The following is a 115,343-nucleotide window of genomic DNA, read 5'->3' as shown; positions in this document are numbered from 1 at the left end:
CTGCTGCTCACCCTGACGGCGGGCGTGCCCGAGTGCTTCGACGCGGTGGTCTTCCCCGCGGGCACCGAAGCCGGACGGACGTACTCCGGAGGGTTCACGCCCACTGGGCGCCCCGAGCGGACGCTGGCGAACGACCCGGCCGGGGCGCGGGAGATCGGCGTCCTCGTCGCCGGGCTCCGCGACCACGCGCAGGAACGGCTGCCGGAGTACATGGTGCCCGCGGCCGTGGTCGCGATCGCCGAGGTGCCCCTGACCCCCAACGGGAAGCTGGACCGGCAGGCGCTGCCCGTGCCCGACTACGCCGGTGTGGCCACGGGCCGGCCGCCGCGGACACCGCAGGAAGAGGTTCTCTGCGCGCTGTTCGCCGAGGTCCTCGGCATCGACCGGGTGGGCATCGACGACAACTTCTTCACCCTGGGCGGGCACTCGCTCCTCGCCACCCGGCTGATCAGCCGGATCCGCGCCGAACTGGGCGCCGAGGTCCCGATCCGCGCGGTCTTCGACTGTCCCACCGTCGTGGAACTGGTCGAGCGGATCGCGCCGGGAGCGCGCGTCCGCTCCCCGCTGCGCCGGGCGGCACAGCGCCCGGAGCAGCCGCCGCTGTCGTTCGCGCAGCGCCGCCTGTGGTTCATCGACCGGTTCGAGGGGCCGTCGGCCACGTACAACATCCCGTTCGTGCTGCGGCTCACCGGCGCGCTGGACGTGGCGGCGCTGGAGAACGCGGTACGGGACGTCGTGTCGCGGCACGAGATACTGCGGACGCTGATCGCCGAGTCCGGTGACGGAGTGCCGTACCAGCGGGTGCTGCCCGCCACGCCGGCACCGGTGGACCTGCACGTCGTCGAGTCCGCACCGGACGCGGTGGCGGACGCGGTGGCGGCCGTCGCGGCCCGGCCGTTCGACCTGGCCACGGAGATACCGCTGCGGGCGACCGTGGTCCGCAGCGCCGCCGACCAGCACGTGCTGGTCCTCGTGGTCCACCACATCGCCGGGGACGGCGAGTCGATGGGTCCGCTGGCGCGCGACCTGGGCACGGCCTACGCCGCCCGGCTGCGAGGTGCGGAGCCCGACTGGCCTGAGCCTCCGGTGCAGTACGTCGACTACACCCTGTGGCAGCGGGAACTGCTCGCCGACGAGTCCGACCCCGACGGTGTCCTCGCCACCCAGCTGCGGCACTGGCGGGACGAACTGGCGGGCGTGCCGCAGCCGTTGCAGCTGCCGACGGATCGCCCCCGGCCGCCGGTGGCGAGCCGTCGCGGCGACCTGGTGGCGTTCGAGCTCGATCCGGACCTGGTCACCGCCGTGGAAGAACTCGCCCGCGCGCAGGGCGCGACGGTGTCGATGGTCCTCCAGTCGGCCGTGACGGTCCTGCTGCACCACCTGGGCGGCGGCGACGACATCACCGTCGGATCTCCGATCGCCGGCCGCACCGACGCCGCGCTCGCGGAGCTGGTGGGCTTCTTCGTCAACACGTGGGTGCTGCGCGCAGACCTGTCCGGAAACCCGAGCTTCAAGGGGCTCCTCGGCCAGGTGCGCGAGAAGGCCCTGGCCGCCTACGAGAACCAGGACGCGCCCTTCGAGCGCCTGGTGGAACTGATCAAACCCGACCGCTCCACCGCCTACCACCCGCTGTTCCAGGTGATGTTCGCCTGGCAGAACATGGCCCGTGAGGACTTCGCGCTCGAAGGCCTGCGCGTGCACCTCGAGCACCCGTCCACCGACACCGCGAAGTTCGACCTGTTCTTCAACATGGCCGACATCCCCGGCCTCGGTGTGGTCGGCCACCTCGAGTACGCGACGGACCTCTTCGACCGCGCCACGGTCGAGGCCCTCGCGGCCCGGTTCGCGCGGGTCGTACAGCAACTGGTCGCCAGCCCCGCCCGGCCGATCGGGGCGGTCGTGGACGTGCTGGACGGGGCGGAGCGGGAGCTGGTGGTCGACCGGTTCAACGACACGGCGGCGCCGACGCCCGAGGTGACGATTCCCGCACTGTTCGAGCGGCAGGCGGCCGCCACCCCGGACGCGGTGGCGGTGATCTCCGGCGAGTGGACCCTCACCTACCGCGAGCTGGACGCGCGCGCGGACCGGGTGGCACGCGAGCTTGCGGCACGCGGAGTGGGTCCGGAGACGGTGGTGGGACTCGCGCTGCCGCGCGGGGCGGACCTCGTCGTGGCACTGCTCGGCGTGCTGAAGTCCGGGGCCGCGTATCTGCCGGTCGACCCGAAGTACCCCAGCACGCGGCTCGACTTCATCCTGTCGGACGCCCGCCCCCGGCTGTTCCTGACGGACGCGGCAACCGAGGGAGTGCTGCCGGACGACGGAACTCCGCGCCTGTTCGTCGGCGACGCCGAGAAGGCGGGCGCCGACGCCGGGAACGCGGGCGCCGATGCCGGGAACACGCCGCCGCGGCCGCACAACGCGGCGTACGTGATGTACACCTCCGGTTCGACCGGCACGCCCAAGGGTGTGACCGTCACGCACCGCAACGTGGTCAACGGCGTGCTGCGGCTCGCCGAGCGGGTGGGCATCGAGTCGGGCACGCGGGTGCTCGCGGGCACCTCGGTGAACTTCGACGTGTCCGTCTTCGAGATCTTCACCACCCTGGCGCGCGGCGGCTGCGTCGAAGTGGTCCGCGACGTCCTGGAGTTGGCGGAGCGCGAGGACTGGCAGGGCGGTGTGATCAGCACCGTGCCGTCCGTCTTCGCCGAACTCGTCGACGACATCGCCGGCACCGTGGACGTCGACGCCGTCGTCTTCGCCGGAGAAGCCCTGCCCGCGTCCCTGGCGGACCGGGTGCGGAAGGCCTTCCCGGGTGTGCGGGTGGTCAACGCCTATGGGCAGACGGAGAGTTTCTACGCGACGACGTTCTCGCTGCCGTCCGGTGAGGAGTGGGTCGGTTCGGGGAGTTCGTGCGGCTCTGACGGCGGAGCGGTTCGTGGCGGATCCGTATGGGGTCGCGGGTGCGCGGATGTATCGCACGGGTGACCTGGCGCGCTGGAGCGCTGATGGTCAGTTGGAGTATGTGGGGCGTGATGACGCGCAGATGAAGGTGCGCGGTTTCCGTATCGAGCCGGGTGAGGTGGAGGCGGCGCTGACCGCCCATCCGGGTGTGTCCCAGGCCGTGGTCGCCACGCGCACCGGCCAGGGCACGAAACAGCTGGTCGGCTATGTCGTCCCCACCGGAGCGGATGACGCCACCGGCGACACCGAGGGCCTGAGCGACGACGCCATCGACCTCACCAGCGGCGTCGACAGTGCCGAACTGCGTCGTTTTGTGGCGGGGCGGTTGCCGGAGTTCATGGTGCCGTCGGTGTTGGTGATGCTGGATCGGCTGCCGTTGGCGCCGAATGGGAAGCTGGATCGGTCGGCGTTGCCGGAGCCGGAGTTCGGTGGGGGTGATTACCGGGCGCCGGGGTCGGTGGTGGAGCGGGTGCTGGCCGGGGTGTATGCGGAGGTTCTCGGTCTGGAGCGGGTGGGAGTCGATGACGACTTCTTCGCTGTGGGCGGGGACAGCATCCGTTCGATTCAGGTGGTGTCGCGGGCCCGGGTGCTGGGCGTGGAGGTGTCGCCGCGGCAGATCTTTGAGTGCCGGACGGTGGCAGAGCTGGCGCGGGTGGCGGTGGCTGGTGGTTCGGATGCGGGTGTGGTGTTGGAGGAGTTCGAGGGCGGTGGTGTGGGTTGGTTGCCGGTGTTGCCGGTGAGCCGGTATCTGCGGGAGTTGGGGGGTGGTTTCGGCCGGTTCTCGATGTCGGCGGTGCTGGAGCTGCCGGTGGGCATTGATGCTGCGGGCCTGTCGGCGACGTTGGGTGCGGTGTTCGACCGCCACGACGTCCTTCGTTCGCGGTTGGTGACGGGTGATGAGTGGCAGTTGGAGGTTGCCGAGCCGGGCGCGGTGGATGTGGCGGGTCTGGTCCGCCGGGTGGAGTGTGAGGGTGAGTGGGGTGGTGCGGGTTGGCGGGAGCTGGCGGAGGCGGAGCTGGATGAGGCGACGGCACGTCTGGATCCTGTCGGTGGGGTGATGGGGCGGTTCGTGTGGTTCGACGCGGGTGCGGGGGTTCCTGGTCGGCTGTTGGTGGTGTTGCACCACGCCGGTGGCGACCTCGGTACGACGCTGGACCCACGCCCTCCAGGACGAGGCGGCCAGTGGTGAACGACGGTCTGCTGGCCGGGCTCGCCCTCGCGGTGGCCAAGTGGCGGCAGAAGCGCGGCGTCTCGGAGTCCTCGGCGCTGATCCGGCTCGAAGGGCACGGCCGTGAGGAAGCCGTCGTGCCGGGCGCGGACCTGTCCCGCACGGTGGGCTGGTTCACCAGCATGTTCCCCGTCCGCCTCGACACCAACGGTGCCGCTCTCGATGAGGCGTTCGCCGGTGGACCCGCGGCGGGGAAGGTGGTGAAGGCGGTCAAGGAACAGCTCCTCGCCATCCCGGACAAGGGCATCGGCTACGGCCTGCTGCGCTACCTCAACAGGGAGACGGCCGCCGTCCTGCAGGGGCATACGGCCGGGCAGATCGCCTTCAACTACCTGGGCCGGTTCTCCGCCGCCGACATGCCGGAGAACCTGCGCGGCCTCGGCTGGAACGAGGCCCCCGGCGTCGACGACCTGGTCGCCGCACCGGACGCGGACATGCCGCTGATGTCGACGCTGGAGATCAACGCCCACGTCGGCGACACCGAGGACGGGCCGTGCCTGAACGCCCGCCTGGGCTTCGCCAGCGGCGTGCTGTCCCGCGAGGACGTGCAGGAACTGGCCGACCTGTGGTGCGCGGCACTGGAAGGCCTGGCCCGGCACGTGGCGCGGCCCGGTGCCGGTGGCCTGACGCCGTCGGACGTGCCGCTGGTCTCGGTGGACCAGCGCAAGCTGGAGGTCTGGGAGAAGAAGTACCCGGGCCTTGCGGACGTCTGGCCGCTGACATCGCTGCAGTCCGGGTTGCTCTTCCACGCCCTGTTCGCGGATACGGCGTACGACGCGTACCACATGCAACTGGTATTCCACCTGACCGGTCCCGTGGAGCCGGAGCGGATGCGGGCCGCGGGACAGGCCGTCCTCGACCGCTACGCCAATCTGCGGACGGCGTTCGTCAGCGACACCGCCGGTGAACGCGTCCAGCTCGTCGTCGACGACGTCCGCCTGCCCTGGCAGCACGCCGACCTGAGCGACCTCTCCGAGGAGGAGCGGGAGGCGGCGTACGAGCGGATCCTCGCCGAGGACGACCGCACCCACTTCGACCTGGAGAAGCCGCCGCTGGTGCGGATGACCCTGGTGACCATGGGCCCGGACCGGGCCGAACTGGTCTTCACCGCCCACCACGTCCTCCTGGACGGCTGGTCGCTGCCGCTGTTGATGCAGGATCTGCTGCGGTTGTACGGCTCCGACGGTGACGCCTCGGTGCTGCCGCGTACGCGGGGCTACCGCGACTTCCTGACCTGGCTGGCCCAGCAGGACCACGACGCGGCCGCCCGCGCCTGGGCGGACGAACTCGACGGACTCGACGAACCCACCCTGCTGTGCCCGGACGACACGGCAGAGCACGCGGACGCCGAGGACAGCGAGGCATCCGAGGGCAGCGAGGGGATCGGGCAGCTCGAAGTGCCGCTGTCCGTGCAGACGTCCCGTGAACTGGAGCGGCAGGCCGCCGAGTTGGGCGTCACCCTGAGCACGGTCGTCCAGGCGGCCTGGGCCGTGCTGCTCGGCCGGCTCACCGGGCGCCAGGACGTGGTGTTCGGCACCACGGTGTCCGGCCGTCCGCCCGCCGTCACGGACGTCGACACCATGGTCGGCCTGTTCATCAACACCCTTCCCGTACGCGTGACCTGCGCCCCCGGGGACAGCTTCGCCCAGATCCTGACGCGGCTCCGGGACCGCCAGGCCGTGCTGCTCGACCACCACCACTACGGCCTCGCGCAGATCCAGCACGACACCGGCCTGAGCACCCTCTTCGACACCATGGTCGGGTTCCAGTCCTATCCGATCGACCGGGTGGGCCTCACCGAGGCGAACACGACCGCCGGGATCGCGTTCACCGGCATCACCTCGCTCAGCGGCACCCACTACCCGCTCGGCGTGATCGGCAGCTCCGAACCCCGGCTGCGCGTGGCCATGCAGTACCAGCGCCACACCTTCGACCATGCCGCCGTGGAGACCATCGCCGACCGGCTCGCGCACATCCTGCGCAGCCTCGCGGCCGACCCGGACCTGGCCGTCGGGACGATCGAGGTGCTCGCACCGGGCGAACGCGAGCGGCTCATCGGCGAGTTCAACGACACGGCGGCACCGCTGCCCGAGGCCACCATCCCGGAACTCTTCGCGCACCGCGTGTCGACGGCTCCCGACGCCGTCGCGGTCGTCGACGACGACGAGACGCTGACCTACCGTGAGCTCGACGTCCGGTCGAACCGGCTGGCGCGCGTGCTGTTGCGGCGCGGAGTGGGACCGGAGTCCGTGGTGGCGGCCGCGCTGCCCCGCTCGGCGGCGATGGTGGTGGCATGGCTTGCCGTGCTCAAGGCGGGCGGCGCGCATCTCCCCGTCGACCCGGGCTACCCGGACGAGCGGATCACGTACATGCTCACGGACTCCGGGGCGGGCCTGGTCCTCGCGGACGCGACGACTGCCGCGGGACTTCCCGAGACGTCCGTCCCCGTGTTCCGCCTGGACGATCCTCAGGTCGCCGAGGCCCTGACCGGCTCCGACGGCGCCGCGCTGACCGACGCGGAGCGAGGGCGGCCGCTGTCGGTCGCGGGCACCGCGTACGTCATCTACACCTCGGGTTCGACGGGGCGGCCCAAGGGCGTCGCGGTCACCCACACCGGGGTGGCCAGCATGGTCGACGCGCACGTCGGCGGCCTCGCGATCACTCCGGACAGCCGCGTGCTGCAGCTCGCCTCGCCGAGCTTCGACGTGTCGGTCTGCGAACTGTGCATGTCCCTGCTCTCGGGCGCCGCCCTGATCCTCGCCGACGTCGAACGCCTGGCCCCCGGGGCCCCCATGGCCAAGACGATCGACGAGCGGCAGGTGACCCACGCGATGATCCCGCCGCACGTCATCGCGGCGCTCCCGGCCGGCTCGCTGTCCACCGTGACGTCGCTGGCCACCGGCGGCGAGACGATCCCGCCCGAAACCGTGGCCGAATGGTCGAGCGGGCGGCGGATGGTGACCCTCTACGGGCTCACCGAGACCACCGTCTGCGTCACCATGAGCGCGCCGCTGAAGGCCGATGGCAAGGCGGCGTCCATCGGCCGGCCGACCACGAACGCTCGGGCGTACGTCCTCGACACGGCGTTGCGGCCGGTGCCGGTGGGGGTGCCCGGAGAGCTGTATGTGGCCGGTCCCGGCCTCGCGCGCGGCTACGTCGGCCGTCCCGGCGTGACGGCCGACCGATTCGTGGCCAACCCCTTCGACGGCCCCGGCGAGCGGATGTACCGGACCGGGGACGTGGTGGCGTGGACACCGGACGGCGACCTGGTGTTCCAGGGCCGTGCGGACCACCAGGTCAAGATCCGCGGATTCCGGATCGAACTCGGCGAGGTCGAGGCGGCGCTCCTGACGCACCCCGACGTCGCGCAGGCCGTGGTCGTCACCGACGGCCCGTCGAGCTCCCGGCGCCTCGTGGCGTACGTGGTGCCGACCGCCGACCGGACCGAGGAATCCGCCGGCGCGGACTCCGGGAACCCCGGTGACGTACCGGACGGCCGCACTCCCGGGACGCTCGCCACCGAGCTGCGGGCGCATCTGCGCGAACAACTGCCGGAACACATGGTGCCGTCCGCGGTGGTGGCCATCGACGAGGTGCCCCTGACGCCCAACAACAAGCTGGACCGGCGCGCCCTCCCGGCGCCGGACCACACCGGGCAGATGACCGGGCGGGCCCCGCGGAACTCGCGCGAGGAGCTCCTGTGCGGCCTGTTCGCCGAGGTGCTCGGCCTCGACCGGGTCGGAGCCGACGACGACTTCTTCGGCCTCGGCGGACACTCGCTCCTCGCCACCCAACTGGTCAGCCGCATCCGCACGGTGCTCGGCGTCGAGACGTCGATCCGGCGGGTGTTCCAGTCACCCACCGTCGCCGAACTGGCCGCCGATCTGGCGGTGGACGGCGGTGCCGCCGAGTCCGGTGACCCGTTCGCGGCCGTGCTGCCCATCAAGACGAGCGGGGACAAGGCGCCGCTGTGGTGGATCCACCCCGGCAGCGGGCTCTGCTGGATCTACCTCGGCTTCGCCGGACGCCTGCCCGCGGACCGACCGGTCTACGGCATCCAGGCGAAGGGCTTCGACGGGGTCACACAGCCGCCCGAGTCGATCGACGCCATGGTCACCGACTACGTCGAGGAGATCCTCGCGGTACAGCCCGAGGGTCCCTTCCACCTCCTCGGGCTCTCCATCGGCGGCACCCTCGCGCACGCGATGGCCGCCGAGTTCCAGCGGCGCGGGCACGAGGTGGGGCTCCTCGGCCTCCTCGACAGCGTTCCCAGCACCTTCTTCGAACACTACGAGCCGCCCCACGCCACCGACATCCGCGCCTACTTCGGCGAGCACCTCATCAGCGCCGGCAACGCCGGTGACCACGAGGCGTTCGTGGACACCGCGGTCTCCGTCATCGTCGGCCACACCAGGATGATGGACGGCTTCACGTCACCGACGTACCGCGGCGACGCGCTGTTCTTCAACGCGACGGCCGAAGGCGACGGCTCGTACGCGGACCTGTGGCGCGGTCACATCACCGGTGCCGTACGGGAGTACGACATCGACAGCACGCACCAGGACATGTACCTGCCCGCACCCGCCGACGAGATCTGCCGCGCGGTCGTCCGCGCGCTCGGCGACGACGTGGAAGGGGATTCCGTGCGAGAGAGCTGACCGGCGCGACGGCGTGGTGCGGGTCACTCCGCACCACGCCGCACGCAACGGACGAAACGGACGGCGCAACAAACACGCGCTCATCCCGGCCGCACGCAACGATCTTGTGTCGATGCGCAACGTTGCTGCATTACGGTTGGGAACCAGCGCCTCGTAGAGTCGGGCGCTGTACGTGGCGTGGCGGGGACTGCCTGCTCGGTGGCTCCCGTTCTTCCTTGTGGGCTGCCGCGGCTTCCTGCCACCTCTACCGGCAGCGATGAAGGAGCCAGCGCGTGCTCGACCAGGGCGCACCCCCGACGACCCGCCCACGCCCCCAGGGCGGCGGCGGTTTCGGCAGCCGAATAACACGGCGCAAGCCGGTGGACCGCCTGGTCGCCGAGGGCGGCCAGGGCGAGGGCGGCACGCTCCGCCGGACCCTCGGCATGTGGCAGCTGACCATGATCAGCATCGGCGCCACCCTCGGCACCGGCATCTTCGTGGTGCTCGGCGAGAGCGTCCCGAAGGCGGGCCCCGCCGTCACGATCTCCTTCGTGATCGCCGGCCTCACCGCCCTCTTCTCGGCCCTCTCCTACGCCGAGCTGGCCGGCACCATCCCGGTCGCCGGATCCTCGTACTCGTACGCGTACGCAACCATGGGCGAACTGGTCGCCTGGGTGTGCGGCTGGTGCCTGGTCCTGGAGTACGGGGTGTCGGTCGCGGCCGTCGCCGTCGGCTGGGGCGAGTACCTGAACGAGCTGCTCGACGGCACCATCGGCGTCACCATCCCGGACGCGCTGTCCGCGGCCCCCGGTGAGGTCGACGGCGCGATCATCAACCTGCCCGGCCTGATCGTCGTGCTGCTCGCCATGGTGTTCCTGCTCGGCGGCGCCAAGGAGTCCGCGCGCGCCAACACGATCATGGTCATCGTGAAGATCGCGGCCCTCGTGCTCTTCTGCGCGGTCGGCTTCACCGGCTTCAAGTCCGGCAACTACTCCGACTTCATGCCGCTCGGCGTCGCCGGGGTCAGCGCGGCCGGAGCGAGCCTGTTCTTCTCCTACATCGGCTTCGACGCCGCCTCCACCGCCGGTGAGGAGGCCAAGAACCCGCAGCGCGACCTGCCGCGCGCGATCATGCTCTCGCTGATCATCGTCACCGCGCTCTACGTCCTGGTCGCCGCCGTCGCCGTCGGCGCCTGGAACTGGAAGGACTTCGAGGGCTCCGAGGCGTCGCTGACCGCGATCATGAACGACGTCACCGGCCAGAACGTCTGGGGCACGCTGCTCGCCGCGGGCGCCGTCATCTCCATCGCCAGCGTCGTCCTGACCGTTCTCTACGGCCAGACCCGCGTGCTCTTCGCGATGTCCCGCGACGGCCTCGTGCCCAAGACGTTCGCCAAGGTCAGTGGCAAGACCGGCACGCCCCGCGTGAACACCGTCCTGGTGTCCCTGTTCTGCGGCGCGCTCGCCTCCGTGATCCCGCTCGGCAAGCTCGTCGACGCCACCAGCATCGGCACGCTGTTCGCCTTCGGCCTGGTCAACGTCGCCGTGATCATCCTGCGCCGGACCCGGCCCGACATGCCGCGCACCTTCCGGGTGCCGCTCGGCTGGCTCTTCCCGGTCCTCGGCTTCGGCTTCTGCGCGTACAACATGTACAACCTCGACGCGGCGACCTGGAAGGTCTTCGGTGTCTGGATGGTCGTCGGGCTCGTGTTCTACTTCCTGTACGGGATGCGCCGCTCCCGCCTGGAGACCGAACCGCCCGCCGCGGAGGTCTCCGCAGTGAAGTGACACGCAGAGAAGTGAACGACCCCCAGTGCGACTGAACGATCTCGACGAACGCATCGTGCACGCCCTCGCCGAGGACGCCCGCCGCTCCTACGCCGACATCGGCCAGCTGGTCGGCCTGTCCGCGCCCGCCGTCAAGCGGCGCGTGGACCGGCTGCGGGCCACCGGAGCCATCACCGGATTCACGGTCCGGGTGGACCCGGCCGCGCTCGGCTGGGAGACCGAGGGGTTCATCGAGATCTACTGTCGCCGGAACACCTCGCCCGAGGCGATCCAGCGGGGTCTTGAGCGGTACCCGGAGATCGCGTCCGCCTCCACCGTCACCGGTGAGGCGGACGCGATCGTCCAGGTTTTCGCGGCCGACATGCGGCACTTCGAGCGGGTCCTGGAGCGCATCGCCGGGGAGCCGTTCGTGGAACGGACGAAGTCCGTGCTGGTGCTTTCGCCGCTGATGCGGCGCTTTTCGTCCGGGTCGCCCGCGTAGGTGCCCCAGGCGGTGCTTCGGCGGCCGCGGGTGCGTCGTGCTTGCTCGCGCAGTTCCCCGCGCCCCTTCGGGGCGCTCCCGCAAGGGGCGCGAGCCGTCCGACCCCCGTACGGGCAGCCCGCGCCCCGGCTCAGTCGCCCTCGGGGTACGGCGGGTTCCACGGGGTCACGTGGAAGTCGCCCGTGCCCTTCTTGACCTTCTCGAACGGGGCCGCGCTGTTGCACTTCGTCAGCTTCTTCGTGCCGTCGGGGCCGCCCGTCGCGCCCCAGCTGTAGCCGAGCCGGTCGTTCTTGCCCTGGTCGTGGACGCTGAAGCCGACGCGGCTGCCGTTCATCTCCTTGATGTTGGTCTTGGTGATGATGCCGGTCGCCGACGCCACCTTCCCGCCGGTCAGCAGGCAGTCGATGCGGCCCGTCGCCCAGCCGCCCTTGCCGCCCGGCTTCTCCAGGTGCACGAACTTGAACGTGCCGGTCGCCTTGCTCGGGTCGGCGTTGTGCCTGGCGGCCAGATGCGCGTCGAACGTGAAGGTGACGTCCTCCGTGGTCTTGCGGAACAGCTTGGCCTTGCCGGTCAGCGCGGCCGCCTCGCGGGGCTCGGCCCGCTCGGCGGCCGCGTGCCCGCCGACCTTCCTGCCGGGGTGCGTGACGTCCTCCCCGGACGCCACGGCCACTCCGGCCGCGCCCGCGGTGATCAGGAGCGCGGCGCCCACGGCGACAGCGCGGTTGCGGGTGAAGGCGTTACGGCTCACGGGAAGCCCTCCGTCTTTCGTTCAGGCTGGTCACCCGGCGTTTCCGGGTGAGAGAACGATCCCGCGGCAGGGGCCGTCGGGGCGTCCGGCCCAGGTCTGCACTGTGTTTCCGCCGCGCGGGGGAGGGGACGGCGCGCGGGATGCGCCCGCAGGCGTACACGCCGCCCCGGGCGCCACGCAACGAATCGCCGCCACCCCCTCCCCACGCGCAACAAATCGCCCAGCGAGGTGCAACGGTCGCGCCTTGCCCGGTCACGGCCGCGGAACGTACCGTCTTTGCGAACCCCTGACGCCCGCCCGTCTCCCTACGCACGCCCCGAGGACAGCCATGTCACCGCTGCGCACCGCCCTGCTCCAGAGCTCGGGACGTCCCGGTTCCGTGGCCGCCAACCTCAAGGTCCTGGACGAGGCGGCGGAGCGGGCCGCGGCGGCCGGGGCGCGGCTGCTCGTGACGCCGGAGATGTTCCTGACCGGGTACGCCATCGGCGACGACGTGCCCCGGCTCGCCGAGCCCGCCGACGGCGACGCGGCGGACGCGGTCGCCGACATCGCCGTACGCCACGGTCTCGCTGTCGCCTACGGCTACCCGGAGCGCGCGGACGCCGACGTCTTCAACTCCGTCCAGCTCATCGGCGCGGACGGCGCCGGCCTCGCGAACTACCGCAAGACCCACCTCTTCGGCTGCTTCGAGCGCGACCACTTCACCCCCGGCGAGCAGGCCGTCGTCCAGGCCGACCTCGACGGCCTCCGGATCGGCCTGATGATCTGCTACGACGTGGAGTTCCCGGAGAACGTGCGGGCCCACGCCCTCGCGGGCACCGACCTGCTGCTCGTCCCGACCGCGCAGATGCACCCGTTCCAGTTCGTCGCCGAGTCCGTCGTGCCGGTGCGCGCCTTCGAGAACCAGATGTACGTCGCGTACGTCAACCGCGTCGGCCCCGAGGGCGAGTTCGAGTTCGTCGGCCTGTCCACGCTGGCCGGTCCCGACGGGATCGCCCGCACCCGCGCCGGACGCGGCGAGGACCTGGTGCTCGCCGACGCCGACCCCGCCTTCCTCGCCGCGTCCCGCGAGGCCAACCCCTATCTGAGCGACCGCCGCCCCGGCCTGTACGGACCCCTCGTCCAGGCCTGACCGCACCGGGCCGCAAGGCCGCCGAGGGCGAAGCCCGCCCGCGCCACCTTTTTCCGTACCGCGCAAGGAGTCCGTACCCCATGACGTCCACGGTGCCCACCGCCGTCCAGCACACCGACGCCCAGCCGCCCATCACCATGTTCGGGCCGGACTTCCCCTACGCGTACGACGACTTCCTCGCGCACCCCGCGGGCCTCGGCCAGATACCCGCGACCGAGCACGGCACCGAGGTCGCCGTCATCGGCGGCGGCCTCTCCGGCATCGTGGCCGCGTACGAACTGATGAAGATGGGCCTCAAGCCCGTCGTCTACGAGGCCGACCAGATCGGCGGGCGTCTGCGCACCGTCGGCTTCGAGGGCACCGGTACCGACGGGCTCACCGCCGAGATGGGCGCCATGCGGTTCCCGCCGTCCTCGACGGCGCTCCAGCACTACATCGACCTGGTGGGCCTGGAGACCAAGGCGTTCCCCAACCCGCTCGCCGAGTCGACCCCCTCGACGGTCGTGGACCTCAAGGGCGAATCGCACTACGCCACCACCGTCGACGACCTGCCGCAGGTCTACCGCGACGTGATGAACGCGTGGAACGCCTGTCTGGAGGAGGGCGCCGACTTCTCCGACATGAACCGTGCCCTGCGCGAGCGCGACGTGCCGAAGATCCGGGAGATCTGGGCGAAGCTCGTCGAGAAGCTCGACAACCAGACCTTCTACGGCTTCCTCTGCGAGTCCGAGGCGTTCAAGTCGTTCCGGCACCGCGAGATCTTCGGCCAGGTCGGCTTCGGCACCGGCGGCTGGGACACCGACTTCCCGAACTCCATCCTGGAGATCCTGCGCGTCGTCTACACCGAGGCCGACGACCACCACCGCGGCATCGTCGGCGGCAGCCAGCAGTTGCCGCTGCGCCTGTGGGACCGCGAGCCGCAGAAGATCGTGCACTGGCCGCTCGGCACCTCCCTGGCCTCGCTGCACGACGGCCGCGCGCCGAAGCCCGCCGTGACCCGGCTGCACCGCACCGCGGGCAACCGCGTCACGGTCACCGACGCGAACGGAGACATCCGCACCTACCGGACGGCGATCTTCACCGCGCAGTCCTGGATGCTGCTCTCCAAGATCGAGTGCGACGACTCGCTGTTCCCCATCGACCACTGGACGGCGATGGAGCGGACCCACTACATGGAGTCCTCGAAGCTCTTCGTCCCGGTGGACCGGCCGTTCTGGCTGGACAAGGACGAGGAGACGGGCCGTGACGTCATGTCGATGACGCTCACCGACCGGATGACGCGCGGTACTTACCTGCTGGACGACGGTCCGGACAAGCCCGCCACCATCTGCCTCTCCTACACCTGGTGCGACGACAGCCTCAAGTGGCTGCCGCTGTCGGCGAACGAGCGCATGGAGGTCATGCTCAAGTCGCTCGGCGAGATCTACCCGAAGGTCGACATCAGGAAGCACATCATCGGCAACCCGGTGACCGTGTCCTGGGAGAACGAGCCCTACTTCATGGGCGCGTTCAAGGCGAACCTGCCGGGCCACTACCGCTACCAGCGGCGCCTGTTCACGCACTTCATGCAGGACGACCTGCCCACGGACAAGCGCGGCATCTTCCTCGCTGGCGACGACATCTCCTGGACGGCCGGCTGGGCCGAGGGCGCCGTGACGACCGCGCTGAACGCCGTGTGGGGCGTCATGCACCACCTCGGCGGCGCGACGGACGCCACGAACCCCGGCCCCGGCGACCTGTACGACGAGATCGCGCCGGTGGAACTGCCGGAGGACTGACAGCACTGACAGCAGGCCGGGTCAGAGCCCGGCCTCCCTGGCCGCCGCGTGCACCGCGGCGGCCACGTCGGTGAGCTCCCGGGCGTCCCGGGCGCTCGCCTGGAGGTCGACGAGGATCTCCTCCACCCCGGCGGCGGCGTGCGCCACCAGGTCCTCGGCGATCTGCTCGGCGTCGCCCCGGAAGGGGGCGCGGTCGGGGCCGTCGTACGGCTTCGGTGTGTAGCGGGCGTTCGCGCGCAGGACGCTCTGGATCGGGGCCGTGCGGCCTCGCTCGGCGGCCAGGTCCGTGAGCCGCCGCCACTCCTCGGCGAGGCGCGCGGGGCCCGCCGCGCCGGGCATCCAGCCGTCGGCGCGGTCCACGAGCCTGCGGGCGGCGCGCGGGCTGTTCGCGGGCAGCAGGACCGGGATCGGGCGGGCCGGCTTCGGGCCCACCTCGGACGGGGTGATCGTCGTCAGTGCCCCCTCGGGCCCCTCGTACGCGACCGGGTCCGGGCCCCACACCGCCCGGCACACGTCGAGCGTCTCGTCGAGGACCTTGCCGCGCCGCTCGTACGGCGCCACCGACGCCGCCGCGTACTCGTCGACGGACCAGCCCGTGCCGAGGCCCGCGACCACCCGGCCGCCGCTCGCCGCGTCCAACGAGGCCAGGGAGCGGGCCAGTTGGAACGGCACGTGCAGCGGCGCCACCAGGACGCTGGTGCCGAGGCGCACCCGCTCGGTGACGGCGGCCGCCAGCGTGAGCGTGACCAGGGGGTCGGCGACCGACCGGTAGGTGTCCGGCCAGGGCCTGCCCTCAATGCCCCACAGGCCCTGGGTCGGGGGATCGGGGAACAGGACGCGCTCGAAGACCCAGAGACTGTCGAACCCGGTCTCCTCGGCGGCCCGCGCCACCTGCGGGACGTCGCGTCCGATGGCGAAGTGCTTCATCTGCGGCAGGCCGAGGCCGAGTCGGCACGAGGGCACGTCAGCTCCTGTGGGTCCGGGACGGTACCGGACACGCTAGCCCGGCGCGGGATCAGTCCGGCAGCGGCGTGAGCAGCATCCGGCCCACGAGCCCCACCGTGTCGTCCAGACGCGCCCGCATCTCCTCCGCCACGCCCGGGAAGTCGCGCAGCGCCCACAGGGCGCGCGCCGCCGACCAGGCGCCGTCGCGGGCGCGGTCCAGGGACCAGGAGCCGAGCAGGTGGGTGAGGGGGTCGGCGACCTGGAGGAGGTCGGGGCCCGGCATCAGGTCCTCGCGGATGCGTTCCTCCAGCGAGACGAGGATGTCGCCGACGCGGTCGAACTCGTCCTCCAGGTCGGTCGGCGCGCAGCCCAGGCCGTGGCAGGTGTCCACGACGGCGAGCGCCAGGTCGTGGCCGATGTGGGCGTTGATGCCCGCGAGCGCGAACTGCAGGCCGCGCACGCCGGGGTGGCGGCGCAGCTGGAACAGGGGGCGCCAGCACGCGGGCGGGTACCCGTCGGCCGCCGCGGTGTCCACGGCCCGCAGATAGCGCTCCGCGAACCGGACGTCGAGCGTGACCGCCGCCCTGACATCGGGGAAGGCGCCCGCCGCGACGCTCCGGGCGACCTCCTGGGTGACCGCCAGGTACACACGGTTGAAGACGGCGACGCCGTCGCGGCGCGGCCAGGTGGCGTCGAGGGCGCGCATCCGCGCGAGGACGCCGTCGACGCCGCCCTCGGTGAGGCGGCCGGTTCCGCTGTCCTCGCGCACGGGGTGGGCGCGCTCGGCGATCCGCTCGGACTGGGCCATGGGGGCAGCGTCCCAGCCGTGGCGCGGCAGCCGGGCGCGCCGGGCTCGGGCTTACCCAGAACGAGGGAACCCGTCCGGGTCCTTGTGCGTGTCGTCGCCGTCGTCGTACGTGGACGTGCCCGAATCCAGCAGCGGTTCCTGGGACTTGAGGTGGGCGGGGGCGAACGCCCGCAGCACGTGGTAGCCGGTGATGACGACGATCGTGCCGAGCGCGATGCCGCTGAGCGAGAAGTTGTCGGTGAACTTCAGCGAGACGTTGCCGACGCCGATGATGATGCCCGCGGCGGCCGGGACCAGGTTCAGCGGATTGCGCAGGTCCACGTCGGCGTTGATCCAGATCTGCGCGCCGAGCAGCCCGATCATGCCGTACAGGATGACGGTGATGCCGCCGAGGACGCCGCCGGGGATCGCGGCCACGACCGCGCCGAACTTCGGGCACAGGCCGAAGAGCAGGGCGAAGGCGGCGGCCGCCCAGTACGCGGCGGTGGAGTAGACGCGGGTCGCGGCCATCACGCCGATGTTCTCGGAGTACGTCGTGTTGGGCGGGCCGCCGACCGCGGTGGAGAGCACGGAGGCGGCGCCGTCCGCGGAGATCGCGGTGCCGAGCTTGTCGTCCAGGGGGTCGCCGGTCATCTCGCCGACGGCCTTGACGTGTCCGGCGTTCTCCGCGACCAGGGCGATCACGACGGGCAGCGCCACCAGGATCGCCGACCACTCGAAGCTCGGCCCGTGGAAGGACGGCAGGCCGATCCAGTCCGCGTGCCCGACCGCCGACAGGTCCAGGCGCCAGTGGTCGGTGACCTGGCCGGAGCCGTCCTGCGAGTGGATCTTGCCGAAGACGGAGTCGAGCACCCAGGACAGCGCGTACCCGAAGATCAGGCCGAGGAAGATCGCGACCCGGGACCAGAATCCGCGCAGGCACACGACGGCGAGCCCGGTGAACAGCATCACGCACAGCGCGGTCCACTGGTCCTGCGGCCAGTAGGTCGCGGCCGTGACCGGCGCCAGGTTGAAGCCGATCAGCATCACCACCGCGCCCGTGACGATCGGCGGCATCGCGGCGTGGATGATCCGGGCGCCGAACCGCTGCACCGCGAGCCCCACGACGAACAGCGCCGCGCCGACCACGAGCACCGCGCCCGTGACCGTCGCGCTGGAGCCGCCCTGCGCCCGGATCACCGCGGCCACGCCCACGAAGGACAGCGAGCAGCCGAGGTAGCTGGGCACCCGGCCGCGCGTGGCGAGCAGGAAGATGACCGTCGCGACGCCCGACATCATGATCGCGAGGTTCGGGTCGAGGCCCATCAGGACCGGCGCGACGAACGACGCCCCGAACATCGCCACCACGTGCTGGGCGCCGAGTCCGAAAGTGCGGGGCCAGGACAGCCGTTCATCGGGGCGGACGACGGCTCCGGGCGCGGGGGTGCGCCCGTCGCCGTGCAGTCTCCAGCGCACGCCGAGATCCATGGTGAAGTTCGCTTTCTGTGCGCGGGGACGAGCGGTGTCGTCGCAGGGACGAGCGGTGCCGTCGCGGGGACGAGCCGTGTCGTCATGTCGACGATCAGCGTCGACATGTTAGTGCGACGTAAGGGTGGCTCCTTTCCGACGCGCTTCCGGTACGTTGGCATGGCCAAGTCACTGAACGGAGTTCACATATCTGATGGGAGTGTGATGAGTGCCCGTACCCGCACAGGCGCCCTGTTCGCCGCGGCGGCCGCCGTCGCCGCCGTCCTGGTGACGGCCGTACCGGCGACTCCGGCCCAGGGCCCGCCACCGGTGGCCACGGCTGCGAAGGCCACGAAGGTCAAGGTCCCCGACACCGCCGTTCTCGACGGCAAGCGCCTGGCCGACGCCAAGCGGCGGCTCGACCGGGGTGATCCGCGACTGCGCGAGGCCCTCGGCCACTTGACGGCACGCGCGGACAAGTGGCTCGGCAAGGGCCCCTGGACGGTCGTCGACAAGCCGAGGCCCGCACCGAGCGGCGACCCGCACGACTACCTGAGCCAGGCCCCCTACTGGTGGCCGACCAAGCCCAAGACCCCCGACAACCCCTGGGGCTGCCCGTACGAGCAGCGCGACGGCGAGCGCAACCCGGAGGTCGACACCGGCACCGACCGCCGCGACGTGGAGAACGTCTTCGACTCGACCTACGAGCTGTCCCTCGCCTGGTACTACACGGGCGACAGGGAGTACGCCGAGCACGCGGCGAAGGTCCTGCGCACCTGGTTCCTCGACCCGGCGACGCGGATGAACCCGAACCTCGACCACGGGCAGTTCATCCCCTGCAAGTACGACGGCCGTGCCATCGGCATCATCGACTTCTCGCAGTCGTACACCTCCGTCGTCGACGCCCTCGCGATCCTCGGCACCGGCGCGCCGGGCTGGACGTCCGCCGACCGCGCGAAGATGCGCTCCTGGACCAAGAGCTTCCAGAAGTGGCTGGTGGAGAGCCAGTTCGGCAAGGACGAGGTCGCCGCGAAGAACAACCACGGCACCTTCTACGACATGCAGCTCGCCGCCCTCGCGTACGCCAACGGAGACAAGGCACTGGCCCGCAGGACCGTCCTGAACGCCCGCGCCCAGCGCATCGACCCGCAGATCGCCCCCGACGGCAGCCAGCCGCAGGAACTCACCCGCACCCGCAGCTGGCACTACTCGACCTTCGACCTGGTGGCGTACACCCGCCTCGCCGACATCGGCAGGCACGTCGGCGTGGACCTGTGGAAGTACCGGGGCCCGGACGGGCAGAGCCTCGTCAAGGCGGTCGACTACCTGCTGCCCGCCGCGACCGGCTCGGTGAAGTGGCCGCACCCCGAGCTGGAGTTCCTGCGGTACGCGGCGAGCGACGTCGTGCGCGCCGCCGCCGACGCGGGGTCGGCCGCCGCGAAGGCCGCGGTGCCGAAGCTGGAGCGGCCGCCCGGCGGGGACCTGTGGGAGCTGCGGCCTGCGGCCGAGCAGTTGGACTCGATCGCGGGGTGAGGTGCGCGGGCCGGGGGCGCTTCCGGGCGGGAGTGTCGGCTCCCGCCCGGGGGTGGTCGGTGGAGTGTCGGGGGGTGGTCGGTGGAGCGCTCCGGGGCTCGCGGAGGCGTTGGGGCTTGTGGGGCTCGTGAGCCCCTCAGGACTTGCGGTCCGCCGGTGCCGCCTGGGCCTCCGCCTCCGCCGCGCCGGCCCCCGCCGACGGCGCCGGACGGCCCGCCGTGCGCAGCACCCCCGCGAACGCCATGAGCCCGCAGGCCAGCGCCGTGACCAGGCAGAACGACGCCACCAGGCTGGTCGCGTCGGCGAGTGCGCCGATCGCCGAAGGGGCGACAAGGCTGGAGGTGTACGTGATGGTGGCGACGCCCGCGATGGCCTGGCTCGGGTTCGTGCCGCTGCGCCCGGCCGCGGCGAACGCCAGCGGGACGACGACCGCGATGCCGAGGCCCATGAGCGCGAACCCGGTCATGGCCATCGCCGCGTGCTGCGCCGTCACCACGAGCAGCCCGCCGAGCGCGGCGCACGCCCCGCCCGCACGCACCGTACGGACCGCGCCGAACCGGTCGACCACCTTGTCGCCCGCGAACCGCGCGATCGCCATGGTGAGCGTGAAGCCGGTCGTGCACGCGGCGGCAAGGCCCGCCGAGGAGTCGAGCACGTCCTTCAGGTACACCGCCGACCAGTCCAGGCTCGCGCCCTCGGCGAACACCGCGCAGAAGCCGACCGCGCCGATGAGCAGCGCCGACTTCGGCGGCAGCGCGAACCGCGGCGGCGCCTCCTCCTCGGGCGCGCTGCGCAGGTCGAGCACACCCTGACAGGCGATCAGGCCGAGCACGGTGAGCACCGCGGCGGCGAAGGCGTGGTGCACGCGGGCGTCGACGTGCAGATGGGCCGCGACGGTGCCGCCCGCGGAGCCGATCAGGGCGCCCGCGCTCCACATGCCGTGCAGGCCGGACATGATGGACTTGTCCATGCGGTGCTCGACCTCGACGCCGAGCGCGTTCATCGCCACGTCCGACATGCCCGACGTCGCGCCGTACACGAACAGCGCCGCGCAGAGCGTGACCAGGTTCGGCGCGAGCGACGGCAGGACGAGCGCGAGCGTCCACAGGGCGAGCAGCCCGCGCAGCGCGGTCCGGGCGCCGAAGCGGTGGCTCACCCAGCCCGCGAGCGGCATCGCCACGGAGGCGCCGATCGCGGGGAAGGCGAGCGCGAGGCCGAGCAGGCCCGCGCTGATGTCCGCGTGGTCCTGGATCCACGGCACCCGGGTCGCGAACGACCCCGCGACCGATCCGTGCACGCAGAAGATCACCGCGACGGCGATCCGGGCCCGGCTCAACCGCCGCTTGTCCTGCGCCACTTGGTGCTGCTCACTCATCCGCTCCACCCCTCCACGCTCCCGTTCGGAGCCGCCGCAGTAAACTATCAGGAACCCTGCCTGATAAAAGAGGGCCGGGGAACCGAATATCGCGCGCGTCCGGAAAGCGGCCTCTCCCCGGCGGAGGGCGGACCGACGGGAGCGCTGTGGAAGGATCCGGCCATGCCCGCATCTCCGAGCACCGCTCGGGCCATCAACGACCGGCTCGCCCTGCGCCTGCTGCAGCACGAGGGGCCCCTGACGGCGGGACAGTTGAAGCAGCTCACCGGCCTGTCCCGGCCCTCCGTCGCCGACCTCGTCGAACGCCTCCAGGGCTCCGGTCTGATCACGGTGGTGGGCGAGACGGGGGAGCGCCGCCGGGGCCCGAACGCCCGGCTCTACGGAATAGTCGCCGACCGGGCCCACCTGGCCGCGCTCGACGTGCGCACCGAGGGCGTGTCCGTGGTCGTGGCCGACCTGCTCGGCACGCAGCTCGCCGAGGCCACCGTGCCGATCGGCAGCGGCACCGGCACCGGCCGCGCCGTCGAGCGGGCCGTGGCCCTCGTCGAGCGCACGGCGCGCGCGGGCGGGGCGAGCAGGCTGCACACGGTGGGCGTCGGCGCGCCCGGCCTCATCGACCCGGCCACCGGCGACCTGCGCGACTCGGCCGGCCTGCCCACCTGGCACCGGAGCCTGGTGGCCGCCCTCACCGAACGGCTGCCCGCCCGCGTCCTGGTGGAGAACGAGACCAACCTCGCCGCCCGCGCCGAGCAGCGCGACGGGGCCGCGCACGACCGCGGCACGTTCGTTCTCCTGTGGCTGGGTGCGGGTACCGGGGCGGCCGTCGTCCTGGACGGCACCCTGCGGCGGGGCGCGTCCGGCGGCACCGGTGAGATCGGCTTCCTGCCCGTACCGGGCACCGGGGGGCTGCCGTCCGCCACCGCCTGCGACGGCGGCTTCCACTCGCTGGCCGGGTCGGGGGCGGTGGCCGACCTCGCCGCGGATCATGGGCTCAAGGTGGAGCCCGGGGCGGGGGAGTTGGTCGCTGCCGCGCTCGTGCGGCACGCGGTGGAGACGGGCCACGAGCCGTTCCTTGCCGAGCTTGCCGACCGGGTGGCCATCGGCGCGGCGTCCGTCGCGGCGGTACTTGATCCGGGCTGTGTGGTCCTCGGCGGTGAGGTGGGCCGGGCGGGCGGCGACGCGTTCGCTCAGCGCGTCGCCGAGAGGGTTGCTGCGATGTCTCCGTTGCGCACGGAGGTTCGCGCCAGTGCGCTCGGGGGCGCGGCCGTTCTGCGGGGGGCGTTGCTCACCGCTCGGGATGCGGCGCAGGAGGAGCTTTTCTCGACGTGAGCGCCGTTTTGGCTGGGCTGTTTGGGTCTCTGCGGGGCGCCTGTGGCTGGTCGCGCAGTTCCCCGCGCCCCTTTGGGGCGCGCCCGCGCGGTGGAGCCGCACATCGGCACAGCCCCGCGCCCCTCTGGGGCGCGCCCGCGCGGTCGAGCCGCACATCGGCACAGCCCCGCGCCCCGTCGGGGCGCGCTGGTGAGCCCGGCGGCGGGGCAAGGGCGGTTCTTCCCGCCGCCGGGCGTCTGAGGGGAGGGGTCAGCAGGCTCCCAGGTCCTGCCACACGCCCCACTGGCCGGTGGTCCCGGGCTCCTCGCCCTTCGTCCACCACTTGGACTTCCACTGGTGCGACTTGTGGGACACGGTCGTCCCGGAGCCGTACTCGGACGACGTGCTCCACGCGGGCGCGGTGCACTTGCCGGGCGGGTCGGTCGGGTCCGGCGGGTCGGTGGGGCCGGTGCCCGTGCCGGGTTCGACGACGGTCGTGCCGCGCGCCAGGTCACCGGCGAGCCCGTAGGTCGTACCGCTGATGTTCACGGTCCAGTTCGACGGGGTCGACACCGGCAGGTAGTAGTTGAACGACAGGTCGACCGACGCCCCTGGCGCGAGCGTCTGCCAGGCCGGCAGCTTCAGGGAGACCCGGTTGAAGTCGCCCTTGAGGCCGCCGACGTTGTCGCCGGTGTGCCCGGTGCTGATCACCTTCGTGCCGAAGCCGGACTGGTCGGACGCGTTGGCGGGTGCGGAGGTCGAGTAGTCGAACTGGAACTCCGTACCGCCCGGGAGGGTCGTTTTCGTGTTGTTGGTGATCTTCAGCTTCGGTGTGATCGGGTAGTTGGAGTCACCGAGCTTGAAGTCGCCGAACTCCACGCCGATGTCGACGGCCTTGGCGGGCAGGTCCTTGCCCGCGACCTTCGCGCCGTACGGGGACGCCGACTTGAACTTGTCGTACATCGCCGTGGTCAGCGTGTCGCCGATCTCGTACTGCCCCTTGGCGGAGTTGTACGTGTAGTCACCGGCGAGCTCCCACACCATCGTGCCGCCGATGCCCTTGTCGACCACGTAGTCGGCCTTGGCCTTCACCGACTGCTCGTCCTCGGTGGACAGGAAGACCTTCTTGTCGGCGTTCCACAGCCAGGGCGCGACGAGCTTGGAGTCGTACTTGCGCGCATAGGTGCCGGTGAGCTTGGTGTCGGCCGGGAAGCCGTACTTGGTGACGTAGTCGCCGACGACGCCCTTCTCCAGGTTCTTGGCGTGCCACATCGGGTTCGACCCGGCGGGCGACTCCTTGCCCTTGTCGTCCTTGTCGTGCCACAGGTTGTCGATGCCGACGGCCCCGTCACCGCACTTGGTGAGCCCGGAACCGGCCGGGCAGTCGGTCGACGCCGCCTTGCCCCAGAGCCCGTCCGTGCCGCCCTGCACGTTCTTGAAACCGCGCGTGTAATAAGGCAGGCCGATGTTGATGCGGCCCGCGGGCATCGAACCGCGGAAGTAGTGATAGGCCCAGTCGGTGTTGAGATATCCGATCCCGCCGTACTGCTGGCTGCCGTACACCCCCGCCGCCGCGAGTTCGGCGTCCTTCCCGTCGTCGTAGAGGGAGGCGTTCGGGCCGACGTACTCGTTCCAGGCGCCATGGAGGTCGTACGACATGATGTTGACGTAGTCCAGGTACTTCTGGACCTGGAAGGTCTCCATGCCGCGCAGCAGATATCCGGACGACGGCGCGGCCACGGTAAGCAGATAGTGCCTGCCGTCGGCGGCACCGGCCTTGTCCAGCTTCTCGCGCAGCGTCTTCATCAGGACGGCATAGCCCTTGACCAGGCCCGCGCGGCGGCCGTTGGCGAGCTGCCAGTCCAGCGGATTGCCCGCGTCCTTCATCGTCGTCGGGTATTCGTAGTCGATGTCGACGCCGTTGAAGCCGTACTTCTTGATGAACGCGACGGTGGAGTCCGCGAAGGTCTCGATGCCCGCCTGGTTCACCGAGCCGTCCGCGTTGGTGGCCATCGAGTAGAAGCCGCCGGAGTTCACGCGCTTGCCGTCGTCGCCGAAGTAACCGCCGGTCTCGGCCCAACCGCCCACGGAGACCATGGTCTTGACGTCCGGGTGCTTCTTCTTGAACTTATTCAGCAGATTGAAGTGACCCTTGTAGGAGTACGCGGGGTCCATTTCCGCACCCGCGACGCCCGGCCAGGTCATTCCGGTGGCGGCGTTCTTCTCGCCGTCACCGCCCACGGAGATCTTGTTGTCGCTCCCGATGTGCGCGAAGGCGTAGTTGAGGTGGGTGACCTTGTCCCAGGGGATGTCGGACGCGAGGTAGGCGGGCTCGCCGTTCTTGCCGGTGCGCCAGCCGGTGAAGTAGCCGATCACGCGGCGCTGGTGGTCGGCGCCCATCTTCTCGCGGCCGTCGGCGTCGTAGACGGAGCAGTAGGGGACGTCGACGCCGGGGGTCTTGTAGAGGCCGTCGGGACGGCAGGACTCGTTGTCGGCGGCGTGCGAGGTCGTCGCGGCGAGGGTGCTCATCAGCAGTCCGGCGACCGCTGCGCCGGCTGCCAGGAGCGTGGCTCTCGCTCGGGTGGGGGTGGGCACGTCGGTTCCTCCTGGGGAGGCTCGGTGTCGCACAACGAACGGGGACGGCGGCCCACGGCGTGCGCACGCCGGGCGGGCCTCTCCTCGGAGTGACGCAGACGTTAAGAGGACTAGACCAGTGCGTCAATAGGTATGGACCAATCCCTTTTCCTGGGGGTGGTGCTGCCGGGGATGGGGTAAAGGGCGGCGTCGGAGGGCCGGAGGAGGTGACAGGCGCCTGTGAGCCAGCCCACAGGATCTCCCCTGCACGGCCCTGACCAGGCGTGGCACACTGGTCGGGTACCAGAAGCAGCGCACTCCGGGGTCGGTGCAATTCCGAACCGGCGGTTAAAGTCCGCGACCCGGCCGCCTCCAGCGGTCGGTTGACCAGGTGAAACTCCTGGACCGACGGTGAAAGTCCGGATGGGAGGCAGTGCGCGGCGAGCGGACACATGTGTCATGTGTGTCGCCTCGTCGTCTTTGCTCGGTTCCGCCAAGGGACCGGTCTCTTTCGACGTCCGGCGACTCCGGCGACGATCCATGCCGGTGTTCCGCTCGTACGTAGTCGTCGTCATCGACAGCCCCGGAGTCCGTGCCCGAAGAGGCAGGAGGACCCGGTGGCCACCGCAGCCGAAGCAGTCGCCATGCGACGCGCCGTCGCGCTCGCCGCGCGCGGACTCGGGTTCACGAGCCCCAACCCCGTCGTCGGCTGCGTCATCCTCGACGCCACCGGCGCCAGTGTCGGCGAGGGCTACCACCAGCAGGCGGGCGGACCGCACGCCGAAGTGCACGCCCTGCGCGCCGCCGGAGAGAAGGCCCGCGGCGGCACCGCCGTCGTCACCCTCGAACCCTGCAACCACACCGGCCGCACCGGCCCCTGCGCCCAGGCCCTCCTCGACGCCGGGATCGCCCGCGTCGTGTACGCCGTCGACGACCCCACCCCCGACGCGACCGGCGGCGCCGCCACCCTCCGCGCGGCCGGAGTCGACGTCGAGCCCGGCCTGCTCGCCGAGGAGGCCGAGACGGTCAACGCCGCCTGGCTCACCTCGGTCCGCACCGGCCGCCCCCACGTGACCTGGAAGTACGCGGCCACGCTCGACGGCCGTATCGCCGCCGCCGACGGCAGCAGCCGCTGGATCAGCTCCGCGGCGTCCCGCGCCGACGTGCACCGGCTGCGCGCCGAGTGCGACGCCGTCGTCGTCGGCTCCGGCACCCAGCGCGCCGACGACCCGCACCTCGCGGTGCGCGGCGCCCTTCTCTCAGACGGTGCGGACGGCGTGGACGGCGCCGACGGCGTCGTGCAGCCGCTGCGGGTCGTCGTCGACACCCACGGCACCGCCGTGCGGCCCGGCGCCCGGGTCCTCGACGACGCGGCGCCCACGCTCGTGGCCGTCGCCGAGGGCGTGGAGCCGCTGCCCGGCGTGGACACGGTGCACCTCCCGTACGCGGACCAGCACGCGGACGCCGCGCACCTGCCGTACGTCGAGCGCGTCCCGCGCGCGGCCGGGAACGGCGCCGACGCTTCGGCGCCGTCCGGACGATCCGGACAACAGGGCGCCGACGACGAAGAGGACCGCCTCGAACACCGCTTCACCGCCAGCGGCGGCGCCTACCGCGCACAACGGCGCCCGGCCGCCCCCGCCGAGCGCCCCGCGCCGACCGGCACCCCGGGCGGCCTCGACATCGACGCGCTGCTCGCCGAACTGCACGCACGCGGCGTGCGGTCCGTGCTGCTCGAAGGCGGTCCGACGCTCGCCGGAGCCTTCGTGGCCGCCGGCGCCGTCGACCGCGTCATCGGCTATCTCGCGCCCACGCTGCTCGGCGCGGGCCCCGCCGCCCTCAGCGGCGGCGGAATCACCACCCTCACCGAGGCGTTGCGCCTCGACGTGCGCGAATGCGTCGCGCTCGGACCCGATCTGCGTATCACCGCGACCGTCGCGGGACCCGGAACGAAGGAGCACTGAGTGTTCACCGGAATCGTCGAAGAGCTGGGCGAAGTCACCGCCGTGGAGAACCTGGGCGACGCGTCCCGCTTCCGGCTGCGCGGCCCCGTCGTCACCGACGGCGCGAAGCACGGCGACTCCATCGCCGTCAACGGCGTGTGTCTGACGGTCGTCGAGCACGAGGACGACGAGTTCACCGCCGACGTGATGGCCGAGACGCTCGACCGCTCCAGCCTCGGTGTCCTCGTGCCCGGCTCCAAGGTCAACCTGGAGCGCCCGACCGCCGTCGGCGACCGCCTCGGCGGCCACATCGTGCAGGGGCACGTCGACGGAACCGGCACCATCGTCGACCGCAAGCCGTCCGACAACTGGGAGATCGTCAAGGTCTCCCTGCCCGAAGGACTCGCCCGCTACGTCGTCGAGAAGGGCTCCATCACCGTCGACGGCGTCAGCCTGACCGTCGTCGACGCCGGGGCCGACTACTTCACCATCAGCCTGATCCCGACGACCCTCGCCCTGACCACGCTCGGCAGCAAGCAGCCCGGCGACCCGGTCAACCTCGAGGTCGACGTCATCGCCAAGTACGTGGAGCGGCTGCTCGGCGCGGGCGTCGTGCCGTCCGCGCAGGCCGCCGACGCCGGGGCGACGGCAGGGGAGGCGGCGAAGTGAGCACGTTCGACTGGCTGAACTCCGAGGCCTTCACCGCCTTCGGCCAGCACATCATGTGGTCCGACATGGTCGGCAACAGCATCGGCCTGATCGCCCTCGCGCTCGGCTGGCGCCGCTCCATCTGGACCTGGCCCGCCCAGTTCCTGTCCGGCGTCGTCCTCGTCGCCGCGTACGCCTCCGCGCAGCTCTCCGGCGGCGTCGGCAAGCAGCTCCTCGTCATCGGCGTCGCCCTGTGGGGCTGGCGGCAGTGGACGCGGGGCGCCCGCGCCGCGCAGGACGGCTCCATCGCCGTCCGCTTCGCCACCTGGAAGGAGCGCGGCGTCCTGCTCGCCGGCACCGCCGTCGGCACCCTCGCCGTCGGCGCGCTCTTCACCGCCCTGCCCGAACTGTCCTGGAACCCCTGGCCGGACGCCTACATCTTCGTCGGCACCCTCGCCGCGATGGTGGCCCAGGCCCGCGGCCTGGTCGAGTTCTGGTTCGCCTGGCTGCTCGTCGACATCGTCGGCGTGCCCCTCGCCTTCTCCAGCGGACTCGCCTTCTCCGGGTTCGTGTACGTCGTCTACCTCGCCCTCGTCCTGTGGGGCCTGCGCGACTGGTGGCTGCGCACCCGGCAGCCCGCCGACCGGCAGCGGCCCGCTCTGGAAGGAGCCCCGGCATGACCGCTCAGCCCACGCCCACGCCCGAGGACCAGGAGCCGACGCCCGCGCGCCCGGCCGCCCGCACCGAGGACCTCGTCCTGGACCTCTCCCTCGACCCGGTCGAGATGGCCATCCGCGACATCGCGGCAGGCCGCCCCGTCGTGGTCGTCGACGACGAGGACCGCGAGAACGAGGGCGACCTCGTCATCGCCGCCGAGAAGGCCACCCCCGAGATCGTCGCCTTCATGATGAGCGAGTGCCGCGGCCTGATCTGCGCGCCCATGGAGAGCGACGAGCTCGAACGCCTGCACCTGCCGCAGATGGTCGAGAACAACACCGAGTCGATGAGCACGGCCTTCACCGTCTCCGTCGACGCGAGCGGCGCGCACGGCGTCACCACCGGCATCTCCGCCGCCGACCGCGCCACCACCCTCCAGCTCCTCGCGAGCGGCAAGGCCGAGGCGAGCGACTTCGTCCGGCCCGGCCACATCTTCCCGCTGCGCGCCAAGGCGGGCGGCGTCCTCGTGCGCGACGGGCACACCGAGGCCGCCGTCGACCTCGCCCGGCTCGCGGGGCTGCGGCCCGCCGGGGCCATCGTCGAGATCGCGGGTGAGGACGGCCGGATGCTGCGGCTGCCCGAACTGGTGCCGTTCGCCCGCAGGCACGGCCTGACGATCATCTCCATAGAGGACCTGATCGCCTACCGCCGCACCGCCGAGCCCACCGTCCGCCGCGAGGCCGAGGTGCGACTGCCCACGTCCTACGGCGAGTTCACCGCGTACGGCTACCGCTCCACCGTCGACGGCGTCGAGCACGTCGCGCTCGTCCACGGCGACATCGGCACCGGCGAGGACGTTCTCGTGCGCATCCACTCCGAGTGCCTGACCGGCGACGTCTTCCACTCCCTGCGCTGCGACTGCGGGCCGCAGCTGGAGGAGTCCATGCGGCGCGTCACCGACACCGGGCGCGGCGTCGTGGTCTATCTGCGCGGCCACGAGGGGCGCGGCATCGGACTGCTCTCCAAGCTGCGCGCCTACGAACTCCAGGAGCGCGGCAGCGACACCCTGGACGCCAACCTGGAACTGGGCCTGCCCGCCGACGCCCGCGACTACGGCGCCGGCGCCCAGATCCTGGAGGACCTCGGCGTCCGCAGCCTGCGCCTGCTCACCAACAACCCCGACAAGACCGAGGCCCTCGCCCGGCACGGCCTGAAGGTCACCGCGCGCGAGCCCATGCCGGTCACCGTCGGCGAGCACAATCTGCGCTACCTGCGGACCAAGCGGGACCGCATGGGCCACGACCTGCCCTGGCTGGACACCCCGGAGATGTCCGCCTGCGGCAACCAGTAGCACAAGCCATCCGAACAGAGCCCCGACACACCCCGAGGAGAAGCGCGTGAGCGGCAAGGGTGCCCCCGAACTGAGCGTGAAGAACTGTGGTGACCTGCGGGTCGCCGTCGTCGCCGCCCTGTGGCACGAGCAGGTCATGGACGGCCTCGTCGACGGCGCCCTGCGCGCCCTGCACGAGCTCGGCATCGACGAGCCGACACTCCTTCGCGTGCCCGGCAGCTTCGAGCTGCCCGTCGTCGCCAAGGTCCTCGCGGGCCGCGGCTACGACGCGATCGTCGCCCTCGGCGTCGTCATCCGCGGCGGCACCCCGCACTTCGAGTACGTCTGCCAGGGTGTCACCCAGGGCCTCACCCAGGTGTCCGTCGACACCGGTGTGCCCATCGGCTTCGGCGTGCTGACGTGCGACACCGAGGAGCAGGCCCTGGACCGCGCGGGCATCGAGGGCTCGACCGAGGACAAGGGGCACGAAGCCGTCACCGCCGCGGTGGCCACGGCGGCCACGCTCCGCACGATCGCCGAGCCCTGGCGGCAGGGCCGGGGCGCGGGCGCGTAGAGTGAACGACATCATGTCCAAGAAGACTTTCGAGGAACTCTTCACCGAGCTCCAGCACAAGGCCGCCAACGGTGACCCCGCCACGTCCCGCACCGCGGAGCTGGTGGACAAGGGCGTCCATGCCATCGGCAAGAAGGTCGTCGAGGAGGCCGCCGAGGTCTGGATGGCCGCCGAGTACGAGGGCAAGGAAGCCGCCGCCGAGGAGATCTCCCAGCTCCTGTACCACGTACAGGTGATGATGGTCGCCCGCGGCATCTCCCTCAGCGACGTGTACGCCCATCTCTAGAGCGCGTTCTCCGGAGCGCGCGCCGGGTGCGCCGCTCCGGAGCGCACGTCTCCTTCACTGATCCTTCACCGATCTCCTTCTCCGCACGTCCGCACGCACTCCTCACGCAAAGGAATCCGACCTCATGCTGCGCATCGCCGTCCCCAACAAGGGTTCACTGTCCGGACCTGCGTCGGCGATGCTCCATGAGGCCGGCTACCAGCAGCGCAAGGAGTCCAAGGAACTCGTCCTCGTCGACCCCGAGAACGAGGTCGAGTTCTTCTACCTGCGCCCGCGCGACATCGCCATCTACGTCTCCTCCGGCAAGCTCGACATCGGCATCACCGGACGCGACCTGCTGATCGACTCCGGCGCCAACGCCGAGGAGATCCTGCCGCTCGGCTTCGCCCGCTCCACCTTCCGCTTCGCCGCCAAGCCCGGCACCGCGCAGGGCATCGACGACCTGGCCGGACGCACCGTCGCCACCTCCTACGAGGGCATCGTCGCCAAGCACCTCGCCGACAGCGGCATCGACGCCTCCGTCATCCACCTCGACGGCGCCGTCGAGACCGCCATCGAGCTGGGTGTCGCCCAGGTCATCGCGGACGTCGTCGAGACCGGCACCAGCCTGCGCAACGCGGGCCTCGAGGTCTTCGGCGACCCGATCATGAAGTCCGAGGCCGTCGTCATCCGGCGCACCGGCGCCGAGGCCGACGACCCCAAGGTGCAGCAGTTCCTGCGCCGCCTCCAGGGCGTCCTGGTCGCCCGGACGTACGTGATGATGGACTACGACTGCCGCGCCGAGCACCTGGAGCAGGCCGTGGCGCTCACCCCGGGCCTGGAGTCGCCGACCATCTCCCCGCTGCACAACGAAGGCTGGGTCGCGGTCCGCTCCATGGTCCCCACCAAGGACGCACAGCGGGTCATGGACGACCTGTACGCCATCGGGGCGCGCGCCATCCTCACCACGGCCATCCACGCCTGCCGCCTCTGAGCGGGCCAGAGCCACCGACATGACTGCCATGACTGCCAAGCCCGAACGGCCCGCCTCCTCCCCGGCGCAGGCCCTGCCCGTCACCTTCCGGCCCGCCCGCACCCGGGCGGTGCTGCTCACCGCCGGGGCCGCGGTCTTCGTCGCCCTCGTCGTGATCTCCGTGCTGCTGCCCAACCTCAGCCCGGGGGAGCGGACCAGCTTCGTCTTCACCGGCGCGCTGCTGCTCGGCGCGCTCGTCCTGCTGAGCAGGCCCAAGGTGGTCGCCGACGAGACGGGCGTGACGGTCGTCAACATCGCCACGAGCCGCCGCCTGGAGTGGGCCGAGATCGTCCGGGTCAATCTGCGCCCCGGCGACCCCTGGGTGTTCCTCGACCTCACCGACGGCACCAGCCTGCCCGCCCTCGGCATCCAGCCGGGCATCGCCAAGCAGCGTGCCATCAGCGACGCCCGCGCGCTGCGGGCCCTGGTCGACGCGCGCTCCGGCAGCGAGGCCGAAGGCTCCGCGGATACGGACAGGAACTCAGGGGACGCTGGGGACTCCGGGGACGCTGGGGACTCAGGAGACGCTGGGAACTCCCGGGCCACCGACGCCGACTGACGGCCCCTACGGGAACACCGGCACGGACCGGGGGATCCCCTCCGGGCCGGAATCCGGGAGGACTCGGGGGATCCCGAACTGACGCGTCGGCGCTTGTCTTGATTAATCTGGATGCGGGGCGGACACCACGTGCCGCCCCGCCCCGGACGGCCGGCGCGGCCGGTACGGGGCTCCTGCTAACCGAGGAGTGACCCTCTCCGGCGATGGACGGATCGTCCTGTAGTACCTGCGCCGCCCCCTCCCGACATACGGGGACCCGAGCACCGGGCGAGGCGGCGGCATCATGACCATCCCCCTGCTGCTCCTCGGAGCGGCTTTCCTGCTGATCCTCGCCAACGGCTTCTTCGTGGCGGCCGAGTTCGGCCTCGTCACCGTGGAACGGCCCGACGCCGAGAAGGCCGCCGCCGACGGCGACCGCCGGGCGCGCACGGTCGTCGGCGCCCTGAAGGAGCTGTCCTTCCAGCTGTCGGGCACCCAGCTCGGCATCACCATCACCTCACTCGTCATCGGCATGCTCGCCGAGCCCGCCCTCGCGCACCTCCTCGCCCGCCCGCTCACCTCGACGGGCATACCGGAAGGGGCGGTCTCCGGGGTCGCGGTCGCCGTCGGCATGCTCCTGGCCTCCGCGGTGCAGATGGTGATCGGCGAGCTGGTGCCCAAGAACTGGGCGGTATCCCGGCCGTTGCAGGTCGCGCGGTTCGTCGCGGGCCCGCAAGCCGCCTTCTCCCGCCTGTTCCGGCCGGTGATCGCCGGGCTCAACTCCGTCGCGAACCGCCTGGTGCGCTCGCTCGGGGTCGAGCCCGCAGAGGAGCTCGCCTCCGCCCGCACCCCCGGTGAACTGGTCTCCCTCGCCCGGCACTCGGCCCGCGCCGGAGCGCTTGAGCAGGACACCGCCGACCTGTTCGTGCGCACGCTCTCGCTCGGCGAGCTCACCGCGCAGCACGTGATGACGCCCCGCGTGAAGGTCAGCGCCCTGCAGTCCTCCGCCACCGCCGAGGACGTGGTCAACCTGACCCGGGCCACCGGCCTGTCCCGTTTCCCGGTCTACCGCGAGCGGATCGACGAGGTCGTCGGCATGGTCCACCTCAAGGACGCCCTCGCGGTCCCCGCGCACGAGCGGCTGCGCGCCCCCGTCGGGAAGATCGCCAAGTCCCCGCTGCTCGTCCCGGAGACGCTGCCCGTGCAGCCCCTCCTGGAGCGGCTGCGCAGCGAGCAGCCGATAGCGGTGGTCGTCGACGAGTACGGCGGCACGGCCGGGGTGGTCACCCTGGAGGACATCGTCGAGGAACTCGTCGGCGAGGTCCGCGACGAGCACGACCACCAGGACGGCCTGCCCGACCTCGCCGCCGCCCCGCCCGAGGACGGCAGACCCGTCTGGGACGCCGACGGCGGCTGCCGCGTCGACACCCTGCGGCGCATAGGACTCGACGTGCCCGAGGGGCCCTACGAGACCGTGGCCGGACTCGTCGCCGATCTGCTCGGCCGCATCCCGGCGCCCGGCGACCGCGCCGAACTCCCGGGCTGGCGGCTCGCGGTCCGCCAGGTCGGGCACTACCGCGCGGAGCGGGTGCGCCTGGTGCGGACCGGGGGCCCGGCAGAGGCTCGCGGCGACGGGGCCGACGGGGCCGACGGGGCCGACGGGGCCGACGGGGCCGACGCGGCTGATGCGGCCGACGGGGCCGCGGACCGGGTGGGCGCCATGGTCGCGGAGGGCGCCCGATGAGCGCCCTCCAACTCCTGTTCGCGCTCTTGCTCGTCCTCGCCAACGGCTTCTTCGTGGGGGCCGAGTTCGCGCTCGTGTCCGTGCGCCGCAGCCAGATCGAGCCGCTGGGCTCCAAGCGGGCCCGCCAGGTCCTGTACGGCCTGGAGCACCTGCCGCAGATGATGGCCGCTGCCCAGTTCGGCATCACCGTCTGCTCGCTGACGCTCGGCGCCGTCGCGGAGCCGACCGTGGCGCGGCTGCTCGAACCGCTCTTCCACGCGGTGCACCTGCCCGAGGGCATGATCCACCCCCTCGGTTATGTGATCGCGCTCGCCGTCGTCGTCTTCCTGCACCTCGTCATCGGCGAGATGCTCCCGAAGAACCTCGCGATGGCGGCGCCCGAGCGGACCGCGCTGTGGCTCAGCCCCGGCCTGGTCGCGTTCGCGCGCCTGTGCCGGCCGGTCACGGTGACGCTCGGCGCCTGCGCCCGGCTGATCCTGCGGCTGTTCAAGGTCGAGCCCAAGGACGAGGTGGAGGCGGTCTTCACCAGCGTGCAGCTGGGCCGTCTGGTGGAGGACGCGGGGCAGGCGGGTCTCCTCGACCCGCACGCGCAGGAGCGCCTCGAGGACGCCCTCGAACTGGGCTCGCGGCCGGTGACGGACGTCCTGCTCGACCGTGCCTCCCTGGTCACGGTCGGCCCTTCGGTCACCCCGGCGCAGGTCGTCGAACTCACCGGGCGCACGGGCTACTCCCGGTTCCCGGTGCGTGCGGAGACCGGTGCCTTCATGGGCTATCTGCACGTGAAGGACGTCCTGGACCTGGAGGAGACCGACCGCGCGGTGCCCCAGCACGTCTGGCACCAGATGACGGTCCTGCGCGCCGAACTCCCCCTGGACGACGCCCTGACCGTGATGCGGCACGCCGCGACGCACCTGGCGCAGGTCGCCGACGCGTCCGGCAAGGTGCTCGGCCTCGTCGCCCTGGAGGACGTCCTGGAACTCCTGGTCGGCGAGGTCCGCGATCCGGCGCACCGGGTGGCGGTGCCCCCGGTGGCGCACGCGGTGCGGAGCCGGGGCGCGGGGGACGTCCGCGGGAAGGAGCTGGTCGGCTGAGGCCGGTGGGCCGGTGGGCCGGTGGGCCGGTGGGTCGGGGCGGTCGGGGCGGTCGGGGCGGTCGGGCACGACCCGTACCGCCTCGGCCTCGCCGCCGTCCCGAGCGCTCGGCTCAGGTGCTCGGCCCCACGCCCGGCTCAGGCGCCTGCCGGGTCCGTCGGCCCCCGCCCCGACAGGACCTCCCCGTACGCCTGCATGAGGTCCGGCAGCCGCAGGGTCGACAGGTCCGCGCGGGTCGGCGCCCCGGGACAGCCGGAGAGCCGCAGGTCGCGGTAGGCGCAGCTCTTCTCGTACAGCGTGCGCAGGAAGCGTCCGTTGCCCAGCTCGTCGATCCACGTCTGGTCGACCACGTGGCCGCTGATGGAGCGCAGCTCGTCCAGGGCCTCCTCGTCCCACACGTCGCCGTTGTCGGCGGCGAGGACCTGCCCGATCGCGGTGAGCTCCAGGGGCCGGTACGAGGGGAAGTCGACGCGCGTCGTGAAGCGGGAGGAGAGCCCGGGGTTGGCGGCGAGCAGCCGGTCCATGCCCTCGGGGTAGCCCGCGAGGATCACCACGAGGTGGTCGCGGTTGTCCTCGGCCCGCTTCAGGAGGACCTGGAGGGCCTCGTCGCCGTACGCGTCGCCCTTGCCGTAGCCGGAGTTGGACAGGGAGTACGCCTCGTCGACGAAGAGGACGCCGCCGATCGCCGAGTCGATCAGCTCGTTGGCCTTCACGGCGGTCTGGCCCAGGTACTCGCCGACCAGATCGGCCCGCTGGGCCTCCACGAGGTGGTCGCCGCCGAGAAGGCCGAGGGCGTAGAAGACCCGGCCGAGGATGCGGGCCACGGTGGTCTTGCCGGTGCCGGAGGGGCCCGAGAAGACGAAGTGTCGTTTCGGCGGCTGCACCGGAAGGCCCTGCGCGGCCCGGAAGCGGGCCATGTTCAGCTGCGCGGAGAGCGCCTTGACCTGGCGTTTGACGGGTTCGAGGCCGACCATCCGCTCCAGTTCCGCCAGCGCCTGCTCCAGGAGGGCCGGGTCGGTGGGCCCGGTCGGGGGCTGCCGGGGCGCGGGCTTGATCGGGATGACGGCCTTCTCGCGCACCGTGTCGGCGTCGGGCGGGCCGCCGCCGGGCGGCAGTTCGGGCTCGGTCACCTTCAGGTCGCGGCCCTCGGCGCCGAACAGCGCGTCCACGCCGTCGGGCCCGTCGAGGGCGTCCTGGCCGACGCCGGTGAGGGAGATCGCGGCCAGGTCGGCGGCGTCGTCGTAGCCGTCGCCCTCGGAGATGGCGGCGAGCCGCGCGGAGGTGTCCATGAAGGCGGGGTCGACGCGGTGCACCGCGCGGTACAGCGGAAGGGCGGCGGCGGACCGGCCGGTGCCCTCGTGCGCGCGGGCCAGCCAGTAGCGCAGCTCCTTGCGCTGCGGTTGTTCGCTGCGGCAGCGCATCAGCGCGGCCGAGAGCAGCGGCTCGGCCTGGCCGTACATTTCCAGGCGCACCCGCGCCATGCCGCCGAAGAGGCCCGCCTCGATGCCGAGCATCGCGTCGTCGATCAGCGGGTCGGTGTGCCGCACCAGCTGCTCCCAGTCCTTGACCAGGTAGGCGCGGCAGGCGTGCAGGAAACGCACCTGCGCGTCGGCGTCGACCGGCGGCAGTCCGGCGAGGGCCCGGTCGAGCTCCGGCACATGGCGGCCGTCCAGCCAGTGCGAGGCGTGCGCGAGCAGCAGGTCGCGGGTGGACTCGAGGACGGGCTGCACCCACCATCCCAGCCAGTACCAGGAGTTGAGGGTGCGCACATGCCGGGCGCGCTGTTCGCCGAAGCGGTCCCGGTGCTGGAACATCCTGAGCAGCGCGGTCGTTGTGTCGATGCGCAGCGCGTGCAGCCCGAGCCAGCCGTCCGCCATGCCCGGGTCCATGCGCACCGCAGCCCGGAACTCCTCCTCGGCCTGCGGATAGGCGCCCATGGTGTAGGCGTCGACGCCCCGCAGCCAGGCGAGGTCCGCCGGGGCCGTTGAGCCCTGGGTGCCGAAGTCCATCACGTCCCCCACAAACCGTGCCCCCGTTTGTGTACCACCGGGCCGGTGCCCGCCGGCAACTGAGCTGAACCGCCGTGCTGCGGACGGGAGTTGAAGCGGTGCGCGTAGCAGCCGTCCGAAGTCGCACCACGATGCATCGTACCTGCGTGGGAGGGTTCGGCCGTAGGGTGCCGCAGCGTTGGATCTCCGGCGGGGGCTCCTGTGGGCGGCTGACAAGACGAGGCCCGATGGTGACCCAGGGTGAGCGATCGGCGGCTCTTGGCGCCGGGAAATGCGGGGCTGAGGGCAGAACGAAGCCCCCGATCACGGGGGAACAACCGGGGGCTTCGCGTCTGTGGGCGACCCGAAAGGCCGCACATTGAGAACGTAAGTCCTGTAAGGCCCCTGGGTCAAGCCGAGTTGGGGCACTCTCGGAAACTGGCCACGCGGTCCTGAAGCTGTCGTCGGCAGGTTCAGCGCGCTGCCGACGGACCTTCACCCTGAGTGACGATTTGGGTCAGTGCTGCCGCCTCGTCGGACCCCGCGAGCAACTCGTACCCCACAGGCAACTCGCGTACGAGCAACTGAGCGAAGGGCCGGGACGGGTCCTCGGCGAAATGGCGTCGTTCGGCCGCTTCCCAGCCGTCCCAGAAGCCGCTCAGGGCCGGCCCGTCCCGTCGGCGCCCGCGGGCCCAGGAGGCGCTGCGGGGCAGGTCCATCCACAGCAGGCCCGCCAGGAACGGCCGTAGCACCCGGCGGCCCGCGCCGACACCGTCCATCAGGACGACGGGGGCGGCGGGCAGCGGGCGGTCGGCAGGGCCGAAGCGGCGCGCGTGCCAGTCGTACGCCGCATAGTGCGCCGTTTCGCCCCGGGAGAGCGGCTCCACGACCTGGCGCAGGAGCCGGTCCGTCCAGTCGAACAGGTCGGCGTGGCTCGCGATGTCGTCGAGGCGGAGCACCGGGGCGCCGTCGAGTGCCTCGGCGAGCCGCGCGGTGAAGGTCGACTTGCCGGAGCCCGCGTGGCCGTCGACCGCGACCAGCCGGACCGGGCCGCAGGACGGCGGCAGGCGGCGCACGGCGCGGGCGAGGCGGGCGAGGCCGGGGTGATCGGCGTGATCGGGGCGGCCGGGGCGGTCGGGGAGGGGTGCGGGGCGGCGGGTATCGGTCATCGCGGGCCAGCCTACGGGCCGGGGCGCGCGGGGCGCGGATCGTGGGGCGCGTGTGCGGTTCAGTGCGCTGCCGCAGGTCATACCAGTGGTAGAGGCCAATATTGGTCGGCGCCGTCGGGTGCGGATCCCTGGCAGAACCCCTCGGCGTACGGCCATAGTTGGCGCACTGTCGTGTACCTGACCATGACTCTCCGGCCGCGGCCGGAACCCATCGACTGGGGGTCCCCGTCCATGGACCAAGCTGAAGGCATGTCCCGCAGAAGAATCCTCACCACGGCGGCCGGAGCCGCGGCCCTGGCGGCCGTCGCGGCCACGGCCGCCACCGTGACCCCCGCGGGTGCCGCCCCCGCGTCCCGGCGCCGCCCGCCCCGTGCGGAGCGCCTGGTGGACAACCGTTTCTGGGTGTCCCGCAAGGACTGGGGCTCCGGAACGTCGCACGGCACCCGCGTCGTCGCCAAGGGTCGCGCCGGCGTGGAGATCGCCGAGCCCGCGGGCACGACCGACTACACCGACCCGCACACCGGCCGGACCACCACCTGGGAGTACGCCCAGTGGACCGGGCCCGCGCACCGCCCCGCGACCCCCGCCACGGAGGCCATCGCCTCCTGGAACGCCCGCACCCCCACCGGCACCTGGATCCAGGTCGAGATCGAGGCGACCTACTCGGACGGCACCACGTCCCCCTGGTACGTCCTCGGCCGCTGGAACTCGGGCGACGACCGTGAGGGCGCCGGGGCCGCCGTCATCCGGCGCACCTCGGTGGACGACCAGTCCGACGGCAAGACGTCCGTCTGGACGGACACGCTGTCCGTCGACGACACGGCGAGCGGCCCGCGCGTGGTCGCGTACCGGCTGCGGCTGACGCTGTACCGCACGCCGGGCAGCGCGCTCACGCCCACGGTGTGGCGGCTCGGCGCGATGGCCTCCGCGGTGCCCGACCGCTTCACGGTGCCCGCCGCCGCACCCGGGCTCGCCAAGGAGCTCAAGGTGCCGCGCTACTCGCAGGAGATCCACAAGGGGCAGTACCCGGAGTACGACAACGGCGGCGAGGCCTGGTGCAGCCCCACGTCGTCGCAGATGATCCTGGAGTACTGGGGGCGCAGGCCGACGGCCGGGGACCTGGCCTGGGTCGACCCCGCCTTCGCCGACCCGCAGGTGTGCCACGCGGCCCGGTTCACCTACGACTACCAGTACGGCGGCTGTGGGAACTGGCCGTTCAACGCGGCCTACGCGGCGACGTACGAGGACATGCAGGGCGTCGTCACCCGGCTCGGCTCGCTGACCGACCTGGAGACGCTGATCCGGGCGGGCATTCCGGCCATCACCTCGCAGTCCTTCCTCAAGGAGGAGCTGACCGGGGCGGGCTACGGCACGGCGGGGCACCTCATGACCGTCATCGGCTTCACCCGGAGCGGCGACGTGATCGCCAACGACCCGGCGTCGCCGAGCAACCCGGCGGTCCGCCGCGTCTACAAGAGGCGGGAGTTCGAGAACATCTGGCTCCGCACCAAGCGCAGGAACGCCCAGGGGACGGTGGTCTCGGGGACCGGCGGGGTCTGCTATCTGTACTTCCCCGTGCACCGCACGAAGGAGCAGGTGCGCGCGCTGCTCGCCGTCGGCGTGCGCTGAGGGGAGAGGGCCCCGTCCTGGTGGGACGGGGCCCGTACGCAGAACGACCGGGGGAGCCCCCGGCTCAGGTCGCCGGGTCCACCACCCAGTCCGGATGGCCCGGCATCGGCGGGGTCTTCGCGCCGTACAGCCACGGCTTCAGGAAGCCCTCCAGATCCTGGCCCGAGACCTTCGACGCGAGGTCGATATAGTCCTGGGTGCTCGCGGTCCTCCCGCGGTACCGGGTCACCCAGGCCCGCTCGATCTTCTGGAACGTGGCGTCCCCGACCTGCTCGCGCAGCGCGTAGAGCACGAGCGCCGAGCCGTCGTAGCGCATGCGCTTGAAGAGGTTCGGCTCGGTGGGCTCCGCGGGCGCGCCGAAGTCGCGGCGCCACTGGTCGTGCGCCTTGTACGCGGCCTTCATCGCGGCCTCGAAGCTGTCGCCGCCGTGCTCCTCGGAGTACATGCGCTCGTAGAAGCGGGCGTGGCCCTCGCTGACCCACAGGTCGGACCAGCTCGCGAGGGCGACGCTGTCGCCGAACCACTGGTGGGCCAGCTCGTGCACCAGGTTCCGCTCGGCGTCGACCTGGGTGCCGAGCAGGTCGGCCTTGGGGACGAGGGAGAGCGTCTGGGTCTCCAGGGCGACGGCGAGGTCGGTGTCGCCCACCAGGAGGCCGTACCGGTTGAAGGGGTACTTGCCGAGCTTCTGCTCCAGCCAGGTGAGGTGGTCGGGCGTGAGCTTGCGGTACTTCGCGGTCGGCTCCACCAGCGCGTCCGGGACGATGTCGCGCAGCGGAAGACCGCCGGGGCCGGTGGAGTCGACCATCGTGAACTTGCCGACGGCGAGCTGCACGAGCTGCGTGGACAGCGGCTGCTCGGAGTCGTACGTCCAGCGCACCCGGTCGCCGGACACCTTCTTCTTGCTGGTCAGCTTGCCGTTGGCGACGGCCGTGCGGTCCTTCGGCGTGGTGATCCGGAAGGTGATCGGGGCGCGCTGGCTCGGGTGGTCGTTGGCCGGGAAGATCAGACGGGCGCCGTTGGGCTGGGGGTAGACCACCGTGCCGTCGGGCGTGGGGATCCAGCCGTAGTCCTCGATGGCGTCGTCGCGGTGCCGGGTCTGGGTGGGGTCGGCGGTGTAGGTGACCTCGACCGTGAAGGCGCGGCCCTTGGCGATGGGCGACTTCGGCGTCACGGTCAGCTCGTCGCCGTCGCGCGAGGTGGTGGCCGCCTTGCCGTCGACGGTGACCGCGCGCAGGGTGTTGCCGCCGAAGTCGAGGTTGAAGCGGGACAGGGACTGGGTGGCCGTCGCCTTGATGGTGGCCGACGCCGCGAACGGGGTCTTCGGGGCCTGCCAGTCGAAGTCCAGGACATAGCGGTCGACGGTGTATCCGCCGTTGCCGTCGAGGGGGAACATCGGGTCGCCGAGCCCCGGGGCCCCGGGGGAGGGCTTCTCCGCCGCGGCGGGAGTCGCGTACGAGACCGGTCCGGTGAGGGCGGCCGCCGCCGTCACGGCTGCCGCGAGGGCGAGTCGCGCTCCGGTGTTTCTGCGGCGGGGCGTCCTGGTCGAGCTCATCGGAAACCTTTCGGTCGGATGCTGCGCGGACGTACGCCGACTTAGACGCACGGCGATCCGCGGCAGTTGTGGTGACGGGTGACCAACGTCTCTCCCACAATTGCGGGCACGGCTGGCAAGGTGGAAGACGCCAGTGGGGGGAATGTCCACTGCCAGTGCGGCCGGGGGAGGCCGCCGCCGGCCGGAAAACGTCAGCGAGAAGCCATATGACCGCGACCTCTGCCACCGCAGTCCGCACCCAGGCCCGCACGGGCGGCCCCAAGGACGGCCCGAACGTCCTGGAGCACCTCGCGGGCTGGACCCTCGTCGTCGTGCTCGCGATGCTCGTCAGCCAGGTCGGCCTTCTGTGAGCTGAGTCTCACCGCCGGGGTCGGGCGGGCCGCCGGGCCGAGGCCGCGCGCCCGAATCGGCCGCGTCGCCGTCCTCGCCGGGCCGAGCGGCCAGGTCCAGGTCCAGGTCCGCCCGCCAGTGCCGGTGCGGGACCCCCACCAGGTCGTACAACCGCCGCACCGGGGACCGCCGCGGCAGCAGCACGACCCCCGCGAGCACCGCGAACAGCGGCACCCCCAGCCAGCCGCCGAGCAGCCGCACCAGCGCGCTCGCGGTGACCGCGCCGAGGAACGGCAGGCCGTAGACCCCGGCGCCCGCGACGGCGACGGCGAGAACGGGGTGCACCTTGCGGTCCTCGTCCGCGCCGGGCAGCGACCAGCCCTCCAGGAGCCAGCCGATCTCCGTCATCAGCATCGTGCCGATGACGGCGGCGCCGAAGACGAGCAGCGCGAGGAACGTGCCGGACGTGAGGAAGTCCAGGGCGTTGTTGACGACGCTGTCGCGCGGCCAGTCCGCCCAGTCGCGCGCCCCGGGGGACAGGAACCGCTCGTAGCCGCTGCCGTCCCAGCCGTGCACGAGCGTGCCGAAGAGCAGGAAGTATCCGCCCACGCATTGCAGGTACGCCCAGTAGCCCGCGCCCACGAGGACCAGTATCTGGGCGGCGAGGAACCCGAGGATCGCGGCGACGGGGACCCCGCCCGCGTAGAACAGGACGAAGCCCGCCCACACGCCCTCGTGGCTGTCGGCGACGTGCATGGTCGCCCAGGACGGGTTCTGCCAGAGCAGGAACAGGCCGGTCGGGACCATCAGGACGGCCGCGAACAGGACCGTCAGGGCCAGATAGGGGTTCGCGGCGCGGCTGCGGGTGCGCGGGCCCTCGCCCGCGTTGATCCGCTCCCACACCTGGAGCTGGCGGCCCGCGGCGAGCGCGAAGGTCGCGCCCACCGCGTACGCCCAGAACAGCGCGGCCTGGATCTGGATCACGGCGGCGCTCCCTTCCGGATCACGGGGTGCGGGCTGTCCGGGTCACGCCCGGGCCCCCAGCTTCAGCCCGCCCGCGACGATCGAGTCGGAGGTGACGAGGGCCTGCTCGGCGCTGACCTCCGTCATGAAGACGAACGGCGGGACGAGCGGCGGCACGGGCAGCTTGTCGGGCGTGAAGGTCAGACAGAGGATGCCCTCGATGCAGCCCTTGAACTTGGTCAGATAGAGCGTGACCGCCCCGCTGAGGTCCAAGGTGTCGGCGCCGAGGGAGAGTTCACGGCTGCCGTCACGGGTCGTCAGGCGGTAGTCCGTGAGCGAGGCCGCCTTCATGCGTAGCACCATCACCTTCAACGGCCCTTCGGCGGTGGGGACGTCGGTGACGCCCGCGACGATGAAGCCCTGCGGGGCGAACAGCGTCGTCGTGATCGTCGGCGGCGTCCGTGCCGCCACGATCCCGTCGTCCCCGGGCGCCGCCCGCGCCGGGACGGCGCCCCACAGCACCGTCCCGGCGAGCACCACCGGGAGCAGGACGGCCAGCGTCCGCGTGCCCTGCCCGTCCCGCACCTTCGGCAGCCCGGCCCGCTCCTTGTCGTCGTCCGCGACCGGCGTCCAGCCGAAGCCCATCGCGCTGCCCGCGATCCCGAGCAGCATGCCGATCAGGAATCCGCCGAGGTTCGTCGCGGCGAACGAGAGCACCGACAGGATGAGGGCGTTGACGGACACGTAGTGATGGGCGTGCGGCAGGAGCCACAGGAACAACCCGGCGACCATCAGTGCGATCCCGATGCCGATCGCGGCGATCCCGCCGATCCCGAGACTCACCAGGACCGTCAGCGGCGACAGCGGCACGACAAGCAGCTCCGCCCCGCCCAGGATCAGCAGGAGCCCGCCCCAGAAGGGCCGGGTGCGCCGCCATTTGCGCAGGCCGCGCCGCAGGTCCGGCAGCGGCAGGCGTTCATCGAGCCAGCCCCCGGCGCGCGGGGCTCCCGGCCCGCTCAGAAGCACTTCTTGCCGCCGAGGCTGACGTCGACCTTCATGCCCTTGAGGCGGAAGTTCCCGCCGGTGGCCGACCAGGCGTGGGAGCGCACCTTGGCCACCTCGATGTCGCCGGCCTGGAGGCCGAACTTGCCCTTCTCGCCCTTGACGCCGGGGACTTCGTCGAGGGTCGAGGCGTCCCTGCCGATCTGCGCGGTGCCGAAGCGGGCGTCGCCCACCAGGTCCTCGCCGTCGATGATCAGGTTGCTCGCGGTGACGTTGCCCGCGTCGCCGCCCGCCGTCAGCTTGAACACCACCGTGCCGACGGGCGTCTTGACCTCGGCCGCCTGGCAGATGTCGGACAGCGTGGCGTCGCCGATGCCGAGCAGGGCCACCGGGTGGCCCTTGCCGTCGATGTCCCGGTCGACCTGGACGTAGCTCGCCAGGCCCTGGCTGGTCAGCTTGCCCGAGGAGACCTGGAAGCTGGTGCCGCTGACCGCGAAGGACGCGGCGAGCGCGCCCTCGGCCATCACGGACGCCATCGCGCCGACCGCGAGAACCGCGGGCAGCGCGACGACAGCCGTCTTCTTCCAGTTGGTTCTGCCCTCGCTTAATGCTCTCTTCGCCGTGCTCACTGGTTCCTCCCGTACGTCGTCCGGTGCGTAAGGGGAGTGCGTGGCAGAGCGCCGTCGGGGCCCGGGCCGGTCTGTGCCCGTCCGGGCAGGCGACGTGGGTCTGCCATACTGCGGCTGATCCCGAGGCAGTTGGAGACTAGGGCCGAAATTGAATAATAGTCAACAGCGCGGTACCGATCGTTCCCGTGGCGCCGACCGCCCGCAGGCGCGCGGCACCGACCGATCCGTGGCGCGCCGCGCCGAACTCATCGTCATCGGCCGCAAGTTGTTCGCCGACACGTCCTACGACGCGCTGTCGATGGACGACATCGCGAGACAGGCAGGCGTCGCCAAGGGGCTGATCTACTACTACTTCAAGTCCAAGCGCGGCTACTACCTCGCGATCATCGAGGACTCGGTCGCGGACCTGGTCGAACGCGCGGCCAGCGGCACCGAACTGCCGCCCACGGAGCGGGTGCACCGCACGATCGACGGCTATCTGCGCTACGCCGAGCACCACCAGGAGGCCTACCGCACGATCGTCAGCGGCGGCGTCGGCTTCGACGCCGAGGTGCACGCCATACGCGACGGCGTGCGCGAGGCCATGATCGGCACCATCGCCGACGGGGCGTACGGACGGCGCGACATCCCGGCCCTGGTGCGCACGGCGCTGCTCGGCTGGCTGTGCAGCGTGGAGGGCGTCACGCTCGACTGGATCGGGGCACCGGAGGCACTGGAGCGCGACACCGTGCGCGACTACCTGGTCCGCATGCTGCGCGAGACGCTCGGCGTCATCGAGGAGTTCGAGCCCGCGTTCCCCGCCCCGCCCGCGGCATGACGAAGGGTCGGGAGCCCGCCGGCTCCCGACCCTCACACCTGTCGTGCGGTGACCGCTAGTTGATGGCCTTGATCAGCTCACCGTTGGTGGTGTCACCGCTCAGCTCCCAGAAGAACGTGCCTCCCAGGCCCTGCTGGTTCTTGTAGTTCATCTTCCCCGCGATGGTGGCCGGGGTGTCGTAGCTCCACCAGTTGTTGCCGCAGTGCGCGTACGCGGTCCCGCCGACGGTGCCGTTGGCCGGGCACTTGGTCTTGAGGATCTTGTAGTCGTCGATGCCCTGCTCGTACTTGCCCTGGGCGGGCCCGGTCGCGGTGCCGCCCGGCTCCTTCTGCGTGACGCCGGTCCAGCCGCGGCCGTAGAAGCCGATGCCGAGGAGCAGCTTGTCCGAGGGGATGCCGAGGCCCTTGAGCTTGGCGATCGTCGCCTGCGAGTGCCAGTCGGCCTTGGGGATGCCGGAGTAGGAGCTGAGCGGCGAGTGGGGTGCCGTCGGTCCCTTGGCGTCCCAGGCGCCGAAGAAGTCGTACGTCATCGGGTTGTACCAGTCGACGTACTGGGCGGCGCCCGCGTAGTCAGCGGCGTCGATCTTGCCGCCGGAGGAGGCGTCGGCCGGGATGGCGGCGGTGACCAGGTTCTTGGAGCCGAACTTGGCGCGCACCGCGGACATCAGGTTCTTGTACGCGGCGCGGCCGCTGGTGTCGCAGGTCAGACCGCAGGCGTTGGGGTACTCCCAGTCGATGTCGATGCCGTCGAAGACATCCGCCCACTTGGAGTTCTCGACCAGGTCGTAGCAGGACTGGGCGAACGCCGCCGGGTTCTGCGCGGCCTGGGTGAAGCCGCCGGACCAGGTCCAGCCGCCGAAGGACCACAGGACCTTCAGGTTCGGGTGCTTCTTCTTCAGCTCGCGCAGCTGGTTGAAGTTGCCGCGCAGGGGCTGGTCCCAGGTGTCGGCGACGCCGTCGACGCTCTGGTCGGCGGTGTACGTCTTCTCGGTGGCGGCGAAGTTGTCGCCCATCGTGCACTTGCCGCCCTGGACGTTGCCGAAGGCGTAGTTGATGTGCGTGAGCTTGTTGGCGGAGCCGGACGTGTCGATGTTCTTGACGTGGTAGTTCCGGTCGTAGACGCCCCATTCGGTGAAGTAGCCGACCACGCGGGAGCCCGCCTTGGCCTCTGTCTTGGCGGGGGCGCCCGTGTTCTGGTCGGCGGCCGCGGTGCCCGCGCCGGCGAGCAGACCCGCGCCGAGCACGGCGCAACAGGCGGTGGCCAGGAGCGCCTTGAAGCGGGCGCGGGGACGGTTCGGTCGTGGCATCGCTGTCTCCTCGTGGGGGGAGAGGGGAGCATGTGGGGGTGGTGCTGACCTACTGACCTGCGGACCCTTCGCGCCCCTGCGGACAGGAGGCGCGCGACCGGGTACGGGACGCGGCAACGCCCCCTCCGTAGTCGCGCGTTGAATTGGCATGAACGCGAAGACGTCTTGTGCCGCTGGACTCTAGGAGGACTAGACCATTGCGTCAATGGTTCGGACCAATTCCCGCTCCGCGGCACCCGGCACGGCCATGTCGGACACAGGCCGACGAAGATCGGCCGGACGGCCCGTGAACCCGTGACGCCATGCCGCCGATCGGGCATACTCAACCCGCCACAGTCGCTGGTCAGCCGCTTCCGAGACCCGGAAGGGCAGCATCGGCTTGGCAGTGTCCCCGACGGCGGCGCCACACCCCGTGCGCGAGCCCGTCGCAGCGCCCGACAGGGAGAGGAGAGCGCCATGCCCGAAGGAGCCGCACAGTCGGTCGAGCGTCAGCTGCCCACCGAAGAGGCCCGGGATCTGTTCGCGCTCGTGCGTGAACTGATCAAGGGCGAGATCGCGCCGCACGCGGCCGCCGAGGAGGAGGCGGGACACTTCCCGCGCGAACTCTTCACCCTGCTCTCCGAATCGGGCCTGCTCGGCCTCGCCTACGACTCCGAGTTCGGCGGCGGCGACCAGCCGTACGAGGTCTATCTCCAGGTCCTCGAAGAGCTCGCCGCCGCGCGCCTGACCGTCGGCCTCGGCGTCAGCGTCCACTCCCTCGCCTGCCACGGGCTCGCCGGGTACGGCACCAAGGAACAGCAGGCCGAGCACCTGCCCGACATGCTCGGCGGCGGCCTGCTCGGCGCCTACTGCCTGTCCGAGCCGTCCTCGGGTTCCGACGCCGCCTCCCTGCGCACCAAGGCTGTGCGCGAAGGTAGCGAGGGCGGGGACTGGGTCATCACGGGCACGAAGGCGTGGATCACGCACGGCGGCATCGCCGACTTCTACACCGTCCTGGCCCGCACGGGCGGCGAGGGCGCGCGCGGCGTCACTGCCTTCCTGGTGCCCGGCGACGCCGAGGGCCTTCAGGCCGCGGCGCCGGAGAAGAAGATGGGCATGAAGGGCTCACCGACGGCGCAGCTCCACTTCGACGGCGTCCGGGTGTCCGACGCCCGGCGCATCGGGGAGGTGGGGCAGGGCTTCGCGATCGCGCTCTCGGCGCTCGACTCGGGGCGGCTCGGCATCGCGGCGTGCGCGATCGGCGTGGCCCAGGCGGCGCTCGACGAGGCGGTGGCGTACGCGACCGAGCGCAAGCAGTTCGGCCGCCCGATCGCCGACTTCCAGGGCCTGCGCTTCATGCTCGCGGACATGGCGACGCAGATCGAGGCGGGCCGGGCGCTGTACCTGGCGGCGGCCCGGCTGCGGGACGCGGGCCGCCCGTTCTCCAAGCAGGCGGCGATGGCCAAGCTGCTGTGCACGGACACCGCGATGAAGGTCACGACGGACGCCGTCCAGGTGCTCGGCGGCTACGGCTACACCCTCGACTTCCCGGTCGAGCGCTTCATGCGCGAGGCCAAGGTGCTCCAGATCGTCGAGGGCACGAATCAGATCCAGCGCATGGTCATCGCCCGCCATCTCGCGGGTCCCGACTCGCGCTGAGCCGCGGGTCGGGGGGAGCGCCGGGGACCGGACCGAACTGATTGTTCCGGTCCGTCCCGAAGCGCCCGTCCCGGTCGGCCCCGAAACGGGCGTCCCGGTCCGCGCCGAAGCGGTGGTCCGTGCCGGTGCCGAATCCTGTGTTCGTGCCCGCGCCGAAGCGTGTGTCCGTGCCGGTGCCGAACCGCGCGTCGCCGCCGGTGCCGAACCGCGTGTCCCGGCCCGAGTCGAACGCCCCCTCCGAGCCGAACCCCCGGTCCGTCCCGAACGGCCCCTCCGCCCCGTACTGCCCGCCGAACTGCCCGCTGCGCACGGTCGGCGCCGCGAGCCGCACCCACTCCGGGTCGTGGCGCCCCGGCAGCGTCCGGCCGCGCTCGGTCCACAGGCGCATCAGGGCGCGGTAGATCGGCGGGTCCTGCACCGGGACGGGCTGCGGCGGGGGCGGGACGGTCGGGGTCTGCTGCGGGTGGTGGGGCTGCTGCGGGTACGGCTGCTGCTGGGGGTACTGGGACGGCTGTGCGTACGGGTTCGGCTGGGGGTAGTGGGTGTACTGAGGCCTGTGAGGAACCGATTCTGCGGTGGCGGCGGGCGCGGTCGCGAGCGGGCGCCTGCGGTGGCCGGCCGGAGCGTGGGTGGGGGTGGTCATGCCGGGCCAACGGTCGGCGCGGAGGGCAGGTCACCGTCGGGTCGAATCGTGCGTGCGTTCATGCCCCGTCCGGCCGCGGCGCGCACGGCGCTCGGCGCCCGCGCCTCCGGTTGAACGCGGTCCGACACGCGCCCGGCCCCGAATCCGTCCGACCCCGCACGCGTCTGGTCCCGGCACGGCAACTGACGTACCGTCACCTCCACGCCGGGGTCCACCGCACACCGGGCGACGTCAACTCCCCGGCGTCCAGGGAGATGTACCGTGCCGGACGACCGCCCCGTACCGCTCGACGAGTACCCCGTCCACCAGGTGCCGCTGTCGATGAAACACGTGGCGACCGGTGACCGGAACGCCTACGACCGCTGTATTTTCCACCTCTTCGACCACAGCGGCCGCGCCCTGCTCATCCTCGGCCTCGGTGTCTACCCGAACACGGGTGTCATCGACGCCTACGCGACCCTGCGCACCGGCGACACCCTGCACGCCGTCCGCGCCTCCGACGCGCTCGGCGACGACCGGTCGAACCTGTCCGTGGGGCCGCTGCGCATCACCGTCGAGGAGCCCCTGCGCAGGCTGCGCCTGACCTGCGCGGCGGACCCGGACGACGCGGACTCGCTCGCGTACGACATCGAGTGGAGCGCCGACTTCCCGGCGCTGTGGGAGCCGCACCACATCCAGCGCCGGGGCGGCAGGCTCACCCTCGAAGGCCGCCGGTTCGTGCAGGCGGGCGGGGCTGCCGGGGTGATCCGCGCGGGCGGCGACGAGATCGCGGTGACGGCGGGGGAGTGGACGGCGACCCGGGACCGGAGCTGGGGGGTGCGGCCCATCCCGGGTGAGGCGGCGGGCCGTCTCGACGAGGACTTCCCGACCGAGGGCTTCCACTGGATCTGGTGCCCGGTGCGCTTCGACGACCGCTTCCTGATGGTCATCACCCAGGAGGACGCGGACGGTTACCGCACCCTCAACGACGCCACCCTCGTCCGCCCCGGCCACCCCGACCGCCAACTCGGCTGGCCCCAGGCCGACATCACCTACCGCTCCGGCACCCGCCACCCCGAGCGTGCCGTCGTCCACCTCATGGACCCCGAGACCCGTAAGCCCCTGGAGCTGGGCGTCGAGACGCTCACGTCGCTGCCGCTCGCCGTCGGCGCCGGATACCCGCCCGCCGACGACTGGCAGCACGGCACCTGGCGCGGCCGCGACTGGGTCGACCGGCGCACCTACGACCTCGCCGACCCGGCCGCGCACCCGCTGGCCGCGTACGGCGTCATCGACCACGCGGCCCGCTTCACCCTGGACGGCCGCGTCGGCCACGGCATCTTCGAGCACGGCACGTTCGGCCGCCACGACCCGAGCGGCTTCGCGGACTTCGGCTCCATGGCGCCCTGAGCGTCACCGAGGGAGGAGTACGGACATGGCAACGGAACCCGACCGGCCCCGACTTCGCACCACGACCCGGGACCCGGACGACCTGGCCCGGCGCCTCACGACCTGGCTCGGCGGCCATCTGCCGGGCGCGAAAGTCGTCAACGTGTCGGTGCCCGAGTCGAACGGCATGTCCAGCGAGACGCTCCTCTTCGACATCGAGCACCCCCGACCGCCGCTCGCCCGGTGCGCGTTGCGCCTCGCGGCGGACCCGGCCGCGTACACGATCTTTCCCGTGTACGACATGGAGCGCCAGCACCGCACCATGCGCCTGGTCGCCGACCGCACCGACGTGCCCGTGCCGCGCGTGCTGTGGCTGGAGCAGGACTCCGGGCCGCTCGGCGCCCCGTTCTTCGTCATGGAGCGGGTCGCGGGGCGGGTGCCGCCCGACGTCATGCCCTATACGTACGAGGGGAACTGGCTGTACGAGGCGAGCGACGCGGAGCGCGCGCGGCTCGAGGAGGCCACGGTCTCCGTCGTCGCGCGGCTGCACGACCAGGTCCCGGCCGCCGACGCCGCGTTCCTCGCGCTCCCGGGCGAGGGCAGCGCACTGCGCCGCCATGTCGCCTCACAACGCGCCTACTACGACTGGGTGGTGACCGGACTCCCGCGTTCCGCACTCATTGAAAGCGCTTTCGCGAAACTGGCGGAACTCTGGCCGGCCGAGGAGGGCACGCCGGTCCTCAACTGGGGCGACGCACGCATCGGCAACATCATCTACGACGGCTTCGAACCCGCCGCCGTGCTCGACTGGGAGATGGCGTGCCTGGCCCCCCGCGAGGTCGACCTCGGCTGGACGGTCTATCTGCACCGGTTCTTCCAGGACCTCACGGTGAGCTTCGGGCAGCACGGACTGCCCGACTTCCTGCGCCGCGAACGGATCGAGGAGCGGTACGCCGGACTCACCGGGCACCGGCCCCGCGACATGGACTTCTACACGCTGTACGCGGCGCTGCGGCACGCCGTCGTCATGCTGCGGGTCGCCTACCGGCAGGTGCACTTCGGGGAGGCGACGGTGCCGGCCGACCCGGACACGCTGATCCTGCACCACGCCAGCCTCGCGGCGATGGTGCAGGGCAGCTACTGGTGACGGCGGCCGTGCGTGACGGTGCGCCGGGGCTCGGCCCGGCGGCACGGGGTCGTCGCGGGCCGGGGGCTCAGGCGGCCGCGCGGCGGGTGGCCTGGCGGGGCACCCGGATCGGGCGCGAGCCGGGGCCGCCCACGTGCGAGAACGGCTGGGTGCGCCAGTCCAGGCCCTGAGGCAGCGTCAGGAGCAGGGCGGTGTCCTGCTCCTGGGCCTCGAGGGATTCGTCGGCGGCACTGGCCTCGGATGCGGCGCGGCCCGTGCCCGCGCAGACCGTGAGCCCGAACGGGTTCCACGGAGTGGCGCACAGCGCGTGCTCGGGCAGGGCGTCCTCGTCCGCGAGGAGCGCGATGGGCTGTCGGCAGTCCGGGCAGATGACCCGGTACATCTCGAAGGTGTCGTACGCGTCCGGCTCGTCCGCCGTGCCGTCGTCGGTGACGGTCTGTTCGACGCCCTCCGGGGCGGGCTCGAGCTCGACGGGCTGCTGCTTGCGGCGCGTGGAACGACCGGGGCGCTTCAGGTTCTGCATGGGAATCTCCCCCTCGGGTGGGCCGACAAGGCGCTGCGGCCTCGACCACAGCAAGCACTTCCCGTCCGGTCCCGGAGGTAATCGCTCCTGCCCGACGGACACGGCCATATGTCTGTGGTGTTCGTCACATGCCAGATGGAGATGCCGTTGCGCGCGGGGTGGCCGCCGGGGCGTCGGCGCGGGGTGTGTGCCCTCCGGGGGCGGGGAGGGGTGCCTGCGCGCCGGACGGCGTGGGCCTGCCGGGGCAGGGGCGCGCGTTCTGCCTCATCCCTTGCGGTCCCTCAGGTATCGGTGAGGATCAAGAGGCCTGTAGGTTCGGCGCATGGAGGAGCTGGACCGACAGATCGTGCAGCTGCTCGTCAAGGACGGGCGGATGAGCTACACCGACCTGGGCAAGGCCACGGGTCTGTCCACGTCAGCGGTGCACCAGCGGGTGCGCAGGCTGGAGCAGCGAGGAGTGATCCGCGGGTACGCCGCCGTAGTGGACCCCGAAGCGGTCGGCCTGCCGCTCACGGCCTTCATCGCGGTGAAGCCGTTCGACCCCAGCGCCCCCGACGACATCGCCGAGCGGCTCGCCGGGGTACCCGAGATCGAGGCCTGCCACAGCGTCGCGGGCGCCGAGAACTACCTGCTCAAGGTGCGCGTGGCGACCCCGCACGAACTGGAGAACCTGCTGGCGAGGCTGCGCACGCTCGCCGGGGTCTCCACGCATACGACGGTGGTCCTCTCGACGCCGTACGAGTCGCGGCCGCCGCAGGTCTGACCCCCGCCCGGGGCCAGGCCCGCGGCCCGCCGCGCCCCTGTGCGGTCCGGCCCCGGTCGTGCCCGGGGCGCCGGGGCGACCCCGCGAACCGGAGCCCCGCGCGCAGGCGCGAGACTGTTCCGCATGAGTGAGCCCATCACCCCCGAAACCGGGCATCGCACCGTTCTGCTGCGCGGCGGCGAAGTCCACAGCCCCGCCGACCCCTTCGCGACCGCGATGGTCGTCGAGCGCGGGCATATCGCCTGGGTCGGCTCCGAGGGCGCCGCCGACGGCTTCGCCGACGGTGTCGACGAGATCGTCGACCTCGAAGGCAACCTGGTCACCCCGGCGTTCACCGACGCCCATGTGCACACGACGTCCACCGGGCTCACGCTCACGGGACTCGATCTGTCCCGCGCCCGGAGCCTCGACGACGCGCTCGTTCTCGTACGCGAACACGCTGCCGCGCACCCGCACGACCGAGTGCTGCTCGGCCACGGCTGGGACGCCGCACGCTGGCCCGGCGGCCGTCCGCCCACCCGCGCGGAACTCGACGAGGCCACCGGCGGCCGCCCGCTCTACCTGTCCCGCATCGACGTGCACTCCGCCGTCGCCAGCACCGCGCTCCTCGACCTCGTCCCCGGGGTCGCCGACGCCGCCGGGTTCCACGCCGACGCGCCGCTGACCGCCGACGCCCACCACGCCGTGCGCACCGCCGCCCACGCTGCCGTGACGCCCCGGCAGCGGGCCGACGCCCAGCGCGCCGCGCTCCACCGCGCCGCCTCGCTCGGCATCGGCTCGGTACACGAGTGCGCGGGCCCCGCGATCTCCGGCGAGGACGACTTCACCTCGCTGCTCCGCCTCGCCGAGCAGGTGGCCGGGCCCCGGGTCGTGGGCTACTGGGCCGAGCAGGGCGCCGAGGGCGTCGCCCGCGCGCGCGAGCTGGGCGCGACCGGTGCCGCGGGTGACCACTTCGTGGACGGCGCGCTCGGCTCGCACACGGCGTGGCTGTGCGAGCCCTACGCCGACGAGGCCGCCGTCGGCAACGCCTACCTGACCGCGGCCGACGTCGCCGCGCACGTGGTGGCCTGCGCGGAGGCGGGGATCCAGGCCGGGTTCCACGCCATCGGGGACGCCGCCGTCGGCGCCGTCGTGGACGGGATGCGCGCCGCCGCCGAGAAGGTCGGCCTGGCCCGGGTGCGGGCCGCGCGGCACCGCGTCGAGCACGTCGAGATGCTCACCCCCGAGACGGTCGCCGCGTTCGCCGAGTTCGGCCTCACCGCGTCCGTGCAGCCCGCCTTCGACGCCCTGTGGGGCGGCGAGGACGGCATGTACGTCCAGCGCCTCGGCGCCGAACGCGCCCGGACCCTCAACCCGTACGCGGCCCTCCTGCGCGCCGGTGTCCCGCTCGCCTTCGGCTCCGACAGCCCCGTGACCCCCCTGGACCCCTGGGGCACCGTCCGGGCCGCCGCCTTCCACCGCACGCCCGAGCACCGGGTGTCCGTGCGCGCCGCCTTCACGGCGCACACGCGCGGCGGCTGGCGGGCCATCGGCCGCGACGACGCGGGCGTCCTGGTGCCCGGCGCCCCCGCCGACTACGCCGTGTGGCAGACCGGCGAACTCGTCGTCCAGGCCCCCGACGACCGGGTCGCCCGCTGGTCCACCGACCCGCGCTCCGGCACCCCCGGCCTTCCGGACCTCGGCCCCGGCGCCGAACTGCCCCGCTGCCTGCGGACCGTGGTGGGCGGACAGTCGGTGTTCGTACGGCCCAACGAGTGACGTCAGCGGTGCGGCGCGGCTCCGAACGGGGCCACACGGCGCGTCGCGCGACCTGCGGCGCCTCGCCACTGACCTGCTGATCTGCGGAGAAGGCGCAGGTCAGAGGGCTATTGACAGACGGCGGCCGTCGGCGGGTAGTTTCGGCCGCGTCCACCACAGGACGTCCGACCGGCGAACCCGCACACAGCCGTCGACCGCCGCTGGATCATGGCGGTGCGCCACCCCGGCGCACCGCCACCGGGAGCCAGGTCCAGCGCCCACGACGCTCAGGCGCGGGAACGCATCCGCCGGAAGGGGGTCGTCCCTCCTGCTCCCAGGAGCTCGGGGGAGGTGCGACCCGGGTAGGGCCCGGCCGCTCAGTAGACAACGGCTCTCGGTCGATCCGCAGCCAGCGGGTCCCAGGCCGGCCCGAAGGGCGCCGGGCCCGATCCGCAGGATCGCTCCTGCGTGATCCTCTTCGTCGACAGGGGGACGAAAGTCGCGCTCCGGACACCGGCGCCCCGCCCGCCGTGTCCTTGCCGGGCCCAGGGTCCGTGGCGTCGCAACACCCCAGGCCCGGGCCACTATGGTGGTTCCCTGCGTACGAACGAAGGGGCAGTAGTGAGCAACGGCGGCGGGATCAGCGAAGCAGCGGACGCGGAGCGGCAGTTCGGCCCGCTCGGCGAGGCCTTGGTGATCATCCCGACCTACAACGAGGCGGAGAACATCCAGGCGATCGTCGGCCGGGTGCGCACCGCCGTGCCGCAGGCGCACGTCCTCGTCGCCGACGACAACAGCCCCGACGGCACCGGGAAGATCGCCGACGAGCTCGCGGCCGACGACGACCAGGTCCACGTCCTGCACCGCAAGGGCAAGGAAGGCCTCGGCGCCGCCTACCTCGCGGGCTTCTCCTGGGGCCTGGAGCACGGCTACGGAGTCCTCGTCGAGATGGACGCCGACGGCTCCCACCAGCCCGAGGAACTGCCGCGCCTGCTCACCGCCCTCAAGGGCGCCGACCTCGTGCTCGGCTCGCGCTGGGTGCCCGGCGGGCGAGTCGTGAACTGGCCCCGGTCCCGCGAGTTCCTCTCCCGCGGCGGCAGCACGTACTCGCGGCTGCTCCTCGACGTGCCGATCCGCGACGTGACCGGCGGCTTCCGCGCCTTCCGCAGCGAGACCCTCAAGGGCCTCGGCCTCGGCGACGTGGCCTCCCAGGGCTACTGCTTCCAGGTCGACCTGGCCCGCCGTGCCATCAAGGCCGGCTACCACGTCGTGGAGGTGCCCATCACCTTCGTCGAGCGGGAGCTGGGCGACAGCAAGATGAGCCGCGACATCGTCGCCGAGGCGCTGTGGCGGGTCACGGCGTGGGGCGTGGGGGAGCGGGTCGGCAAGGTCCTGGGCCGCAAACCCTCTCCTTGATCCCGCACTCCTTGAGCCCGCGCTCCTTGAGCCGCTTGATCCCGCACTCCTTGATCCGCGCGTTGTTGATCACCCCCTTATGCCGGTCTGAGCCGCGCCCAGGCACACTGGGAGCATGACGACTGGCGCACCGCCTCCCACCCAGCCCGCCCGGCCCCGGCGCTCGCGCGTCCTCAGGTTCCTGCCGCTCGGACTCGCCGCCTGGCTGGTCCTGGAGATCTGGCTGCTGACCGTCGTCGCCGGGGCCACCAGCGGCCTGACCGTCTTCCTGCTCCTCCTGGGCGGGCTTGTGCTCGGCTCCTTCGTCATCAAGCGGGCCGGGCGGCGCGCCTTCAAGAACCTCAGCGAGGCGGTGCAACAGCAGCAGCGGGGCGTTGCGGCGACGCCCGACTCCGGGGGTGGCAGTGCGCTCACGATGCTCGGTGGGCTCTTCCTGATCCTGCCCGGACTCATCTCCGACGCCGTCGGGCTGCTGCTGCTCGTGCCGCCGCTGCAGAAGGTGCTCAGCCGCAGTGCCGAGCGTGCCTTCGAGCGCAAGGTCCGTGCGGCCGCTGCCGCGGCGCCCGGGGGGTTGGGGGACGCCTTCCAGCAGGCTCGGATGCAGCACCCTGACGGGAAGGTGGTCCAGGGTGAGGTGATCCGTGAGGACGGGCCTTCGGGGTCGTCGCCCGGGTCCGGGCCGGAGGGTCCGCAGCTGCCGCGCTGAGGTGGGGCCCTGCCGGGGGCTCCCCAATCCCGCCCCTTCCCGTAACTGGGGGCGCTGCCCCCAGACCCCCGCTCCTCAAACGCCGGAGGGGCTGAAATACAGCCGCACATGATCTAGCCCGTCCGGCGATTGAGGACGAGCCGCGAAGCGGCGACAGCGGGGGTCCAGGGGGCGGCAGCCCCCGGTTTCGGAGAAGGGGCGGGCCTGGGGCGCCCCGCGAGGGCACCGGTACCCACGACCACGACGAGGGCGGGCCCGCTGCCGAAGCAGCGGGCCCGCCCTCGTCGTCAATCCGCTCCGCGGTCCGCGCGCTTACGCGGACTTGCGGCTGTCACGCGGATGCACCGCAATATTCATCGCACCGGACCTGAGAACCGCCAGGCGCTCCTCAAGCACCTCCTCGAGCTCTTCTCGAGTGCGGCGCTCCATGAGCATGTCCCAGTGCGTACGCGCGGGCTTGCCCTTCTTCTCCTCAGGTCCGTCGCCGTCCACGAGAAGTGCCTGGGCCCCGCAGACCTTGCACTCCCACTCGGGCGGGATCTCCGCCTCCACCGAGAACGGCATCTCAAAGCGATGTCCGTTCTGGCATGCGTACTCCACGGCCTGGCGCGGGGCCAGGTCGATGCCGCGGTCGGTCTCGTAGCTGGTCACCACGAGGCGCGTGCCGCGAAGAGCTCGCTCACTCATGAATCGTGCCTCCCGGGCTTGTCGCCCACAGGACAGGTGTCGCTGTCGTCGTCATCCGGTCAACGTCCGGTCGGCGGTAAAGATTCCCGTTCAGGGTCATGCGTCGCCGTCGTATGCCGCCCCTTGTTGTACCCACCAGCGCCCGGTTTGTCACATCTGGCAGCAGATGTCACCCAGCGTTTCTGAATCCTCAGCGCGCAGTAACGGTCCGCCTGGCAGGCCAAACGCGTACACTACCGGCCTTCGCCGCTGGTTGCTAAATCCGGCCGGGTCCGAAACGGCTCGGGTCGTGCGTCGCGCGCCGTACCGGAACCCGCGCGAGCGGCCCGCGGCCGCGCGCGGGGAACACCGCCAGGGGCCGGATCGCGCCCGGCCGCGACCCTGTGAGCTGGTACGTCAGCCCGCAGAGGGGCGGCCTGGGCGGTGGCCTGCGCCGGTCGTCGTACGCGTACGCGGAAGCGCTCGGCTGCTTTTCCTTCTTTTTCCCCGGGGTGCCCGTCAGACCCAGGTGCCCCGGTCCTTGAGCACGTCGCGCAGCGTCTCGATGTGGTCCGTCATGATGCCGTCGACGCCCAGGTCGAGCAGGGCGTGCATGCGGTCGGCGTCGTTGATCGTCCACACGTGGACCTGGAGCCCGCGCGCGTGGGCGGTGCGGACGAAGCGGTGGTCGACCACCCGGACCCCTGACTGCGCCTCCGGCACCTGGGCGCACACCGCGGAGACCCGCGGTGTCGTCGGCACCCCCAGGGAGCGCAGCCGAAGCCCGAGGACGCCGCGCGTGCCGAACGACGTGGCGAGGCGCGGCCCCGCCAGGCGCTGGGCGCGTGCGACCCGGCCCTCCGAGAACGAGCCGACGCACACCCGGTCCCAGGCACGGGTCCGCTCGATCAGCTCCAGGAGCGGCAGGAGGGCGGGCTCCGCCTTGACGTCCACGTTCCAGCGGACGTCGGGGAAGGCTTCCAGCAGCTCTTCGAAGAGGGGGACCGGTTCGCTGCCCGCCACGCGCGCGTGGCTCACCGCGCTCCAGGGGAGGTCCGCGATCCGGCCCGACGCGTCCGTGACCCGGTCGAGCGTCGCGTCGTGGAACGCGGCCAGCCTGCCGTCCGCCGTGGCGTGCACATCGGTCTCGATATAGCGGTAGCCGGCGTCCACGGCGCGGCGGAAGGCGGCCGCGGTGTTCTCCAGGCCGTCGGCCGCGCCGCCGCGGTGGGCGAACGCGAGCGGGCCGGGGTGGTCGAGGTAGGGGTGGCGTACGCGCGGGGTCACCGCTGCAGTATCGCCTGCTCCGATGGCTCTCCGGAGGCCACGACGCGGCCCGTGGTGGACGCGGGGACGGCGAAGAAGCGCAGGAAGAACTGGGCGAGCGGGCCGATGCACAGGGCGTAGAGGACCGTGCCCACGCCCACGGTGCCGCCGAGCACGAAGCCGGTGACGACGACCGCCACCTCCACGAGGGTGCGCATCTGGCGGATCGAGCGGCCGGTGCGCTCGTTGAGACCCGTCATCAGGCCGTCGCGCGGCCCGGGACCGAACCTGGCCGCGATGTAGAGGCCCGTCGCCACGCCGTTGAGCGCGATCCCCGCCACCAGGAGCGGCACGCGGATGCCCAGGGCGTGCGCGTCCGGCACGAGGGCCAGGGTGCCGTCCATCGCGAGGCCGACGACGAAGACGTTCGACACCGTGCCGAGGCCCGGGCGCTGGCGCAGGGGGATCCACAGGAGCAGCACGGCGGCGCCCACGAAGATGGTCACGACGCCGATCGACATCCCCGTGCGCTCGGCGATGCCCTGGTGCAGCACGTTCCACGGCTCCAGGCCGAGACCCGAGCGCACCAGGAGCGCGGAGCTGGCGCCGTACAGCGCCAGACCGACGTACAGCTGGAACAGTCGTCGCGTGAGATGGCGCTCGGCGCGCGTTCCCGTAGTGGGCCGACCTGATTTCGCCCTGGACAAGAGAAGCCCCCCATGGTGGTAGTGGCCTGACGCATGACACTCTGTGGCTTGGTGGCGGACGCCAACCATGGCCAATTCGACGAAGGTGGACTGGGATCATGCCTCAGTGGACATCAGCGGTGGGCTCGACCCAGCTCGCCCGGCTCCTCACCTCCCAGCAGGCGCGCCCCGCGAGCGCGGGCACCCGTCGCCCGCCCGCCTATCGCGCCCTCGCCGACGGTATCCGCCTCCTCGTCCTTGAAGGACGCGTTCCCGTGGCGGCCCGTCTGCCCGCCGAGCGCGAGCTGGCCGTCGCGCTCGCCGTCAGCCGGACCACCGTCGCCGCCGCCTACGAAGCGCTGCGCACCGAGGGCTTCCTGGAGTCCCGCAGGGGAGCGGGCAGCTGGACCGCCGTCCCGGCCGGCAACCCGCTGCCCGCGCGCGGCCTCGAACCGCTGCCCCCCGAGGCGCTCGGCTCCATGATTGACCTGGGCTGCGCGGCCCTGCCCGCACCCGAGCCCTGGCTCACCCGCTCCGTCCAGGGCGCCCTCGAAGAGCTCCCGCCCTACGCCCACACCCACGGCGACTACCCGGCCGGACTACCCGCCCTGCGCGCCATGCTCGCGGAGCGCTACACCGCGCGCGGCATACCGACCATGCCGGAACAGATCATGGTCACCACCGGCGCCATGGGCGCCATCGACGCGATCTGTCACCTCTTCGCGGGCCGCGGCGAGCGGATCGCCGTCGAGTCGCCCAGCTACGCCAACATCCTCCAGCTGATGCGCGAGGCCGGCGCGCGCCTGGTGCCCGTGGCGATGGCCGAGGGCCTCGGCGGCTGGGACATGGACCGCTGGCGCCAGGTCCTGCGCGACGCCGCGCCCCGGCTCGCGTACGTCGTCGCCGACTTCCACAACCCCACCGGAGCGCTCGCCGACGAGGACCAGCGCCGCCGCCTGGTCGACGCCGCCCGGCACGCCGGCACCGTCCTCGTCGTCGACGAGACCATGAGCGAGCTGCGTCTTGACGAGGGCCTCGACATGCCGCGCCCGGTCTGCGGTTTCGACCCCGCGGGCTCCACCGTCATCACCGTCGGCTCGGCGAGCAAGGCCTTCTGGGCGGGCATGCGCGTCGGCTGGGTGCGCGCCGCGCCCGACGTGATCCGCAGCCTGGTCGCCGCGCGCGCGTACGCCGACCTCGGCACCCCCGTCCTGGAGCAGCTGGCCCTCAACTGGCTGCTCAGCACCGGGGGCTGGCAGCAGGCCGTGGACGTGCGCAGGGAGCAGGCCCGCGACAACCGCGACGCCCTGGTCGCCGCCGTGCGCCGCGAGTTGCCCGGCTGGGAGTTCGAAGTGCCGCGCGGCGGCCTGACGTTGTGGGTGCGCACCGGTGGGCTCTCCGGCTCGCGCATCGCCGAGGTCGGTGAACGCGTGGGCGTGCGCGTGCCGTCGGGCCCCCGCTTCGGCGTGGACGGCGCCTTCGAGGGCTACGTACGCCTGCCGTTCACCGTGGGCGGTGCCGTCGCCGAGGAGGCGGCGGTGCGGCTCGCGGCGGCCGCCCGCCTGGTGGAGTCCGGGTCGGGCGCGGGCTCCGGGGCGGAGGGGCCGCACACATTCGTGGCGTGAGGGCGCGCGAGGGTGCCGTCCGGTGTGCTCAGCCCTCGGCGACCGCCGGGGCGAGGGCCGCGTCCGCCGGTGTCGTGCGGGCCGGGAGCAGGTCGAGGACGGCCCGCCGGTGCGCGTCGCTCGTGGCGTCGTCGTACGGGTCGGGGGTCGCCGGGACCTGGAGGCGGAGCACGGGTCCTGTGCCGAGGCGGGCGTAGCCGCGCCCGGGCGGCATGTCCGCCGTGGGGGTCGTGTGCGGCCGCGCGCCCAGGACCTCCTCGATCTGTCCCGGCGTGGCCGGACCGAGCACCACGCGCGCGCGGGTGTGCTGGCACACGGCGTCGGTGAGGGCGTCCGCGCTGTCGAGCTGGTCGGCGACGACGACGGTGACGCCCGCGGCGCGCCCGTGCCGCAGCGGTACCTGGAGCAGCGTCTGCGGATCGCGGTGGCCGTCGGCTGCGGCCAGGTGGCCGAGGGTGCTGGGGCGGTCGAGGAGGATCCACAGGGGCCGCTTGATGTCGTCCGGCGGGGGGTGGCCCGCCTGCCGGGCGCGGTTCGCGGCGATGAGCCGCCGCTCCGTCTCGTGCGCGGCCCACTCCAGGCTGGCGAGCGCCCCGGCGAGTCCGCACTCGACGGCGAGGACGCCGTCGCGCCCCGTCAGGCACGCGAAGTCGCCGGTGCCGCTGCCCTCGATGATGACGACGTCGCCGTACTGGAGCGCCTGCAGGGCCACCGACCGCAGGAGCGTGGTGGTGCCGCTGCCGGGGTGGCCGAGGACCAGAAGATGGGGTTCGGTGGACCGGCCGCCGGTGCGCCACACGACGGGCGGTACGTCGCGCTGCTCGTCGCCGTCCGCCACGGGCAGGGTGCGCTGTACGGCGGAGGGGTCGGTGAAGCCGAGCACGGTCTCGCCGGGGGCGGTGACGAAGCGCTGGGCCGCGATGTCGGTGGGCAGCGGCGGCAGCACGGTCACGGTGAGGGTGTTGCCCTCCTCGTCCCACGTGAAGTGGTACTCCCGGCCACGCCCCGACTTGGCGTGCAGCAACTGCTCGATGCGCGCGCGGGATTCGGCCTCGCCGTCGGTGAAGTACGCGGGATAGCGCAGCACCAGGTGGGAGACCCGGCCGTCGTCGTCGAACGCGTAGTCGCTGAAGGCCTTGTCCCACTCGCCGCCGTGCGCGAACAGCGGGCTCGGGTCGTCGGGGACGGAGAAGTACGGCACGAGTGCTTCGTAGAGCGACTGCAACCGCTGGACCTGGGCGTCGTCCGGGCCGGAGGGGGCCGGCGCGGTGCGCTCACGGCCGGTCCAGGCGGCGGCCGCCATCAGGCTGATGGCGGCGAGCAGCGGACCGTAGGGAATGAGCGCCACGACGAGGACCACGGAGGCCACCAGGAACAGCAGGGGGCCCCTGCGGTCCTTGGGGGTCTCGGACCACTTGCGCCGCCCGGCTCCGGCGAGGCGGCGCAGCCCGCGGGTGATCGTGATCAGCGGGTGGAGGACGTCGGTGGCACTGTCGGCGGCCGACCGGGCGAGTTCGCGACTGCGCGCGATGTGCTCCCGGCCCCGGGCGATCTGGGCGGTGCCGTTGCTCAGGATGCGGGGGAGAGGGCGCCGAGCCACGTCGTTCTCCTGGGGGTGGTGGTGAGCGGTGAACCGTCGGAAACCGTCAGAACTTGATGCCGCCGAGCAGGCTCGCGAGGCTCGCGCCTCCGGCCTTGATGCTCGGGGCGATGGCGGTGCCCGCGAGGTAGAAGCCGAAGAGCGCGCACACCAGCGCGTGCGAGGCCTTCAGCCCGTCTTTGCGGAAGAAGAGGAAGACGATGACTCCGAGCAGCACGACACCTGAGATGGACAGGATCATGAGGTTTCTCCTGGTCGATGGGGACAGTCACCATGAGTTCTTCCAGGCTCACAGCATGTATCCATACGATAAAGGGTGCAAATGGGGTAAATTTCCGATATTTACCTCGAACGGCGGCGGCCTGATGGGCCGACTGTGCACCTCGGAGGCGGTTTCGAAGCGGGGGGTCGGGGTGGGCGTCCGGGGAGGGGCGTCACCCGACGTGATCTTTGCCGTGTGCGCGGTCGGTCATGTGCCGTGACGGGCAGTACCCTGTCGATTCACTCGTACGGCTGCACGGCTGGGACACCGGGAACGATCCGGACCGGCCGCGCATTCGTTTCGGCCCTGTGCACGCGGAACACGAAAGGCGATCGTCACTGTGAGCGATGAAGTCCCCGAGACGGGGAGCGCGGCCGTTCCCGACCCGGAAGTCGTGGCCCTCGCGGGCAAGATCTTCGACCTCGCCCGGGCCGGTGACACCGACGCGCTCGCCGCGTACGTCGACGCGGGCGTGTCCGCGGACCTCACCAACGACAGCGGCGACTCGCTCGTCATGCTCGCCGCCTACCACGGCCACGCGGCGACCGTGCGCGCCCTGATCGAGCGCGGCGCGGACCCGGGACGCGTCAACGACAAGGGCCAGACGCCGCTCGCGGGCGCCGTCTTCAAGGGCTCCGACGACGTGATCAGGGCGCTGCTCGACGGGGGCGCCGATCCGGCCGCCGGCACGCCCTCGGCGATCGACACCGCGCGCATGTTCGAGAAGAGCGAACTGCTCGCACTGTTCGGCGCCGCCTGAGCGGGTAGGCGGTCCGGCAGCACGGGGGCGCCGGAAATGTGGTCGCGGCGGGCAGAACCGCTGGGTCATCATGACGACGTGATTCACGGACGCGACGTCGGGGCAGGTGTTGCCGCAGCGCGCGGACCGTGAGCGGCCCGACCCCGGACATGGCGTCCGGGACCCTCCGGGTCACCGACGAGAGGCAGAGGAAGATGGTCTTCAGCAAGCAAGAGACGTGGGGCGGCCCGACGTGTTGGCGCGCGGCCAGGTAGTGCGGATTCCCGGTTGCGTCGACGCTTGATGTGAGGCTGTTTCCCATGTTCGAACCGGTCATAGCGCCCAGCGGTACGCTGCTCGGCCTGCTGCAGCGGGGCCGCGGCGACGGCACCCTGCACGCACTCACCGCCCCTCGGTCCGAGGCGCTCTCCGCCCTCGACCACTGTGTGCTGCACGACCCGCGGCACGACTGGCAGGTGGAGAACCGCTCGCTGTACTACGCGCGGCTCTACCTCGATCTGAACGGCGGGCTCGGCGCGATCCAGCGCCATCTCTTCGACCCCGACGACACGCTCGACCCGGACGACTCACGCACCGGGCTCGCGCTGTCCGTCCTCGGCCACCTCGCCTCGTACGACAGGCTGGACGCCCTGCGCCTGCTGCGCAGCTACGCCGAGTACGGGGCGAACTGGGCCTGGGCCCTGGACGAGCTCGCCCTGCGGGACGACGACGCGGGCCTGCGCGCCCTCGCCGTTCCCGTACTGGCCCGCTTCCCCGCCGACGCCGAGGGCGAGGCCGCCCTCACCGAGGCCGTGCGCGACGCCTTCGAGCCCCGGCCCTGGCGCCTGTGGGCGGAGGATCCGCGGCCCGAGATCGGCGGCCGCGTGCGCGCCGCCGCCGAGCGCGGCTCCTTCGACCGCTGGCAGCGCCAGCTCGCACCCGCGGGGCCGCGCCCCGGCTGGAGCGTGCGGGCCGTGCTCGCCTGGGCCCAGGAAGGACTGGAGCGCGGCGCCGCCCTGCATGTGCCGGCCGCCCGCTGTCTGACCGCCGTCGCCGGGCCCGAGGACCGCGCCGAGATCCTCGAGGCCGCCCGCCACGGCGCGGACGCCGAACGCGGCACGGCCCTGTGCTACCTGGCCGACGCCAACGATCCCGGCGTGCTCGACCTCCTGGAGGAAGCGGCGCAGAGCCCGTCGCGCGCCGTCGCCGACATCGCGGCCGAGACGTTCGAGCGGATGCGCTCCGTCGCCGCCGTCGAACGGGCCCGGCAGTGGGCCGGGCGCCCCGACGCGCTCGGCGCGGCCGCCGGACGCGTGCTCGCCTGCAGAGGCGGCGCCCAGGACAGCCAGCTGGTGCTCGCCGCGCTGCGCGAGGCGGTGCGCGGCGAAGGCCCGGACGCGCCGACCCTGTGGCCGCTCGTCGACGGCGCGGGCCGCCTCGGCATCGGCTGCGCGGCGCCCGTCCTGCGCCACGTCTACCGCGAGACCGCCTCCTCCCACCTCAGGGGCCGCGCCGCCCGCGCGCTCGCCGCCACCGACCCCTCCTTCGCCGCGGGCTTCGCCGTCGAGTGCCTGTGGGACTGCGAGGAGTCCACCCGCGAAGTCGCCGCACGCCACGCCGAGACCGGTGACGCCCGCGTGGTCAACCGCCTCCGTCGGCTCGCCGCTGATCCCGCCGAGGAAGACGACGTGCAGTCGGCGGTACGGAGCCGGATCGGGCCGGACGCGCCTGCCGTGTGAGCCTCGGGGCGCGGTGGGGAGGTGCTGTCGGCGGTGTTCGGGTGGTGTTCGGGCGGTGCTGTGCGGATGGCCGGGGGGGCGTGGACGTCGCGGACTGCCGGGTGACGTGGATGTCGGCGGTGCTGGATGCGGGTGGGCCTCGGACAGGTCCCGGGTGGCCTCGGACGGGATCCGGATGGACTTGGACGGGCCCCGGGCGGGCTTGGAGGCCCAGGGCGGGCTCGGGTCGGGCCTGGTCACGCCTCGGACGGGCTCCGGATGTGCCTCTCGGCAGGCCGGGCGTTCGTGAAGTGAGCCTTCCCCGCCGCCCGCCGCCCGCCGCCCGCCGCCCGCCGCCCGCCGTGAGCCAGGCCTCTGCCCGGCGCAGGGCCTCTGGACGCTCGCTTGCCCTCCACGCCACCGCACAGCCGGGACCATGCCCCCGCACGAGCCGGGATCGCAGCCGGTGCCGCACTCTCCACACGTGGGCAAGCCCCGCCCCCGAAGGCCCAGCCGACCGCCCCCGCCCGGTGCGTAACGCCCCGCCTGCGGCGAAATGGCCGGATCCCGTGGAGCGCAACGCTCATGGGACGTTCCTCATCAGGAAAGATCCACGTTGACGTGGGCACGCCCCGCCTGACGACAACACGGGTATGCGTGTCGTCATCGTCACCGAATCCTTCCCGCCCGACATCAACGGCGTGTCGCACTGCGCCCTGCAGACCGCCCGGCAGCTCGTCGCGCGCGGTCACGAGCCCCTCGTCGTCGCCCCCGCCACCGCGGCGGGGACCGACACCGACGCCGACCCTCTCTCCCCGTGCCCCGTCGTCCGCGTACCCTCGCTGCCGCTCCCCGGATATCCGCAGGTCAGGGTCGCGTTGCCGAGTCGACGGCTGGCGGCGGCGCTGAGCGCGCACCAAGCCGACCTGGTCCACCTGGCCAGCCCGTTCGTGCTCGGCGCGCGCGGCATGGCCGCGGCGACCCGCAAGCACCTGCCCACCGTCGCCGTCTACCAGACCGACATCGGTGGCTACGCGCGGACGTACATGGGCCGGGGCGAGGCCACCGCGTGGCGGCGCATCCGCGCGGTGCACGCCGCCGCCGACCGCACCCTCGCGCCCTCCACGGCGGCCCTCACCGACCTGGTCGCGCACGGCGTGCCCCGGGTGCGGATGTGGCCGCGCGGCGTGGACACCGAACGCTTCAGGCCGACGCTGCGCGACCCCGCCCTGCGCCGCGCACTCGCCCCCGACGGCGAACTGATCATCGGCTACGTAGGGCGGCTCGCCCCTGAGAAGCACGTCGAACTCCTGGCGCAGGTGTGCGGCCTCGACGGTGTCCGGGTCGTCGTCGTGGGCGACGGGCCGAGCGCGGGCGCCCTGCGCACGGCGCTGCCCGGGGCCGCGCTTCTCGGCCGCCGCACCGGCGACGAACTCGCCCGGATCTTCGCCTCCTTGGACGTCTTCGTGCACACCGGGCCCCTGGAGACCTTCTGCCAGACCGTGCAGGAGGCCATGGCCAGCGGCGTTCCCGTCGTCGCTCCCGCCGTCGGCGGACCGCTCGACCTGGTGGTCCCCGGGAGCACCGGGATCCTCATCCCGCCCGGTGACGCCGCCGCCGTGCGGGACGCGGTGTGGGTCATGGCCGCCGACCCGGCGCTGCGGGCCGCGTACGGGGTCGCCGGGCGCGCCGCCGTCCAGGGACGGACCTGGGACGCCATCGGGGACCAGCTGATCGCGCACTACGAAGAAGTGCTCGCCGAGCGCACGGCGGTGGCGGCATGAGCGCGGCCCTGGGCATGAACCCCCTCGCCACGGCACGAGCCGCGCGCACCGCCGGGCCACTGCGCATCGTGCGCCTCGCCAACTTCGTCACGCCCTCGTCGGGCGGACTGCGCACCGCCCTGCGGGAACTGGGCCGCGGCTACCTCGCCGCGGGCCACGACCCCGTCCTGATCGTCCCCGGGGAGCGCGCCGACACCGTCCGCACGGAACAGGGACTCGTCATCACCGTGCCCGGACCCGAGCTGCCCGGCACCGGCGGCTACCGCGTCATCGCCGACCGGCGGCGCCTCACCCGCCTCCTGGAGCGCCTCGCCCCCGACCGCCTCGAGGTCTCCGACCGCACCTCCCTGCGCTGGACCGGCGAGTGGGCGCGCCGCGCCCGCGTCCCGGCCGTGATGGTCTCCCACGAGGCGGCGGACGCCGTGATGCGCACCTGGGGGCTGCCGCCGGGCCTGGCGCGCCGCGCGGCCGACGCCCTCAACACCCGTACCGCGCACGCCTACGCGCGCGTGGTGTGCACCACGGCCTGGGCGGAGCGCGAGTTCGTACGCGTCGGGGCGGGCAACGTCGTACGCGCCCCCCTGGGCGTCGATCTGGCCGACCGCCACCCGGGGCTCTGGGACCGGCGGACACGGCAGCGCTACGCGCGCAGGGACGACGACGTGCTCCTGGTGCTCTGCTCCCGCCTCTCCGTCGAGAAGCGCCCCGGCATGGCGCTCGACACCCTGGAGACCCTGCGGGGGCGTGGCGTACCGGCCGTGCTCGTCGTCGCGGGCGATGGTCCGTTGCGCGCCCGGCTCGAACAGCGGGCACGGGAGCGGCGGCTTCCGGTGACCTTCCTCGGCCATGTCGCGGATCGCGCCGCACTCGGGGCCCTCCAGGCCGCGGCCGACGTGTGCCTGGCCCCGGGCCCTTGCGAGACCTTCGGTCTGGCCGCGCTCGAAGCCCTCGCCTGCGGCACCCCGGTCGTGGCCAGCGCCTCGTCCGCGCTGCCGGAGATCGTGGGCGGCGCGGGGGCTGCCGCCGCCGACACGCCCCGTACGTTCGCCCACGCCGTGCGGGCAGTTCTCGAACGCCCGGAGCACATCCGCCGGGCGATGGCACGCGCGCGTGCGGAGTGCTTCGGGTGGGACGTGTCTGTGCGGGCGTTCCTGGCTGCTCATGGGGCGGAAGTGGGGGTTGGGGCGGCTGCTGTCGGCCATGGGCTTGGATCCGCCTCCGGCTTGGGTTCCAGTTCTGGCTCCGGTTTCGGCCCCGGCCTCGGCCTCGGATCCGGTTTCGGTTTCGGTTTCGGTTCAAACTCCGGCTCCGGCTCCAGCCCCGGCTCCGGATCCGGTTTCGGTTCCGTGCGGGGTGCCACGCGGGTGGTGGCCGCTGTCGATGGGGACGCGGCACCGGCCAGGGACGGCGCACCGGCGCTGCGCCTCGTGGTGGGGCCCGGCGCCGGGCCGGACGGGGGCGGTGACGGATGAGGCCGGTGACGTTCGTGGCGCTCGGGGACTCGCTCACGCAGGGTGTGGGGGACCCCGTGGACGGTGCGTGGCGGGGCTGGGCGGCGCTGCTCGCCGCGGGCCTCGGGACGCCCCAACGGCCCGTGGAATTCCACAACCTGGCCGTCAGCGGCGCCCAGACCTGCGACGTGCACGCCCGCCAGACGCCCCGGGCGGTCGCCCTGCGACCCGACGTCGTGTCTGTCGTCGTCGGCGTCAACGACACCCTGCGCCGCACCTTCGACATCCGTGCTGTCGCCGTGCGCCTCGACGAGGTGTACGGCGCCGTCACGGCTGACGGCGCCGTCCTGCTCACCGCCTGCATGCCCGACCCCGGCGCCATGCTGGGCCTGCCCGGCGCGCTCGGCCGCCCCCTGGCCCGACGGCAGCGCGCGGTCAACGCCGTCGTGCACGCCCTGTCCGAACGCCACGGCGCCGTCCACCTGCACGCCGCCGACGAGGAGTGGGTCGCCGACCGCGCCCTGTGGAGCGCGGACCGGCTGCACCCCGGAGAGCGCGGGCACCGGGTGTTCGCCGCCCGCTTCCACGCACTGCTCGCCGCGGCGGGCCTGGCGCCCGGCCCCGCTCCCGCCGTCGAGCCCGAACTGCCGCCGCCCGCCGCGTCGGCGAGCCTGCTGTGGCTGGCCACGGCCGGCACCGGCTGGATCGCCCGGCGCTGCACCGACCTGCTGCCGCAGCTGCTCGGCCTCGCCGTGGAGGAGGTACGGCACCAGGTGCGGGGCACGAGCGGCGGGCTCGACGTGCGGGACGCGCACGCCGCGGCGGCGGCACTCGCGGGCCTCGGGACCGCGGAGCGGCAGGTGGAGGCGGCGTAGCCAGCGCCGTGCCGCCGCGTCTCACCGCGCCCGGGCCGCGCCGCGCCCGCGCCTCACCGCATCCGGGCCGCGCCGCACCGCGTCCCAGCAGCACGCGCCCGCGCCGCGCTCGCACCGCCCCTCACCGGCCTCTCACCCGCCCCGCGCCCCAGGCCAGCCCCCCACCCCCACGAACCGCACCACCGTCCCCGGCACCGCCTGCGCCGCCGCCGCGAGGTCGCGCTCCCTGACGACGCCCACGACCGGGTAGCCGCCCGTCGTCGGATGATCGGCGAGGAACACCACGGGCCTGCCGTCCGGCGGCACTTGGATCGCGCCCAGGACCATGCCCTCGCTGGGCAGTTCGCCGCTCACCGCGCGCTCCAGGGGTGGCCCGTCCGTGCGCAGGCCGATGCGGTTGCTCGCCGAGGACACGCGGTACGCGCGCGTGGTGAGCGTCCGCAGGGCCGTGGCCGTGAACCAGTCGGTGCGAGGCCCCGGTGTCACCCGCAGGATCAGCTCGCGCGGCGGGCCCGGCTGCGGAACGGTGTCCACGCGCGCGGGGGCGACGGGTGCGGCACCCAGCGGAAGCACCGCGCCGTCCGTCAGCGGGGGCGGACCGAGCCCGGACAGCAGGTCGGTGGAGCGGCTGCCGAGGACCGGCTCGACGGCCACGCCACCACCGAGGGCGACGTAACCGCGTACTCCGGAGACAGCGGGACCCACCTCCAGGAGAGCACCGGCGGGCACCCGCACCGGCGTGCCCCAGGCCACCGCGCGCCCGTCGACCGTCACCCGGCAGGGCGCACCGCCCACGGCGACCGTGACGTCGCAACGGGGCCGCAGCGCACAGCCGTTGAGGGTGGTCTCCAGGACGGCCGCGCCGGCCGGATTGCCGACGAGACGGTTCACCAGGGCGGCGGCGGGCCGGTCGAGGGCTCCGGAGCGGGGCACCCCGAGGTGGGCGTGCCCGGGACGGCCCTCGTCCTGCACCGTGGTGAGCGCCCCGGCCCGTACGACCGCGAAGGCCCGGTCGGTCATCGGCCCTCCGGCACGAAGCGGACCCGCGCGCCCGGCGACAGGAGCGCCGCCGGTACGCGCGCGTGGTCCCACAGCACGGCGTCCGTTGACCCGATCAGCTGCCAGCCGCCGGGCGAGGAGCGCGGGTAGACGCCCGTGTACGGCCCGGCGAGGCCGACGGAGCCCGCGGGCACCGCCGTCCGCGGCGTCGCCCTGCGCGGCACGTCCGGCACCCCGCCGAGGCCCGTCAGATAGCCGAAACCGGGCGCGAACCCGCAGAAGGCGACGCGGAACTCGGCCGCCGAGTGGATCCGCGCCACGTCCCGCACCGGCACGCCCCACAGCGCCGCCACGTCCGCCAGGTCCGGCCCTTCGTAGCGCACCGGGATCTCCAGGACGTCATCCGCGCGCGCGGGCAGCGGCGGGATCTCCCAGGTGGGCAGGCGCGCGGCGAGCCGGAGCGGGGTGTCGGGCCCGTCCGGTCCTTCGAGGCCGTCCAGGAGCACCGTGCGGGCCGCGGGCACGATCTCGCGTACGACGAGGTCTCCGGCCGCGCGGCGGCGCAGCAGTTCGGCGTGCAGGGCCGCGGCGGCCGATCCGTCGGCGAGTTCGACGAGCAGCGCGCGCTCGCCCATGGGCAGGACCTTCATGGGCAGGACGTTCGTCGTCGGCACCGGCCGCGGAGTCGGCGCGGGCAGCGGCGGCGATGCTGCCGGTGCCGGTGCCGGTGCCGTCGGGCGGGTGCTCATGCGAACGCCTCCACCCGGACGCCCGCCGTTTCGAGGCGTGCCCTGACATGCCGCGCGAGCTCCACCGCTCCGGGGGTGTCGCCGTGCAGGCACAGGGAGCGCGCCCGGACGTCGATGCGCCGCCCGCCGTGCGAGGTGACGGTGCCGAACCGGGCGATGCCGAGGGACCGTTCGACGACGGCGTCCGCCTCCGTGACGACGGCGCCGTCGGTGCCGCGCGGCACCAGGGTGCCCTCATCGGTGTACGCCCGGTCCGCGAACGCCTCCGTGACGACCGGGAGTCCGGCCTTCTCCGCCGCCTCCAGGAGACGCGACCCGGGAAGGCCGAGGACGGGCAGAGCGGCGTCGGCGAGCAGCACGCCGTCCACGACGGCGGACGCCTGCTCGACGTCGTGCACCACGCGGTTGTACAGCGCGCCGTGCGGCTTCACGTACGCCACACGGGCATCCGCCGCGCGCGCGAACACCTCCAGGGCACCGATCTGGTACGCCACTTCGGCCGCGAGCTCGGCGGCCGGCACGTCCATCGCGCGCCGCCCGAACCCCGCCAGGTCGCGGTACGACACCTGGGCGCCGATCCGCACCCCCCGCTCCGCCGCGCGCTCGCACACGCGCCGCATGGTGGCCGCGTCGCCCGCGTGGAAGCCGCAGGCCACATTGGCGCTGGTGACGACGGACAGCAGCTCCTCGTCATCGGTGAGCCGCCACCGCCCGAAGCCCTCGCCCAGGTCGGCGTTGAGGTCGATCGAGGCCCAGGTCATGTGCGTATCGCTCCCGTGAGTTCGTGTGCTCCGCGCGGGGGTGGTCGGGCCCCCGCGCGGTGGGGTTCCGTGTCCCGCGCGCGGGGCCGTGCCCGGGGCGCGGGTGCGTCGGTCAGGCGACGCGGTACTGCTCGTCGCGCGCGTCGGTGATGAACATCCGGCCCGGCGCGTGCGTGATCGCGAACGGCGGCCGCGACGCCATCACGGCCGCCTGCGGTGTCACCCCGCACGCCCAGAACACCGGGATGTCGTCGGGCTCGGCGTCCACCGGGTCGCCGAAGTCGGGCTCGGCGAGGTCCGCGATGCCGAGGCCCGCCGGGTCGCCGCAGTGGACCGGCGCGCCGTGCACCGCGGGCAGCACGGAGGTCTCCTGGATCGCGGTGGCCAGGTCGCCGGGCGGCACCGGGCGCATCGACACCACCAGGGGGCCGCGCAGCCGCCCGGCGGCACGGCACTGGCGGTCGGTGACGTACATGGCGACGTTGCGGCCCTGCGCGACATGGCGCAGCGGCACGCCGGCCGCCGCGAGCGACCACTCGAAGGTGAAGCTGCAGCCGATGAGGAACGACACCAGATCGCCGCGCCAGTGCCCGACCACGTCGGTGGGCTCGTCGACCAGCTCGCCGTCCTCCCACACGCGGTAGCGCGGCAGATCCGTGCGCAGATCGGCCCCCGGGGCCAGTGGCGTGGTCCAGGAGCCCGCGTCGGTCACGTCGAGGACCGGGCAGGGCTTCGGGTTCCGCTGGCAGAACAGGAGCATGTCGTACGCCCAATCGGCGGGGACGGACACCAGGTTCGCCTGGGTGCGTCCGGGCGCCCAGCCGGTCGTCGGCACGCTGTGGCCCGAGCGGAACGCCGCACGCGCCTCTTCGGGGCTCATGGTCTCGGGGCTCACAGCAGCTCCCTTCCCCGTGTCTCGGGCAGCCCGAACAGGGCGATCACGGCGAGCGCGTAACCGAACGCTCCGAAGATGAGCGCTCCGCCGACACCCCAGCTGTCGGCCAGGAAACCGACCGTCGTGGGGAACACCGCACCCACCGCGCGACCGGTGTTGTACGTGAAGCCCTGCCCCGTGCCGCGCACGGCGGCCGGGTACAGCTCGCTCAGGAAGGAACCGAAGCCGCTGAAGATCGCCGACATGCAGAAGCCCAGCGGGAAACCGAGCACAAGGAGAAGGCCGTTGGCGTCGTCCGGGATGTTCGTGTAGGCCGCGATGCTGGCCGCGGACAGGAACGCGAACAGCGTGATGTTGCGCTTGCGGCCCAGCTTGTCGGTGAGATATCCGCCCGTCAGATAGCCGATGAAGGCACCGGATATCAGGAACGTCAGGTACCCGCCCGTGCCGACGACCGTGAGCCCGCGGTCCTCCTTGAGGTACGTGGGCACCCAGGTGGCGAGCGTGTAGTAGCCGCCCTGGACACCCGTGGACAGCAGCACCGCGAACAGGGTGATGCGCAGCAGACCCGGCTTGAAGATCGCCGTGAACGAGCCCTTCTCCGTGCTCTGTTCGCGCTGGGCCGCCGCCTCGGGGGCGTCGTGCACGTTCCGGCGTACGTAGATCACAAGGAGGGCGGGAAGCGCCCCGGTGAAGAACATGACGCGCCAGGCGATGTCGTCGTCCATGAACTGGAAGACCAGCGTGTAGACGATCGCCGCGAGCCCCCAGCCGACGGCCCAGGAGCTCTGGATCGCGCCGAGCGTACGGCCGCGGTTCTTGGCGGTCGCGTACTCGGCGACCAGGATCGCGCCGACCGCCCACTCGCCGCCGAAACCGAGGCCCTGGAGGGCGCGGAAGACCAGCAGGGTCTCGTAGTTGGGCGCGAAGCCGCAGGCCACGGTGAACACCGCGTACGTGATCACGGTGATCATCAGGGCCTTCACCCGGCCGATGCGGTCCGCGACCACGCCCGCGACGGCGCCGCCCACCGCGGAGACGACCAGCGTGACGGTCGTGAACAGACCGGTCTGGCCGCTGTTGAGGCCGAAGTAGGCCGAGAGCGCGACCATGCTGAGCGGCAGTGTGAAGTAGTCGTAGGAGTCGAGCGCGTACCCGCCGAAGGCACCGGCGAAGGCGCGGCGGCCGCGCGGGCCGAGCGCGCGCAGCCAGCCGAACGCGCCGTCGTCGTCGGGTGGTTGAGCCCCGCGTGGCTGGTCGTCCAGCTCTGTCGCGGAGGGCGGGGGAGTCGTGCTCATGGGCACCTCACAGAGGAGTCGGCGGAGCTGGAGGGTGCTTCTGAGGAGCGGGGTGTGCTGACCGGCGCGTGGCCGGTGCCCTCTGGGGACGGGGGCGGGGTGACGCCTGCCGGACAACGTAGAGGATTGTTCAACGATCCCTCAATACCCATGTTGTCTCGTTCTTGTATCTGCGATTGAATCCGGGCATGGCTGAGGGGATGGCTGATCATGGCTGAACTGACCGGTCTCGCCGACGACCGCGCGCTTCTGGGACGCACGAGCACCGCGGAGCGGGTCGCGGACATCCTCCGGAGCCGCATCGCAGAGGGGTACTTCCCACCCGGCACCCGGCTGTCGGAGGACAGCATCGGCGGCGCGCTCGGCGTCTCCCGCAACACCCTCCGTGAGGCCTTCCGGCTCCTCACCCACGAGCGGCTGCTCGTCCACGAACTCAACCGCGGTGTCTTCGTACGGGTCCTGACCGTCGAGGACGTCGAGGACATCTACCGCACCCGGCGCCTGGTGGAGTGCGCCGTCGTGCACGGCCTCGGCCGCCCGCCGTACGCCGTCGACGCGCTCGCCGCGGCCGTCGCCGAGGGCAGGGCGGCGGCGAGCCGCCGGGACTGGAAGGGCGTCTCCACGGCCAACATCCACTTCCACCGCGAGCTCGTCGCGCTCGCCGGGAGCGCCCGCACCGACGAGCTGATGCGCAGCGTCTTCGCCGAACTGCGGCTCGCCTTCCACGTCGTGGACGACCCGCGCCGCCTCCACGAGCCCTATTTGGTGCGCAACCAGGAGATTCTGGACGCGCTTCAGTCCGGCCTCGGCCCGAAGGCCGAGCGGCTGCTCGGGATCTACCTGGACGACTCGCTGCAGGGGCTCGTCGACACGTACGCGCGGCGGGTCGCGGCGGGCGGGGCCGGGGCGGGCTGAGCCCCCTCGGGGCAGGTCGGAGCGGCGGGGCATCTGCGTCGTTTCGACCGTTGTCAGACCGAGGACCTAGTCTGTGCACCGTGACTTCGCCTGCCGTACCGGACTCCGTTCCGTCCCAGCTCAGCGCGGGGCCGCGGCCCGCGCCGGGCCCGGCCGCCGACGAGGGCCTGGCACGGCGCCTGCGCGCGCTCGCGTGCACGGCGCCGCTGCACGACCTGGACGCCCGCAAGGCGAACCTCGCGGGGGAGTATTCGGTGTACGCGATGGCGGAGGTGGCCCTGTCCGCCATCGACCTCGTCACGCTGAACATGGACTTCGACACGGGCGCCGACCACGACCAGGTCGTCTCCCGGCTGCTGCCCCGCGTCGCCGCCCAGGCCCCGCGCCGCCCCACCGCCGAGCACGAGCGCGTCGCCCGCTGGGTCCTGGAGAACCTGATCAACGTGGGCAGCGTCGACCGCGGCTTCCGCGCGGTCTACGGCACCTTCGACCCGGACGGCACCTACGTCCGCAGGGACTACGACTTCAAGCTGATCGAGGAGGTCCCCGGCTACGGCGGCGGTGTCTGTCTGCGCACCACCGACGAGGCCGTGAACGTCCTCGTGGGCGCCCTCGACACCGACGTCACCAGCGCCCAGATCGCCGCCGAGGTGAAGCTGGAGGTCCTGATCAGCCGCGGCCGCCTCGCCGACGCGCAGCTCGCCGCCGAACAGGCGCGGTACCGCACCGTGCAGTACTCGGAAACCCTCCGCAGGGCCCTCGACGCGACCCGGCGCAACGTCCGCGCGGTGGACTGGCTCCAGTCCGTGCCGGACATGATCGCCGAGGCCCTGGACCACGTGGCCGACCGGTACCGCCACGAGAACGCGATCCTGACGAACATCCGCAAGGCACGCGACGAGTCCGAGGACCCCGAGCAGAAGCGCCGCGCCGCCGAGCTCGTCGACATCGTCAAGGACTGCATCCGCCGCCACACCCAGCTCCAGTCCCGCCTCCTCGAAGCGGGCCCCCTGTTCCGCGCCGAGCAGGACCGGCAGGCCTTCGCCACCCCCACCGCGCGCACGGGACTCGACCTGTACGGCCAGTTGGTCGCCCCGATCCTGCCACTCCCCGCCGAGCAGGCGATCCGCGTGACGGACGCCTTCTTCGCGCGCGGGACGGGCCTGCGCACGCCGGTGTCGGTGCGGGTCGGCGACCTCGTCGACATACTGCTCACGCCGCCGCAGGAGCGCGAGCACCTGGGCGCGGAGATGCCCGAGCCCGACCTCATCGCCACGCCCGACGACAGCCGCTTCAGCGAGGAGCAGCTGGCGAGCGCCATGGAACTGCTCGCGCTGCCGCACGACGCGCCCCGCAGGCTCTCCGGGCTGCTCGCCGACGCCCGCCGCCAGGACCCCGAACTGCCCTACCTGGTCGCCCTCCTCGCCGTCCACGCCGCGAGCCCGCCCGTCGGCACGGCCTACCGCCAGGGCGAGCAGCAGCTCCTCTTCGCCGTGGACGACGGCACCGACCTCGACGACCCGGAGTTCGGCGGCGCAGACCTCATCGTCGGCACGGCGCTCCTGGACGCGGTGGGGATGGCGGCCGACCGGACGGAGGCGGCCTGATGACGGCGCCCCCGCAGCCCGCACGACGCCGGCCGCACTCTCCGGGGACCGTCGGCGCGCCCCCGCGGCACGCTCAGGTGGCCACCAGCACGCCCCCGCACCCCGTACGACCGACCGACCGCACCAAGGAGCCCCAGCCGTGACCGATCACCCCGCAGAGCACACCGCGTGGGGCGAGCCGGACGCCGCCGCGGCCCCGGCGCCCGCGGGCGCCGCCGTCACCCCGGCCGACGCCGCCGACGCGGCCCGCCTCGTCGCGTTCGGACTCCAGCCCAAGCTCCAGCCCGCCCGCGACCAGGAGTACGGCGAACTGCTCCGCAGGTACCGCGAGGACCCGCCCTTCGCCCGCCTCGCCGACGCCGTCGCCGCCGGGCTCGGACTCGTCGTCCTGGAGGTGTCCCCGCGCGCGGGGATGGCCGTGACCGCCGCCGAGGACTCCGTTTTCGCCGTCCGCATGGGCGACTACGCACGCCGTGCCGCCGCCGACTCCACCGACCGCTTCCTGCACGGCCTCGCCCACCTCGCCGTCGCCGCCATGGCCTTCCCGCGCCCCGAGGACCTGGCCGACGACGGGTACATCGGCCGCGTCACGGTCAACGGCGTCGACGCCTTCGTACGACAGGCCTGCCGACGCCTGGAGGAGCGCGCCGAGGAGCAGGGCGAGAACACCGACCCGGCGTCGGACGCGCCGGGGCTCGAGTCCGCCTGGCGGATCTGGGCGCGCCGCAGCTCCACCGGCGCCACCAAGGACGCGCGCAGGCTCGCCGGGTCGACCACCGGCATCGTGGGCAAGGCCGCCGCGTTCCTCACCGACTCCGGCTTCCTCCAGCGCACGGGCGACGACTCCGGCGGCACCTACCGCACCACCGCGCGCTATCAGCTCCAGGTCCGCGACATGGCGGGCACCGCCGCCATGGCCGAACTCCTGGAGCTCGGCGTCGTGCCCGTCACCGACGGCTCCGCGACGCTGCTGCCCCCCGACGACACCGACGACCTGGAGCTGGCGGCCGACGCAGGCCTGCCGTTCCACTCCTGACCTGCACGGGACGGCATCCGGCCGCCCCGCCCGCGTCCACCGACGTTCCGCCACGTTCCGTTTCTTCGTCCCGCACGACTTACGACGAGAGTCCGCCGCCATGTACGAGCTGTCCCGGGTCCGCCTCTACTCCATCGGCCCCGCCGGTGCGCGCTACGCCGACACCGTGCTGGACCTGCGCGGCGTCGGCGACGTGGTGCCCGACCCCGCGCCCGCGCAGGCGGAGTTCTTCGAGGAGGAGCCCGTCGGCCCGCCGCGCCGCCCGGCGCCCGCGGGGGTGCTCTTCCTGGAGAACGGCGGCGGCAAGTCCGTCCTGCTCAAGCTGATCTTCTCGGTGATGCTGCCGGGCCACCGGAACACGCTGGGTGGCGCGAGCTCCGGTGTGCTGCGCAAGTTCCTCCTGGCCGACGACTGCGGACACGTCGCCCTGGAGTGGCAGCACACGCTCACCGGCGAGTGCGTCGTCGTCGGCAAGGTCAGCGAGTGGCGCGGACGGCAGGTCTCCAACGACCCGCGGAAGTTCGCGGAGGCCTGGTACTCCTTCCGGCCAGGACCCGGGCTCAGCCTGGACTCGCTGCCGGTCGCCGAGTCCACCGCCGTGCGCCCCTCCGTCGAGGGCGCGTCGGGCGCACAGGGGCGGCGGCGCACCATGAAGGGCTTCCGGGACGCCCTCATGGAGGCCACGAAGGCCTACCCGCACCTCGAAGTGCACTGGGAGGACATCCACGACCGCTGGAACGAACACCTCGGGGACCTCGGCCTCGACCCCGAACTGTTCCGCTACCAGCGCGAGATGAACGCCGACGAGGGCGAGGCCGCGGGCCTCTTCGCCGTCAAGAAGGACTCCGACTTCACCGACCTGCTGCTGCGCGCCGTCACCGACACCCGGGACACGGACGGCCTCGCCGACCTGGTGCACGGCTTCGGCAACAAGCTGGGCCGGCGCGCCGAGCTGATCGCCGAGCGCGACTTCACCGCGGGCTCCGTGGACCTCCTCGGACGTATCGTCGACGCCGCGGACACCCGGGCACGCGCGCGTGACGTGCACGCGGGCGCCGAACGCCGCACCCGCACTCTCGCCCGCCGCCTGTCGGCCCGCGCCGTCGAGGAGCGGGGCCGCGCCGCCGAACTGGCCGAGCAGGTCACCGCCGCCGCCCACACCGTCACGGCCGCCGAGCAGGCCCGCGGCCGCTCCGCCCTCATCGCCGCCGAACTCGCCTATCGGCACGCCTCCCTGGCCCTCACCGTCGCCGAGAAGGCCGCCGCCGCCCAGCGCCGTGAGCTGGCCGACGCCCGCACCCTGCACTCCGCCTGGCAGGCCGCCGAGGCCGTCCTGCGCCACCGCGCCGCCGCCGACCGCTCCGCGCGCGTGGCCGTCGCCATCCGCGAGGCCGAGCGGGACGCCGCCCCCGCGCTCGCCGCCCGCGCGAAGGCCGCCGCCGACCTCGTCCGCGCCCTGCACACCGCCGCCGAGGGCGCCGAGTCGCACGCCAACGAGGAGGAAGAGCGCTCCGCCGCCCTCCAGGAGACCGGCGAGGCGTCGCACCGCGACGCCACCACCGCCGCGACCGAGGCGCAGCGCGCCCGCAGCGAGGCCGGGCACCTGCGCCAGCGCCTCACCGAGGTCGAGCAGGAGACCGCCGAGGCGGTCCGCGCGGGCTGGCTCGACGACAGCACCCCCGACGCCGACCCGGCCCGCGCCGCGCTCGCCGCGAGCGACGCCGAGAAGACGGCCGTCGCCGCCTGGGACGAGGCCCGCGAGTCCGCACGCCGGGCCGCCGACCAGGCCAAGGAGGCCGCCGCCGCCGAGGCCCGCGCCGAGCTGACGGCGGCCCGCGCGGAGGACGCGGCGACGGCCGCCGAGCAGGCGTACGATGCGGAGAGCCGCACCGCAGACTCCCTCGCGCAGGACGAGCGCGTCGCCGAACTCCTTGGCCTGCCGGGCGCATCCGGCGGGATCGGGCACGGGGTGCCCCAGCCCCGGCACGCCGGGGCCGGGGTGGGCGAGGGCGCCGACGACGAGGCGGAGGCCGCCGCTCCGGGGTCGCGCGGTGCCGAGGGGGCGCACGGCGCTCCGGGCGGTGGCGCGAGCACCGAGGGCGGCGCCCACGACGGCCCCGCGCCCGGCGCCGCCACGCCGACCGCCGCCGGACAGACCCTCGCCCCGGTCGCCCCCGGCCTCACCGCCACGGAGCTCGACCGCGGCGCCGACGACCTGAAGACCCTCCTCGACGACGGGGTGGCCGCCGCCGAACGGCAGTTGTTCGAGCTGCGGACCGCCGCCGCCGACGACTCCCGCATCCTCGGCGCGCTCGGCGACGGCGGGCTGCTGCCGCCCGGGCCCGACGTCCTCGCCACCGTCGAGTTCCTCGGGGAGCACGGCATTCCGGCCCTCCCGGGATGGCGCTATCTGGCCCAGGCCGTCGACCCCGCGGACCACGCGCGCGTGCTCGCCGCACGCCCCGAGCTGGTCGACGGCGTCGTCATCACCGATCCGGACACGCACGCCCGCGCGCGCGAAGCGCTCACCGGCGCCGCGCTGCTCCCGCGCTCCACGGTCGCCGTCGGCACCGCCGCCGCGCTGCTCGCCCCGGTGCCGCACGCCGACAGCGCCGCCGACGACTCCGGCGCCGTCTTCCTCGTACCGCCGAACCCCGCCATGCACGACGAGCACGCCGCCGACGAGGAGCGGCAGGCCCTGCGGGCGCGCACCACCCTGCGCGACGAGGAGATCCGGGCGCTCGCCCTGCGCCTCGCCAAGGACCGGGAGCTGGCCGCGCGGCTCGCCTCCTGGCGCTCCGGCTGCCCCGCGGGGCGCCTCGCCGAGCTGGCCACCGCCGCCCGGGACGCGCGCGCCTTCGCCGAGGAGGCGGAGGCCGAGCTGGCCGAGGCGCGCACCGCGCGCGCCGAGGCCGACGAGGTCGCGGCCGACGCCGCCCGCGTGCGCGACGAGCGCCAGGAGGGCGCCCAGCGCGCCCGCCGCGCCGCCGACGCGCTCGCCGGGCTCGCGTTCCGCCTGCGCGAGCGCGCGGGCTGGCAGACCAAGCTGCGCGAACTGGCCGACGACGCCGTCGAGTCGGAGGCCCGCGCCCAGTCCTGTCTGGACCGCGCCCGCGCCGCCGACGAAGACCGCCGCGCCGCCCAGCGCACGGCCGACGACGCCCGCCGCACCGCGCGCGCCCTGCGCGCCGAGCGCGCCGAGATCGCCGGCGCCCCCGAGGACGTACCCCTGGACCAGGACGCCCCCAAGACCTCGCTGCCCGCCCTCCGCGAGGCCTACCGCGCGGCCTCGCAGCTGTACGAGAAGGTCGGTGTCGGCGCCGACCTGCGCGCCGAACAGGCCCGCGCGGAGAGCGACGAGAGCGCCGCGCTCGCCGAGCTCGACCGGCTCAGCAACAAGGTGCGCACCCGCGCGGCCCAGCTCCTCGAAGGCACCGACGGCGCCGACGGACCCTCCCGGCAGGCCGCCGCCGCCCGCGCGGAGGCCCAGGTCCAGCTCATCGAGTCCCGCGCCGCCACCGCCAGCGAACAGCTCGGCCGACTGCGCGGCGAGGCCGAGCGGCACGCCCCCGAGGACGGCGAGGCGCACACCGACCTCCCCGAAGAGCTCGTCCCGGCCGACGCCGAGCAGGCCCAGACCCTGCTGCGCACCGCCACGACCGAACTGGCCACCCACACGGAGGCCTTGAGCCGGGCCAAGGAGGCGCACGCCGCTCTCCTGCACACGCACCGCGCCACCGAGGACGCGGCCGGCGGGTTCGACGAGACGGCGGCGCTCCTGCGCGACCTGCTGCGCGAGCACCACGACACCGAGGACGACGAGCAGCCCGCGCCGCACCCCGGCACCCTGGAGGAGGCCCGCCAGGCCGCCGCCGAGACCCGCCGCTCCCTGCGCGGCTGCGCCGCCGACCTGTCCGCTGCCGAGTCGGCCGTGCGCGAGGCCAGCGACGTCCTCGTCCGGCACGCCAACTCCACCCGCTACGAGCAGGTCCGCACCCCCGCCCGGCAGCAGATCCGCGAACTGCCCGCCTCCGCCCTGCCCGAGCACGCCAAGAAGTGGGCGGACGCCTTCGCGCCCCGCCTGCGCGTGCTCACCGACGAGCTGGAGCAGCTGGAGCGCAACCGCGACAGCATCGTCGACCGGCTGCGCGGCCTCGTCGAGTCGGCCCTCGCCACGCTCCGCTCCGCCCAGCGCCTGTCCCGGCTTCCCGAGGGCCTGGGGGAGTGGTCGGGCCAGGAGTTCCTGCGGGTCCGCTTCGAGGAGCCCGACCAGGCGACACTCACCGAGCGCCTGGGCGAGGTCATCGACGAGGCCACCCGCGCGGCCGTGAAGAAGAACTCCGACCTGCGCAGGGACGGCATGTCCCTGCTGCTCAGGGGAGTTCAGGCCGCCCTCGAACCGCGCGGCATCGCTGTGGAGATCCTCAAGCCGGACGCCGTCCTGCGCGCCGAACGCGTCCCGGTGGGGCAGATGGGAGACGTGTTCTCCGGAGGCCAGCTCCTGACCGCCGCCATCGCCCTGTACTGCACGATGGCCGCCCTGCGTTCGAACGACCGGGGCCGCGACAAGCACCGGCACGCGGGCACGCTGTTCCTCGACAACCCCATCGGCCGCGCCAACGCCACGTACCTCCTGGAGCTCCAGCGGGCCGTCTCGGACGCCCTCGGCGTCCAGCTGCTCTACACCACCGGCCTGTTCGACACGACGGCGCTCGCGGAGTTCCCCCTGGTCATCCGGTTGCGCAACGACGCGGACCTGCGCGCGGGCCTGAAGTACATCAGTGTCGAGGAGCACCTGCGGCCGGGTCTGCCGCAGGAGCAGCAGGCCCCGGCCGAGGAGACGGTGCACGGGGAGATCACGGCGACACGGATGTTCAAGAAGCCAGCCGCCGGATGAGCCAGTGGTGGAACACCCCGATGTGATGCTCGGTCGGCACAAGGACGCCGCCCTGCCGGTACGCGCGTGAGCCCATCGCGGGCTGGGTGCGCTCGCACGCGGCGAAGTCCTGCTCGTTGACCCGGTGGAACAGCTCGACCGACTTCGACAGATCCGCTCCGGAGGCGACGACGTCGGGTGCGTACAGCCAGTCGCACTCGACGACCGTGCGGTCCACGGCCAGCGGGAACATGCGGTGCAGGATCACGTGGTCCGGGACGAGGTTGACGAACACGGCCGGCTTGACGGTGATGGCGTAGTAGCGGCGGTCCTGGTCGTCGGCGACGTCGGGCAGCCGCCCGAAGCCCGGGGAACCGTCCACGGTGAAGCCGCTGACGTCATCCCCGAAGGCGGCGCCGTGCCCTACGTAGTACTGCGCCGCGAAGCCGTCGGCGAACTCCGGCAGGACGTCCGTCAGCTCGGGGTGGATGGTCGCGCAGTGGTAGCACTCCATGAAGTTCTCGACGATCAACTTCCAGTTGGCGCGCACCTCGTAGCGGACGCGATGGCCGAGCGCCAGGTCCTGGGTGCGGTAGCGCTCGATCGACGCGGGGTCGCCCAGACGCTCCCTGGCCTCGCCGATCACCGTGTCCTCGAAGGACGGCGGTGCGTCGGCCAGGCACACCCAGGCGTAGCCGAGCCACTCCCGCAGCGCGACCTCGACCAGGCCGTACGCGGACCGGTCGACGTCCGGCATCCGCGTCAGGTTCGGCGCCGCGATCAGCCGTCCTTCCAGGTCGTACGTCCAGGCGTGGTACGGGCACTGGAGGCTGCGCCGGACCTGGCCCGCCTCGTCCGCGCACAGGCGGGCGCCGCGGTGGCGGCACACGTTCAGGAAGGCGCGCAGGCCGCCGTCGCGGGCGCGGGTGACCAGGACGCTCTCCCGGCCGACCTGGACCGTGCGGTACGCGCCGGGACGGTCGAGGTCGGCGGCGCGCACGGCGCAGCACCACAGGGCCTCGAACAGGCGCTCCTGCTCCTGGAGGAAGACACCGGGGTCGGTGTAGTAGTGGCCGGGCAGCGTCGCGATGAGGCTCGCGGAGACCTCTGTCGTCACGTCCGTACTCCTCAGACGGGCGCCGCGGCGGGCGCGGTTCGTTTCGACGTGCGCCCCGGAGGGCGCGGGTTTCGGTCAGACCGGTGCCGTGGCGGGCGCCGGATCCAGCGGTCCGGTGATCCGGCGGGGGTCGAACAGCTCGATGGGGTGTTCCGTGGTGCCGTCGAGCGCCAGGTCGGCGACGATCTCGCCGACCACCGGCACGAACTTGAAGCCGTGCCCGGAGAAGCCGCACGCCACCGTCACCGACTCCGGGTGCGCCGGATGGCGCGTGATGACGAAGTGCTCGTCGGGCGTCGTCGTGTACATACAGGTGGAGGCCTTCAACAGGCGCCCGGGGAGCAGCGGTATGTGCCGCGCCATGTGCTCGGCCATCGCCGCGCCCTCGTGCGGATGGACCGTCCGGTCGATGGTCTCCGGAGTGCACACATGGCCGTTGCGGAAGAACGCGACCTTCACTCCTAGGTCGGGGCCGTCGATCGAAGGGAAGCCGTAGACCTGGACGCCTGCCCGGTCCTCCCACACGTAGATCGGATGGTGCTCCGGCAGGAACGGGCCGACACCTCCCGTCGGCTGGAACCAGTACATGATCTGCCGCTCGATGGTGAACGGCACCCCCAGGTCCGCGAGCAGCCCCGGCGCCCATGCGCCCGGACAGATCACCAACTGCCCGGCGGTGTACGTGTCGTCGGCCGTGTGCACGCGCACGCCGTCCCGGTACGGCTCCCAGCGGGTCACCGGTTCCTCGAAGTGCAGGTCCGCGCCCTGGCGGGTGGCGAGCTGCAGATGCGCGGCGACCGTGTTCTCCGGCCGGACGAGACCCGCGCGCTCTTCGTAGAGTGCCACTTCGTCGTCGCGCGGCGTCAGTGTCGGGAATCGGCGGCGGATCTCGCGGGCGTCCAGCATCTCGTGCGGAAGCCCCCAGGTCTCGGCGGAGAGCCGCGCCCCGGAGACCACCCGCCCGTCCGGGCTGCCGACCATCACGCCGCCGCACAGGGTGGCGATGTCACGGCCGGTGTCCTGTTCGAGCTTGTCGTAGAGCTCGTACGCGCGCAGCAGCAGCGGTACGTACGCGGGGTCCTCGAAGTACGACTGGCGCGTGACCCGGGAGCCTCCGTGGCTGGAGCCCCGCTGGTGCACGGGGCCGAACTTCTCCAGGCCGAGGACGCGGGCTCCGCGCGCGGACAGATGGTGGGCGGCGGCGCTGCCCATGCCGCCGAGGCCGATCACGATCACGTCGTAGGTGGGGGTGGTGGGAGACACGACGGTCACCTCCGGATCCGGGTCATCTCGGGGTCGAAGAGCGGTTCGTCGGTGACGGTCGCGGAGACCTTCTCGCCGAAGTACTCGATGTGCGTGCTCGCCCCGGCCGCCAGCGGCGGCAGCCAGGCGTACGCGACGCAGCGGCCGAGCGTGTAGCCGTACGCGGCGCTGGTGACGTATCCGGCGGGCACCGCGTCGCCCGGGGCCGTGTACACCGGCTCCTTGCCGAGGACCACGGCGGCCGGGTCGTCGAGCAGGAGCGGGGTGAGCTTGCGAGTGAGGGGGCCGCGCCCTTCCAGTGCGGCGCGGCCTATGAAGTCGCCCTTGTCCATGCGGACGGCGAAGCCGACGCCCGCTTCATAGGGGTCGTGCTCGGCGGTCATGTCCTGGCCCCAGGCGCGGTAACCCTTCTCCAGGCGCAGGCTGTTGAAGGCGCTGCGCCCGGCGGCGACGACACCCAGGTCCCTGCCCGCCTCCCACAGCGTGTCCCACAGACGCAGGCCGAGGTCGGCGCTGGTGTACAGCTCCCAGCCCAACTCGCCCACGTAGCTCAGGCGCATGGCCGTCACCGGGACATGTCCGACGTGGGTCTCCCGGGCCTTGAAGTAGCCGAAGGCCTCGTGCGAGAAGTCGTCGCGGGTCAGGGGCTGGACGAGGGCGCGGGCCAGCGGTCCCCAGACGCCGACGCAGCACGTCCCCTGGGTGATCTCCCTGATGTGCACGTCGTCGGGTGCGTGCGACTGTAGCCAGGTGAGATCGGCGGGGGAGTTGGCGCCGACCTGGAAGCGGCCGGGGGCGAGCCGTGCCACGGTCAGGTCGGAGCGGATGCCGCCCGCCTCGTCGAGAAGGAGGGTGTAGGTGACCGAACCAGGCTTTTTGCGAAGGTTGTTGGTGGTCATGCGCTGAAGGAAGCCGAGGGCCCCGGGACCGGTGACCTCCAGGCGCCGCAGCGGCGTCATGTCGTACAGCGCGACCCGCTCGCGGGTGGCGCGCGCCTCGGCGGCGGCGACCGGCGACCAGTACCGGCCGGACCAGCCGTCCCGCTCGGGCACATCCACGTCGGCGGCGAGCGCGGCGTTGGCCTCGTACCAGTGCGGCCGCTCCCAGCCGCCGCCCTCCAGGAAGACGGCGCCCAGCTCCTGCTGGCGCGCGTAGAAGGGGCTGACGCGCAGGGGACGAGGCTCGTCCATCGGCTGGTGCGGGTGGATGACGTCGTACACCTCGACGAACTGCCGCGCGCCACGCTCGGCCACGTAGGCGGGGGAGCGCTGGGCGTCCTCGAAGCGGGTCAGGTCGCAGTCGTGCACGTCGACGGCGGGCCTGCCGTCGACCATCCACTCGGCGACGGCCTTCGCCACGCCCGCGGAGTGCGTGACCCACACGGCCTCGGCGAGCCAGAAGCCGCGCAGCGCCGGGGCCTCACCGAGCAGCGGCATGCCGTCCGGCGTGAAGGAGAAGACACCGTTGAAGCCCTCCTCGACGGCCGACTCCTTGAGCGCGGGCAGCAGCCCGCAGCAGTCCTGCCAGCTGGGCGCGAAGTCCTCCTCGGTGAAGGGGGACGAGGACGGCATCGCCAGACCGCGGGCCGTCGCGTCGTCGTACGCGGGCACGGCGAACGGGTCCACGGGCAGCGGGCGATGGGCGTACGAGCCGATGCCGACGCGGTCCGTGTGCTCACGGAAGTACAGGTCGCGGTCCTGGAAGCGGAGGATGGGCCGGGACGCCTCGGTCCGCGGGTCGTTGCGGCCTGCCAGCTCCGGCAGGGGGCGGGTCCGGGCGTACTGGTGGGCGAGCGGCTGCAGCGGTACGTCGACGCCCGCCATCCTGCCGATCATCGGTCCCCAGAAGCCGGCGGCCGACACGACGTGATCGGCGGGGAAGGTGCCGCGGTCGGTGACGACGGCGGTGACGCGGCCCTCCGCGCGCTCGATGCCGGTGACCGTGTGCCGCTCCAGGAAGCGGGCGCCCCGGCGGGTCGCCCGGTCGAGCTGCGCCCGGCAGGCGAGCACGGCGCGGGCCAGGCCGTCGTCGGGTGTGTGCAGGCCGCCGAGCACCGGGCCGTTGTCGAGCAGCGGCCACAGCTCCTTGCAGCGTGCGGGGTCGACCAGCTCGGCGCGAATGCCCCAGGACGCGGCGAGGCCCGCCTTGCGGTGCAGGTCCGCCCAGCGCTCCGGCGTGGTGGCCAGCTCCAGGCCGCCGACCGGGTTGAAGCAGGAGAGCCCGTCCACGGTGAGCTCGCCGAACTTCCGCACGGTGTAGGCGGCGAACTCGCTGAGCGTCTTGGACGGGCTGGTCTGGAAGACGAGCCCGGGCGCGTGCGAGGTGGAGCCGCCCGGGGCGGGCAGCGGCCCCTGTTCGAGGACGGTGACGTCGGTCCAGCCGCGGGCGGTCAACTCGTCGGCGAGGGAGCAGCCGACGATTCCGGCGCCGATGATGACGACTCGGGGGATGGGCGCGGGTGGCGGTGCCGTGGCCGGCGCCCGTGCTGGAGTCGGCGCGTGGGTGGGGGTGTCGTCCCGCCTCAGGGTGTCATCAGGCACTTCGGGGGAGTGCGGGTCGGGTCGTACGCCGGTCACAGGACCACCACCGATCGCAGCACCTCGCCGCGCTGCATCCTGGCGAACGCCTCCTCGACGTCGTCGAGGGCGATCTTCTCCGTCACGAAGGCGCCGAGGTCGAGCCTGCGGCTGAGGTACTGGTCGACGAGCAGGGGGAAGTCCCGCGTGGGCAGACAGTCGCCGTACCAGGAGGACTTGAGCGCGCCACCCCGCGAGAACAGGTCGATCAGCGGCAGCTCGACGGCCATCGCCGGGTCGGGCACGCCGACCTGGACGAGCACGCCCGCGAGGTCGCGCATGGAGAAGGCCTGCTTGTACGTCTCGGGGATCCCGACCGCGTCGATGGCGACGTCGACGCCGAAGCCGCCGGTGAGCCCGCGCACCGCCTCGACGGGATCGGTGCCCCGGGAGTTGACGGTGTGCGTGGCGCCGAAGCGGGTGGCCCCGTCGAGCTTGGCGTCGTCGATGTCGACGGCGATCACACGCCGGGCCCCGGCGAGCGAGGCCCCGGCGATCGCGGCGCAGCCGACGCCGCCGCAGCCGATGACGGCGACCGTGTCGCCGCGGCCCACGTTCCCCGTGTTCACGGCGGCCCCGTACCCGGCCATCACGCCGCAGCCGATCAGTCCGGCCGCCTCCGGCCGGGCCGCAGGGTCCACCTTCACGGCCTGACCCGCGGCGACGAGGGTCTTCTCGGCGAAGGCACCGATGCCGAGCGCGGCGCTGAGGGGAGTGCCGTCGAGCAGGGTCATGGGCTGTGCCGCGTTGCGGGAGTCGAAGCAGTACCAGGGACGTCCGCGCAGGCAGGAACGGCACATTCCGCAGGGGGCGCGCCAGGCGATGACCACGTAGTCGCCGGGCCCCAGGCCCCCGGCGTCGGCGCCGACCGCCTCGACGGTGCCGGCGGCCTCGTGGCCGAGCAGGAACGGGAAGTCGTCGGAGATCGCGCCTTCCCGGTAGTGCAGATCGGTGTGGCAGACCCCGCAGGCCTGCACGGAGACAAGTACCTCTCCCGGTCCGGGATCCGGCACGACGATCGTCTGCACCTCGACGGGTGCGCCCTTCTTCGCGGCGACGACGCCACGGACCTCGTGTGGCACGGCCAGGCTCCTCGACTTTGGGTCGTCTTGTTGCGTACTCCACGATCGGTTGCGCTATGAGAGACATCGTGAGAGCGCCGTCAAGGAGCCGTCAAGGGGCCGGAGTGAACGCTCGGCAAAACGCTATGGGTGTCGCGAAACGGGTCTGGCGGGGGTGCGGGCAGGCGTGCGGGGGTGTCCCGCTTGGGCGGCTCGGCTCGGCTCGGCTCGGCTCGGCTCGGCCCGGCGTGGGCCCTGCCCGGCCCGGCTCGGCGTCGGCCAGGCCCGGTTCGGCCCCGCTCGGCATCGGCCAGGCGGCGGGAGGCGCGCTGCGGCGCGGTGTGTGGCGCGGTGTGCGGTGTGCGGCGCGGCAGCGCGGTGTGCGGGCGTGGGCGTGGCGTCCGGCACCGGGCGGGGGCGCGCCGCGAGACGGCGGCAAGGAGGACGGCCGGGGCGCGCGGCGGACCGTGGGGCGGAGGGGGGTGGCCCGCGCGTGGGCGGACGGGGGTGGGCCGCGCCCCTGCACGGCCCTCTACCCCGCGGCCGTCAGAAGCCGTAGCCCATCCGCCGCGACAGCTCCACCGCCGCCGCGACCGTGCGCTTGGCCAGCTCGGTGAGCCGGTCCTCCGTCAGCCGGTACACCGGCCCGGAAGCGCTCAGGGCCCCGATGACCTTGCCGTCGTGCGCCCGCACCGGGGCGGCCACGGCGGCGAGCCCGACCTCGAGCTCCTCCACGGCGATGGCGAAGCCCTGCTGGACGACGGCCTCCAGGTCGCGGCGCAGCGCCACCGTTCCGGTCACCGTGTGCTCGGTGATGCGGGGCAGCGTGCGGGCGATCTGGCCCTCGCGCAGGGTCGTCGGCAGGTGCGCGAGCAGGACCTTCCCGCTGGAGGTGGCGTGCAGCGGGGTGCGCCGGCCGAGCCAGTTCTGGGCGGTCACGGACGCGGGCCCGCGGGCCTGCATGATGTTGACCGCGGCGTCGTCGTCGAGGACGGCGATGTTGACCGTCTCGCCCAGCTCGTCGGCCAGCTCGCGGCAGACCGGACCGCCCTCCTGGGAGATGTCCATCCGTACCGCCGCCGCCCCGGCGAGGCGCAGGACGCCCGCGCCGAGGAAGTACTTGCCGCGGTCCTTCGCCTGCCCGACGAGACCGCGGTTCTCCAGCACGCCGAGCAGCCGGAACGCCGTCGACTTGTGCACCCCCAGCTCGTCGGCGATCTCCGTCACCCCGGCCTCGCCGTGCCGGGCGAGGATCTCGAGGACGCTCACCGCGCGGTCGACGGACTGCACCGAACCGGCGGGAGCCTTGGCCTGTGGCTCACGTGCCTCCCGGGGCTTCCCGGGTTCTTCCTCGCGCCCTTCCCGGCGCTCCTCCTGGGCTGCTCCCTGGTGCGGCTCCTCGTTCTGGCCAGGCTGTTTCCGCGTGCGGGTCATATCTCAACTCTCACCACTCGGCGGCCTCTCGGAGCCGCGTCCCAGGGAGCCCCTTGACGCGATGGGCATCCCACCGGATTCTGTTGCGCATAGCGCTCTCTGGTGCGCCATATGAAACTTCATGCTACCGAAGAGTCCTTGGCCCGAACGGTCCCGGACCGTGCCGACAGATCCCACCGGGCCGACAGATCCAGAGGAGGGCCCGTGATTCCCGTCTGCCGCCTTGAAGACCTCCCTGCGGGCGAGTCCGTCCGTCTCGACACCACACCCCCCGTCGCGGTGTTCAACGCCGACGGCGCGCTGTACGCCGTCGACGACACCTGCAGTCACCAGGACGCCTCCCTCTCCGAGGGCTGGCTGGAGGGCTGTCTGGTCGAATGCCCGCTGCACGCCGCCTCATTCGATCTCCGGACCGGAGAGCCGACGTGTCTGCCGGCCCGCCGCGCGGTGCGCACCCACCGCGTGAGCGTGGTCGACGGAACCATCCATGTCCACCTGACCGACCCGGCCGCGACCCCCGTCCCGGCCGCTGCTCCCCTCCCGGCCTCCGCGCCCCTCGCGGCCGCCGCCTCCTTGTCCGCCGCTTCCCTCGCGGCCTCCGCCCCCGCCTCCCTCGCCGCCTCCGGCCCCGGGCGAGGCTCGTTGACCGGTGAGGGGTCCGCCGCATGAACACCGTCACCGTCGTGGGCGCCTCCCTCGCCGGTCTCTACGCGGCCCGCGAGCTGCGCGCCCAGGGCTTCGACGGCCGCCTCGTGATCGTCGGCGCCGAACCCCACCTGCCGTACGACCGCCCACCCCTCTCCAAGTCATTCCTCACGGCTGCGGACACAGCCACTGCCAGGGCCGCGTACAGCGCCCCGGGCACGGGCACGGGCACGGGCACGGCCACGCCCGCGACCAGCGCCACGGACGGCGCCACCGGCCCCGGGCCTGGCACCGTCCCGGGCGCGGCCGCGAAGTCCGACCCCACGACTGGCAACACCCCCACATCCCCCGCAGCATACGAATCCGCCCCAACCGACCCACTCGCCCTCACCGACCCCGAGGAGATCGCGGACCTGGCCGCCGAATGGCTGCTCGGCGTCCACGCGACCGGCCTCGATCAGCACGGCCGCGCCGTCCTCCTCGACGACGGCCGCACGGTCGTCACCGACGGCGTCGTCCTCGCGACCGGAGCGTCGGCCCGCCGCCTGCCGGGCCCTCAGCCCGCGGGCGTCCACACCTTGCGTACGCTCGCCGACGCCCATGCCCTGCGCGCCGACCTGGCCCGTGGCCCCCGTCGAGTCGTGGTGATCGGCGGTGGCTTCATCGGCGCCGAGACCGCGTCGTCGTGCGTCGCCCTCGGCCATGACGTCACCGTCGTCGAGGCCGCCCCTCTGCCCCTGATTCCGCAACTCGGCCCGGACATGGCCCTGTTCTGCGCCGACCTGCACCGAAAGGGCGGCGCCCGCCTGCTCACCGGCACGGGCGTGGCAGGCCTGCACCGCATGGCCCCCGCCGCCCCGTCCGGCGCCACCGCCCCGGGAAACCCCCGGCCCGGCACCTCCGGCCACGTCACCGCGGTCGAGCTGTCCGACGGCCGCGTCCTCCCCGCCGACGTGGTCGTCGTCGGCATCGGCGCCACCCCCAACACCGGCTGGCTCTCCGGCACTTCGCTCGCCGTGGGCGACGGCGTCCTGTGCGACGACGGCTGCGTCACCTCGCTCCCGCAGGTGGTCGCCGTGGGAGACGTCGCCCGCGTGGGCGGCGTTCGTTCCGAACACTGGACGAGTGCGACGGAGCAACCCCGCGTCGCCGTCCGTAACCTGCTCGCCGCCCGCACCGTGGAGTTCGTCACCGCGCTGCCGTACTTCTGGTCCGACCAGTACGGCTCCCGCATCCAGTTCGCTGGACACCGCCCCGCCGACGCCACCGTACGGATCGCGGAGGGCAGTCCGGACGACGGCGGTTTCCTCGCGCTGTACGAACACGCGGGCCGGGTGACGGCCGCGCTCGCGGTCAACTGCGCCCGCCCGTTCATGAGAACGCGACGAGAGCTGCGGGCCCGACAGACAACAGCTGCCTGACCGCGGCCCCACCCGCCGCCAACAGTCCCCGACCCTTTGTCGCCGACTCGCCGACTCGCCGATTCGGCGCGCTCAGGAGTGCGACAGCTGCCCCTGTCCGCCCGGGCTCCGTATGCCCTCCTTGGCGCGGCCGGCGACGCGTGCCTGGCGGCGGGCGCGTCGGCGCTCGCGCCGGAGTCTGCGTGCCGTGCTGCTGGGCATAGACACCACGCCGTTGCGCTGGTTCCACACCTGGCGGGTCACCCAGACGTCGCACACGCCCCACGTCGCCACGACCGTGCTGGCCACGCTGCTCAGCACCATGGGGAAGGCCAGCCAGGACTCGGCCATCGTGCAGAAGAACGCCGTCATCGCCTGGATGAGCGTCAAGGACACGATGAGTACGGCCCGCACGGCCGCCTTGCGGACGGGGTCGGGCAGCCGCGGCCGACGCGCGGGCTCGTCCACCCACAGCGGCCGCCGCTCCGTGTACTCCCCGTCGTCCAGCGCCTCGAAGTGACCCTGCCGCTCCCGCACCTCCGCCGAGTCACGCCCGTCCGTAGGACCACGACCCTCCCCGAACTCGCGGCCGTCCGAACTCCCGGACCCCGCGGTCCGATCCGCGCCCCTCGGCTCGGCGCGCCGCTCCAGAGTCTTGGCCTCGGCACGCCGCCCCGAACCCTTCGACTGCCCGCGCCCCTCGGCCGCTCTGGCGCGGCCGCCCCGGGAGTCGTCGCTCGTTCTCTCCGCGAGCCGTGTGGCGGAAGCCGCCCCGGCTGCCCGCCGACCCGTCGACTCCTTGTCCTTCTCCGCCGCTTCGGTGCTCGCGGACTTCTCGGACGTCCTGCCCGCCGACGCCCGCCGGCGCTCTGTCGTACCCATCAACTCGTCACTCCCCCCGCTGTCCTGCCCCAGCCGCCGTCCTGCCCGTGCCTGGCGGCCGGCCGATCGAGAGCTCTCATGTCCGACTCTCCGCTTGCTGCCCGTTTTACGCTGCTTTACGCCGTGCTGCCAGGGCCCGGCCGTGCAGCCGTCCGCGGTCCCCGCCCCTGTCTGCTTCGTCTGCTCTTGCGCCCCCGCACCTTCCGGCGCCCGCCCCACTCGGCCCCCGTGCGCATCCGCTCTCGTACTGATCGACGAATGGGCGCCACGGAAGATTCCCGCTCCCGACGACGGATCCCCCGGGATGAGAGATCCCCTTTCGGTGCGATCGGTTCCGCTCGGCGAACAGTTCAGGCCAACTGGGCCTGCCAGTACGGGTGATGGGCTCGGTCCGCATGTGGCACATGCGGGAGACAATCTCCCCCAATGGGCGGACAACTATGGATGCCCTTTTCGCGTCACGGCTGAAAAGCGTCCGGACGTCCCTTCGAGTTGCACGTGTCTCAGTAGTAGGCTCGCGCCGTTTGTTGACGCACATGCGTGCCCCTGGTCGAAGCGCGGCTGTGAGGGGCCCGATCTGGGGGAGGCCATGCGCTTTCGCGGGAAGTCAATCCGCCGGAAGATCGTGGCATTGCTGCTCGTGCCGCTCGTGTCCCTCACGGCGATCTGGGGCTTTGCCACCTTCCTCACGGGGCGCGAGGCGAACAAGCTCATCGACACGGCGTACATCCTCGACGACCTGGCAAGACCGCTCCAGGACACCGTCGAAGTGGTGCAGGAGGAGCGGCGCCAGACCCTCGTCTATCTGGCCGACCCCCGTGCGTCGGACGCGCTCGCCGCGCTGCGCCGCAGCCGAGGGGCCACCGACAGGCTCGTCGCCAAGATCGAGTCCAAGGCCCGGAAGTCCGACGCCCGTGAGGCCCTCGACGGTCAGTCGGAGGAGCGCCTGAGCGTCGCCCTCGACTCCTTCAAGGGACTCGACGCGCTGCGCCGCACGGTCGAGGAAGGCACGATCAGCCGGGACAAGGCGCTGAAGATGTACACGCGCCTGACCGACCCCTGCTTCGGCTTCCTGATGACGCTGAACGCTCTCGACGACGTGGGCGTCACCGCGGAGGGGCGTGCGCTCGTCGGCGTCGGCCAGGTCCGTGAACTGCTCTCCCGTGAAGACGCGTTGATCGGTTCCGCCCTGGTCGCGGGCACCGTCACCAAGAGCGAGATCCGCCAGGTCTCCGACCTCGTGGCGCAGCGCGGTGTGCTCCTCGACAACAGCCTCACCCAGCTCCCGGACAACGAGCGGGCCCGCTTCGAGCGCTACTTGAACGGCGCCGAGACGAGCCGTCTGCGCGACGCCGAACAGTTGCTGATGGACTCCGGCGGGGGCACCCCCCGCGCGGTCACGTCCAGCGACTGGGACCGCGAGTCGGACAAGGTCCTCACCGGCCTCGCCGACCGCACCGACGACGCCGTCGACCGGCTGCGCGACCGCGCCCGCCCCCAGGCCATCACCGTCATCGTGCAACTGGCCGTCGCCGGTGTGCTCGGCCTGCTCGCCGTGCTCCTGTCCCTCTTCCTCTCCGTACGCATCGGCCGCAGCCTCATCCGCGACCTGCGCCGCCTGCGCCTGGAGGCCCACGAGGCCTCCGGCGTCCGGTTGCCCGGACTGCTGCGCCGTCTCGCGGCGGGCGAGCAGGTCGACGTGGAGACCGAGGCGCCGCGCCTGACCTACGACAAGGACGAGATCGGCCAGGTCGGCCAGGCCCTCAACACCTTGCAGCGCGCCGCGGTCGAGGCCACCGTCAAGCAGGCCGACCTGCGGCGCGGCGTCTCGGAGGTGTTCGTCAACCTCGCTCGCCGCAGCCAGGTCCTGCTGCACAAGCAGCTCACGCTCCTCGACACCATGGAGCGCCGCACCGAGGACACCGACGAGCTCGCCGACCTCTTCCGCCTCGACCACCTCACCACCCGCATGCGGCGGCACGCCGAGGGCCTCGTCATCCTCTCCGGCGCCGCCCCGTCCCGGCAGTGGCGCAAGCCCGTCCAGCTCATGGACGTCGTCCGCGCCGCCGTCGCCGAGGTCGAGGACTACGAACGCATCGAGGTGCGCCGACTGCCGCGCATCGCCGTCACCGGCCCCGCGGTCGCCGACCTCACGCACCTGCTGGCCGAACTCCTGGAGAACGCCACGGTGTTCTCGCCCCCGCACACCGCGGTGCAGGTCCTCGGCGAGCACGTCGCGAACGGCTTCACCCTGGAGATCCACGACCGCGGCCTCGGCATGGCCTCCGAAGTCCTCCTCGACGCCAACCTCCGCCTCGCCGAGACCCCCGAGTTCGAGCTGTCCGACACCGACCGCCTCGGCCTCTTCGTGGTCAGCCGCCTGGCCCAGCGCCAGCGCGTCCGCGTCTCGCTGCAGCCCTCCCCGTACGGCGGCACCACCGCCGTCGTGTTCATACCGGAGTCGCTGCTCACCGACGACGTGCCCGACACCGGAGGCGTCGGCTTCCGCCTCGACCGGCCGCAGCCGCAGAAGGCCGTGGGCGGTACCACGCACGACCGCGACGCCGCCCTCGCCCAGACGCCCGTCGAACTGCCCGGTCTGCCCGCGTCCCTCCTGGACGGACCGGTCGAGCTGGAGGCGCCCGTCGGCATGGCGGGACTCGACGGCTTCCCGGGTGCCCTGGAGGACGAGGACAGCGAGCGCGGCGGCCTCTTCCGCCCGCGCCGCCGCGTCGGCGAGACCGCCGGGGAGCAGCACCAGCAGGCCCGCGACGCCCGCGAGCCCGACCTCGGCGAGCCCGTCCGCGCCGCCGACTCGGCGGGCCACGACGCCCTGCACCCCGACGAGCCCCTCGACGACGAGCCCGCCCCGGGCGGCACCGTGCCCCTGGCACGCCGCCGCACCCCGAAGCTGGTCTCCTCGCACGGCCGCCGCGTGGGCCCCGCCCGCACCCGTGACACGGACGTCGGCCCTGCCCGCGACACCGACACCGCCGACCCGGACAGCGACAACGCCCGCCGCGACACCGGCACGGGGTGGCCCGGCCGCGGCCCCGCCCGGGAATCCCGGCCCCTGGGCCAGGCACCGACCGACACCCGGTCCGACGTCGGCCCCGCGCGCGGGGCACTCGACAAGCGCGTACGGGACGGCCTCGGCACCCCGGCGCGCGCCCCCCGGGACACCACGGACGCCAACGGCGGCGCGGGTGTCGACCTGCCGCGCCGCCCCAGGACGGACGCGGGCTGGCCCGACCTCACACCCCCGCGCCCCCTCGGCCCGGACACCCCGTCCGACCCGCAGCCGCTCCTGCCCCGCCGCCGCCCGATGACGGACGCGCCGCGTGCCACCACCCGCACCGAGACAGCGCCCGGTGCGGACCGGGCGGCAAGGACGGACAGAGGACCCATGGACCGGGCCGCAGGCAGCACGGACACGCCGCCCCGGACGGCGGGCAACGATCAGGGCGCGCCGGCCGCCGGCGGGCTGCCCCGCAGGGTCCGCCAGGCGAACCTCGCCCCGCAGCTGAAGGACAGCCCGGACCGCCGCACAGAGCTGGACACGACCCCGGCCAGGGCCGGAGCTGAGGAGCGCGACGCCGACGAGGTACGCAGCCGAATGGCTTCGCTCCAGCGCGGCTGGCAGCGCGGCCGTGAAGAGAACGCCGTGGGCGACGACGTCCCGGACGGCGCAGCACCAGGAACGACATCTGAGGGGGACGGTCGATGACCGCACCGAAGGCCGACGCACGCACCACCGCGACCGGGGGATCGGGGGAGCTGAACTGGCTCCTCGACGACTTGGTGGAGCGCGTCGCCAGCATCCGCAAAGCACTCGTGCTCTCCGGGGACGGCCTGCCCACGGGCGTGTCGAAGAACCTGACCCGCGAGGACAGCGAGCACCTTGCCGCCGTCGCGTCCGGATTCCACAGCCTGGCCAAGGGCGTGGGGCGCCACTTCGACGCGGGCAAGGTCCGCCAGACGGTGGTCGAGCTGGACGACGCCTTCCTCTTCGTCACGGCGGCGGGTGACGGCAGCTGTCTCGCCGTCCTCGCGGACGCCGACTCCGACGTCGGCCTGGTGGCGTACGAGATGACGCTGCTGGTCAAGAGGGTGGGTGTGCACTTGGGTTCGGCGCCGCGCACGGACCTGCCCACGGGAGGGTAGTGGGAGGGCATGAGCGACGACGACGGTCAGGCCGCTATGCCTCACTGGTTCGACGACGACGCCGGTCCGGTGGTGCGCCCGTACGCCATGACACGGGGCCGTACCACCAGCCCCGCCCAGCACCGCCTCGACCTGATCGCGGTCGTGATCGCGGAGTCGCACGCCGAGGAGACGGAGGCCGACCAGACGCTGTCCCCGGAGCACGTGGACATCGTCGGCCTGTGCCGCGACACCCCGCAGTCCGTCGCGGAACTCGCGGCGGAACTGGACCTTCCGATCGGCGTGATCCGCGTCCTCATCGGTGACCTGGTGGACGACCAACTGGTGCACGTGACCCGCCCCGTACCCCCCGCCGAGCTGCCGGACGAGAGTATTCTGCGCGACGTGATCAACGGCCTCCGGGCGCTCTGAACAGCGCGAAAGCGGGGATTGAGACGTGACAGGCTGGCAGTTCTGGGTCGACAGGGGCGGTACGTTCACGGACGTCGTCGGGCGCCGCCCGGACGGCGGACTGCTCACCCACAAGCTCCTGTCGGACAACCCCGCGCGCTATGCCGACGCGGCGGTCGCGGGCATCCGGGAACTCCTCACCCGGGCGGGCGAGCAGGGTGCCGACCCCACGAGCGGAGCCGACGACGTACGCATCGACTCCGTCCGCATGGGCACCACCGTCGCCACCAACGCCCTCCTGGAGCGCAAGGGCGAGCCCACCGCCCTCGTCATCACCCGCGGCTTCCGGGACGCGCTGCGCATCGCCTTCCAGAACCGCCCCCGGATCTTCGCCCGTGACATCGTTCTCCCCGAAGAGCTCTACGACCGCGTCATCGAGTACGACGAGCGGGTCGGCGCCGACGGCGAGGTCCTGCGCGCCCCCGACCTCGACGGCCTCGCCGAAGCCCTGCGGGAGGCCTACGCCGACGGCATCCGCGCCGTCGCCGTCGTGTGCGTGCACAGCCATCTGTACCCGGCCCACGAGCAGGCGGCCGGTGACCTCGCGCGCCGCGCCGGATTCCCGCAGGTCTCGCTCTCCAGCGAGGTCAGCCCCCTGATGAAGCTGGTCCCGCGCGGCGACACCGCGGTCGTCGACGCGTATCTGTCGCCCGTCCTGCGGCGCTACGTCCAGCACGTCGCCGCCGAACTCCAGGGCGTGCGGCTGATGTTCATGCAGTCCAACGGCGGACTCGCGGACGCCGGACAGTTCCGCGGCAAGGACGCCGTCCTCTCCGGGCCCGCCGGCGGCATCGTGGGGATGGCCCGCATGTCGAGGCTCGCCGGGTTCGACCGGGTCATCGGCTTCGACATGGGCGGCACGTCGACGGACGTGTCGCACTACGCCGGGGAGTACGAGCGGGTCTTCACGACGCAGATCGCGGGCGTACGCCTGCGCGCCCCCATGCTCGACATCCACACCGTCGCCGCGGGCGGCGGCTCCGTGCTCCACTTCGACGGCAGCCGCTACCGCGTGGGTCCCGACTCGGCGGGCGCGGCTCCAGGACCCGCGAGCTACCGCGGCGGCGGGCCCCTGACCGTCACCGACGCCAACGTCGCCCTCGGCCGCATCCAGGCGGCCCACTTCCCCCGGGTGTTCGGCCCCGACGGCGACCAGCCGCTCGACGACGCGCTCGTCCGCCGCAGGTTCACCGAACTCGCGCGGGAGATCACCGAGCGGACCGGGGACGACCGCACCCCGGAGCAGGTCGCCGAGGGCTACCTCCAGATCGCCGTCGCCAACATCGCCGCCGCCGTCAAGCGCATCTCGGTCCAGAAGGGCCACGACGTCACGCGCTACGCCCTGACGACGTTCGGCGGCGCGGGCGGCCAGCACGCCTGCATGGTGGCCGACTCGCTCGGCATCCGCACCGTCCTCGTACCGCCCATGGCGGGTGTCCTGTCCGCGCTCGGCATCGGCCTCGCCGACACGACGGCCATGCGCGAACAGTCCGTGGAAGCGCCCCTGGAGGCCTCCGCGATGCCCCAGGTCCACAAGATCGCCGACGACCTGGAGACCGCCGCCCGCGCCCAGCTCGCCGCCGAGGACGTGCCGGCCGACCGCGTCCATGTCACCCGCCGGGCCCACCTGCGCTACGACGGCACCGACACCACCCTCACCGTCGAGCTGACCGACCCCGCCGCCATGACCCGCGCCTTCGAAGAACAGCACCGCGCCACCTACTCCTTCACCCTGGACCGCCCTGTCGTCGTCGAAGCCCTCTCCGTGGAGGCCACCGGCCGCACCGAACCCCCGGACCTGTCGCTGCTCGGCCCGACCACCGCGCACGGCAGCACGCGGACCGTGCGCCTGCACACGGGCGGCTCCTGGCGTGAGGTGCCCCTGCACCGGCGCGAGGAACTCCCGCCCGGGGAGCGGGTCACCGGACCCGCGATCATCACGGAGTCCAGCGCCACCACGGTCGTCGACGAGGGCTGGGGCGCGGCCATGACCGACGACGGGCACCTGGTCATGGAACGGGTGGCGGCGCCCGCGAGTTCCGACGCCACGACGGAAGCCGACCCGGTCCTCCTCGAAGTCTTCAACAACCTCTTCATGTCCATCGCCGAGCAGATGGGCGCCCGCCTGGAGTCCACCGCCCAGTCGGTGAACATCAAGGAGCGGCTCGACTTCTCCTGCGCCCTGTTCGACCCGGACGGCAACCTCGTCGCCAACGCCCCACACATCCCCGTCCACCTCGGCTCCATGGGCACCAGCGTCAAGGAGGTCATCCGCCGCCGCGGCACCACCATGCGGCCGGGCGACGCCTACGCGGTCAACGACCCGTACCACGGAGGCACGCACCTCCCGGACGTCACCGTCATCACCCCCGTCTTCGACACCCCCGGGGAGCGGATCCTCTTCTACGTGGCCTCGCGCGGCCACCACGCGGAGATCGGCGGCATCGCGCCCGGCTCGATGCCCGCGCACAGCCGCACCATCGACGAGGAGGGCATCCTCTTCGACAACTGGCTGCTCGTGGAGGCCGGACGCTTCCGCGAGGCCGAGACCCTGAGCCTGCTGACGGAGACCCGCTACCCCTCCCGCAACCCCGCCACGAACCTCGCCGACCTGCGCGCCCAGATCGCTGCCAACCAGAAGGGCGTCGACGAAGTGGCCCGCATGATCGGCGACTTCGGGCTCGACGTCGTCCAGGCCTACATGCGGCACGTCCAGGACAACGCCGAGGACTCCGTGCGCCGCGTCATCGACACCCTGGAGGAGGGCGAGTTCTCCTACGAGACCGACTCCGGTGCCGTGATCCGGGTGCGCGTCTCCGTAGACCCCGAACAACGCACGGCGACCATCGACTTCACCGGTACGTCACCGCAGCTGACCACCAATTTCAACGCCCCCTTCGCCGTGGTCAACGCCGCCGTCCTGTACGTCTTCCGCACCCTGGTCGCCGACGACATCCCCCTGAACGACGGCTGTCTGCGTCCTCTGCGGATCATCGTGCCGACGGGGACCTTCCTGTCGCCAGAGCCGCCCGCGGCCGTCGTCGCGGGCAATGTGGAGACCTCGCAGGCCATCACCGGCGCCCTCTACGGAGCGCTGCGCGTACAGGCCGAGGGCTCCGGCACCATGAACAACGTCACCTTCGGCAACGACCGGTACCAGTACTACGAGACCGTGGCCTCCGGCTCCGGCGCGGGCGACGGCTTCCACGGCGCGTCCGTCGTGCAGACCCACATGACCAACTCGCGGCTCACCGACCCCGAAGTCCTCGAATGGCGGCTGCCCGTCGTCCTGGAGGAGTTCGCGGTCCGCGCCGGCAGCGGCGGCGACGGCCGCTGGCGGGGCGGGAACGGCGCCGTGCGCCGCATCCGCTTCCGCGAGCCCATGACCGTCTCCACGCTGTCCCAGCACCGCGTGGTGCCGCCCTACGGGATGGCGGGCGGCGAGCCGGGCGCGCTCGGCTCAGGACGCGTGGAGCGCGCCGACGGCAGCGTCGTACGGCTCGACGGCAGCGACTCCGCCGACGCGGGCCCCGGCGACGTACTCGTGATCGAAACCCCCGGAGGCGGCGGGTACGGGCCGCCGGCCCACGAACCATCCGGCCCCGCGGCCGCCCCCGAAGCACCTCACCCCAACTGACGCACGCGACACCACTGATGACTGATGCAGGAGACGAGAGCAATGATCTTCAAGCGTTCTGAGCGCGGTACGGCCCCTGTCGAGCCGGTCACGCTGAAGATCCTGGTCGCGGGCGGTTTCGGCGTCGGCAAGACGACCCTCGTCGGCGCGGTCAGCGAGATCAAGCCTCTGCGTACGGAGGAAGCCCTCAGCGAGGCCGGACGGCCCGTCGACGACACCGACGGCGTCCCGGGCAAGCACACCACCACCGTGGCCATGGACTTCGGCCGGATCACCCTGCGCGAGGACCTGGTCCTCTACCTCTTCGGCACCCCGGGCCAGGACCGCTTCTGGTTCCTGTGGGACGAGCTGGCGACCGGGGCGCTCGGGGCCGTCGTGCTCGCCGACACCCGCCGCCTGGAGGACTGCTTCGCCGCCGTCGACTACTTCGAGCGCCGCTCCATACCCTTCGTCGTCGGCGTCAACTGCTTCGAGGGCGCGACGCGTTACCCGTCCGACGCCGTCCGCCACGCCCTGGACCTCGACGAGAGCACACCTGTGGTGTTGTGCGACGCCCGCGAGAAGGAGTCGGTCAAGGAGGTCCTGATCGACGTGGTCGAGCACGCGATGGCGATTGGTGCGGCTGCCAGGCAGCCGGTCGCGACCTGACGCGACGACCGCCCGGACGGCGTCCGGGACGGCCCGTACCCTCGCCGACCGGGGTACGGGCCGCGCACCGGGCACGCCTGAGCCGGGGTGAAGGCCCCTCGGCAGGCGTCTCAGCCCTCGCCGTCGTCGTGCCAGCCGAAGCTGCGCTCGACCGCCTTGCGCCAGTTGCGGTACTCGCGTTCGCGCTCGGTGTCCGCCATCTGCGGCGTCCACTCGGCGTCGCGCTGCCAGTGGGCCTTCAGCTCGTCCAGGTCGTTCCACACGCCCGTCGCGAGCCCGGCGGCGTACGCGGCGCCCAGGCACGTCGTCTCGGACACCCGCGGCCGGATCACGGGCACACCGAGGACGTCGGCCTGGTGCTGCATCAACAGATTGTTCTTGGTCATGCCGCCGTCCACCTTCAAGGTGGTGATGCGCACCCCGGAGTCCTGGTACATCGCGTCGACGACCTCACGGGTCTGCCAGCTCGTCGCCTCCAGGACCGCACGCGCCAGGTGGGCCTTGGTGACGTAGCGCGTGAGGCCGGTGACGACACCGCGCGCGTCGGAGCGCCAGTACGGCGCGAAGAGGCCGGAGAACGCGGGCACGATGTACGCGCCGCCGTTGTCGTCCACACTCGCGGCCAGGGACTCGATCTCGTCGGCGCTGCGGATGATCCCGAGCTGGTCGCGGAACCACTGCACCAGGGCTCCGGTGATCGCGATGGAGCCCTCCAGGCAGTACACGGGAGCCTCGGAGCCGATCTTGTAGCCCATGGTCGTGAGCAGGCCGCTCTTGGACGGCACGGGCCGGTTGCCGGTGTTGAGCAGCAGGAAGCTGCCCGTCCCGTAGGTGTTCTTGGCCGTCCCGGTGTCGTAGCATGCCTGTCCGAAGATCGCCGCCTGCTGGTCGCCGAGCGCGGAGGCGACGGGCACGCCCGCGAGCTGCCCGACGGCCGTCCCGTAGCACTCGGCCGATGACCTGATCTCCGGCAGGACGCTCTCGGGGACGTTCATCGCCGACAGGATCGAGGAGTCCCACTGCAGGGTCTCCAGGTTCATCAGCATCGTGCGTCCGGCGTTGGTGACGTCGGTGACGTGCACACCGCCGTCGGTGCCGCCGGTGAGGTTCCAGATGAGCCAGGAGTCGATGGTGCCGAAGGCGATGTCGCCGCGCTCGGCGCGCGCCCGAAGACCGGGGACGTTGTCGAGCAGCCAGGCCGCCTTCGGCCCGGAGAAGTAGCTCGCCAGCGGCAGCCCGGTCTGCTCGCGGAAGCGGTCCTGGCCGTCGGCGCCGCCCAGGTCGTTGCAGAGCGCCGACGTCCGGGTGTCCTGCCAGACGATCGCGTTGTGCACCGGCTTGCCCGTGGCGCGGTCCCACAGGACTGTCGTCTCGCGCTGGTTGGTGATGCCGAGCGCGCTCAGCTGGTCCGCGCGCAGCCCGGCCTTGGCGATGGCGCCCGCGACCACCGCCTGCACCTTGGACCAGATCTCGGTGGCGTCGTGCTCCACCCAGCCGGGCTTGGGAAAGATCTGCCGGTGCTCACGCTGGTCGACGGCGACGATCGCGCCGTCCCGGTTGAAGATGATGCAGCGGCTCGAGGTGGTGCCCTGGTCGATTGCGGCGACGAATTTCTCGGAGCTGTCCGTCATGGCTACCCCTTGGAGGAAGGCTGCTCAGAAGGCGGCGTTGTAGATGAGTCCCGCGAGGAGCCCGCCGATCAGCGGTCCGGCGACCGGCACCCAGGCGTAACTCCAGTCGGACGTGCCCTTGTTCGGGATGGGCAGGAAGTGGTGCACGATGCGCGGACCGAGGTCACGCGCGGGGTTGATGGCGTAGCCGGTGGGCCCGCCGAGCGAGAGGCCGATGCCGACGACGAGGAACGCGACGATCAGGATCTGGGTGCCGGAGGTGCCGAGGCCCTTGGTGAGCCCGAAGGCGAGGATGGGCAGGACCAGGCCGACGGTGCCGATGATCTCGGTCAGCAGGTTCGCCACCGGGTTCCTGATCTCCGGGATGGTGGAGAAGATGCCGAGGGTCGGCGTGGGGCTGCCCGTGCCCGGCGCGCCCTTGGTCCCGTGGGTCACGTTGGCGTTGAACTGCGCGAGATAGACCAGGTACGCGAGGACGGCGCCCAGCATGGCGCCGATCATCTGCCCCGCCAGGTAGATCCAGACCTTGTCCCACTTGTCGGTGTCGACGGCGATGCCGAGGGTGACGGCCGGGTTGAGGTGGCCGCCGGACAGCGGTGCGGCGGTGTACGCGCCCGCCATCACGCCGAAGCCCCAGCCGAACGCGATGACGATCCACCCGGAGGCCTTGGCCTTCGAGTGGTTGAGGGTGACGGCGGCGCACACGCCGGCGCCGAAGAGAATCAGAATCGCGGTGCCGATGATCTCACCGACGAAGATGTCCCCATTCGAGTACATGGCGGCTCCTAGGCCTTCGCCCGGGGTGGTGGGCCCCGGTACTCCGTGCAGGGTTCGTTTCCCACGACTACTGCCCGGCCAGCGCCAGCCGCGTCAGCCGAAGGCAGGGGAGTCCCGCGCCCCGCCCGGCCTCGGTGACGAGCGTGCCGTCACAGTCGAATCGCCCATGGGGGATGCCCGTTGAACTGGCTCGTTGCGTGGAGCCATGGAGCGCACGGGCCCTGAGCGGCGGAGTGCCGAAGAGCGGCGATGCCGACTGACACCGGGAAGTGTTCACCGGTGGTGATGGAGCGTCAAGGTCGCGGACGCCACCGGTTAACCGGCGCGACGCCTTCCGAGCGGGACGCCCGGAAACCCGCCGGGCGCCCCCTCCCGGGCCCCCGCGCGATGCCCCGCCGAGGTGCCCGCGCGGGCGTCAGCGCACCGCCACCACGGACGAGCCGTGCCCGAACAGCCCTTGGTTCGCGGTGATCCCCACCCGCGCGCCCTCGACCTGCCGCGCGCCCGCCGTCCCCCGCAGCTGCCAGGTCAGCTCGCAGACCTGAGCGATGGCCTGGGCCGGGACGGCCTCTCCGAAGGAGGCGAGGCCGCCGCTGGTGTTCACGGGTATGCGCCCGCCGAGCGCGGTCGCGCCGTCCCGCAGGAGCTTGGCTCCCTCGCCCTCGCCGCACAGCCCGAGGTCCTCGTACCACTGGAGCTCCAGGGCCGTCGACAGGTCGTACACCTCCGCCAGGGAGAGGTCCTCCGGGGCGATGCCCGCTTCCTCGTACGCGGCGTGCGCGACGGACGCGCGGAACGGGCGCTCGGTGGGGCGCACGGCCGCTGCGGAGTCCGTGGCGATGTCCGGCAGGTCCAGGACCGTGTTCGGGTACGTCGGAGTGACGGTGGACACCGCGCGGATACGCACCGGGGCGGCCGTGCTGTGCCGCCGGGCGAACTCCAGGGTGGACAGCACGAGCGCCGCGGCGCCGTCCGAGGTCGCGCAGATGTCGAGCAGCCGCAGTGGATCGGCGACGACGGCGGAACCCGCGACCTCTTCGGGCGTGACGGCCTTGCGGTAGCGCGCGTGAGGGTTGAGCGACCCCAGGGCCGCGTTCTTGACCTTGACGTGGGCGAAGTCGTCCAGGGTGTCGCCGTGCACGGCCATGCGGCGGCGGGCGTACAGCGCGAAGTACGCCGGGTTCGTGGCGCCGAGGACGCGGAAGCGCAGCCAGTCGGGGTCGTCGGGCCGATCGCCCCCGGCGGGCCGGAAGAAGCCCTTCGGGGCGGCGTCGGCGCCGACCACGAGCACCACGTCGGCGAGGCCCGCGAGCAGCTGGGCGCGCGCCGTGCCGATCGCCTGGGCCCCCGATGCGCACGCCGCGTACACGCTCGCCACGCGCGCGCCCTGCCAGCCGAGCGCCTTCGCGAAGGTCGCCCCCGCCACATACCCGGGATAGCCGCCCCGCACGGTGTCCGCGCCGACTACGGACGTGACGTCCCGCCAGTCGACTCCGGCGTCGGCGAGCGCCGCCCGCGCCGCCACCGTCCCGTACTCGACGAAGCCGCGTCCCCACTTGCCCCAGGGGTGCATGCCCACGCCGAGCACCGCCACGTCGCCGCTCATGCCGTCACCCCCACCGGCCGCCAGTTCCACGTCGTCCACGTCGTCGACGGGCTCTCGGGGTCCGTGCCGAGCACGCCGGGGACGACCTCCATCTCCATGCCGACCTCCAGGTCGGCGACGGTCACTCCGGGAGCCGCCTGCCCGAGCACCACCATGCGTTCCGCCGCGAGCTCCACAGCGATCAACGTGTAGGGCTCCCAGGGAAGTTCCGGGTCCGAGAGGTACGGCGCGGGCGGGCGGTAGCGCCCGTCGGTGTACGACCACACCTGCCCGCGCCGCGACAGCGCCGTCTCGACCAACTCGCCCCCGGCGCAGCCCGGATTGCGGCAGAAGCCGTCCTCGCGCGGGAAGAAGACGGCCGCGCACCGCGCGCACCGCGTGCCGAGCAGCCGGAAGTCCTCCCCCTCCCCGTCGAACCACCGCGTCACCACGGGCGTACGCACTCGCGACATGGCCCCTCCCGCACCCTGGATCTGACGGAACGTCAGAAGTGTGCCACGGGCAGCACCCGGCGCGACACCGGGAAGTCGAAGTAGGTGTCGGGGAACGGTTCGGGCTTGTACGTGAAGTGCCACCACTCTTCCGGCAAGTTGACGAACCCCGTCTTGGCCAGGGCGCCGCGCAGCCGGTCCCTGTTCGCGCGCTGCTTGGCGCTCACGCGAGGGTCGTCGGTGTGGGACAGCGTGTCCATGCAGTCGTACCCGGTGCCCATGTCGACGGAGTTGTCGGGGAATCGCTCACTACGGGGCGCGTAACAGGGCTTGAGCGGCTCACCGGGGACGTACGGCCGCGTCGGCTTGGCCGGCAGTCGCACGATCGTGAGGTCGACCGTGGAGCCTCTGCTGTGCCCCGACTTCTTGGCGATGTAGCCGTCTTCGAAGAGCCTCGATTTGGCGACCCGGGGGTAGAACTCGGCCTTCATGCGCTCGTCGCCGAGGTCCTCGCCCCACCGCACGAACTGGTCGACCGCCCGCTGTGGCCGGTAGCAGTCGTACACCTTCAGGGAGTAGCCCGCGCGCAGCAGGCCGCGCTGGGCCTTGCGCAGCGCCTTCGCCGCAGGTTCGGTGAGGATGCACATCGGCTTGCGGTAGCCGTCGATGCGGTCCCCCACGAAGTTGTGCGGGGTGATGTAGCGCATCTCCTGGATGATCGTCGGGTCCACGTCGCTCAACGCGACGAAGCCCTTCGGGGCCTGCGGCTCGGTGGCCGCCTGGGCGGGCGACGGGGCTGTGGCCACGGCGAGCAGGGTGGCGGCGGCAACGGTGAGTTTCCGCAGTGCTGGGGCGAATCGTGTCATGTACCCGCATCTATCAGGAGGTTGGCGCTCCACGGAAGACCGCCGCGTCGAGATCGGATACAGTCCGCGCGTGTCCCCATCCCCGCACCCCACCGAACCGGCCCCGGACTCCCACTGCGCCAGTTGCGGCGCGCTCTACGGAGACCATGTCACGGGCTGGCCCCGCACCTGCCCGGACTGCCAGACAGTGGCCTACCGGAATCCGCTGCCCGTCGCGATCGCCCTCCAACCGGTGTACGACACGAAGGGCACCGGCCTCGTCGTCGTGACCCGGTCCATCGCCCCCGCGCGGGGAGGCACCGCCCTGCCCGGCGGTTACGTGGACCACCGGGAGGACTGGCGGCACGCCGTCGTCCGGGAGCTCAAGGAAGAGACCGGCATCAGCGCGGCGAGCCACGACGTGCGCATCGTCGAGGTGCTCAGCTCGCCCGACGGTCACCTGCTCCTCTTCGGGCTGCTGCCGGAACGCCCGGCGGCCGACCTGCCGCAGTCGTCGCCCACGGACGAGACCGAGGGCTGGGACCTCCTGCACCGGCCCGCCGAACTCGCCTTCCCCCTGCACACGTCGGTGGTGCGGGCGTGGTTCGAAGGGCGCTACATCTGAGACCGAGGGCGCCGCCCAGCGGTGGCCGTCATGGCCGCAGGGGGCGCCGTACGCGGCGGCGTGACACGAGGCCCCGCCTCACACGCCGCGCACCCGCACCGCGTACTCCACCACGGCCCCTGGCTCGTCGCCCTCCTTCTCGACCACGAGCCGCTCACCGCTCCAGCGCACACTGAAGCGCTGGAGCTCCGGCTCCTCCCACCCGTCACCGGCGTCCGCGATCACCAGACCGCTGCCGGAACGCCCCTTCGCGGGCGCCCACACCTCCAGAGCGAGCTGCCCGTCCTCCCCGCGGACCGGCAGCACCGCGCCCGCACGCGCGAGGACCGGTATGCGGGACAGCGGAGCGTCGAGCAAGGCCCGTCCCGGGCCTTCGTACACCCGCTCGGTGACCGTGTCGTACCACCGGCCCGGCGGGAGCCGCACAGCCCGCTGGGTGGCCCCTTCCCGCAGCACGGGCGCGACCAGCAGACAGTCCCCGAGCAGGAACGCGTCCTCGCAGTCCCGCAGCGACCTGTCCTCCGGGGACCCCCACCACAAGGGACGCGCGTACGGCGCGCCGGTGAGCCGCGCCAAGTGCGCGAGCGTCACGAAGTACGGCAGCAGGCGTTCGCGCTCGACGAGCGCCACGCGCGCGTGCTCCAAGACCTCGGGGCCGAACTCCCAGGGCTCCCTGCGACCGGCGTGCAGCGCCGCATGCGTACGGAACAGCGGAAGATACGAACCGAGTTGGAACCACCGCAGATACAGCTCGGGCGACGGACTGCCGTCGAAACCGCCGACATCGGGGCCCGAGTACGGCACCCCGCACAGGCCGAGCCCCAGCACCAGCGCGAGCGAGGCCCGCAGCCCCGGCCACGTGCTGGCCACATCGCCCGACCAGGTCCCGCCGTAGCGCTGCATCCCCGCCCACCCGGAGCGGGAGAAGAGGAACGGCCGCTCCCCGGGCCGCAGTTCGCGCATGCCCTCGTAGCCCGCGCGGGCCATGCCCAAGGCGTACACGTTGTGCGCCTCCTGATGGTCGCCACCGCGGCCCTCCAGGGCGTGCCGGGCCGAGCGGGGGAGAGTGGTCTCCCCGAAGGACGCGAACGACACCGGCTCGTTCATGTCGTGCCAGAACCCCGCGAAACCCTGCGCGAGACGCTCGTCGTAGAGACCGCCCCACCACTTGCGCACCCGCCCGGCCGTGAAGTCCGGGAACACCGCCTCACCGGGCCACACCAAGCCCCGTACGGTCCGCCCCGCCGCGTCGCGCACGAACGCGTCAGCGGCCGCCCCGCCGTCGTACACGGCGTTGCCAGGACCGGCCTTCACCGCGGGATCCACGATCGACACCAGCCGGATGCCCGCGCCGCGCAGCTCACCGGCCAGCTTCGGCAGGGACGGGAAGCGCTCCTCGTCGACCGTGAACACCTGGTGGGCGTCGAAGTGGTCGATGTCCAAGTGCACGGCGTCCAGGGGCAGACCGCGCTCCTGGTAGCCCGCGACGATCCGTCGCACCTCCTGCTCACTGCCGAAGCCCCACCGCGCGTGATGGTGGCCGAGCGCCCACGTCGGCGGCACCGCGGGCGCACCGGTGAGGGCGGCCCAGGAGTGCAGCACGCGCGCGGGGGTGCCCACCATGACCCAGCAGCGCAGCGGGCCACCGTCCATGCGGACCTCGCACGTCCCCGCCCTGTCGTGCCCGGAGCCGGCCCCCTCCTCGCCCTCGCGCACGGTCACCGAGCCGTCCCACGTGTTGTCGTGGAAGACCAGATGGGTGCCGACGTCGGCGACCACCCACTGCACCGGCATCGTGATGTACAGCGGATCGTCCCCGGGCTCGAAGGAACCCCCGGGATCGGTGTTCCACAACCGGTACGTTCCATTCCGCAGTCGCGGCCCGGCCGCCCGGCCGCCCAGACCGAAGAACCGCGCGTCCGGGGCCACCTCCGACCGCTGCACCCAACGGGCCGCCCCGCCGCCCACCGGCTCCCACCAGCGCGGCGGCAGATCGCGCCGCAGCATCACCCCGCCGGGAGTGTGCAGCTCCACCGCGCCGTGCCGCGACACGACCACCGTCGCCCGCTCCGAGACCACCCGCCAGCCACCCGCCTTGTCGGGCTCAAGAACGGCCCGCGGATCCGCCTCGGGGCTGCCTCCCGCCAAGGCGTAGGACGGGTCGGGCTCGGCCCCGTCCCAGCCCCAGAACACCGCCCCGCCCAACGTGACCCGCACCCGCAGCTCGGACCGTGCGAACCGCACCACGCCACCGCCGGGACCGGGCTCCACGAGGGTCACGGGACCGGGCGTCCGGGCCCGCTCGGCGCCCCGGGTCGGCAGCCCCGTCGCGTCGGTCCGGCGCCGCCGCCACGCCGAGCGCACCATGCGCAACCTCTGGGCCGTGTCGGACAGGCCGACCGCCTTCACCGAACGCACCAGGTCACGACCGTTCATGCTGCTCACCCTGCCATCGAAGGCGGAGCGGGAGTACCGCGTTCAACTGCCGTTCATCCCGTGCGCCGACTAGCGTTACCAACCCTCTCCGTAGACACACAGCGAGCCCCTTGCGGAAACAGCCCGCGAGGCACTCCCAGGAGCGCACCACCACGCCTCTCCGGAGTCGGCGATGCGCATTACGTAGCGCATCGCCCCACACGGACACCGACGCCTCTGTGCCGGGACACCCTGGTGCGGAAGTCGATCACGTGGCATCGTCCGTGTCAGCCGTGTCACGCGCACACCCAGCCCGTGCGCACGACAGCCGCCCACGACGCGCACAGCCCAGGAGCAGCCCCATGTCCTCAGCGAACCCCTCGCCGCTCTGGCAGCCGGACCAGCAGCGGATCGCCGGCGCACAGGTCACGCGCTTCCAGGCATGGGCGGCCGAGCACCACGGAGCGCCCGCCGCAGGGGGATACGAGGCCCTGCACCGCTGGTCCGTCGACGAGCTCGACACCTTCTGGAAAGCCGTCACCGAATGGTTCGACGTGCGCTTCAGCACGCCCTACACGCGCGTGCTCGGCGACCGCTCCATGCCGGGCGCCGAGTGGTTCCCGGGCGCCACCCTCAACTACGCCGAGCACGCCCTGCGCGCCGGCGAGGACCCCGCGCGCGCCGAAACCCCGGCCATCCTGCACGTCGACGAGTCGCACGGCCCGACGCCCCTCACCTGGTCCGAACTGCGCCGCCAAGTGGGCTCCCTGGCTGCGGAGCTGCGTGGCCTCGGCGTGCGCCCCGGAGACCGCGTCAGCGGCTACGTACCGAACATCCCCGAGGCCGTCGTCGCCCTCCTCGCCACCGCCGCCGTCGGCGCCGTCTGGACCTCCTGCGCGCCCGACTTCGGCGCCCGCAGCGTCCTCGACCGCTTCCAGCAGGTGGAACCGGTCGTGCTCTTCACCGTCGACGGCTACCGCTACGGCGGCAAGGAGCACGACCGCCGCGACACCGTCGCCGAACTGCGCCGCGAACTGCCCACCGTGCGCGCCGTCGTGCACATCCCCCAGCTCGGCACTCCGGCCCCCGAGGGCGCCCTGGAATGGTCCGCGCTCACCTCGGCCGACACGGCCCCCGTCTTCGAAGCCGTGCCGTTCGACCACCCCCTGTGGGTGCTCTACTCCTCCGGCACGACCGGCCTGCCCAAGGCGATCGTCCAGTCCCAGGGCGGCATCCTCGTCGAGCACCTCAAGCAGGTCGGCCTGCACTGCGACCTCGGCCCCGACGACCGGTTCTTCTGGTACACCTCCACCGGCTGGATGATGTGGAACTTCCTCGTCTCCGGCCTGCTCACGGGCACGACGATCGTCCTGTACGACGGCAGCCCCGGCTACCCCGACACGGCCGCCCAGTGGCGGGTGGCCGAGCGCACCGGAACGACGCTCTTCGGGACGTCGGCCGCGTACGTCATGGCCTGCCGCAAGGCGGACGTGCACCCCGCGCGCGACTTCGACCTCTCGCGCGTGCAGTGCGTCGCCACCACCGGATCACCGCTGCCGCCCGACGGATTCCGCTGGCTGCACGACGAGTTCGCCGACGCCTCCGGAGAAGTGTGGATCGCCTCCGTCAGCGGAGGCACCGACGTCTGTTCCTGCTTCGCCGGGGCCGTGCCGACGCTGCCCGTCCACATCGGCGAACTCCAGGCCCCCTGCCTGGGCACCGACCTGCAGGCCTGGGACCCCCAGGGCAAGCCGCTCATCGACGAGGTCGGCGAGCTCGTCGTCACCAACCCCATGCCGTCCATGCCGATCCACTTCTGGAACGACCCCGACGGCAGCCGCTACCACGACAGCTACTTCGACACCTACCCCGGCGTGTGGCGCCACGGCGACTGGATCACCCTCACCTCACGCGGCTCCGTCGTCATCCACGGCCGCTCCGACTCGACGCTCAACCGCCAGGGCGTACGCATGGGTTCGGCCGACATCTACGAAGCCGTCGAGCGCCTCCCGGAAATCCGCGAATCCCTGGTCATCGGCGTCGAACAGCCCGACGGCGGCTATTGGATGCCGCTGTTCATCCACCTCGCCCCGGGCGCCGCCCTCGACGACGACCTGCGCGCCCGCATCAAGCAGACCATCCGTGCGGAACTCTCGCCCCGGCACGTCCCGGACGAGGTCATCGAAGTCCCCGGCATCCCGCACACCCTCACGGGCAAGCGCATCGAAGTCCCGGTCAAGCGCCTCCTCCAGGGCACCCCGCTCGACAAGGCGGTCAACGCGGGTTCCGTCGACAACATCGATCTCCTCCGCTTCTACGAGCAGCTGGCCCGCGAACGAAGCTGAGCCCCTCACTCTCAGCGGTCATTGTCAGTGCCTCCCGTTACGGTGAGTGAGCATTGATCGACTGACCGCAGGGGGAACCATGGGACACACCCAGCACGACACGATGCGACGCGCCCTGCGCCGCGAAGTCGCCGGCACCATCGGCCTGCTCGCCGACGCCGAGGACTTCGCGGCGATGCGCCGCTACCGCACCTTCACCTTCGACGACCACGTGACGTATCTGCAGCAGGTGGAGGCACTGCTCAAGACCCTGTCCGCCCAGGGCAGACTGACCAGTGTCGCCCTCTTCGACCCGGAGGCGTACGACGAGTTCTGCGCGGAGACGGGCCTCGACCCGGACACCTCCGCGAGCCGCACCCGCTTCACCGCGGAACTGGCGACCACAGGCCCGACGATGCCGTACGAGGGCCAGGCCCTGGCCGACATCGTCCCCGACCTCGTCGACGAGACGGTCCGACAGAGCACTTGGGAGTACGGGACCATGCTCCTGGCCCGCATCGGCGCGTGCGCGGACTGCGGTGTGGACATCGGACGCGCCGCCTTCGCCAGGGCATCCGACCTGCTCATGCGCGCGATCAGCAGCGGCAGCCCGGTCGCCCGCCACCTGGTGTGCAGCGTCCCGTGCGAGGGCCAGACCCTTCTCGCCGCACTGCACGTCGAGTGCGACGACGACGGCAATCCCCAACTGGACGAGACGGAGGCCCTGGAGTTCACCACGGTCCTCGCGGTGGGCATCGCCACGGCGAGTGCGGGCGGCCTGGTGATGCGGACCCACGACGGCACCCGTGACCGCGTCCACGGCTGGCGCCTGGAGGGCGAGCGACTGCACGCGCTCTCGGCCGCGGAGGTCTTCGACGCCTACTGCACCGACGCACTCTCCGGCGACCTCATCGCCCCCGAGTCCGGCGTCGACTACTGCGCCGCCCCCGACCTGGGCGGCGACGACCCTCACGAAGGGGGACACCACCACTGAACACGGAAAGGGGCGCCCCACCCTCACGGGTGGAGCGCCCCTTCCGCACAGCGGGACCGACGCGGTTCAGCCGCCGAACGGCATCCCACGACGGCCGAGCCGACTACTCGCCGGACAGCACCGCCTGCGCCGCCTTGCGCGCCTCTTCGGCGCTGTCCGCGGCACGGGCCGCCGCCGCGGCGCGCTCGCACTGGGCCAGCGTGTACTTGGCCAGCGTCGCCCGGACGTAAGGAATCGACGCCGCCCCCATCGACAAGGAGGTGACACCCAGACCGGTCAGCACACAGGCGAGCAGCGGGTCGGACGCGGCCTCGCCGCACACGCCGCAGCTCTTGCCCTCGGCCTTGGCGGACTCTGCGGACAGCGCGACCAGGTCGAGCAGCGCGGGCTGCCACGGATCCTGGAGCCGGGACACCGCACCGACCTGCCGGTCGGCGGCGAAGGTGTACTGCGCGAGGTCGTTGGTGCCGAGCGAGAGGAACTCGACCTCCTGCAGGATCGAGCGGGCCCGCAGCGCGGCGGACGGAATCTCCACCATGGCGCCGAACTTGGCCCGCAGCCCGGCCTCGCGGCACGCGTCGGCGAACGCCTTGGCGTCGGCGCGGTCCGCGACCATCGGCGCCATGACCTCGAGGTAGACGGGCAGCCCCTCGGCGGCCTTGGCAAGGGCGGTCAGCTGCGTCCGCAGCACCTCGGGGTGGTCGAGGAGCGAACGCAGGCCGCGCACACCGAGCGCCGGGTTCGGCTCGTCGGTCGGCGTCAGGAAGTCGAGCGGCTTGTCCGCACCGGCGTCGAGCACCCGCACGACGACACGGCCCTCGGGGAAGGCCTCGAGGACCTGACGGTAGGCCTCGACCTGCTTCTCCTCGGTCGGCGCCTTGGTGCTGTCGTCGAGGAAGAGGAACTCCGTACGGAACAGACCGACACCCTCGGCACCGGCCTCGACTGCGGCAGGCACGTCGGCGGGACCGCCGACGTTCGCGAGGAGCGGCACCTTGTGCCCGTCCGACGTGGCGCCAGGACCGGTCGACGCGGCGAGCGCGGCCTTGCGCGCGGCCGCGGCGGCCTCCAGCTCGGCACGCTTCTCCGCGCTGGGCTCGACGAAGATCTCACCGGTGCTGCCGTCCACGGCCACGACCGTGCCCTCGGCGAGCTCACCGGCACCGGGCAGTGCGACGACAGCGGGCACACCGAGCGCCCGCGCCAGGATCGCGCTGTGGCTGGTCGGCCCGCCCTCTTCGGTGACGAAGCCGAGCACGAGCGCCGGGTCGAGCAGCGCGGTGTCCGCGGGCGCGAGGTCACGGGCGATGAGCACGTACGGCTCGTCACTGTCCGGGACGCCGGGCATGGGAACGCCGAGCAGCCGCGCGACGATGCGGTTCCGCACGTCGTCGAGGTCCGCTACACGGCCGGCCATGTACTCGCCCGCGCCCGCGAGGAGCTCGCGGTAGTGGGAGAACGCGTCGTAGATGCCGCGCTCGGCCGTGCTGCCGACGGCGACGCGTCGGTCCACGTCGGCCATGAGCTCCGGGTCCTGAGCGATCATCGCCTGGGCCTCGAGCACCGCCTGGGCCTCGCCGCCCGCCAGGTTGCCGCGCGCCATGAGGTCGGCGGCCACAGCCTCGACGGCCTTGCGGGCGCGCCCCTGTTCGCGCTCCGCGTCCTGCGCCGGGATCTGCTTGGCCGGCGGCTCGAGGACCGCTGTGCCCATGTGCCGAACCTCGCCGATCGCCACCCCGTGGCTCACGCCGACGCCTCGCAGCGTTGTCTCCATTACACCCGTCTCCGCTAGTGCGACGGGCCCAGCCGCCGCGGTGGTTGTCCTACTTGCCGTCGGTCGCCGACGGCACCGACGTCACTTCCAGCTGAAGAGAGCGTCGCCGGCCTTGACCTCGCCGTCCTCGACGAGCTCGCTGAGGGATTCGTTCGTCGCCTCGAGCGCCACGATGGGGCAGATGGGGGACTTGCCGGCGGCCTCGACAGCGGCCGGGTCCCAGCGCACGACGGTCTGACCGCGCTGCACCGTGTCCCCCTTGTTGACGAGAAGCTCGAAGCCCTCGCCGTTGAGCTGAACGGTGTCGATGCCCAGATGCGTCAGAACGCCGTGGCCCTGGTCGTCCACGACGACGAAGGCGTGCGGGTGCAGGGACACGACGATGCCGTCAACGGGGGCGACGGCCTCGGAGGGCTCGCGAACAGGGTCGATGGCCGTGCCGGGGCCGACCATCGCGCCTGAGAAGACGGGGTCGGGTACCGCGGCGAGTCCGATGGCGCGTCCAGCAAGCGGGGACGAAACGCTGGTCATGGCAAGCCTCCCAGGGGGTGGAGAATCGTTACCGCCGTCACTACCTGTCCTGGACGACGCACTGTTCAGAAGGGTAAGTCATAGGAAGTCCCGGTTCCGCATGAGAGGTCCCGGTTGGCAGGTGTAGAAGCACTGCACAAACGATTTGCGCCGACCCGAACGCCGTTGTAGAGTCGGACTCCTGCCCAGCGCCGAACGACGCACTCCGCGTCGGGGCCAGGCAGCAACTATCGAGTCGGATCCTATCTTGGGGTTTGGTTCTGCATGCCCACAGAGCATCGTGGTCAGAGAGCCGAAAACGACCTGATAGAGTTTGGAAACACCGAAGGGAAGCGCCCGGAGGAAAGCCCCAGAGAATGTTCTGTGGGTGAGTACAAAGGAAGCGTCCGTTCCTTGAGAACTCAACAGCGTGCCA

At 72.6% G+C, this 115,343-nt stretch carries 83 protein-coding genes, 5 pseudogenes and 1 riboswitch (1 of these 89 running past the window's edge); of the genes and pseudogenes, 49 read left to right on the top strand and 39 right to left on the bottom strand.

Annotation, left to right across the window (positions count from 1 at the left end):
* From OO63_RS46360 to OO63_RS18560, 5 genes and pseudogenes are all read left to right on the top strand, one after another.
* Positions 1 to 2,985: pseudogene (locus OO63_RS46360) on the top strand (amino acid adenylation domain-containing protein); its annotated part reaches 5,838 nt to the left of the window's first position; the annotation flags it as partial.
* Positions 2,882 to 3,583: pseudogene (locus OO63_RS47775) on the top strand (AMP-binding enzyme); the annotation flags it as partial. The pseudogenes OO63_RS46360 and OO63_RS47775, both read left to right, overlap by 104 nt.
* A 563-nt stretch (positions 3,584 to 4,146) precedes the next feature.
* Positions 4,147 to 8,847, top strand: coding sequence for an amino acid adenylation domain-containing protein (locus OO63_RS46350; RefSeq protein ID WP_211271471.1), 4,701 nt, complete (start codon positions 4,147 to 4,149; stop codon positions 8,845 to 8,847).
* A 272-nt stretch (positions 8,848 to 9,119) separates the two neighbouring features.
* On the top strand, positions 9,120 to 10,613 hold the full coding sequence (locus OO63_RS18565) for an amino acid permease (protein WP_030360444.1): 1,494 nt from the start codon (positions 9,120 to 9,122) through the stop codon (positions 10,611 to 10,613).
* Between the two features lie 25 nt (positions 10,614 to 10,638).
* The gene (locus OO63_RS18560) at positions 10,639 to 11,094 is read left to right on the top strand and encodes an Lrp/AsnC family transcriptional regulator (protein ID WP_030360443.1); all 456 of its coding nucleotides are present in this window, start codon (positions 10,639 to 10,641) and stop codon (positions 11,092 to 11,094) included.
* 130 nt (positions 11,095 to 11,224) lie between these two features.
* On the opposite strand, the gene OO63_RS18555 is transcribed toward OO63_RS18560, so the two are convergent.
* On the bottom strand, positions 11,225 to 11,842 hold the full coding sequence (locus tag OO63_RS18555; RefSeq protein ID WP_030360442.1) for a hypothetical protein: 618 nt from the start codon (positions 11,840 to 11,842) through the stop codon (positions 11,225 to 11,227).
* Between the two features lie 337 nt (positions 11,843 to 12,179).
* Between OO63_RS18555 and OO63_RS18550 the strand changes: the two genes are divergently transcribed.
* Together OO63_RS18550 and OO63_RS18545 are read left to right on the top strand one after the other, a co-directional pair.
* Positions 12,180 to 12,974 carry a carbon-nitrogen hydrolase family protein gene (locus OO63_RS18550; RefSeq protein ID WP_030360441.1) on the top strand — a complete coding sequence of 265 codons (795 nt, stop codon included), beginning with the start codon at positions 12,180 to 12,182 and terminating at the stop codon, positions 12,972 to 12,974.
* Positions 12,975 to 13,054: 80 nt separating this feature from the next.
* A complete protein-coding gene (locus OO63_RS18545) occupies positions 13,055 to 14,752 on the top strand; it encodes a flavin monoamine oxidase family protein (RefSeq protein ID WP_030360440.1) in 1,698 nt (565 codons plus the stop codon).
* A 21-nt stretch (positions 14,753 to 14,773) separates the two neighbouring features.
* Here OO63_RS18545 and OO63_RS18540 read toward each other — a convergent pair whose 3' ends face one another.
* From OO63_RS18540 to OO63_RS18530, 3 genes are all read right to left on the bottom strand, one after another.
* Positions 14,774 to 15,679 (bottom strand): LLM class F420-dependent oxidoreductase, encoded by a 906-nt coding sequence (locus tag OO63_RS18540; RefSeq protein WP_030360439.1) that lies wholly within the window; start codon positions 15,677 to 15,679, stop codon positions 14,774 to 14,776.
* 88 nt (positions 15,680 to 15,767) lie between these two features.
* Positions 15,768 to 16,505 (bottom strand): DUF5995 family protein, encoded by a 738-nt coding sequence (locus OO63_RS18535; protein WP_261341823.1) that lies wholly within the window; start codon positions 16,503 to 16,505, stop codon positions 15,768 to 15,770.
* Between the two features lie 51 nt (positions 16,506 to 16,556).
* Positions 16,557 to 17,972, bottom strand: a complete 1,416-nt coding sequence (locus tag OO63_RS18530; protein ID WP_030360437.1) for a uracil-xanthine permease family protein — start codon at positions 17,970 to 17,972, stop codon at positions 16,557 to 16,559.
* A 204-nt stretch (positions 17,973 to 18,176) separates the two neighbouring features.
* Here OO63_RS18530 and OO63_RS18525 point away from each other — a divergent pair, with 204 nt between their 5' ends.
* Positions 18,177 to 19,484: an alginate lyase family protein gene (locus OO63_RS18525; protein ID WP_030360436.1), complete on the top strand. Its 1,308-nt coding sequence runs from the start codon at positions 18,177 to 18,179 to the stop codon at positions 19,482 to 19,484.
* Between the two features lie 136 nt (positions 19,485 to 19,620).
* Here OO63_RS18525 and OO63_RS18520 read toward each other — a convergent pair whose 3' ends face one another.
* The gene (locus OO63_RS18520) at positions 19,621 to 20,859 is read right to left on the bottom strand and encodes an MFS transporter (RefSeq protein WP_033264237.1); all 1,239 of its coding nucleotides are present in this window, start codon (positions 20,857 to 20,859) and stop codon (positions 19,621 to 19,623) included.
* Positions 20,860 to 21,021: 162 nt separating this feature from the next.
* Here OO63_RS18520 and OO63_RS18515 point away from each other — a divergent pair, with 162 nt between their 5' ends.
* Positions 21,022 to 22,188: an ROK family transcriptional regulator gene (locus OO63_RS18515; protein ID WP_030360434.1), complete on the top strand. Its 1,167-nt coding sequence runs from the start codon at positions 21,022 to 21,024 to the stop codon at positions 22,186 to 22,188.
* A 249-nt stretch (positions 22,189 to 22,437) separates the two neighbouring features.
* Here the strand turns inward: OO63_RS18515 and OO63_RS18510 are convergent, their stop codons facing one another.
* Positions 22,438 to 24,762: a chitinase C-terminal domain-containing protein gene (locus OO63_RS18510; RefSeq protein WP_030360433.1), complete on the bottom strand. Its 2,325-nt coding sequence runs from the start codon at positions 24,760 to 24,762 to the stop codon at positions 22,438 to 22,440.
* A gap of 289 nt (positions 24,763 to 25,051) precedes the next feature.
* Positions 25,052 to 25,182: riboswitch (FMN riboswitch) on the top strand.
* A gap of 203 nt (positions 25,183 to 25,385) precedes the next feature.
* On the opposite strand from OO63_RS18510, the gene ribD reads away from it, so the two are divergent.
* The 10 genes and pseudogenes from ribD to OO63_RS18460 all read left to right on the top strand — a co-directional run bounded on the left by ribD (position 25,386) and on the right by OO63_RS18460 (position 34,564).
* Complete coding sequence (gene ribD / locus OO63_RS18505) at positions 25,386 to 26,705, top strand: bifunctional diaminohydroxyphosphoribosylaminopyrimidine deaminase/5-amino-6-(5-phosphoribosylamino)uracil reductase RibD (RefSeq protein WP_428835927.1); 1,320 nt, start codon at positions 25,386 to 25,388, stop codon at positions 26,703 to 26,705.
* Entirely contained in the window at positions 26,706 to 27,353 is a 648-nt protein-coding gene (locus OO63_RS18500; protein WP_051810976.1) for a riboflavin synthase, read from the top strand. It begins immediately after the preceding gene.
* Complete coding sequence (locus OO63_RS18495) at positions 27,350 to 28,012, top strand: nicotinamide mononucleotide transporter family protein (protein WP_030360430.1); 663 nt, start codon at positions 27,350 to 27,352, stop codon at positions 28,010 to 28,012. The genes OO63_RS18500 and OO63_RS18495 overlap by 4 nt, the downstream gene beginning before the upstream one ends.
* Positions 28,009 to 29,340 carry a bifunctional 3,4-dihydroxy-2-butanone-4-phosphate synthase/GTP cyclohydrolase II gene (locus tag OO63_RS18490; protein WP_030360429.1) on the top strand — a complete coding sequence of 444 codons (1,332 nt, stop codon included), beginning with the start codon at positions 28,009 to 28,011 and terminating at the stop codon, positions 29,338 to 29,340. The genes OO63_RS18495 and OO63_RS18490 overlap by 4 nt, the downstream gene beginning before the upstream one ends.
* Positions 29,341 to 29,386: 46 nt before the next feature.
* Complete coding sequence (gene ribH, locus OO63_RS18485; protein WP_030360428.1) at positions 29,387 to 29,893, top strand: 6,7-dimethyl-8-ribityllumazine synthase; 507 nt, start codon at positions 29,387 to 29,389, stop codon at positions 29,891 to 29,893.
* A 13-nt stretch (positions 29,894 to 29,906) separates the two neighbouring features.
* Complete coding sequence (locus OO63_RS18480) at positions 29,907 to 30,179, top strand: phosphoribosyl-ATP diphosphatase (protein ID WP_030360427.1); 273 nt, start codon at positions 29,907 to 29,909, stop codon at positions 30,177 to 30,179.
* Between the two features lie 124 nt (positions 30,180 to 30,303).
* Positions 30,304 to 31,152: an ATP phosphoribosyltransferase gene (gene hisG, locus OO63_RS18475; protein WP_030360426.1), complete on the top strand. Its 849-nt coding sequence runs from the start codon at positions 30,304 to 30,306 to the stop codon at positions 31,150 to 31,152.
* 19 nt (positions 31,153 to 31,171) lie between these two features.
* Positions 31,172 to 31,660 (top strand): annotated as a pseudogene (locus OO63_RS18470) (PH domain-containing protein); the annotation flags it as partial.
* 373 nt (positions 31,661 to 32,033) lie between these two features.
* Positions 32,034 to 33,473: a hemolysin family protein gene (locus tag OO63_RS18465; protein ID WP_078619212.1), complete on the top strand. Its 1,440-nt coding sequence runs from the start codon at positions 32,034 to 32,036 to the stop codon at positions 33,471 to 33,473.
* Entirely contained in the window at positions 33,470 to 34,564 is a 1,095-nt protein-coding gene (locus tag OO63_RS18460) for a hemolysin family protein (protein ID WP_030360423.1), read from the top strand. Before OO63_RS18465 ends, OO63_RS18460 begins: the two co-directional genes overlap by 4 nt.
* Before the next feature lie 137 nt (positions 34,565 to 34,701).
* Here the strand turns inward: OO63_RS18460 and OO63_RS18450 are convergent, their stop codons facing one another.
* Together OO63_RS18450 and OO63_RS18445 are read right to left on the bottom strand one after the other, a co-directional pair.
* Positions 34,702 to 36,573 carry an AAA family ATPase gene (locus OO63_RS18450; RefSeq protein WP_030360422.1) on the bottom strand — a complete coding sequence of 624 codons (1,872 nt, stop codon included), beginning with the start codon at positions 36,571 to 36,573 and terminating at the stop codon, positions 34,702 to 34,704.
* Positions 36,574 to 37,025: 452 nt separating this feature from the next.
* Positions 37,026 to 37,721 (bottom strand): uridine kinase family protein, encoded by a 696-nt coding sequence (locus OO63_RS18445; protein WP_030360421.1) that lies wholly within the window; start codon positions 37,719 to 37,721, stop codon positions 37,026 to 37,028.
* Positions 37,722 to 37,952: 231 nt separating this feature from the next.
* Between OO63_RS18445 and OO63_RS18440 the strand changes: the two genes are divergently transcribed.
* On the top strand, positions 37,953 to 39,350 hold the full coding sequence (locus OO63_RS18440; protein ID WP_030360420.1) for a peptidase C39 family protein: 1,398 nt from the start codon (positions 37,953 to 37,955) through the stop codon (positions 39,348 to 39,350).
* Between the two features lie 64 nt (positions 39,351 to 39,414).
* Here the strand turns inward: OO63_RS18440 and OO63_RS18435 are convergent, their stop codons facing one another.
* Positions 39,415 to 40,902, bottom strand: coding sequence for a M1 family metallopeptidase (locus tag OO63_RS18435; RefSeq protein WP_030360419.1), 1,488 nt, complete (start codon positions 40,900 to 40,902; stop codon positions 39,415 to 39,417).
* Between the two features lie 206 nt (positions 40,903 to 41,108).
* Between OO63_RS18435 and OO63_RS44740 the strand changes: the two genes are divergently transcribed.
* Complete coding sequence (locus OO63_RS44740; RefSeq protein WP_106983423.1) at positions 41,109 to 41,252, top strand: SCO1431 family membrane protein; 144 nt, start codon at positions 41,109 to 41,111, stop codon at positions 41,250 to 41,252.
* Here OO63_RS44740 and OO63_RS18430 read toward each other — a convergent pair.
* From OO63_RS18430 to OO63_RS18420, 3 genes are read right to left on the bottom strand one after another with little or no spacing between them, the layout of a single operon-like run.
* On the bottom strand, positions 41,230 to 42,216 hold the full coding sequence (locus OO63_RS18430; protein WP_234311290.1) for a hypothetical protein: 987 nt from the start codon (positions 42,214 to 42,216) through the stop codon (positions 41,230 to 41,232). The two genes, OO63_RS44740 and OO63_RS18430, sit on opposite strands and share 23 nt — an antisense overlap.
* 42 nt (positions 42,217 to 42,258) lie before the next feature.
* Positions 42,259 to 43,221: a DUF6114 domain-containing protein gene (locus tag OO63_RS18425; protein ID WP_030360417.1), complete on the bottom strand. Its 963-nt coding sequence runs from the start codon at positions 43,219 to 43,221 to the stop codon at positions 42,259 to 42,261.
* Positions 43,212 to 43,826: a DUF6230 family protein gene (locus OO63_RS18420; protein WP_030360416.1), complete on the bottom strand. Its 615-nt coding sequence runs from the start codon at positions 43,824 to 43,826 to the stop codon at positions 43,212 to 43,214. Before OO63_RS18420 ends, OO63_RS18425 begins: the two co-directional genes overlap by 10 nt.
* 148 nt (positions 43,827 to 43,974) lie before the next feature.
* On the opposite strand from OO63_RS18420, the gene OO63_RS18415 reads away from it, so the two are divergent.
* Complete coding sequence (locus tag OO63_RS18415; protein ID WP_078619211.1) at positions 43,975 to 44,643, top strand: TetR/AcrR family transcriptional regulator; 669 nt, start codon at positions 43,975 to 43,977, stop codon at positions 44,641 to 44,643.
* A gap of 55 nt (positions 44,644 to 44,698) precedes the next feature.
* Here OO63_RS18415 and OO63_RS18410 read toward each other — a convergent pair whose 3' ends face one another.
* Positions 44,699 to 45,949: a glycoside hydrolase family 18 protein gene (locus tag OO63_RS18410; RefSeq protein WP_030360414.1), complete on the bottom strand. Its 1,251-nt coding sequence runs from the start codon at positions 45,947 to 45,949 to the stop codon at positions 44,699 to 44,701.
* 456 nt (positions 45,950 to 46,405) lie between these two features.
* On the opposite strand from OO63_RS18410, the gene OO63_RS18405 reads away from it, so the two are divergent.
* Entirely contained in the window at positions 46,406 to 47,587 is a 1,182-nt protein-coding gene (locus OO63_RS18405; RefSeq protein ID WP_030360413.1) for an acyl-CoA dehydrogenase family protein, read from the top strand.
* Here the strand turns inward: OO63_RS18405 and OO63_RS18400 are convergent.
* Positions 47,550 to 48,230 (bottom strand): hypothetical protein, encoded by a 681-nt coding sequence (locus OO63_RS18400; protein ID WP_033264235.1) that lies wholly within the window; start codon positions 48,228 to 48,230, stop codon positions 47,550 to 47,552. The two genes, OO63_RS18405 and OO63_RS18400, sit on opposite strands and share 38 nt — an antisense overlap.
* 261 nt (positions 48,231 to 48,491) lie before the next feature.
* Here OO63_RS18400 and OO63_RS18395 point away from each other — a divergent pair, with 261 nt between their 5' ends.
* Both OO63_RS18395 and OO63_RS18390 read left to right on the top strand, forming a co-directional pair.
* Complete coding sequence (locus tag OO63_RS18395) at positions 48,492 to 49,619, top strand: Rv3169 family protein (protein ID WP_030360411.1); 1,128 nt, start codon at positions 48,492 to 48,494, stop codon at positions 49,617 to 49,619.
* 25 nt (positions 49,620 to 49,644) lie between these two features.
* Positions 49,645 to 50,745, top strand: a complete 1,101-nt coding sequence (locus OO63_RS18390) for a phosphotransferase family protein (RefSeq protein WP_030360410.1) — start codon at positions 49,645 to 49,647, stop codon at positions 50,743 to 50,745.
* Between the two features lie 67 nt (positions 50,746 to 50,812).
* On the opposite strand, the gene OO63_RS18385 is transcribed toward OO63_RS18390, so the two are convergent.
* Entirely contained in the window at positions 50,813 to 51,268 is a 456-nt protein-coding gene (locus OO63_RS18385; protein WP_030360409.1) for a hypothetical protein, read from the bottom strand.
* A gap of 322 nt (positions 51,269 to 51,590) precedes the next feature.
* Between OO63_RS18385 and OO63_RS18380 the strand changes: the two genes are divergently transcribed.
* The 4 genes from OO63_RS18380 (at position 51,591) to fxsA (ending at position 55,890) form a co-directional block, all read left to right on the top strand.
* Positions 51,591 to 52,031 carry an Lrp/AsnC family transcriptional regulator gene (locus OO63_RS18380; protein WP_030360408.1) on the top strand — a complete coding sequence of 147 codons (441 nt, stop codon included), beginning with the start codon at positions 51,591 to 51,593 and terminating at the stop codon, positions 52,029 to 52,031.
* A gap of 123 nt (positions 52,032 to 52,154) precedes the next feature.
* Positions 52,155 to 53,789: an amidohydrolase gene (locus tag OO63_RS18375; RefSeq protein ID WP_030360407.1), complete on the top strand. Its 1,635-nt coding sequence runs from the start codon at positions 52,155 to 52,157 to the stop codon at positions 53,787 to 53,789.
* 600 nt (positions 53,790 to 54,389) lie between these two features.
* Positions 54,390 to 55,184, top strand: a complete 795-nt coding sequence (locus tag OO63_RS18370; RefSeq protein ID WP_030360406.1) for a polyprenol monophosphomannose synthase — start codon at positions 54,390 to 54,392, stop codon at positions 55,182 to 55,184.
* Between the two features lie 115 nt (positions 55,185 to 55,299).
* A complete protein-coding gene (gene fxsA, locus OO63_RS18365; RefSeq protein WP_030360405.1) occupies positions 55,300 to 55,890 on the top strand; it encodes an FxsA family membrane protein in 591 nt (196 codons plus the stop codon).
* Between the two features lie 312 nt (positions 55,891 to 56,202).
* Here the strand turns inward: fxsA and OO63_RS18360 are convergent, their stop codons facing one another.
* From OO63_RS18360 to yczE, 3 genes are all read right to left on the bottom strand, one after another.
* Entirely contained in the window at positions 56,203 to 56,577 is a 375-nt protein-coding gene (locus OO63_RS18360; protein WP_030360404.1) for an RNA polymerase-binding protein RbpA, read from the bottom strand.
* 498 nt (positions 56,578 to 57,075) lie between these two features.
* Positions 57,076 to 57,843 (bottom strand): glycerophosphodiester phosphodiesterase family protein, encoded by a 768-nt coding sequence (locus OO63_RS18355; RefSeq protein WP_030360403.1) that lies wholly within the window; start codon positions 57,841 to 57,843, stop codon positions 57,076 to 57,078.
* On the bottom strand, positions 57,840 to 58,529 hold the full coding sequence (gene yczE / locus OO63_RS18350) for a membrane protein YczE (RefSeq protein WP_051810975.1): 690 nt from the start codon (positions 58,527 to 58,529) through the stop codon (positions 57,840 to 57,842). Before yczE ends, OO63_RS18355 begins: the two co-directional genes overlap by 4 nt.
* 98 nt (positions 58,530 to 58,627) lie before the next feature.
* Between yczE and OO63_RS18345 the strand changes: the two genes are divergently transcribed.
* A complete protein-coding gene (locus OO63_RS18345) occupies positions 58,628 to 60,133 on the top strand; it encodes an SCO1417 family PLP biosynthesis transcription factor (RefSeq protein ID WP_030360401.1) in 1,506 nt (501 codons plus the stop codon).
* 28 nt (positions 60,134 to 60,161) lie between these two features.
* Here the strand turns inward: OO63_RS18345 and OO63_RS18340 are convergent, their stop codons facing one another.
* Positions 60,162 to 61,733 carry a P-loop NTPase family protein gene (locus tag OO63_RS18340; protein WP_030360400.1) on the bottom strand — a complete coding sequence of 524 codons (1,572 nt, stop codon included), beginning with the start codon at positions 61,731 to 61,733 and terminating at the stop codon, positions 60,162 to 60,164.
* Between the two features lie 46 nt (positions 61,734 to 61,779).
* A complete protein-coding gene (locus tag OO63_RS18335; RefSeq protein ID WP_030360399.1) occupies positions 61,780 to 61,974 on the bottom strand; it encodes a hypothetical protein in 195 nt (64 codons plus the stop codon).
* 361 nt (positions 61,975 to 62,335) lie between these two features.
* On the opposite strand from OO63_RS18335, the gene OO63_RS18330 reads away from it, so the two are divergent.
* The 5 genes and pseudogenes from OO63_RS18330 (at position 62,336) to OO63_RS18310 (ending at position 68,562) form a co-directional block, all read left to right on the top strand.
* Positions 62,336 to 62,755, top strand: coding sequence for an ankyrin repeat domain-containing protein (locus OO63_RS18330; RefSeq protein WP_051810974.1), 420 nt, complete (start codon positions 62,336 to 62,338; stop codon positions 62,753 to 62,755).
* 299 nt (positions 62,756 to 63,054) lie between these two features.
* Positions 63,055 to 64,473, top strand: a complete 1,419-nt coding sequence (locus tag OO63_RS18325; protein WP_030360397.1) for a hypothetical protein — start codon at positions 63,055 to 63,057, stop codon at positions 64,471 to 64,473.
* 632 nt (positions 64,474 to 65,105) lie between these two features.
* A complete protein-coding gene (locus tag OO63_RS18320) occupies positions 65,106 to 66,236 on the top strand; it encodes a glycosyltransferase family 4 protein (RefSeq protein ID WP_030360396.1) in 1,131 nt (376 codons plus the stop codon).
* Between the two features lie 14 nt (positions 66,237 to 66,250).
* Positions 66,251 to 67,411: pseudogene (locus OO63_RS18315) on the top strand (glycosyltransferase); the annotation flags it as partial.
* A gap of 293 nt (positions 67,412 to 67,704) precedes the next feature.
* Positions 67,705 to 68,562 (top strand): SGNH/GDSL hydrolase family protein, encoded by an 858-nt coding sequence (locus tag OO63_RS18310; RefSeq protein WP_030360394.1) that lies wholly within the window; start codon positions 67,705 to 67,707, stop codon positions 68,560 to 68,562.
* 132 nt (positions 68,563 to 68,694) lie between these two features.
* Here the strand turns inward: OO63_RS18310 and OO63_RS18305 are convergent, their stop codons facing one another.
* From OO63_RS18305 to OO63_RS18285, 5 genes are all read right to left on the bottom strand, one after another.
* Entirely contained in the window at positions 68,695 to 69,582 is an 888-nt protein-coding gene (locus OO63_RS18305; protein WP_030360393.1) for a 5-oxoprolinase subunit C family protein, read from the bottom strand.
* Positions 69,579 to 70,211 carry a 5-oxoprolinase subunit B family protein gene (locus tag OO63_RS18300; RefSeq protein WP_030360392.1) on the bottom strand — a complete coding sequence of 211 codons (633 nt, stop codon included), beginning with the start codon at positions 70,209 to 70,211 and terminating at the stop codon, positions 69,579 to 69,581. Before OO63_RS18300 ends, OO63_RS18305 begins: the two co-directional genes overlap by 4 nt.
* A gap of 95 nt (positions 70,212 to 70,306) precedes the next feature.
* Positions 70,307 to 71,071, bottom strand: coding sequence for a LamB/YcsF family protein (locus tag OO63_RS18295; protein ID WP_030360391.1), 765 nt, complete (start codon positions 71,069 to 71,071; stop codon positions 70,307 to 70,309).
* A gap of 112 nt (positions 71,072 to 71,183) precedes the next feature.
* The gene (locus tag OO63_RS18290) at positions 71,184 to 71,951 is read right to left on the bottom strand and encodes a putative hydro-lyase (RefSeq protein ID WP_051810986.1); all 768 of its coding nucleotides are present in this window, start codon (positions 71,949 to 71,951) and stop codon (positions 71,184 to 71,186) included.
* Positions 71,952 to 71,962: 11 nt separating this feature from the next.
* Entirely contained in the window at positions 71,963 to 73,264 is a 1,302-nt protein-coding gene (locus tag OO63_RS18285; protein WP_030360390.1) for an MFS transporter, read from the bottom strand.
* Positions 73,265 to 73,474: 210 nt separating this feature from the next.
* Here OO63_RS18285 and OO63_RS18280 point away from each other — a divergent pair, with 210 nt between their 5' ends.
* The 4 genes from OO63_RS18280 (at position 73,475) to OO63_RS18265 (ending at position 81,719) form a co-directional block, all read left to right on the top strand.
* Complete coding sequence (locus OO63_RS18280) at positions 73,475 to 74,179, top strand: GntR family transcriptional regulator (protein ID WP_030360389.1); 705 nt, start codon at positions 73,475 to 73,477, stop codon at positions 74,177 to 74,179.
* Between the two features lie 80 nt (positions 74,180 to 74,259).
* Positions 74,260 to 75,786, top strand: a complete 1,527-nt coding sequence (locus OO63_RS18275) for a hypothetical protein (RefSeq protein ID WP_030360388.1) — start codon at positions 74,260 to 74,262, stop codon at positions 75,784 to 75,786.
* A gap of 139 nt (positions 75,787 to 75,925) precedes the next feature.
* A complete protein-coding gene (locus OO63_RS18270; RefSeq protein WP_030360387.1) occupies positions 75,926 to 76,822 on the top strand; it encodes a hypothetical protein in 897 nt (298 codons plus the stop codon).
* A 100-nt stretch (positions 76,823 to 76,922) separates the two neighbouring features.
* The gene (locus OO63_RS18265) at positions 76,923 to 81,719 is read left to right on the top strand and encodes a hypothetical protein (RefSeq protein WP_030360386.1); all 4,797 of its coding nucleotides are present in this window, start codon (positions 76,923 to 76,925) and stop codon (positions 81,717 to 81,719) included.
* On the opposite strand, the gene OO63_RS18260 is transcribed toward OO63_RS18265, so the two are convergent.
* The 5 genes from OO63_RS18260 to OO63_RS18240 form a co-directional block, all read right to left on the bottom strand.
* A complete protein-coding gene (locus OO63_RS18260) occupies positions 81,697 to 82,815 on the bottom strand; it encodes an aromatic ring-hydroxylating oxygenase subunit alpha (RefSeq protein ID WP_234311289.1) in 1,119 nt (372 codons plus the stop codon). The genes OO63_RS18265 and OO63_RS18260 overlap by 23 nt on opposite strands.
* A 75-nt stretch (positions 82,816 to 82,890) precedes the next feature.
* Positions 82,891 to 84,078, bottom strand: coding sequence for an N-methyl-L-tryptophan oxidase (solA, locus tag OO63_RS18255; RefSeq protein ID WP_030360384.1), 1,188 nt, complete (start codon positions 84,076 to 84,078; stop codon positions 82,891 to 82,893).
* Between the two features lie 5 nt (positions 84,079 to 84,083).
* Positions 84,084 to 86,528 (bottom strand): GcvT family protein, encoded by a 2,445-nt coding sequence (locus OO63_RS18250; RefSeq protein WP_030360383.1) that lies wholly within the window; start codon positions 86,526 to 86,528, stop codon positions 84,084 to 84,086.
* 122 nt (positions 86,529 to 86,650) lie between these two features.
* Positions 86,651 to 87,736: an S-(hydroxymethyl)mycothiol dehydrogenase gene (locus tag OO63_RS18245; RefSeq protein ID WP_030360382.1), complete on the bottom strand. Its 1,086-nt coding sequence runs from the start codon at positions 87,734 to 87,736 to the stop codon at positions 86,651 to 86,653.
* A gap of 525 nt (positions 87,737 to 88,261) precedes the next feature.
* On the bottom strand, positions 88,262 to 89,005 hold the full coding sequence (locus tag OO63_RS18240; RefSeq protein ID WP_030360381.1) for an IclR family transcriptional regulator: 744 nt from the start codon (positions 89,003 to 89,005) through the stop codon (positions 88,262 to 88,264).
* Between the two features lie 348 nt (positions 89,006 to 89,353).
* Here OO63_RS18240 and OO63_RS18235 point away from each other — a divergent pair.
* A pseudogene (locus tag OO63_RS18235) lies at positions 89,354 to 89,665 on the top strand (bifunctional 3-phenylpropionate/cinnamic acid dioxygenase ferredoxin subunit); the annotation flags it as partial.
* Between the two features lie 149 nt (positions 89,666 to 89,814).
* Positions 89,815 to 91,215, top strand: coding sequence for an NAD(P)/FAD-dependent oxidoreductase (locus OO63_RS18230; RefSeq protein WP_030360379.1), 1,401 nt, complete (start codon positions 89,815 to 89,817; stop codon positions 91,213 to 91,215).
* 72 nt (positions 91,216 to 91,287) lie between these two features.
* Here the strand turns inward: OO63_RS18230 and OO63_RS18225 are convergent, their stop codons facing one another.
* Positions 91,288 to 91,731, bottom strand: a complete 444-nt coding sequence (locus tag OO63_RS18225) for a hypothetical protein (RefSeq protein ID WP_051810984.1) — start codon at positions 91,729 to 91,731, stop codon at positions 91,288 to 91,290.
* Positions 91,732 to 92,665: 934 nt separating this feature from the next.
* Here OO63_RS18225 and OO63_RS18220 point away from each other — a divergent pair.
* The 5 genes from OO63_RS18220 to OO63_RS18200 are packed head-to-tail and all read left to right on the top strand — an operon-like array spanning position 92,666 to position 100,975.
* Positions 92,666 to 95,803 carry a sensor histidine kinase gene (locus OO63_RS18220; RefSeq protein WP_030360377.1) on the top strand — a complete coding sequence of 1,046 codons (3,138 nt, stop codon included), beginning with the start codon at positions 92,666 to 92,668 and terminating at the stop codon, positions 95,801 to 95,803.
* Complete coding sequence (locus tag OO63_RS18215) at positions 95,800 to 96,240, top strand: roadblock/LC7 domain-containing protein (protein ID WP_016642949.1); 441 nt, start codon at positions 95,800 to 95,802, stop codon at positions 96,238 to 96,240. The genes OO63_RS18220 and OO63_RS18215 overlap by 4 nt, the downstream gene beginning before the upstream one ends.
* A 9-nt stretch (positions 96,241 to 96,249) precedes the next feature.
* Positions 96,250 to 96,651, top strand: a complete 402-nt coding sequence (locus OO63_RS18210) for a DUF742 domain-containing protein (RefSeq protein ID WP_030360376.1) — start codon at positions 96,250 to 96,252, stop codon at positions 96,649 to 96,651.
* A gap of 25 nt (positions 96,652 to 96,676) precedes the next feature.
* Positions 96,677 to 100,327, top strand: coding sequence for a hydantoinase B/oxoprolinase family protein (locus OO63_RS18205; protein ID WP_030360375.1), 3,651 nt, complete (start codon positions 96,677 to 96,679; stop codon positions 100,325 to 100,327).
* Between the two features lie 42 nt (positions 100,328 to 100,369).
* Positions 100,370 to 100,975: a GTP-binding protein gene (locus OO63_RS18200; protein ID WP_030360374.1), complete on the top strand. Its 606-nt coding sequence runs from the start codon at positions 100,370 to 100,372 to the stop codon at positions 100,973 to 100,975.
* Positions 100,976 to 101,085: 110 nt separating this feature from the next.
* Here the strand turns inward: OO63_RS18200 and glpK are convergent, their stop codons facing one another.
* From glpK to OO63_RS18175, 5 genes are all read right to left on the bottom strand, one after another.
* Positions 101,086 to 102,606, bottom strand: coding sequence for a glycerol kinase GlpK (glpK, locus tag OO63_RS18195; RefSeq protein ID WP_030360373.1), 1,521 nt, complete (start codon positions 102,604 to 102,606; stop codon positions 101,086 to 101,088).
* A gap of 24 nt (positions 102,607 to 102,630) precedes the next feature.
* Positions 102,631 to 103,383, bottom strand: a complete 753-nt coding sequence (locus OO63_RS18190; RefSeq protein WP_030360372.1) for an MIP/aquaporin family protein — start codon at positions 103,381 to 103,383, stop codon at positions 102,631 to 102,633.
* A 415-nt stretch (positions 103,384 to 103,798) separates the two neighbouring features.
* Positions 103,799 to 104,989: a lipid-transfer protein gene (locus OO63_RS18185; RefSeq protein ID WP_030360371.1), complete on the bottom strand. Its 1,191-nt coding sequence runs from the start codon at positions 104,987 to 104,989 to the stop codon at positions 103,799 to 103,801.
* Positions 104,986 to 105,441, bottom strand: a complete 456-nt coding sequence (locus OO63_RS18180; protein ID WP_234311287.1) for a Zn-ribbon domain-containing OB-fold protein — start codon at positions 105,439 to 105,441, stop codon at positions 104,986 to 104,988. Before OO63_RS18180 ends, OO63_RS18185 begins: the two co-directional genes overlap by 4 nt.
* 32 nt (positions 105,442 to 105,473) lie before the next feature.
* Entirely contained in the window at positions 105,474 to 106,286 is an 813-nt protein-coding gene (locus OO63_RS18175; RefSeq protein WP_030360369.1) for a M15 family metallopeptidase, read from the bottom strand.
* A 70-nt stretch (positions 106,287 to 106,356) separates the two neighbouring features.
* On the opposite strand from OO63_RS18175, the gene OO63_RS18170 reads away from it, so the two are divergent.
* Positions 106,357 to 106,890, top strand: coding sequence for an NUDIX domain-containing protein (locus tag OO63_RS18170; protein WP_030360368.1), 534 nt, complete (start codon positions 106,357 to 106,359; stop codon positions 106,888 to 106,890).
* Positions 106,891 to 106,968: 78 nt separating this feature from the next.
* On the opposite strand, the gene OO63_RS18165 is transcribed toward OO63_RS18170, so the two are convergent.
* Positions 106,969 to 109,326 (bottom strand): glycoside hydrolase family 31 protein, encoded by a 2,358-nt coding sequence (locus tag OO63_RS18165; RefSeq protein ID WP_030360367.1) that lies wholly within the window; start codon positions 109,324 to 109,326, stop codon positions 106,969 to 106,971.
* A gap of 341 nt (positions 109,327 to 109,667) precedes the next feature.
* Here OO63_RS18165 and OO63_RS18160 point away from each other — a divergent pair, with 341 nt between their 5' ends.
* Together OO63_RS18160 and OO63_RS18155 are read left to right on the top strand one after the other, a co-directional pair.
* Positions 109,668 to 111,650, top strand: coding sequence for an acetoacetate--CoA ligase (locus OO63_RS18160; RefSeq protein ID WP_030360366.1), 1,983 nt, complete (start codon positions 109,668 to 109,670; stop codon positions 111,648 to 111,650).
* A gap of 79 nt (positions 111,651 to 111,729) precedes the next feature.
* Positions 111,730 to 112,623: a hypothetical protein gene (locus OO63_RS18155; protein ID WP_030360365.1), complete on the top strand. Its 894-nt coding sequence runs from the start codon at positions 111,730 to 111,732 to the stop codon at positions 112,621 to 112,623.
* 103 nt (positions 112,624 to 112,726) lie between these two features.
* Here the strand turns inward: OO63_RS18155 and ptsP are convergent, their stop codons facing one another.
* On the bottom strand, positions 112,727 to 114,397 hold the full coding sequence (ptsP, locus tag OO63_RS18150) for a phosphoenolpyruvate--protein phosphotransferase (RefSeq protein ID WP_030360364.1): 1,671 nt from the start codon (positions 114,395 to 114,397) through the stop codon (positions 112,727 to 112,729).
* An 81-nt stretch (positions 114,398 to 114,478) separates the two neighbouring features.
* Positions 114,479 to 114,928, bottom strand: coding sequence for a PTS sugar transporter subunit IIA (locus tag OO63_RS18145; protein WP_030360363.1), 450 nt, complete (start codon positions 114,926 to 114,928; stop codon positions 114,479 to 114,481).
* Positions 114,929 to 115,343: the final 415 nt, after the last annotated feature.

Source organism: Streptomyces alboflavus (assembly GCF_000716675.1).
In the GTDB taxonomy this organism is placed as follows: Bacteria; Actinomycetota; Actinomycetes; order Streptomycetales; family Streptomycetaceae; genus Streptomyces; species Streptomyces alboflavus.
This window is presented reverse-complemented; position numbering and strand designations above follow the sequence as displayed.

Coding starts and splice junctions, on each gene's coding strand:
- OO63_RS18545 (WP_030360440.1), top strand. CDS start 13,055: ATGACGTCCACGGTGCCCACCGCCGTCCAGCACACCGACGCCCAGCCG.
- OO63_RS18540 (WP_030360439.1), bottom strand. CDS start 15,679: ATGAAGCACTTCGCCATCGGACGCGACGTCCCGCAGGTGGCGCGGGCC.
- OO63_RS18535 (WP_261341823.1), bottom strand. CDS start 16,505: ATGGCCCAGTCCGAGCGGATCGCCGAGCGCGCCCACCCCGTGCGCGAG.
- OO63_RS18530 (WP_030360437.1), bottom strand. CDS start 17,972: ATGGATCTCGGCGTGCGCTGGAGACTGCACGGCGACGGGCGCACCCCC.
- OO63_RS18525 (WP_030360436.1), top strand. CDS start 18,177: ATGAGTGCCCGTACCCGCACAGGCGCCCTGTTCGCCGCGGCGGCCGCC.
- OO63_RS18520 (WP_033264237.1), bottom strand. CDS start 20,859: ATGAGTGAGCAGCACCAAGTGGCGCAGGACAAGCGGCGGTTGAGCCGG.
- OO63_RS18515 (WP_030360434.1), top strand. CDS start 21,022: ATGCCCGCATCTCCGAGCACCGCTCGGGCCATCAACGACCGGCTCGCC.
- ribD (WP_428835927.1), top strand. CDS start 25,386: ATGCGACGCGCCGTCGCGCTCGCCGCGCGCGGACTCGGGTTCACGAGC.
- OO63_RS18490 (WP_030360429.1), top strand. CDS start 28,009: ATGACCGCTCAGCCCACGCCCACGCCCGAGGACCAGGAGCCGACGCCC.
- OO63_RS18480 (WP_030360427.1), top strand. CDS start 29,907: ATGTCCAAGAAGACTTTCGAGGAACTCTTCACCGAGCTCCAGCACAAG.
- hisG (WP_030360426.1), top strand. CDS start 30,304: ATGCTGCGCATCGCCGTCCCCAACAAGGGTTCACTGTCCGGACCTGCG.
- OO63_RS18465 (WP_078619212.1), top strand. CDS start 32,034: ATGACCATCCCCCTGCTGCTCCTCGGAGCGGCTTTCCTGCTGATCCTC.
- OO63_RS18460 (WP_030360423.1), top strand. CDS start 33,470: ATGAGCGCCCTCCAACTCCTGTTCGCGCTCTTGCTCGTCCTCGCCAAC.
- OO63_RS18450 (WP_030360422.1), bottom strand. CDS start 36,573: ATGGACTTCGGCACCCAGGGCTCAACGGCCCCGGCGGACCTCGCCTGG.
- OO63_RS18445 (WP_030360421.1), bottom strand. CDS start 37,721: ATGACCGATACCCGCCGCCCCGCACCCCTCCCCGACCGCCCCGGCCGC.
- OO63_RS18440 (WP_030360420.1), top strand. CDS start 37,953: ATGGACCAAGCTGAAGGCATGTCCCGCAGAAGAATCCTCACCACGGCG.
- OO63_RS18435 (WP_030360419.1), bottom strand. CDS start 40,902: ATGAGCTCGACCAGGACGCCCCGCCGCAGAAACACCGGAGCGCGACTC.
- OO63_RS44740 (WP_106983423.1), top strand. CDS start 41,109: ATGACCGCGACCTCTGCCACCGCAGTCCGCACCCAGGCCCGCACGGGC.
- OO63_RS18410 (WP_030360414.1), bottom strand. CDS start 45,949: ATGCCACGACCGAACCGTCCCCGCGCCCGCTTCAAGGCGCTCCTGGCC.
- OO63_RS18405 (WP_030360413.1), top strand. CDS start 46,406: ATGCCCGAAGGAGCCGCACAGTCGGTCGAGCGTCAGCTGCCCACCGAA.
- OO63_RS18400 (WP_033264235.1), bottom strand. CDS start 48,230: ATGACCACCCCCACCCACGCTCCGGCCGGCCACCGCAGGCGCCCGCTC.
- OO63_RS18390 (WP_030360410.1), top strand. CDS start 49,645: ATGGCAACGGAACCCGACCGGCCCCGACTTCGCACCACGACCCGGGAC.
- OO63_RS18385 (WP_030360409.1), bottom strand. CDS start 51,268: ATGCAGAACCTGAAGCGCCCCGGTCGTTCCACGCGCCGCAAGCAGCAG.
- OO63_RS18380 (WP_030360408.1), top strand. CDS start 51,591: ATGGAGGAGCTGGACCGACAGATCGTGCAGCTGCTCGTCAAGGACGGG.
- OO63_RS18375 (WP_030360407.1), top strand. CDS start 52,155: ATGAGTGAGCCCATCACCCCCGAAACCGGGCATCGCACCGTTCTGCTG.
- fxsA (WP_030360405.1), top strand. CDS start 55,300: ATGACGACTGGCGCACCGCCTCCCACCCAGCCCGCCCGGCCCCGGCGC.
- OO63_RS18360 (WP_030360404.1), bottom strand. CDS start 56,577: ATGAGTGAGCGAGCTCTTCGCGGCACGCGCCTCGTGGTGACCAGCTAC.
- OO63_RS18345 (WP_030360401.1), top strand. CDS start 58,628: ATGCCTCAGTGGACATCAGCGGTGGGCTCGACCCAGCTCGCCCGGCTC.
- OO63_RS18335 (WP_030360399.1), bottom strand. CDS start 61,974: ATGATCCTGTCCATCTCAGGTGTCGTGCTGCTCGGAGTCATCGTCTTC.
- OO63_RS18325 (WP_030360397.1), top strand. CDS start 63,055: ATGTTCGAACCGGTCATAGCGCCCAGCGGTACGCTGCTCGGCCTGCTG.
- OO63_RS18320 (WP_030360396.1), top strand. CDS start 65,106: ATGCGTGTCGTCATCGTCACCGAATCCTTCCCGCCCGACATCAACGGC.
- OO63_RS18310 (WP_030360394.1), top strand. CDS start 67,705: ATGAGGCCGGTGACGTTCGTGGCGCTCGGGGACTCGCTCACGCAGGGT.
- OO63_RS18305 (WP_030360393.1), bottom strand. CDS start 69,582: ATGACCGACCGGGCCTTCGCGGTCGTACGGGCCGGGGCGCTCACCACG.
- OO63_RS18300 (WP_030360392.1), bottom strand. CDS start 70,211: ATGAAGGTCCTGCCCATGGGCGAGCGCGCGCTGCTCGTCGAACTCGCC.
- OO63_RS18295 (WP_030360391.1), bottom strand. CDS start 71,071: ATGACCTGGGCCTCGATCGACCTCAACGCCGACCTGGGCGAGGGCTTC.
- OO63_RS18290 (WP_051810986.1), bottom strand. CDS start 71,951: ATGAGCCCCGAAGAGGCGCGTGCGGCGTTCCGCTCGGGCCACAGCGTG.
- OO63_RS18285 (WP_030360390.1), bottom strand. CDS start 73,264: ATGAGCACGACTCCCCCGCCCTCCGCGACAGAGCTGGACGACCAGCCA.
- OO63_RS18280 (WP_030360389.1), top strand. CDS start 73,475: ATGGCTGAACTGACCGGTCTCGCCGACGACCGCGCGCTTCTGGGACGC.
- OO63_RS18265 (WP_030360386.1), top strand. CDS start 76,923: ATGTACGAGCTGTCCCGGGTCCGCCTCTACTCCATCGGCCCCGCCGGT.
- OO63_RS18230 (WP_030360379.1), top strand. CDS start 89,815: ATGAACACCGTCACCGTCGTGGGCGCCTCCCTCGCCGGTCTCTACGCG.
- OO63_RS18220 (WP_030360377.1), top strand. CDS start 92,666: ATGCGCTTTCGCGGGAAGTCAATCCGCCGGAAGATCGTGGCATTGCTG.
- OO63_RS18215 (WP_016642949.1), top strand. CDS start 95,800: ATGACCGCACCGAAGGCCGACGCACGCACCACCGCGACCGGGGGATCG.
- OO63_RS18210 (WP_030360376.1), top strand. CDS start 96,250: ATGAGCGACGACGACGGTCAGGCCGCTATGCCTCACTGGTTCGACGAC.
- OO63_RS18200 (WP_030360374.1), top strand. CDS start 100,370: ATGATCTTCAAGCGTTCTGAGCGCGGTACGGCCCCTGTCGAGCCGGTC.
- glpK (WP_030360373.1), bottom strand. CDS start 102,606: ATGACGGACAGCTCCGAGAAATTCGTCGCCGCAATCGACCAGGGCACC.
- OO63_RS18190 (WP_030360372.1), bottom strand. CDS start 103,383: ATGTACTCGAATGGGGACATCTTCGTCGGTGAGATCATCGGCACCGCG.
- OO63_RS18185 (WP_030360371.1), bottom strand. CDS start 104,989: ATGAGCGGCGACGTGGCGGTGCTCGGCGTGGGCATGCACCCCTGGGGC.
- OO63_RS18180 (WP_234311287.1), bottom strand. CDS start 105,441: ATGTCGCGAGTGCGTACGCCCGTGGTGACGCGGTGGTTCGACGGGGAG.
- OO63_RS18175 (WP_030360369.1), bottom strand. CDS start 106,286: ATGACACGATTCGCCCCAGCACTGCGGAAACTCACCGTTGCCGCCGCC.
- OO63_RS18165 (WP_030360367.1), bottom strand. CDS start 109,326: ATGAACGGTCGTGACCTGGTGCGTTCGGTGAAGGCGGTCGGCCTGTCC.
- OO63_RS18160 (WP_030360366.1), top strand. CDS start 109,668: ATGTCCTCAGCGAACCCCTCGCCGCTCTGGCAGCCGGACCAGCAGCGG.
- OO63_RS18155 (WP_030360365.1), top strand. CDS start 111,730: ATGGGACACACCCAGCACGACACGATGCGACGCGCCCTGCGCCGCGAA.
- ptsP (WP_030360364.1), bottom strand. CDS start 114,397: ATGGAGACAACGCTGCGAGGCGTCGGCGTGAGCCACGGGGTGGCGATC.
- OO63_RS18145 (WP_030360363.1), bottom strand. CDS start 114,928: ATGACCAGCGTTTCGTCCCCGCTTGCTGGACGCGCCATCGGACTCGCC.